General features: G+C 56.0%; 126 protein-coding genes (1 of these 126 running past the window's edge). 89 read left to right on the top strand and 37 right to left on the bottom strand.

From position 1 onward, the window contains the following. Nucleotides 1–655 carry the start of a glycerol-3-phosphate dehydrogenase gene (glpD, locus tag V7Q49_RS14735; RefSeq protein WP_333853065.1) on the bottom strand. The gene continues 863 nt to the left of window position 1, outside the view, so 655 of the gene's 1,518 nt are visible here — the first part of the coding sequence; it begins with the start codon at nucleotides 653–655; its stop codon lies off the left edge, out of view. A gap of 275 nt (nucleotides 656–930) precedes the next feature. Between glpD and glpE the strand changes: the two genes are divergently transcribed. Genes glpE through V7Q49_RS14720 form a run of 3 tightly spaced genes read left to right on the top strand, consistent with a single transcriptional unit; the run spans nucleotide 931 to nucleotide 2,912 of the window. Further along, nucleotides 931–1,260 (top strand): thiosulfate sulfurtransferase GlpE, encoded by a 330-nt coding sequence (gene glpE, locus V7Q49_RS14730; RefSeq protein ID WP_231313520.1) that lies wholly within the window; start codon nucleotides 931–933, stop codon nucleotides 1,258–1,260. Nucleotides 1,261–1,304: 44 nt separating this feature from the next. Next, nucleotides 1,305–2,135 carry a rhomboid family intramembrane serine protease GlpG gene (glpG, locus tag V7Q49_RS14725; protein WP_333853064.1) on the top strand — a complete coding sequence of 277 codons (831 nt, stop codon included), beginning with the start codon at nucleotides 1,305–1,307 and terminating at the stop codon, nucleotides 2,133–2,135. A gap of 18 nt (nucleotides 2,136–2,153) precedes the next feature. Further along, nucleotides 2,154–2,912, top strand: a complete 759-nt coding sequence (locus V7Q49_RS14720; RefSeq protein WP_333853062.1) for a DeoR/GlpR family transcriptional regulator — start codon at nucleotides 2,154–2,156, stop codon at nucleotides 2,910–2,912. Nucleotides 2,913–3,027: 115 nt separating this feature from the next. On the opposite strand, the gene malT is transcribed toward V7Q49_RS14720, so the two are convergent. After that, on the bottom strand, nucleotides 3,028–5,733 hold the full coding sequence (gene malT, locus V7Q49_RS14715) for an HTH-type transcriptional regulator MalT (RefSeq protein ID WP_333853060.1): 2,706 nt from the start codon (nucleotides 5,731–5,733) through the stop codon (nucleotides 3,028–3,030). A gap of 585 nt (nucleotides 5,734–6,318) precedes the next feature. On the opposite strand from malT, the gene malP reads away from it, so the two are divergent. After that, complete coding sequence (gene malP, locus V7Q49_RS14710; RefSeq protein ID WP_333853058.1) at nucleotides 6,319–8,712, top strand: maltodextrin phosphorylase; 2,394 nt, start codon at nucleotides 6,319–6,321, stop codon at nucleotides 8,710–8,712. A gap of 9 nt (nucleotides 8,713–8,721) precedes the next feature. Further along, complete coding sequence (gene malQ, locus V7Q49_RS14705; protein ID WP_333853057.1) at nucleotides 8,722–10,806, top strand: 4-alpha-glucanotransferase; 2,085 nt, start codon at nucleotides 8,722–8,724, stop codon at nucleotides 10,804–10,806. An 80-nt stretch (nucleotides 10,807–10,886) separates the two neighbouring features. Here malQ and gntT read toward each other — a convergent pair whose 3' ends face one another. The 3 genes from gntT to gntX all read right to left on the bottom strand — a co-directional run bounded on the left by gntT (nucleotide 10,887) and on the right by gntX (nucleotide 13,825). Further along, nucleotides 10,887–12,203 carry a gluconate transporter gene (gntT, locus tag V7Q49_RS14700; protein ID WP_333853056.1) on the bottom strand — a complete coding sequence of 439 codons (1,317 nt, stop codon included), beginning with the start codon at nucleotides 12,201–12,203 and terminating at the stop codon, nucleotides 10,887–10,889. 304 nt (nucleotides 12,204–12,507) lie between these two features. Beyond that, nucleotides 12,508–13,083, bottom strand: a complete 576-nt coding sequence (gene nfuA / locus V7Q49_RS14695; RefSeq protein ID WP_142487392.1) for a Fe-S biogenesis protein NfuA — start codon at nucleotides 13,081–13,083, stop codon at nucleotides 12,508–12,510. A 58-nt stretch (nucleotides 13,084–13,141) separates the two neighbouring features. Next, a complete protein-coding gene (gene gntX / locus V7Q49_RS14690) occupies nucleotides 13,142–13,825 on the bottom strand; it encodes a DNA utilization protein GntX (RefSeq protein ID WP_333853054.1) in 684 nt (227 codons plus the stop codon). Nucleotides 13,826–13,861: 36 nt separating this feature from the next. Between gntX and bioH the strand changes: the two genes are divergently transcribed. Both bioH and V7Q49_RS14680 read left to right on the top strand, forming a co-directional pair. Then, nucleotides 13,862–14,635 (top strand): pimeloyl-ACP methyl ester esterase BioH, encoded by a 774-nt coding sequence (gene bioH, locus V7Q49_RS14685; RefSeq protein ID WP_333853053.1) that lies wholly within the window; start codon nucleotides 13,862–13,864, stop codon nucleotides 14,633–14,635. Between the two features lie 111 nt (nucleotides 14,636–14,746). Then, a complete protein-coding gene (locus V7Q49_RS14680; RefSeq protein ID WP_333853248.1) occupies nucleotides 14,747–15,016 on the top strand; it encodes a YdgH/BhsA/McbA-like domain containing protein in 270 nt (89 codons plus the stop codon). A gap of 31 nt (nucleotides 15,017–15,047) precedes the next feature. Here the strand turns inward: V7Q49_RS14680 and feoC are convergent, their stop codons facing one another. From feoC to greB, 5 genes are all read right to left on the bottom strand, one after another. After that, nucleotides 15,048–15,284 carry a [Fe-S]-dependent transcriptional repressor FeoC gene (gene feoC, locus V7Q49_RS14675; RefSeq protein ID WP_333853051.1) on the bottom strand — a complete coding sequence of 79 codons (237 nt, stop codon included), beginning with the start codon at nucleotides 15,282–15,284 and terminating at the stop codon, nucleotides 15,048–15,050. Between the two features lie 8 nt (nucleotides 15,285–15,292). Then, nucleotides 15,293–17,611 carry a Fe(2+) transporter permease subunit FeoB gene (gene feoB, locus V7Q49_RS14670; protein ID WP_333853049.1) on the bottom strand — a complete coding sequence of 773 codons (2,319 nt, stop codon included), beginning with the start codon at nucleotides 17,609–17,611 and terminating at the stop codon, nucleotides 15,293–15,295. 30 nt (nucleotides 17,612–17,641) lie between these two features. Beyond that, the gene (feoA, locus tag V7Q49_RS14665) at nucleotides 17,642–17,869 is read right to left on the bottom strand and encodes a ferrous iron transporter A (protein ID WP_333853047.1); all 228 of its coding nucleotides are present in this window, start codon (nucleotides 17,867–17,869) and stop codon (nucleotides 17,642–17,644) included. Nucleotides 17,870–18,219: 350 nt separating this feature from the next. Beyond that, nucleotides 18,220–20,541 carry a Tex family protein gene (locus V7Q49_RS14660; protein WP_333853045.1) on the bottom strand — a complete coding sequence of 774 codons (2,322 nt, stop codon included), beginning with the start codon at nucleotides 20,539–20,541 and terminating at the stop codon, nucleotides 18,220–18,222. Nucleotides 20,542–20,642: 101 nt separating this feature from the next. Continuing rightward, nucleotides 20,643–21,116, bottom strand: a complete 474-nt coding sequence (gene greB, locus V7Q49_RS14655) for a transcription elongation factor GreB (protein WP_333853043.1) — start codon at nucleotides 21,114–21,116, stop codon at nucleotides 20,643–20,645. 227 nt (nucleotides 21,117–21,343) lie between these two features. On the opposite strand from greB, the gene ompR reads away from it, so the two are divergent. Next, nucleotides 21,344–22,063 carry an osmolarity response regulator transcription factor OmpR gene (ompR, locus tag V7Q49_RS14650; RefSeq protein ID WP_001157751.1) on the top strand — a complete coding sequence of 240 codons (720 nt, stop codon included), beginning with the start codon at nucleotides 21,344–21,346 and terminating at the stop codon, nucleotides 22,061–22,063. Then, nucleotides 22,060–23,406: a two-component system sensor histidine kinase EnvZ gene (envZ, locus tag V7Q49_RS14645; RefSeq protein WP_142487383.1), complete on the top strand. Its 1,347-nt coding sequence runs from the start codon at nucleotides 22,060–22,062 to the stop codon at nucleotides 23,404–23,406. Before ompR ends, envZ begins: the two co-directional genes overlap by 4 nt. 175 nt (nucleotides 23,407–23,581) lie before the next feature. Here envZ and pckA read toward each other — a convergent pair whose 3' ends face one another. The 5 genes from pckA to V7Q49_RS14620 all read right to left on the bottom strand — a co-directional run bounded on the left by pckA (nucleotide 23,582) and on the right by V7Q49_RS14620 (nucleotide 29,761). Beyond that, nucleotides 23,582–25,198, bottom strand: a complete 1,617-nt coding sequence (gene pckA, locus V7Q49_RS14640) for a phosphoenolpyruvate carboxykinase (ATP) (RefSeq protein WP_333853037.1) — start codon at nucleotides 25,196–25,198, stop codon at nucleotides 23,582–23,584. 379 nt (nucleotides 25,199–25,577) lie between these two features. After that, the gene (gene hslO, locus V7Q49_RS14635) at nucleotides 25,578–26,456 is read right to left on the bottom strand and encodes an Hsp33 family molecular chaperone HslO (RefSeq protein WP_333853035.1); all 879 of its coding nucleotides are present in this window, start codon (nucleotides 26,454–26,456) and stop codon (nucleotides 25,578–25,580) included. A 23-nt stretch (nucleotides 26,457–26,479) separates the two neighbouring features. Next, a complete protein-coding gene (hslR, locus tag V7Q49_RS14630; protein WP_142487380.1) occupies nucleotides 26,480–26,881 on the bottom strand; it encodes a ribosome-associated heat shock protein Hsp15 in 402 nt (133 codons plus the stop codon). Beyond that, nucleotides 26,878–27,561: a GMP/IMP nucleotidase gene (gene yrfG, locus V7Q49_RS14625; RefSeq protein WP_106995209.1), complete on the bottom strand. Its 684-nt coding sequence runs from the start codon at nucleotides 27,559–27,561 to the stop codon at nucleotides 26,878–26,880. The genes hslR and yrfG overlap by 4 nt, the downstream gene beginning before the upstream one ends. Before the next feature lie 64 nt (nucleotides 27,562–27,625). Beyond that, nucleotides 27,626–29,761: an intracellular growth attenuator family protein gene (locus tag V7Q49_RS14620; protein WP_333853033.1), complete on the bottom strand. Its 2,136-nt coding sequence runs from the start codon at nucleotides 29,759–29,761 to the stop codon at nucleotides 27,626–27,628. A gap of 325 nt (nucleotides 29,762–30,086) precedes the next feature. Here V7Q49_RS14620 and nudE point away from each other — a divergent pair, with 325 nt between their 5' ends. Beyond that, on the top strand, nucleotides 30,087–30,647 hold the full coding sequence (nudE, locus tag V7Q49_RS14615) for an ADP compounds hydrolase NudE (RefSeq protein ID WP_142487377.1): 561 nt from the start codon (nucleotides 30,087–30,089) through the stop codon (nucleotides 30,645–30,647). A 42-nt stretch (nucleotides 30,648–30,689) separates the two neighbouring features. On the opposite strand, the gene mrcA is transcribed toward nudE, so the two are convergent. Further along, complete coding sequence (gene mrcA / locus V7Q49_RS14610; protein ID WP_333853030.1) at nucleotides 30,690–33,242, bottom strand: peptidoglycan glycosyltransferase/peptidoglycan DD-transpeptidase MrcA; 2,553 nt, start codon at nucleotides 33,240–33,242, stop codon at nucleotides 30,690–30,692. A gap of 120 nt (nucleotides 33,243–33,362) precedes the next feature. On the opposite strand from mrcA, the gene pilM reads away from it, so the two are divergent. The 12 genes from pilM (at nucleotide 33,363) to trpS (ending at nucleotide 43,369) form a co-directional block, all read left to right on the top strand. Then, nucleotides 33,363–34,145, top strand: coding sequence for a pilus assembly protein PilM (pilM, locus tag V7Q49_RS14605; protein ID WP_333853027.1), 783 nt, complete (start codon nucleotides 33,363–33,365; stop codon nucleotides 34,143–34,145). Continuing rightward, nucleotides 34,142–34,681, top strand: a complete 540-nt coding sequence (locus V7Q49_RS14600) for a PilN domain-containing protein (RefSeq protein WP_333853026.1) — start codon at nucleotides 34,142–34,144, stop codon at nucleotides 34,679–34,681. Before pilM ends, V7Q49_RS14600 begins: the two co-directional genes overlap by 4 nt. Then, a complete protein-coding gene (locus V7Q49_RS14595) occupies nucleotides 34,665–35,126 on the top strand; it encodes a HofO family protein (RefSeq protein WP_333853024.1) in 462 nt (153 codons plus the stop codon). The genes V7Q49_RS14600 and V7Q49_RS14595 overlap by 17 nt, the downstream gene beginning before the upstream one ends. Next, entirely contained in the window at nucleotides 35,116–35,511 is a 396-nt protein-coding gene (locus tag V7Q49_RS14590) for a HofP DNA utilization family protein (RefSeq protein WP_333853022.1), read from the top strand. Before V7Q49_RS14595 ends, V7Q49_RS14590 begins: the two co-directional genes overlap by 11 nt. Further along, nucleotides 35,426–36,661, top strand: a complete 1,236-nt coding sequence (gene hofQ / locus V7Q49_RS14585; protein ID WP_333853020.1) for a DNA uptake porin HofQ — start codon at nucleotides 35,426–35,428, stop codon at nucleotides 36,659–36,661. Before V7Q49_RS14590 ends, hofQ begins: the two co-directional genes overlap by 86 nt. Nucleotides 36,662–36,957: 296 nt before the next feature. Continuing rightward, nucleotides 36,958–37,479, top strand: a complete 522-nt coding sequence (gene aroK / locus V7Q49_RS14580; RefSeq protein ID WP_010436374.1) for a shikimate kinase AroK — start codon at nucleotides 36,958–36,960, stop codon at nucleotides 37,477–37,479. Between the two features lie 57 nt (nucleotides 37,480–37,536). Continuing rightward, entirely contained in the window at nucleotides 37,537–38,625 is a 1,089-nt protein-coding gene (gene aroB, locus V7Q49_RS14575) for a 3-dehydroquinate synthase (protein WP_333853017.1), read from the top strand. A 92-nt stretch (nucleotides 38,626–38,717) separates the two neighbouring features. Then, nucleotides 38,718–40,019 (top strand): cell division protein DamX, encoded by a 1,302-nt coding sequence (damX, locus tag V7Q49_RS14570; protein WP_333853015.1) that lies wholly within the window; start codon nucleotides 38,718–38,720, stop codon nucleotides 40,017–40,019. Nucleotides 40,020–40,086: 67 nt separating this feature from the next. Continuing rightward, the gene (gene dam, locus V7Q49_RS14565) at nucleotides 40,087–40,899 is read left to right on the top strand and encodes an adenine-specific DNA-methyltransferase (protein WP_333853013.1); all 813 of its coding nucleotides are present in this window, start codon (nucleotides 40,087–40,089) and stop codon (nucleotides 40,897–40,899) included. Nucleotides 40,900–40,940: 41 nt separating this feature from the next. Then, the gene (gene rpe / locus V7Q49_RS14560; RefSeq protein ID WP_333853011.1) at nucleotides 40,941–41,618 is read left to right on the top strand and encodes a ribulose-phosphate 3-epimerase; all 678 of its coding nucleotides are present in this window, start codon (nucleotides 40,941–40,943) and stop codon (nucleotides 41,616–41,618) included. Continuing rightward, nucleotides 41,611–42,372 (top strand): phosphoglycolate phosphatase, encoded by a 762-nt coding sequence (gph, locus tag V7Q49_RS14555; protein WP_333853009.1) that lies wholly within the window; start codon nucleotides 41,611–41,613, stop codon nucleotides 42,370–42,372. The genes rpe and gph overlap by 8 nt, the downstream gene beginning before the upstream one ends. Beyond that, nucleotides 42,365–43,369 carry a tryptophan--tRNA ligase gene (trpS, locus tag V7Q49_RS14550; RefSeq protein ID WP_262671518.1) on the top strand — a complete coding sequence of 335 codons (1,005 nt, stop codon included), beginning with the start codon at nucleotides 42,365–42,367 and terminating at the stop codon, nucleotides 43,367–43,369. Before gph ends, trpS begins: the two co-directional genes overlap by 8 nt. A 147-nt stretch (nucleotides 43,370–43,516) precedes the next feature. Here the strand turns inward: trpS and V7Q49_RS14545 are convergent, their stop codons facing one another. The 5 genes from V7Q49_RS14545 to nirB form a co-directional block, all read right to left on the bottom strand. Beyond that, a complete protein-coding gene (locus V7Q49_RS14545) occupies nucleotides 43,517–43,687 on the bottom strand; it encodes a YhfL family protein (protein WP_032614785.1) in 171 nt (56 codons plus the stop codon). Nucleotides 43,688–43,821: 134 nt separating this feature from the next. Beyond that, on the bottom strand, nucleotides 43,822–45,195 hold the full coding sequence (gene cysG, locus V7Q49_RS14540) for a siroheme synthase CysG (RefSeq protein WP_333853007.1): 1,374 nt from the start codon (nucleotides 45,193–45,195) through the stop codon (nucleotides 43,822–43,824). A 14-nt stretch (nucleotides 45,196–45,209) separates the two neighbouring features. After that, the gene (nirC, locus tag V7Q49_RS14535; protein ID WP_333853005.1) at nucleotides 45,210–46,019 is read right to left on the bottom strand and encodes a nitrite transporter NirC; all 810 of its coding nucleotides are present in this window, start codon (nucleotides 46,017–46,019) and stop codon (nucleotides 45,210–45,212) included. Between the two features lie 164 nt (nucleotides 46,020–46,183). Beyond that, complete coding sequence (nirD, locus tag V7Q49_RS14530) at nucleotides 46,184–46,510, bottom strand: nitrite reductase small subunit NirD (protein WP_250586402.1); 327 nt, start codon at nucleotides 46,508–46,510, stop codon at nucleotides 46,184–46,186. Next, entirely contained in the window at nucleotides 46,507–49,050 is a 2,544-nt protein-coding gene (gene nirB / locus V7Q49_RS14525) for a nitrite reductase large subunit NirB (protein ID WP_333853001.1), read from the bottom strand. Before nirB ends, nirD begins: the two co-directional genes overlap by 4 nt. Nucleotides 49,051–49,290: 240 nt before the next feature. On the opposite strand from nirB, the gene V7Q49_RS14520 reads away from it, so the two are divergent. Then, a complete protein-coding gene (locus V7Q49_RS14520; protein ID WP_333852999.1) occupies nucleotides 49,291–50,607 on the top strand; it encodes a cytosine deaminase in 1,317 nt (438 codons plus the stop codon). A 4-nt stretch (nucleotides 50,608–50,611) separates the two neighbouring features. Here V7Q49_RS14520 and tsgA read toward each other — a convergent pair whose 3' ends face one another. Continuing rightward, complete coding sequence (tsgA, locus tag V7Q49_RS14515; RefSeq protein ID WP_333852997.1) at nucleotides 50,612–51,796, bottom strand: MFS transporter TsgA; 1,185 nt, start codon at nucleotides 51,794–51,796, stop codon at nucleotides 50,612–50,614. Nucleotides 51,797–52,074: 278 nt separating this feature from the next. Here tsgA and ppiA point away from each other — a divergent pair, with 278 nt between their 5' ends. The 5 genes from ppiA (at nucleotide 52,075) to argD (ending at nucleotide 55,417) form a co-directional block, all read left to right on the top strand. After that, the gene (ppiA, locus tag V7Q49_RS14510) at nucleotides 52,075–52,647 is read left to right on the top strand and encodes a peptidylprolyl isomerase A (RefSeq protein ID WP_032614775.1); all 573 of its coding nucleotides are present in this window, start codon (nucleotides 52,075–52,077) and stop codon (nucleotides 52,645–52,647) included. 108 nt (nucleotides 52,648–52,755) lie between these two features. Next, nucleotides 52,756–52,923: a YhfG family protein gene (locus tag V7Q49_RS14505; protein WP_333852994.1), complete on the top strand. Its 168-nt coding sequence runs from the start codon at nucleotides 52,756–52,758 to the stop codon at nucleotides 52,921–52,923. Next, complete coding sequence (locus V7Q49_RS14500; protein WP_059307058.1) at nucleotides 52,913–53,515, top strand: putative adenosine monophosphate-protein transferase Fic; 603 nt, start codon at nucleotides 52,913–52,915, stop codon at nucleotides 53,513–53,515. The genes V7Q49_RS14505 and V7Q49_RS14500 overlap by 11 nt, the downstream gene beginning before the upstream one ends. Before the next feature lie 30 nt (nucleotides 53,516–53,545). Next, nucleotides 53,546–54,109 (top strand): aminodeoxychorismate synthase component 2, encoded by a 564-nt coding sequence (gene pabA / locus V7Q49_RS14495; protein WP_333852992.1) that lies wholly within the window; start codon nucleotides 53,546–53,548, stop codon nucleotides 54,107–54,109. A gap of 87 nt (nucleotides 54,110–54,196) precedes the next feature. Then, nucleotides 54,197–55,417: a bifunctional acetylornithine/succinyldiaminopimelate transaminase gene (gene argD, locus V7Q49_RS14490; RefSeq protein ID WP_333852990.1), complete on the top strand. Its 1,221-nt coding sequence runs from the start codon at nucleotides 54,197–54,199 to the stop codon at nucleotides 55,415–55,417. Between the two features lie 35 nt (nucleotides 55,418–55,452). On the opposite strand, the gene V7Q49_RS14485 is transcribed toward argD, so the two are convergent. Both V7Q49_RS14485 and crp read right to left on the bottom strand, forming a co-directional pair. Continuing rightward, nucleotides 55,453–57,540, bottom strand: a complete 2,088-nt coding sequence (locus V7Q49_RS14485) for a YccS/YhfK family putative transporter (RefSeq protein WP_333852988.1) — start codon at nucleotides 57,538–57,540, stop codon at nucleotides 55,453–55,455. 56 nt (nucleotides 57,541–57,596) lie between these two features. Continuing rightward, complete coding sequence (gene crp, locus V7Q49_RS14480; RefSeq protein ID WP_000242758.1) at nucleotides 57,597–58,229, bottom strand: cAMP-activated global transcriptional regulator CRP; 633 nt, start codon at nucleotides 58,227–58,229, stop codon at nucleotides 57,597–57,599. Between the two features lie 309 nt (nucleotides 58,230–58,538). Here crp and V7Q49_RS14475 point away from each other — a divergent pair, with 309 nt between their 5' ends. Beyond that, entirely contained in the window at nucleotides 58,539–58,943 is a 405-nt protein-coding gene (locus V7Q49_RS14475) for an OsmC family protein (protein WP_333852984.1), read from the top strand. Nucleotides 58,944–59,006: 63 nt separating this feature from the next. Here V7Q49_RS14475 and V7Q49_RS14470 read toward each other — a convergent pair whose 3' ends face one another. Genes V7Q49_RS14470 through V7Q49_RS14460 form a run of 3 tightly spaced genes read right to left on the bottom strand, consistent with a single transcriptional unit; the run spans nucleotide 59,007 to nucleotide 61,144 of the window. Beyond that, a complete protein-coding gene (locus V7Q49_RS14470; protein WP_333852983.1) occupies nucleotides 59,007–59,876 on the bottom strand; it encodes a phosphoribulokinase in 870 nt (289 codons plus the stop codon). A gap of 30 nt (nucleotides 59,877–59,906) precedes the next feature. After that, a complete protein-coding gene (locus V7Q49_RS14465; protein WP_106995183.1) occupies nucleotides 59,907–60,125 on the bottom strand; it encodes a YheU family protein in 219 nt (72 codons plus the stop codon). Then, nucleotides 60,122–61,144: a hydrolase gene (locus tag V7Q49_RS14460; RefSeq protein ID WP_333852981.1), complete on the bottom strand. Its 1,023-nt coding sequence runs from the start codon at nucleotides 61,142–61,144 to the stop codon at nucleotides 60,122–60,124. The genes V7Q49_RS14465 and V7Q49_RS14460 overlap by 4 nt, the downstream gene beginning before the upstream one ends. 227 nt (nucleotides 61,145–61,371) lie before the next feature. Here V7Q49_RS14460 and mdcA point away from each other — a divergent pair, with 227 nt between their 5' ends. The 8 genes from mdcA (at nucleotide 61,372) to mdcH (ending at nucleotide 68,426) form a co-directional block, all read left to right on the top strand. Then, nucleotides 61,372–63,027, top strand: coding sequence for a malonate decarboxylase subunit alpha (mdcA, locus tag V7Q49_RS14455; RefSeq protein ID WP_333852978.1), 1,656 nt, complete (start codon nucleotides 61,372–61,374; stop codon nucleotides 63,025–63,027). After that, nucleotides 63,027–63,884 carry a triphosphoribosyl-dephospho-CoA synthase gene (locus tag V7Q49_RS14450; RefSeq protein ID WP_333852976.1) on the top strand — a complete coding sequence of 286 codons (858 nt, stop codon included), beginning with the start codon at nucleotides 63,027–63,029 and terminating at the stop codon, nucleotides 63,882–63,884. The genes mdcA and V7Q49_RS14450 overlap by 1 nt, the downstream gene beginning before the upstream one ends. Before the next feature lie 9 nt (nucleotides 63,885–63,893). After that, entirely contained in the window at nucleotides 63,894–64,193 is a 300-nt protein-coding gene (mdcC, locus tag V7Q49_RS14445) for a malonate decarboxylase acyl carrier protein (RefSeq protein WP_333852974.1), read from the top strand. Beyond that, nucleotides 64,186–65,019: a biotin-independent malonate decarboxylase subunit beta gene (locus tag V7Q49_RS14440; protein WP_333852972.1), complete on the top strand. Its 834-nt coding sequence runs from the start codon at nucleotides 64,186–64,188 to the stop codon at nucleotides 65,017–65,019. The genes mdcC and V7Q49_RS14440 overlap by 8 nt, the downstream gene beginning before the upstream one ends. Next, nucleotides 65,019–65,819: a biotin-independent malonate decarboxylase subunit gamma gene (mdcE, locus tag V7Q49_RS14435; RefSeq protein ID WP_333852970.1), complete on the top strand. Its 801-nt coding sequence runs from the start codon at nucleotides 65,019–65,021 to the stop codon at nucleotides 65,817–65,819. Before V7Q49_RS14440 ends, mdcE begins: the two co-directional genes overlap by 1 nt. Before the next feature lie 128 nt (nucleotides 65,820–65,947). Continuing rightward, nucleotides 65,948–66,907: an AEC family transporter gene (locus V7Q49_RS14430; RefSeq protein WP_333852968.1), complete on the top strand. Its 960-nt coding sequence runs from the start codon at nucleotides 65,948–65,950 to the stop codon at nucleotides 66,905–66,907. 2 nt (nucleotides 66,908–66,909) lie between these two features. Then, nucleotides 66,910–67,530 (top strand): malonate decarboxylase holo-ACP synthase, encoded by a 621-nt coding sequence (locus V7Q49_RS14425; protein WP_333852966.1) that lies wholly within the window; start codon nucleotides 66,910–66,912, stop codon nucleotides 67,528–67,530. Next, the gene (gene mdcH, locus V7Q49_RS14420) at nucleotides 67,527–68,426 is read left to right on the top strand and encodes a malonate decarboxylase subunit epsilon (RefSeq protein ID WP_333852964.1); all 900 of its coding nucleotides are present in this window, start codon (nucleotides 67,527–67,529) and stop codon (nucleotides 68,424–68,426) included. Before V7Q49_RS14425 ends, mdcH begins: the two co-directional genes overlap by 4 nt. Here the strand turns inward: mdcH and V7Q49_RS14415 are convergent. Together V7Q49_RS14415 and V7Q49_RS14410 are read right to left on the bottom strand one after the other, a co-directional pair. Then, nucleotides 68,416–69,354 carry a LysR family transcriptional regulator gene (locus tag V7Q49_RS14415; protein ID WP_333852962.1) on the bottom strand — a complete coding sequence of 313 codons (939 nt, stop codon included), beginning with the start codon at nucleotides 69,352–69,354 and terminating at the stop codon, nucleotides 68,416–68,418. The two genes, mdcH and V7Q49_RS14415, sit on opposite strands and share 11 nt — an antisense overlap. Before the next feature lie 15 nt (nucleotides 69,355–69,369). After that, on the bottom strand, nucleotides 69,370–71,274 hold the full coding sequence (locus tag V7Q49_RS14410) for an ABC transporter ATP-binding protein (protein ID WP_333852960.1): 1,905 nt from the start codon (nucleotides 71,272–71,274) through the stop codon (nucleotides 69,370–69,372). 124 nt (nucleotides 71,275–71,398) lie between these two features. On the opposite strand from V7Q49_RS14410, the gene kefG reads away from it, so the two are divergent. From kefG to slyD, 4 genes are all read left to right on the top strand, one after another. Further along, nucleotides 71,399–71,950, top strand: coding sequence for a glutathione-regulated potassium-efflux system ancillary protein KefG (kefG, locus tag V7Q49_RS14405; RefSeq protein ID WP_442913071.1), 552 nt, complete (start codon nucleotides 71,399–71,401; stop codon nucleotides 71,948–71,950). Further along, the gene (kefB, locus tag V7Q49_RS14400; protein ID WP_333852956.1) at nucleotides 71,950–73,755 is read left to right on the top strand and encodes a glutathione-regulated potassium-efflux system protein KefB; all 1,806 of its coding nucleotides are present in this window, start codon (nucleotides 71,950–71,952) and stop codon (nucleotides 73,753–73,755) included. The genes kefG and kefB overlap by 1 nt, the downstream gene beginning before the upstream one ends. An 11-nt stretch (nucleotides 73,756–73,766) precedes the next feature. Next, entirely contained in the window at nucleotides 73,767–73,967 is a 201-nt protein-coding gene (locus V7Q49_RS14395; protein ID WP_039031545.1) for a YheV family putative zinc ribbon protein, read from the top strand. Nucleotides 73,968–74,061: 94 nt separating this feature from the next. Next, a complete protein-coding gene (gene slyD, locus V7Q49_RS14390) occupies nucleotides 74,062–74,646 on the top strand; it encodes a peptidylprolyl isomerase (protein ID WP_032614736.1) in 585 nt (194 codons plus the stop codon). 52 nt (nucleotides 74,647–74,698) lie between these two features. On the opposite strand, the gene V7Q49_RS14385 is transcribed toward slyD, so the two are convergent. Then, the gene (locus tag V7Q49_RS14385; protein ID WP_156264763.1) at nucleotides 74,699–74,917 is read right to left on the bottom strand and encodes a protein SlyX; all 219 of its coding nucleotides are present in this window, start codon (nucleotides 74,915–74,917) and stop codon (nucleotides 74,699–74,701) included. Between the two features lie 236 nt (nucleotides 74,918–75,153). Between V7Q49_RS14385 and fkpA the strand changes: the two genes are divergently transcribed. From fkpA to bfr, 11 genes are all read left to right on the top strand, one after another. Beyond that, nucleotides 75,154–75,969 (top strand): FKBP-type peptidyl-prolyl cis-trans isomerase, encoded by an 816-nt coding sequence (gene fkpA, locus V7Q49_RS14380; protein ID WP_333852953.1) that lies wholly within the window; start codon nucleotides 75,154–75,156, stop codon nucleotides 75,967–75,969. Between the two features lie 164 nt (nucleotides 75,970–76,133). Then, nucleotides 76,134–76,856 carry a helix-turn-helix transcriptional regulator gene (locus tag V7Q49_RS14375; RefSeq protein WP_032614730.1) on the top strand — a complete coding sequence of 241 codons (723 nt, stop codon included), beginning with the start codon at nucleotides 76,134–76,136 and terminating at the stop codon, nucleotides 76,854–76,856. Beyond that, nucleotides 76,856–77,242 carry a sulfurtransferase complex subunit TusD gene (gene tusD / locus V7Q49_RS14370; RefSeq protein ID WP_333852950.1) on the top strand — a complete coding sequence of 129 codons (387 nt, stop codon included), beginning with the start codon at nucleotides 76,856–76,858 and terminating at the stop codon, nucleotides 77,240–77,242. The genes V7Q49_RS14375 and tusD overlap by 1 nt, the downstream gene beginning before the upstream one ends. Continuing rightward, the gene (gene tusC, locus V7Q49_RS14365; protein WP_333852948.1) at nucleotides 77,242–77,601 is read left to right on the top strand and encodes a sulfurtransferase complex subunit TusC; all 360 of its coding nucleotides are present in this window, start codon (nucleotides 77,242–77,244) and stop codon (nucleotides 77,599–77,601) included. The genes tusD and tusC overlap by 1 nt, the downstream gene beginning before the upstream one ends. Nucleotides 77,602–77,608: 7 nt before the next feature. Beyond that, a complete protein-coding gene (gene tusB / locus V7Q49_RS14360; RefSeq protein WP_333852946.1) occupies nucleotides 77,609–77,896 on the top strand; it encodes a sulfurtransferase complex subunit TusB in 288 nt (95 codons plus the stop codon). A 124-nt stretch (nucleotides 77,897–78,020) separates the two neighbouring features. Beyond that, nucleotides 78,021–78,395: a 30S ribosomal protein S12 gene (rpsL, locus tag V7Q49_RS14355; protein ID WP_003023654.1), complete on the top strand. Its 375-nt coding sequence runs from the start codon at nucleotides 78,021–78,023 to the stop codon at nucleotides 78,393–78,395. A 96-nt stretch (nucleotides 78,396–78,491) separates the two neighbouring features. Then, a complete protein-coding gene (gene rpsG / locus V7Q49_RS14350; protein ID WP_004106370.1) occupies nucleotides 78,492–78,962 on the top strand; it encodes a 30S ribosomal protein S7 in 471 nt (156 codons plus the stop codon). Nucleotides 78,963–79,058: 96 nt separating this feature from the next. Next, on the top strand, nucleotides 79,059–81,173 hold the full coding sequence (gene fusA / locus V7Q49_RS14345; protein WP_333852941.1) for an elongation factor G: 2,115 nt from the start codon (nucleotides 79,059–79,061) through the stop codon (nucleotides 81,171–81,173). Nucleotides 81,174–81,242: 69 nt separating this feature from the next. Continuing rightward, complete coding sequence (gene tuf, locus V7Q49_RS14340; protein WP_142487803.1) at nucleotides 81,243–82,427, top strand: elongation factor Tu; 1,185 nt, start codon at nucleotides 81,243–81,245, stop codon at nucleotides 82,425–82,427. A gap of 177 nt (nucleotides 82,428–82,604) precedes the next feature. Beyond that, complete coding sequence (gene bfd, locus V7Q49_RS14335) at nucleotides 82,605–82,799, top strand: bacterioferritin-associated ferredoxin (protein ID WP_039032069.1); 195 nt, start codon at nucleotides 82,605–82,607, stop codon at nucleotides 82,797–82,799. A 70-nt stretch (nucleotides 82,800–82,869) separates the two neighbouring features. Beyond that, nucleotides 82,870–83,346 (top strand): bacterioferritin, encoded by a 477-nt coding sequence (bfr, locus tag V7Q49_RS14330; protein WP_333852939.1) that lies wholly within the window; start codon nucleotides 82,870–82,872, stop codon nucleotides 83,344–83,346. On the opposite strand, the gene V7Q49_RS14325 is transcribed toward bfr, so the two are convergent. Continuing rightward, nucleotides 83,330–83,803 (bottom strand): prepilin peptidase, encoded by a 474-nt coding sequence (locus tag V7Q49_RS14325; RefSeq protein WP_333852937.1) that lies wholly within the window; start codon nucleotides 83,801–83,803, stop codon nucleotides 83,330–83,332. The two genes, bfr and V7Q49_RS14325, sit on opposite strands and share 17 nt — an antisense overlap. A gap of 387 nt (nucleotides 83,804–84,190) precedes the next feature. Between V7Q49_RS14325 and rpsJ the strand changes: the two genes are divergently transcribed. From rpsJ to V7Q49_RS14170, 31 genes are all read left to right on the top strand, one after another. Further along, nucleotides 84,191–84,502 (top strand): 30S ribosomal protein S10, encoded by a 312-nt coding sequence (gene rpsJ / locus V7Q49_RS14320; RefSeq protein ID WP_001181005.1) that lies wholly within the window; start codon nucleotides 84,191–84,193, stop codon nucleotides 84,500–84,502. Nucleotides 84,503–84,534: 32 nt separating this feature from the next. After that, complete coding sequence (gene rplC / locus V7Q49_RS14315) at nucleotides 84,535–85,164, top strand: 50S ribosomal protein L3 (protein ID WP_016538466.1); 630 nt, start codon at nucleotides 84,535–84,537, stop codon at nucleotides 85,162–85,164. A gap of 10 nt (nucleotides 85,165–85,174) precedes the next feature. Further along, nucleotides 85,175–85,780, top strand: a complete 606-nt coding sequence (gene rplD, locus V7Q49_RS14310; protein ID WP_003031119.1) for a 50S ribosomal protein L4 — start codon at nucleotides 85,175–85,177, stop codon at nucleotides 85,778–85,780. Then, complete coding sequence (gene rplW, locus V7Q49_RS14305) at nucleotides 85,777–86,079, top strand: 50S ribosomal protein L23 (RefSeq protein WP_004868363.1); 303 nt, start codon at nucleotides 85,777–85,779, stop codon at nucleotides 86,077–86,079. The genes rplD and rplW overlap by 4 nt, the downstream gene beginning before the upstream one ends. 17 nt (nucleotides 86,080–86,096) lie before the next feature. Beyond that, nucleotides 86,097–86,918 (top strand): 50S ribosomal protein L2, encoded by an 822-nt coding sequence (gene rplB, locus V7Q49_RS14300; RefSeq protein WP_000301859.1) that lies wholly within the window; start codon nucleotides 86,097–86,099, stop codon nucleotides 86,916–86,918. A gap of 16 nt (nucleotides 86,919–86,934) precedes the next feature. After that, a complete protein-coding gene (gene rpsS / locus V7Q49_RS14295) occupies nucleotides 86,935–87,213 on the top strand; it encodes a 30S ribosomal protein S19 (protein ID WP_001138115.1) in 279 nt (92 codons plus the stop codon). Nucleotides 87,214–87,227: 14 nt separating this feature from the next. Continuing rightward, nucleotides 87,228–87,560, top strand: coding sequence for a 50S ribosomal protein L22 (gene rplV, locus V7Q49_RS14290; RefSeq protein WP_002919773.1), 333 nt, complete (start codon nucleotides 87,228–87,230; stop codon nucleotides 87,558–87,560). 17 nt (nucleotides 87,561–87,577) lie between these two features. Then, on the top strand, nucleotides 87,578–88,279 hold the full coding sequence (gene rpsC / locus V7Q49_RS14285; protein ID WP_000529945.1) for a 30S ribosomal protein S3: 702 nt from the start codon (nucleotides 87,578–87,580) through the stop codon (nucleotides 88,277–88,279). 12 nt (nucleotides 88,280–88,291) lie between these two features. Further along, a complete protein-coding gene (gene rplP / locus V7Q49_RS14280) occupies nucleotides 88,292–88,702 on the top strand; it encodes a 50S ribosomal protein L16 (protein ID WP_002919759.1) in 411 nt (136 codons plus the stop codon). After that, complete coding sequence (gene rpmC, locus V7Q49_RS14275) at nucleotides 88,702–88,893, top strand: 50S ribosomal protein L29 (protein WP_032614707.1); 192 nt, start codon at nucleotides 88,702–88,704, stop codon at nucleotides 88,891–88,893. The genes rplP and rpmC overlap by 1 nt, the downstream gene beginning before the upstream one ends. Then, nucleotides 88,893–89,147, top strand: coding sequence for a 30S ribosomal protein S17 (gene rpsQ / locus V7Q49_RS14270; RefSeq protein ID WP_008503489.1), 255 nt, complete (start codon nucleotides 88,893–88,895; stop codon nucleotides 89,145–89,147). Before rpmC ends, rpsQ begins: the two co-directional genes overlap by 1 nt. Nucleotides 89,148–89,312: 165 nt before the next feature. Continuing rightward, complete coding sequence (rplN, locus tag V7Q49_RS14265) at nucleotides 89,313–89,684, top strand: 50S ribosomal protein L14 (RefSeq protein ID WP_004160583.1); 372 nt, start codon at nucleotides 89,313–89,315, stop codon at nucleotides 89,682–89,684. A gap of 10 nt (nucleotides 89,685–89,694) precedes the next feature. Continuing rightward, on the top strand, nucleotides 89,695–90,009 hold the full coding sequence (gene rplX / locus V7Q49_RS14260; protein WP_003863287.1) for a 50S ribosomal protein L24: 315 nt from the start codon (nucleotides 89,695–89,697) through the stop codon (nucleotides 90,007–90,009). A gap of 14 nt (nucleotides 90,010–90,023) precedes the next feature. Further along, nucleotides 90,024–90,563 (top strand): 50S ribosomal protein L5, encoded by a 540-nt coding sequence (rplE, locus tag V7Q49_RS14255; protein ID WP_032614703.1) that lies wholly within the window; start codon nucleotides 90,024–90,026, stop codon nucleotides 90,561–90,563. A gap of 14 nt (nucleotides 90,564–90,577) precedes the next feature. Next, complete coding sequence (gene rpsN, locus V7Q49_RS14250) at nucleotides 90,578–90,883, top strand: 30S ribosomal protein S14 (RefSeq protein ID WP_032614701.1); 306 nt, start codon at nucleotides 90,578–90,580, stop codon at nucleotides 90,881–90,883. A 30-nt stretch (nucleotides 90,884–90,913) separates the two neighbouring features. After that, nucleotides 90,914–91,306 (top strand): 30S ribosomal protein S8, encoded by a 393-nt coding sequence (gene rpsH / locus V7Q49_RS14245; RefSeq protein WP_032614699.1) that lies wholly within the window; start codon nucleotides 90,914–90,916, stop codon nucleotides 91,304–91,306. A 12-nt stretch (nucleotides 91,307–91,318) separates the two neighbouring features. Then, entirely contained in the window at nucleotides 91,319–91,852 is a 534-nt protein-coding gene (rplF, locus tag V7Q49_RS14240) for a 50S ribosomal protein L6 (RefSeq protein ID WP_142487329.1), read from the top strand. 9 nt (nucleotides 91,853–91,861) lie between these two features. After that, nucleotides 91,862–92,215, top strand: a complete 354-nt coding sequence (gene rplR, locus V7Q49_RS14235; protein ID WP_032614694.1) for a 50S ribosomal protein L18 — start codon at nucleotides 91,862–91,864, stop codon at nucleotides 92,213–92,215. Nucleotides 92,216–92,229: 14 nt separating this feature from the next. Further along, nucleotides 92,230–92,730: a 30S ribosomal protein S5 gene (gene rpsE, locus V7Q49_RS14230; protein ID WP_007369821.1), complete on the top strand. Its 501-nt coding sequence runs from the start codon at nucleotides 92,230–92,232 to the stop codon at nucleotides 92,728–92,730. A gap of 6 nt (nucleotides 92,731–92,736) precedes the next feature. Further along, the gene (gene rpmD, locus V7Q49_RS14225; protein WP_003863301.1) at nucleotides 92,737–92,916 is read left to right on the top strand and encodes a 50S ribosomal protein L30; all 180 of its coding nucleotides are present in this window, start codon (nucleotides 92,737–92,739) and stop codon (nucleotides 92,914–92,916) included. A 3-nt stretch (nucleotides 92,917–92,919) separates the two neighbouring features. Beyond that, nucleotides 92,920–93,354: a 50S ribosomal protein L15 gene (rplO, locus tag V7Q49_RS14220; protein WP_032614692.1), complete on the top strand. Its 435-nt coding sequence runs from the start codon at nucleotides 92,920–92,922 to the stop codon at nucleotides 93,352–93,354. A gap of 7 nt (nucleotides 93,355–93,361) precedes the next feature. Then, on the top strand, nucleotides 93,362–94,693 hold the full coding sequence (secY, locus tag V7Q49_RS14215) for a preprotein translocase subunit SecY (RefSeq protein WP_039032064.1): 1,332 nt from the start codon (nucleotides 93,362–93,364) through the stop codon (nucleotides 94,691–94,693). Nucleotides 94,694–94,724: 31 nt separating this feature from the next. Continuing rightward, nucleotides 94,725–94,841 carry a 50S ribosomal protein L36 gene (gene rpmJ / locus V7Q49_RS14210; protein WP_000868187.1) on the top strand — a complete coding sequence of 39 codons (117 nt, stop codon included), beginning with the start codon at nucleotides 94,725–94,727 and terminating at the stop codon, nucleotides 94,839–94,841. A gap of 146 nt (nucleotides 94,842–94,987) precedes the next feature. Then, complete coding sequence (gene rpsM, locus V7Q49_RS14205) at nucleotides 94,988–95,344, top strand: 30S ribosomal protein S13 (RefSeq protein ID WP_003031135.1); 357 nt, start codon at nucleotides 94,988–94,990, stop codon at nucleotides 95,342–95,344. A gap of 16 nt (nucleotides 95,345–95,360) precedes the next feature. Beyond that, entirely contained in the window at nucleotides 95,361–95,750 is a 390-nt protein-coding gene (gene rpsK, locus V7Q49_RS14200; protein ID WP_003863312.1) for a 30S ribosomal protein S11, read from the top strand. 33 nt (nucleotides 95,751–95,783) lie between these two features. Then, entirely contained in the window at nucleotides 95,784–96,404 is a 621-nt protein-coding gene (gene rpsD / locus V7Q49_RS14195) for a 30S ribosomal protein S4 (protein ID WP_032614687.1), read from the top strand. Nucleotides 96,405–96,429: 25 nt separating this feature from the next. Beyond that, nucleotides 96,430–97,419, top strand: coding sequence for a DNA-directed RNA polymerase subunit alpha (locus tag V7Q49_RS14190; protein ID WP_002919219.1), 990 nt, complete (start codon nucleotides 96,430–96,432; stop codon nucleotides 97,417–97,419). Nucleotides 97,420–97,459: 40 nt separating this feature from the next. Then, on the top strand, nucleotides 97,460–97,843 hold the full coding sequence (gene rplQ, locus V7Q49_RS14185) for a 50S ribosomal protein L17 (protein WP_001216368.1): 384 nt from the start codon (nucleotides 97,460–97,462) through the stop codon (nucleotides 97,841–97,843). Between the two features lie 106 nt (nucleotides 97,844–97,949). Continuing rightward, a complete protein-coding gene (locus V7Q49_RS14180; protein WP_333852899.1) occupies nucleotides 97,950–98,318 on the top strand; it encodes a DUF1992 domain-containing protein in 369 nt (122 codons plus the stop codon). A 2-nt stretch (nucleotides 98,319–98,320) separates the two neighbouring features. Then, nucleotides 98,321–98,746 (top strand): Zn(2+)-responsive transcriptional regulator, encoded by a 426-nt coding sequence (zntR, locus tag V7Q49_RS14175; protein ID WP_333852897.1) that lies wholly within the window; start codon nucleotides 98,321–98,323, stop codon nucleotides 98,744–98,746. Between the two features lie 55 nt (nucleotides 98,747–98,801). Further along, on the top strand, nucleotides 98,802–99,047 hold the full coding sequence (locus V7Q49_RS14170; RefSeq protein ID WP_333853246.1) for an alternative ribosome-rescue factor A: 246 nt from the start codon (nucleotides 98,802–98,804) through the stop codon (nucleotides 99,045–99,047). Here V7Q49_RS14170 and mscL read toward each other — a convergent pair. From mscL to def, 5 genes are all read right to left on the bottom strand, one after another. Continuing rightward, nucleotides 99,015–99,431, bottom strand: a complete 417-nt coding sequence (mscL, locus tag V7Q49_RS14165) for a large-conductance mechanosensitive channel protein MscL (protein WP_032614681.1) — start codon at nucleotides 99,429–99,431, stop codon at nucleotides 99,015–99,017. The genes V7Q49_RS14170 and mscL overlap by 33 nt on opposite strands. 147 nt (nucleotides 99,432–99,578) lie before the next feature. Beyond that, nucleotides 99,579–100,955 (bottom strand): Trk system potassium transporter TrkA, encoded by a 1,377-nt coding sequence (gene trkA / locus V7Q49_RS14160; RefSeq protein WP_333852895.1) that lies wholly within the window; start codon nucleotides 100,953–100,955, stop codon nucleotides 99,579–99,581. Between the two features lie 22 nt (nucleotides 100,956–100,977). After that, nucleotides 100,978–102,264 carry a 16S rRNA (cytosine(967)-C(5))-methyltransferase RsmB gene (rsmB, locus tag V7Q49_RS14155; RefSeq protein ID WP_333852893.1) on the bottom strand — a complete coding sequence of 429 codons (1,287 nt, stop codon included), beginning with the start codon at nucleotides 102,262–102,264 and terminating at the stop codon, nucleotides 100,978–100,980. 52 nt (nucleotides 102,265–102,316) lie between these two features. Then, the gene (gene fmt, locus V7Q49_RS14150) at nucleotides 102,317–103,264 is read right to left on the bottom strand and encodes a methionyl-tRNA formyltransferase (protein ID WP_333852891.1); all 948 of its coding nucleotides are present in this window, start codon (nucleotides 103,262–103,264) and stop codon (nucleotides 102,317–102,319) included. Between the two features lie 25 nt (nucleotides 103,265–103,289). Next, nucleotides 103,290–103,799: a peptide deformylase gene (gene def / locus V7Q49_RS14145; RefSeq protein ID WP_262661811.1), complete on the bottom strand. Its 510-nt coding sequence runs from the start codon at nucleotides 103,797–103,799 to the stop codon at nucleotides 103,290–103,292. Nucleotides 103,800–103,926: 127 nt separating this feature from the next. Here def and dprA point away from each other — a divergent pair, with 127 nt between their 5' ends. The 6 genes from dprA to V7Q49_RS14115 are packed head-to-tail and all read left to right on the top strand — an operon-like array spanning nucleotide 103,927 to nucleotide 107,710. Next, nucleotides 103,927–105,051, top strand: coding sequence for a DNA-protecting protein DprA (gene dprA, locus V7Q49_RS14140; protein ID WP_333852889.1), 1,125 nt, complete (start codon nucleotides 103,927–103,929; stop codon nucleotides 105,049–105,051). Beyond that, nucleotides 105,023–105,496, top strand: a complete 474-nt coding sequence (gene smg, locus V7Q49_RS14135) for a DUF494 family protein Smg (protein ID WP_032614670.1) — start codon at nucleotides 105,023–105,025, stop codon at nucleotides 105,494–105,496. The genes dprA and smg overlap by 29 nt, the downstream gene beginning before the upstream one ends. Nucleotides 105,497–105,522: 26 nt before the next feature. Further along, entirely contained in the window at nucleotides 105,523–106,077 is a 555-nt protein-coding gene (locus V7Q49_RS14130) for a DNA topoisomerase family protein (RefSeq protein ID WP_333852887.1), read from the top strand. Continuing rightward, nucleotides 106,070–106,642, top strand: coding sequence for an L-threonylcarbamoyladenylate synthase type 1 TsaC (tsaC, locus tag V7Q49_RS14125; protein ID WP_333852885.1), 573 nt, complete (start codon nucleotides 106,070–106,072; stop codon nucleotides 106,640–106,642). Before V7Q49_RS14130 ends, tsaC begins: the two co-directional genes overlap by 8 nt. Before the next feature lie 4 nt (nucleotides 106,643–106,646). Continuing rightward, complete coding sequence (gene aroE / locus V7Q49_RS14120; RefSeq protein ID WP_333852883.1) at nucleotides 106,647–107,465, top strand: shikimate dehydrogenase; 819 nt, start codon at nucleotides 106,647–106,649, stop codon at nucleotides 107,463–107,465. After that, complete coding sequence (locus V7Q49_RS14115; protein WP_333852881.1) at nucleotides 107,462–107,710, top strand: DUF1488 domain-containing protein; 249 nt, start codon at nucleotides 107,462–107,464, stop codon at nucleotides 107,708–107,710. The genes aroE and V7Q49_RS14115 overlap by 4 nt, the downstream gene beginning before the upstream one ends. Here V7Q49_RS14115 and V7Q49_RS14110 read toward each other — a convergent pair. Next, nucleotides 107,686–108,240 (bottom strand): gamma carbonic anhydrase family protein, encoded by a 555-nt coding sequence (locus tag V7Q49_RS14110; protein WP_333852878.1) that lies wholly within the window; start codon nucleotides 108,238–108,240, stop codon nucleotides 107,686–107,688. The genes V7Q49_RS14115 and V7Q49_RS14110 overlap by 25 nt on opposite strands. Nucleotides 108,241–108,539 lie beyond the last annotated feature (299 nt).

The raw sequence follows: 108,539 nt of genomic DNA, 5'->3' as shown, positions 1-108,539 counted from the left end.
GCATCCCCTCGTCAAAGAACTGTTTCACCCACGGGCCGGTGGCGTTCACCAGACCGCGCGCCTGCCAGCTGAAACGCTCGCCGGTATCAATATCTTCTGCTTCGACGATCCACAGCCCCTTTTCCCGACGGGCGGAAATGGCGCGAGTGCGGGTTTTCACCTCGCCGCCTTTGCGTTCAACCATTTGCGCGTTAGCGAGCACCAGGCGGGCATCATCTACCCAGCAGTCAGAATATTCGAATCCGCGCACGATTTCAGGCTTCAGAACCGAGTCTGCGCCAAAACGCACACCGGCAGAGGCGGGCAGGCTGGTGCGTTTGCCCAGATGATCGTACATAAACAGACCAATGCGGATCATCCACGCCGGACGCAGATGCGGCCGGTGTGGCAGACGAAAACGCATTGGAGTAGCGATATGCGGGGCCATTTTCAGCAGCACTTCACGCTCGGCCAGTGCCTCACTGACCAGGCGGAACTCGTAGTGCTCCAGATAACGCAGGCCACCGTGGATCAGCTTAGAACTGGCGGAGGAGGTGGCACAGGCGAGATCCTGCGCTTCCAGCATCAGGACAGATAACCCGCGCCCGGCAGCGTCCGCCGCAATGCCCGCCCCGTTGATTCCGCCACCGATAACAATCAGATCTTTGGTTTCCATTGTATCCTCACGCACTTTCGTTAAAGCTCAAAAATGTTCGATATCGCTCATACTAGCAAAGGAAATGGATTTTAGTAACATCAAAAAAACAAATTTGAGTGATACAGCTAACATAATGGCGTTTACCCGCCGCCAGGACGTACACTACGCGGTATATTTTTCCCCTCACCCTAACCCTCTCCCCAAAGGGGCGAGGGGATGGTTTGCTCCCTCTCCCTGAGGGAGAGGGCCGGGGTGAGGGGGAGATGAATTCGCACTTGTTGAAAGAGAGCACCATGGAACATTTTGAATGTATTAACGTAGAAGAAGCCCACCAGAAGATGCACCAGGGACTGGCGGTGCTGGTGGACATCCGCGATCCGCAAAGCTTCGCGATGGGCCATACGCCGGGCGCGTTTCACCTGACCAACGCCTCCCTGAGCGAATTTATGCGCGATAACGATTTCGAGACCCCGGTGATGGTGATGTGCTATCACGGCAACAGCAGCAAAGGCGCGGCGCAATACCTGCTGCAGCAGGGTTTTGAAGCGGTCTACAGCGTGGACGGCGGATTCGATGCCTGGCATCGTCATTTCCCGGCAGAAGTCGAGCACGCGGGCATTTAGGGTATATACTGTCCCCTTTTGTGTGGAATAAGCGACTGCCGCCGATGCTGATGATTACCTCTTTTACCAACCCGCGCGTCGCCCAGGCGTTTGTCGATTACATGGCGACGCAGGGTGTTATCCTCACCATTCAACAACATACCCAAACCGACGTCTGGCTGGCAGATGAGAGCCAGGCCTCCCGGGTCAATACCGAGCTGGCGCGTTTTCTGGAGAACCCCGGCGATGCGCGCTATCTGGCGGCAAGCTGGCAGGCGGGTCATACCAGCAGCGGGCTGCACTATCAGCGCTTTCCTTTCCTGGCGACCGTGCGTGAACGCGCGGGGCCTTTCACCCTGGGGTTAATGGCGGCCTGCATTCTGGTCTTTATTCTGATGAATGTGGTGGGCGCTCAGCAGGTGATGCTGATGCTGGCCTGGCCGTATGACGCCTCCGTTGAGTTCGAGTTCTGGCGCTACTTCACCCACGCGCTGATGCACTTCTCGGTGCTGCATATCCTCTTTAACCTGCTGTGGTGGTGGTATCTCGGCGGGGCGGTAGAGAAGCGGCTCGGCAGCGGCAAGCTCATTGTCCTTACCCTGATCAGCGCGCTGCTCAGCGGCTTTATCCAGCATAAGTTTGGTGGGCCGTGGTTTGGCGGCCTCTCCGGCGTGGTCTACGCCCTGATGGGCTATGTCTGGCTGCGCGGCGAGCGGGATCCGCAGAGCGGCATCTACCTGCAGCGCGGTTTAATGACCTTTGCATTAATCTGGATTATTGCCGGATGGTTTGATCTGTTTGGCATGGCGATTGCCAACGGCGCACACGTGGCCGGGCTGGCGGTGGGGCTGGCGATGGCGTTTGCCGATACGCTAAATGCGCGAAAACGAACATAATTCTGGCAGGGAACTCTGATGAAACAAACACAACGTCATGACGCCATTATTGATCTGGTGAAAAAGCAGGGATACGTCAGCACCGAAGAGCTGGTAGAGCAGTTTGCCGTCAGCCCGCAGACCATCCGTCGGGACCTCAACGATCTGGCCGATCAGAACCGCATCCTGCGCCACCACGGCGGCGCGGCGCTGCCGTCCAGCTCGGTGAATACTCCCTGGCACGACCGCAAGGCGACACAGACCTCTGAGAAGGAGCGTATCGCCCGCAAGGTGGCGAGCCAGATCCCTAACGGCGCGACGCTGTTTATCGACATTGGCACCACACCGGAAGCGGTGGCCCACGCCCTGCTGAACCATGAGAACCTGCGGGTCGTCACCAACAACCTCAACGTTGCCACCACCCTGATGCAGAAAGAGGATTTCCGCATCATCCTCGCGGGTGGCGAGCTGCGCAGCCGTGACGGCGGCATTATTGGCGAAGCGACCCTCGACTTTATCTCCCAGTTCCGCCTCGACTTCGGTATCCTCGGCATCAGCGGCATCGATACCGACGGCTCCCTGCTGGAGTTTGATTATCACGAAGTGCGCACCAAGCGGGCGATCATTGAGAACTCGCGCCACGTGATGCTGGTGGTGGATCACTCCAAGTTTGGCCGTAACGCGATGGTCAATATGGGCAGCATCAGCATGGTGAACGCGGTCTATACCGACGTAATGCCGCCTGAAGGGGTATTAAAGGTGATTAAGGATAATAAGGTGCAGTTAGAACTGTGCTGAGTTTGTGCCGGGTGGCGAGGTAAAAGCAAAACGACAACCAGGGTTGTCGTTTTTTGTGTTTGCTCCCTCTCCCTGTGGGAGAGGGTCGGGGTGAGGGCATCAAACCGCAGAGGACCTAAACCCCGTACCCCATCATCTTCAGCAGCTGCTGTGCATGCAGCACCGCGTCCTGACGGTGGGCAACGCCCAGCTTCTGATACAGATTGCGGATGTGCGTTTTGATGGTGGTGGCCGCCACGGCCAGCTCACCGGCGATCTGCTCGTTGCTGTAGCCTGAGTAGATCAGCCCCAGCACCTGCCACTCACGCTGGGTCAGCGGGCTGGTGCGGATCAGCTCCGGCACTTCCGGATGGGTCAGCAGACGCTCCACAAAGGTCTCATCGAAATGGGCGAACTTGTGGCGGTGATGCTGGTTAATCTCCCGCAGGATGCGCTGGGCGCGATGCTGGTCCAGCTCCGGCAGGGTGTTGAGCTGAATCAACTGACGCAGCTGCTGCGCCATGGTCTCGCCTTCAATCACAAAGTGGCTGATAAACCCGGTGCGGTTTGCCAGCTGCAAAGCTTCAAGCAGCACGCGCTGGGCGTCGTTCTTGCGACCGGCCTGCCAGTAGAGCTGATTCTGCAGCAGCAGGTTGCGGTTCAGATCGCTCATCAGACGCAGGCTGCGGGCATTTTCGTTTAGCTCTTCCAGCACCATCTCGGCCGGTTCAAATTCCCCTAACAGGATCTGCGCCCGGGCAATGTTGCGCCACTGGCTCTGCAGGAAGTGGTTATTGGCAAATTCCGGCTTCGGCGTCTGGCGCAGCCAGTTGGCCGCCGATTTCTTGTCGCCAGTCATCTGCCAGTAAATCACCCGCACCTTATCGGCGTTCGATACCCAGTCGCTGTGATACTGACCGTTGCCGAGCAGATTCTCCAGACGGTTAAGGTGGTTACGGGCGTTATCCAGATCGCCGCGCGCCAGCGAGCACTGCACCAGCAGGCCCAGACACTGCAGCTGCTGCTGCGGCTGATAGGTGGAGAGCACGTCGACCCCATGACGGGCGGTGCTTTCCGCTTCGTCCAGTCGGGCCCAGGCCCACAGCAGCTGAGCGCGGATGCGCAGCAGGAACTCGTGCATCGGCAGCTGTTCCAGGTGCTGATCGCGGATCAGGGTGAAGGCTTTTTCCTGGGTCTCCCACGCGGCCTGCAGGAAGCCCTGGGCAAATAAAATTTCGCTCTGCTGGATCAGGCTCCACAGGGCGTAATGCCAGACGTCATGGCGGCGCGCCATCTGCTCGGTCTGCTGCATCAGCGACAGGGAGCGCGAGAGGTCGCCCTTACAGTGCAGCACTTCGCCATGCACCGAGGTCGCCACGATGCGGCTGTAGAAGTTCGCCAGCGGCAGCTCCTCCAGCGCGCCCAGGGCCAGGCGCTGAGCCTCTTCCGGGTTGCCATCGTTGATCGCCACCTGCGCGCGCAGGGCATTGAATTCCCCGTGCAGGGCGGCGTCCATCTCGCCTTTCATCTCCTGCTCGGCGCGGGCCAGCAGGGTGTTCACTTCGCTGTAGCGGTGCTGGCTCTGCATCAGCCAGGCCTGCAGCAGCACCAGACGCGGGTTCTCCAGCAGGCTTTCCCACGGCAGGGCGCGCAGCGACTCCTCCAGCAGGGCCAGCTCGCTGTGGTTAAACAGGCTCCAGGCGTGGTTGAGCAGAATATCGCGCAGCATATGGGCATCGCCCGCCGCCAGGGCGTGGTGAATGGCCTCGCTCGGGAAGCCCTGCGCCATCCAGCTCTCGGCGGCGGCGCGGTGGATTTCCGGCAATTCGGTTGCCAGCTCCCACTGGCAGCGCTGGCGCAGGAAGCTGCCAAACAGCGGGTGGTAGCTGAACCACTCCCCGGAGTCGTCCATGCGCTGCAGGAACAACCCCTGACGTTCGATCTCTTCCAGACGCATCTGGCCGTTGTCTTCGCCGGTGACGCGCACGATCAGCGCATCGTTCATCGAGCGCAGCAGGGAGCTTTTCAGCAGGAACTGACGGGTGGATTGATCGACGCTGTCGAGCACTTCATCCACCAGGTAATCGGAGAGGTGGCTGGCGTTGATCCCCGACAGACGACGGGCGGATTGCTGCGTCGAGCTATTGTTATTTCGGGCTGAGAGGGCAATCAGCTGCAGGGCGGTCGCCCAGCCTGCCACGTCGTCGCACAGGCGGCTGCTCTCGGCCACCTCGATGGGGGATTTCAGGCGGCCGTCAAAGAACTGCTTCGCTTCCTGATGGGTAAAGGAGAGTTGTTGGCTGCCCACTTCCAGCAGCTGATCGCGCACGCGCAGGTTGGCAATGCCCAGCTGCGGCAGGTTACGCGACAGGATCACCAGGGTCAGGTTTTCCGGCTGGTGGCGCAGGAAAAAGCGCATCGACTCATGGATAACCGGATTGGTGATCAGATGGTAGTCGTCAATGACCAGGTAGAGCGGACGATGCCATTCGGCCAGCTCGATAAACAGTTGGGAAAACAGGGAAGAGAGGCTGGCGTACTGACGCTTCTGCACCATCACTTCGCTGGTCACACAGTGTCCGTTGGTCGCCTGCTGAACCGCGGCGATCAGATAGCTGGCAAAACGCTCCTGCTGGTTGTCGCCCTCATCGAGGGAGTACCAGCCGAGATCGGTCTTGCCGGATGCCCACTGTGAAATGAGCGTGGTTTTGCCGTAGCCTGCAGGGCTCGTTACCAGCGCCAGTCGAAAATTGTTCGCGCCGGAAAGTTTCGCCAGCAAGCGTTCGCGGACCACAGTATGGTCAAGACGAACCGGGCGACTTAATTTGGACGGAATCAACATAGTTTTCACTTCACTGTGTGGAAATCGAGATTTTTGATTTTTTTTGCGCTTCGTAATTAATCCTTATAAGGTCGGTCAGAAACCCTTTTATTGCAAGTTATGTCCGGGTTTTATGTCCCTTAATTTGCACTCGGTCACAAAAATATATCGATGGGATAGGGAACTTTTCCGATGGGCCTCGAAAGCGCATGGATACTGGCGTGGCGTGTTTCCGGGAGGTTAAGCATAAAACGGAATATAGAAGCGTAAAGGCAGTGAAAAGTTAATAAAGTTCCGGAATGGTTACGCGGCTGAAATAACATTCTGAGATGCAGTACATTCTGAGCAATATTACGTCGGGTAAGTAATTATTTCCTGGTGCCTATATTTCAGGCGAAACCGCATTTCATTTTTTTGACTCTCTTCCCGGAAATCGCGGCATTAATGCCCCACACTCCCGCTGCAGAAAGTGGCCGCGATCACACTTTAGCGCTCATCCCCGCTACTCCTCCCTGTCTAATCCCCGGCAGGAGGAGGAAGAGGCATGAGGAGCCAGGCACACTAGCACCAACGCCTCATTTTCTCTCTACAGGATGCAGATTCCCTATGTCACAGCCGACTTTCAACAAAGCTCAATTCCAGGCTGCCCTGACGCGTCAGTGGCAGCGTTTTGGTTTACACGCCGCTGAAGACATGACCTCCCGCCAGTGGTGGCAGGCCGTCAGCGGCGCGCTTGCCGAATTGCTGAGCGCTCAACCCGCGGTGAAGCCCGTCAAAGGCCAGCGCCACGTTAACTATATCTCCATGGAGTTCCTGATTGGCCGTCTGACCGGCAACAACCTGCTGAACCTCGGCTGGTATCAGGAGGTTAGCGATGTGCTGAGCACGCACAACATCCATCTGACCGACCTGCTGGAAGAGGAGATCGATCCGGCGCTGGGTAACGGCGGTCTGGGTCGTCTGGCGGCCTGCTTCCTCGACTCAATGGCGACGGTGGGCCAGCCGGCGACCGGCTACGGTCTGAACTATCAGTATGGCCTGTTCCGTCAGTCCTTCGCGGGCGGTCAGCAGATGGAAGCCCCGGATGACTGGCATCGCGGCAGCTACCCGTGGTTCCGCCACAACGAAGCGCTGGACGTGCAGGTCGGCATTGGCGGTAAAGTGACGAAAGCGGGCCAGTGGGAGCCGGGCTTTACCATCACCGGGCAGGCCTGGGATCTGCCGGTGCTGGGCTACCGTAACGGCGTGGCGCAGCCGCTGCGCCTGTGGCAAGCGACGCACGCGCACCCGTTCAACCTCACCAAATTTAACGACGGCGATTTCCTGCGCGCTGAGCAGCAGGGCATCGACGCCGACAAGCTGACTAAAGTCCTCTACCCGAACGACAACCACCTGGCGGGCAAAAAGCTGCGCCTGATGCAGCAGTACTTCCAGTGCGCTTGTTCCGTGGCCGACATTCTGCGTCGTCACCACCTGGCGGGCCGCAAGCTGGTAGAGCTGGCGGATTACGAAGTGATCCAGCTGAACGATACCCACCCGACCATCGCTATCCCGGAACTGCTGCGCGTGCTGATCGACGAGCATCAGCTGAGCTGGGACGACGCCTGGGCGATCACCAGCAAAACCTTCGCTTACACCAACCACACCCTGATGCCAGAGGCGCTGGAGTGCTGGGACGAGAAGCTGATTAAAGCCCTGCTGCCGCGCCATATGCAGCTGATCAACGAGATCAACAACCGCTTTAAGAAACTGGTGGATAAAACCTGGCCGGGCGATAAAGCGGTATGGGCGAAGCTGGCGGTGGTATTCGACAAGCAGGTTCGCATGGCTAACCTGTGCGTGGTCAGCGGCTTTGCGGTGAACGGCGTGGCCGCGCTGCACTCCGATCTGGTAGTGAAAGATCTGTTCCCGGAATATCACCAGCTGTGGCCGAACAAGTTCCATAACGTCACCAACGGCATCACGCCGCGTCGCTGGATCAAACAGTGCAACCCAAAACTGGCCGCGCTGCTGGACTCCTCCCTGGATCACGAGTGGGCTAACGACCTCGACCAGCTGATCAACCTGGAAAAGTATGCCGACGATGCGGCGTTCCGCGAGACTTACCGCACCATCAAGCAGGACAACAAGGTGCGCCTGGCGGCGTTCGTCAAAACCCGTACCGGGATTGAGATCAACCCGAACGCGATTTTTGATATCCAGATTAAACGTCTGCACGAGTACAAACGTCAGCACCTGAACCTGCTGCACATTCTGGCGCTGTACAAAGAGATCCGCGAGAACCCGCAGGCCGACCGCGTGCCGCGCGTGTTCCTGTTCGGTGCGAAAGCGGCACCGGGTTACTACCTGGCGAAAAACATCATCTTCGCTATTAATAAAGTGGCCGACGCGGTGAACAACGATCCGAAGGTGGGCGACAAGCTGAAAGTGGTGTTCCTGCCGGATTACTGCGTCTCGGCGGCGGAGCTGCTGATCCCGGCGGCGGATGTTTCTGAGCAGATCTCTACCGCGGGCAAAGAGGCCTCCGGCACCGGCAACATGAAGCTGGCCCTGAACGGCGCGCTGACCGTCGGTACGCTGGACGGTGCTAACGTTGAGATTGCTGAGCAGGTGGGCGACGAGAACATCTTTATCTTCGGCCATACTGTGGAAGAAGTGAAAGCCATCAAAGCCAAAGGTTACGACCCGGTGAAATGGCGTAAAAAAGACAAACTGCTGGATGCGGTGTTGAAGGAGCTGGAGAGCGGCAAATACAGCGACGGTGATAAGCACGCGTTTGACCAGATGCTGCACAGCATCGGCAAACAGGGCGGCGATCCGTACCTGCTGATGGCGGACTTTGCGGGCTACGTTGAGGCCCAGAAGCAGGTCGATGTCCTGTATCGCGATCAGGAAGCCTGGACCCGGGCGTGCATTCTGAATACCGCGCGCTGCGGCATGTTCAGCTCTGACCGCTCAATCCGCGACTACCAGGCCCGTATCTGGCAGGCAAAACGCTAAGGAAGCGCGATGGAAAGTAAACGTCTCGATAATGCCGCCCTGGCGGCGGGGATCAGCCCCAGCTATATCAATGCTCATGGTAAACCGCAGTCTATTGGTGCTGAGACCAAGAGGCGTTTGCTGGATGCCATGCACAAAGCCAAACCCGTCGCGAAAGCGGCGGTTACCGCCGTCCCGAACGTGATGGTCTATACCGCCGGCAAAAAAATGCCGCTGATGATTGAAGGCAGCGGCGACTTCAGCTGGCTGCTGACCACCGAAGAGGGGCATCAGCACAAAGGCCACGCCACGGGCGGCAAAAATCTCAACCTGCCGGCCAAACTGCCGGAGGGTTACCACACCCTGACGCTGACCCAGGATGCTCATCGCTGGCACTGCCGGGTGATCGTCGCGCCAAAACGCTGCTACGAGCCGCAGGCGCTGAAAGAGGGCAAGAAGCTGTGGGGTGCCTGCGTGCAGCTCTACACGCTGCGCTCCGAGGCGAACTGGGGCATTGGCGACTTCGGCGATTTGCAGAAGATGCTGACCGACGTCGGCAAGCGCGGCGGGGCCTTTATTGGCCTCAACCCGATTCATGCGCTCTATCCGGCGAACCCGGAGAGCGCCAGCCCGTATAGCCCGTCATCCCGCCGCTGGCTGAACGTGATTTACATCGACGTTAACGCCGTGGAGGATTTCCGCAACAGCGACGAGGCGCAGGCCTGGTGGAAGATGGATACCACCCGGCAGGCGCTGCAACGCGCCCGCGACGCCGAGTGGGTCGATTATGCCACCGTCACCGCGCTGAAGATGGCCGCGCTGCGCATGGCGTGGAAAGGCTTTGCCCGGCGTGACGACGAACAAATGACGGCCTTCCGCGAGTTTGTTGCCCGCGAAGGCGAGAGCCTGTACTGGCAGGCAGCGTTTGACGCGCTGCATGCGTATCAGGTGAAAGAGGACGAAATGCGCTGGGGCTGGCCGGTGTGGCCTGAGCAGTATCAGTCCGTTGACTCCCCGGCGGTGAAAGCGTTTTGTGAAGCGCATACTGACGAGGTCGATTTCTACCTCTGGCTGCAGTGGCTGGCGTACAGCCAGTTTGCCGCCTGCTGGCAGGAGAGCCAGGGCTACGACATGCCGATCGGCCTGTACCGTGACCTGGCGGTCGGCGTTGCCGAGGGCGGGGCAGAGACCTGGTGCGATCGCGAGCTTTATTGTCTGAAAGCCTCCGTCGGTGCGCCACCGGATATTCTGGGTCCGCTGGGCCAGAACTGGGGCCTGCCGCCGATGGATCCGCACGTGATCGCGGCCCGCGCCTATGAGCCCTTTATCGAGCTGCTGCGTGCCAACATGCAGAACTGCGGCGCGCTGCGTATCGACCACGTGATGTCGGTTCTGCGTCTGTGGTGGATCCCGTACGGTGAAACCGCCGACCACGGGGCCTACGTGCATTATCCGGTCGACGATCTGCTCTCCATCCTTGCGCTGGAGAGTAAGCGCCATAACTGCATGGTGATCGGGGAAGATCTCGGCACCGTCCCGGTTGAAATCGTCAGCAAGCTGCGTGACAGCGGCGTTTACTCCTACAAAGTGCTCTATTTTGAAAACGACCTTGAGAAGAACTTCCGCGCGCCGGAGGCGTATCCAGAACAATCAATGGCAGTCGCGACGACGCATGACCTTCCTACGCTTCGTGGCTGGTGGGACAGCGGCGACCTTACCCTGGGCAAAACGCTGGGCCTCTACCCTGACGAAGTGATGCTGCGTGGGCTGTATCAGGATCGCGAGCTGTCCAAGCAGGGGCTGCTGGATGCATTGCACGCGCACGGCTGCCTGCCGAAGCGCACCGGGCACAAGGCGTCGTTGATGTCGATGACCCCGACGCTCAACCGCGGTTTACAGCGTTACATTGCCGACAGTAACAGCGCCCTGTTGGGTCTACAGCCGGAAGACTGGATTGATATGGCGGAGCCGGTAAACATTCCGGGCACCAGCTATCAGTACAAGAACTGGCGTCGCAAGCTGTCTACCTCTCTTGAGGCGATGTTCGCCGATGACGGGGTGAACAAGCTGATCAAAGACCTGGATAAGCGGCGAAAAGCCGCAGCGAAGAAGTGATAAAAAAACCCGCCAGATGGCGGGTTTTTTGTTGCTCCTGTAGGCCGGGTAAGGCGTTGCCGCCACCCGGCACTGTCACATCAAACAACCGTACCCAACAACAGACACCCAATCAGCCCGCAGACGGAGATGATGGTTTCCAGCATTGACCAGGATCTGATGGTCTCGCCGATGGTCAGGTTGAAATACTCTTTAAACAGCCAGAAGCCCGGGTCGTTTACGTGAGAGAAGATCACGCTACCGGAACCTACCGCGATAACCATCAGCTCAGGGCTGACGCCGGTAGTGGCGATCAGAGGGGCAACGATACCGCCTGCGGTAATAGCCGCAACGGTCGCCGAACCCAGCGCGATACGCAGCACCGCCGCAATAGACCATGCCATCAGGATCGGGGAGATGTTGGTTTCATGCATCATGGAGGCGATGTACTTGTCCACGCCGCTATCAACCAGAACCTGTTTGAACGCACCGCCGCCACCGATGATCAGCAGCATCATGGCGATGATTTTGATCGAAGAGCTCAGGGTATCGTTAATCTGATCCATGGAACGGCCACGGTTCAGACCGAAGGTGAACAGCGCAATCAGGACCGCAATCAGCGTCGCCATGACCGGATCGCCGAGGAACTCCGCCACGCCGAGAACCGGATGGCCTTTCGGCAGAATCATTTCACAGACGGCGCGCAGGGCCATCAGCACCACCGGGACCAGAGAGGTCCAGACGCTGACGCCAAAGCTCGGCATCTCTTCTTCAGTAAAGGTTTTCGCGCTGTACAGACCTTCCGGGATCGGCTTGTCGATGCCCTTCAGGGTGCGGGCAAATACCGGGCCTGCGAGGATAACCGTTGGGATCGCCAGGATGGTACCAAACAGCAGGGTTTTACCCATGTCAGCATGGAAGATGGTAGCGATCGCGGTCGGGCCCGGGTGCGGCGGCAGGAAGCCGTGGGTCACGGACAGCGCAGCGGCCATTGGCACACCGACATACAGCAGCGGGATGCTGGCAGAGGCGGCGATGGTGAACACCAGCGGCAGCATCAGCACAAAGCCCACTTCGTAGAACAGCGCAAAACCAACGGTGAAGCCGGTTAAGACCACGGCCCACTGAATGTTCTTTTTGCCGAATTTTGCAATCAGCGTGGTTGCGATACGCTGTGCGCCGCCGCAGTCAGCGAGCATTTTACCGAGCATGGCACCGAAGCCCATGATCAGCGCGAGGCTACCGAGCGTACCGCCGACACCGGCTTTAATGGAGCTGATAACTTTTACCAGCGGCATCCCTTGCATCAGGCCTACAGCAAGGGCCACCAGTACAAGGGCAATGAAGCCGTTCATTTTGAAACGGATCATCAGGAGCAGTAACAGGACTACACCGATAGCGACGATGACTAATGGCATGATTATCTGGCCTTTAAAATTGTTATGGGTAACGTCATTGTTTCAACGACATATTAATGTTGCCCCAACTGGGAACAGCGTACTTCCTGGCACAAAGACAGGCTGCCTTCTAAATCATTAAGCTTAGTCGGTCGGCGTAGAGGTGTTTAAGTGCCCACGAGAATGATACGGGTAACATGGGCGGATTGAGAATCACCCTGGCGGGCAAAATGTGAATTCTGAGACGCAGGTCATGTTATGGGGGAGGGGGAAAGGGAGAGAGGCCCGGTAAGCACAGCGCCACCGGGCAACAGGTCACGGCAACTCAGTAGTAAGAGTGTTCGCCGCGCTGGTGTTCGGTGAGATCGCGCACGCCTTTCAGCTCCGGGAACTCGTTCAGCAGCTGCTTCTCGATCCCCTCTTTCAGGGTCACGTCGACCATGGAACAGCCGTTACAGCCGCCGCCAAATTGCAGAATGGCCAGCCCGTCTTCGGTGATCTCCATCAGGGTGACGCGACCACCATGACCGGCCAGCTGCGGGTTAATCTGGGACTGCAGCAGATACTCAACGCGCTCCATCAGCGGGGCGTCATCGGTCACTTTACGCATTTTGGCGTTTGGTGCTTTCAGGGTTAACTGGGAACCCAGCTGGTCGGTCACAAAATCAATTTCCGCATCTTCCAGATACGGGGAGCTCAGCTCATCGACATAGGCGGTGAGTTGCTCAAATTTCAGGGCAGTGTCAGTTGCTTCCACAGCATCCGGTGGGCAATAAGAGACGCCGCATTCTGCATTCGGGGTGCCCGGGTTGATCACGAACACGCGGATCTGGGTCCCTTCTTCCTGATTTGCCAGCAGTTTGGCAAAGTGCGCTTGTGCAGCATCGGAAATACGGATCATAGCATTGGCCTAATAGTTGACTAAAATACCTGGGTATAATACGCCCAACCTGAGGGCGCTACAAGGTTCGACACAGACACCATACCTGAACCGACGCCGCGCCGCTTCGCAAAAGCAGGCGGGAGAGTTCCGCGACGGTAGCGCCTGTTGTCACGACATCATCCACCACAGCGATATGGCGTCCGGCGACCGGTAATTCAAGCGCAAACGCGTGCTGCAGGTTACGTTTACGCAATCTGGCGCTGAGCTGATGCTGGGCCGGAGTGGCGCGGATCCGGCGAATGGCCTCGGGAACATAGCGGCAGTTCAGCCAGCGGGCCAGCGGGCGGCAGAGCAGGTCGCTCTGGTTGAACCCGCGCCGCCAGTGGCGTCGGGACCAGAGCGGCACGCCGACCAGCAGATCAACACGCGGTAACTCCCGGCTGCGCCTGGCGCGCAGCAGCGCCAGCAGCAACAGTCTGGCCAGCGGTTTTGCCAGCTGGCTGCGGCGGGAAAACTTCAGCTGATGCACCAGCGGACTCAATGGCGGCGTATAGCCGCTCACCGCCACCAGCGCCTGCCACGGCGGCGGTTTGCGCAGGCAGCGCCCGCAGGGCAGGTGAGGATGGATGGCCGGTAAGCCGCACTGCGGACAAACACCTCCACGCCCCGCCAGCCCCTTTTCGCACAGGGAACAGACGCCCCAGTGGCTGAGCGCAAGCGGCATCCGGCATAGCCAGCACAAGCCGGGCACTGTTAGCATAGACAACCTCCTTGTGAAAAAAGAGAACAGTAATCGATGAACAAGCTTTGGTGGCAGACCGTCGGGACAGGAAATTGTCATCTTGTGCTGCTGCACGGATGGGGGCTGAATGCCGAAGTATGGCGTTGCATCAGCGAGGAACTGGCCTCGCAGTTTACGCTGCACCTGGTGGACCTGCCTGGGTTTGGCCGCAGCCGTGATGCCGGCGCGATGCCGCTGCCCGATATGGCGGAGCAGGTGCTGGCTCAGGCCCCGGATAAGGCGATCTGGCTGGGCTGGAGCCTCGGCGGGCTGGTGGCAAGCCAGATTGCCCTGACCCATCCTGAGCGGGTGCAGGCCCTGGTGACCGTGGCGTCCTCCCCATGCTTTAGCGCCCAGGCGGAGTGGCCGGGGATCAAACCCGAGGTGCTGGCTGGTTTTCAGCAGCAGCTGAGCAACGATTTTCAGCGCACGGTGGAGCGTTTCCTCGCTCTGCAGACCATGGGCACGGAAACCGCGCGCCAGGACGCCAGGACGCTGAAAGCCACGGTGCTGTCACTGCCGATGCCGGAAGTGGCGGTGCTGAACGGCGGGCTGGAGATCCTCAAAACCACCGATCTGCGCACGCCGCTGGCGTCGCTGACGCTGCCGCATCTGCGTCTGTATGGCGCGCTGGACGGGCTGGTGCCGCGTAAGGTGGTGCCGCTGCTCGACGCGCTGTGGCCGCAAAGCGAATCGCAGACGATCGCCAAAGCCGCCCATGCGCCTTTCATCTCGCATCCGCAGGCGTTTTGCGCCGCCCTGACGGCGCTACGTCAACGAATACTCTGATTGTTTTATGTTCTTCGTGGAAAAAGTCGGCTGTCGCTACGATACTGATTACGTCGTGGTGGCGGTAACGCCAGCGATAAACACAATTACCAATCGATGGAGAGTATGGATATGAAACTTGTCACAGGAATTGTCGCTTCACTGGTTATTGGGTCGCTGTCTTTTGGCGCTTTTGCGGCGAAAGAGCTGCAACGCGATGAAGCTAAAAAGATGAATCTGACGAAAGTCGGGGATGTTTCTACCTCTGACAAAACCGCGCCGATGGACGCCAAAAAAGAGCTGTCTGAGAAAGCAGATAAGCTGGGCGGCACTTACTATGTGATCACCAGCGGCACGAAGAACGAAAAAGATATTCGTGCAACGGCAGAAGTGTTCAAGTAACTCCTCGCTGATCGCCGGGTGGCGCTTCGGGTTACCGAAGCGCCCACCACTCCCTGAGGCAGGCTTTTCCTTCAGGACAGCTTTTACAGCTGCCGGATAAGCAGCCGTCGGCATCCTCCTGGATGCGCTGCGCTTTCCCCATCGCCTCCAGACGTTGCAACATGGCCTCGATCATCGCCTGCGGCGTGCGCAAGATTTGGCTGAGCTGGGTAGCTTCCATTCTCCCCTGCAGCGCCAGTAAATCACGAACCTCAATTAACGATGCCATGCCGCCTCCTAATGACAGTCGCTGACCGGGCTCTCACAGCAGGCCGCTGCGGTTCTGCCTTTTGCCAGCAGGTTGACGTCCACGCGGCTGCGCGCCCGGCGCAACAGGCCTATCACCATTACGTTAAACAGCACCACCGCCAGGATACAGACCAGGCTGTACTGCGGATGCTGGCTGAAATTGACCGTCTGGTAATACACCGTTGCCAGCGAGTAAGCGATATTCAGCCCCCACAGGACCGAGAAGCCCATCCAGCCGCGGCTCGATTCGCGGGCGATGGCCCCCATCACCGAGATGCACGGAATGTAGAGCAGAACGAAGATCAGGTAGCTGTAGGCTGCCGAGGCGCTGCCAAACTTCTCGCTCATCACGCCCATGGCGCCGGTCGCCATCTCCCCGTCGCCTTTACTGGCTTCAATCGGGTTCGCCAGTACGCTCAGGCTGAATGTCTCTTTCAGGCTTTGCCAGGTTTCATCCACGGCGCTGAACAGTTCGTCCCCGAGGTGGAACTCCGCCGGGTTGAATTCCTCTTCCTGGATATTTTCTGCGGTGTAGAGGGTGTTCAGCGTGCCGACCACCACCTCTTTCGCCATCGCGCCGGTGAACAGGCCGACGGTGGCCTGCCAGTTGTCTTCATGCACGCCAATCGGTTTGAACAGCGGGGTGATGACGCGGCTGACGGAGGCCAGCGCCGAGTCGTTGATGTTGTCCACCGCCTTGCCGTTCAGTGAGAAGCTGTTCAGCGCGCTGAGGAAGATGCTGACCACCACAATCACTTTACCTGCCCGCAGGACAAAGCCTTTCAGCCGCTGCCAGGTCTGGATCAGCAGGCTTTTCAGGTGAGGAACGTGATAGACCGGCAGCTCCATTACGAACGGTGTGGCTTCACCACGCATGATGGTGTGTTTGAGCATCAGGCCGGTGAGGATCGCCATTACGATACCCAGCACGTACAGCGAGAAGACCGCCAGGGCCCCCTCCTGACCGAAGAAGGCGGCGGCAAACACCGCAAAGATCGCCAGGCGGGCACCGCAGGACATAAACGGCGCCATCATGATGGTCATCAGCCGTTCGCGGGGCGCATCCAGCGTACGGGCACCCATCACCGACGGCACGTTGCAGCCGAAGCCGACAATCAGCGGTACAAAGGATTTGCCCGGCAGGCCGAGCGCCTGCATCAGGCGATCCATCACGAAGGCCGCGCGGGCCATGTAACCGGAGTCCTCAAGGAACGAGAGGAACAGGTACATCATGCCGATCTGCGGCACCAGCGGCAGCACGGTGTTGATCCCGCCGCCCAGACCCTGAGCGAGGAAAATGGTCAGCCACTCCGGCAGGTGCAGGGTGTAACCCAGCCACTGAATACCGTGAATGAAGATGGCCACCGAGCCGACATCAAACAGCGGCTGTAGCGCGCCGCCGATGTTGATGGCCAGCAGAAACATCACGTACATCACCAGCAGGAACACCGGCAGGCCGAGAAAACGGTTGAGGATCACCCTGTCCATCGCCCGGGTAAAGCGGCTCGGCTCGGCGGTGAGAGTATTGCTGACCACGTCACAAATGGCGGCGATGCTCTGGTAGCGCGCATCGGCAATGTGCAGGGCGGGGTCATCCAGTTCATCATTTAACCGTGCCAGGGAGGCATCCAGATGCTGTGCGGCATCCCCGGCGTAGGCACGGCTGTAGATATCGCCTTCCAGCATCTGCAGGCCAAGCCAGTGGCGCTGTTTGAACGGCATGCTGTGCGCCATCTCCTGGGCGAGGATCCCGGCTTCCCGCAGCAGCGGCTGGGCGTAATGCACCAGATTGACGTCGGTATTGGTGCTGTGGCGGTCAATCGCCAGTTTAAGAGAGTCGATACCGCGGGCGCGGGTGGAGACCAGCGGTACCACCGGGCAGCCGAGGCGGGCGGCGAGGGCATCGACGTCGATACGGATCTGCTGCTTCTCGGCAATATCGAGCATGTTCAGCGCCACCACGCAGGGGATACCCAGCTCCAGCAGCTGTAACGTCAGGTAGAGGTTGCGCTCGAGGTTTGAGGCATCCACCACGTTGATCAGCAGGTCGGCATCGCCGCTCAGAATGTAGTGGCAGGCAATCTGCTCATCCAGAGAGGTCTGGGAGGAGATGGTGGTTAAGGAGTAGGTGCCGGGCAGATCGACAAGGGTGACCTGATTATCGGTAGTCGCAAACTGGCCCTCTTTCCGTTCGACCGTAACACCCGCCCAGTTACCTACTCGCTGACGCGCGCCGGTAAGCTGGTTAAATAACGTGGTCTTGCCGGAGTTCGGATTGCCAATTAAGCCAATAGTTAATTTTTTCATTCTTTTAGACTCGCTACGAGAGCTGGCGTGTTATTGAGACAGAGCTTCAACTTCTATTAAGGCGAGATCTTTCTTACGCAGAACCAGATTCACACGACGGGTTTCGATATGCACCGGATCGCCCAGCGGTGCAATACGCACCACCTGGAAAGAGGAGCCGGGTAGCATCCCTAAAGAGAGCAATTTCTGCCGATAGGCCGGGCTTATTTCGCGGGTAAAGCCGGTAATTTTCCACGTGCTGTCTGGAGTGAATTGCATAGTGCCTGCTTAACGGAAGGTTAAATAATCAACAGGAACAATGGTAATGAGAATGGTTTCTATCATCAATATTAAATATGTGACGGAATGTGGCCAGGGCTATTAATTTGCAGGCTGCTTGACCTTGCTCAATATTTACGGGCGCTGATGGTAGGAGATAAAAAGATTTATTGTTAACGGAGTGATAATTATTGGTTTAAATATGGATATGCAATCGGTTTCATATTTATAAAAATAAATGAGCATATTTTTAGTTTAATTCTTGCGGGCTGTTTGCCGGGCGGCACTGCGTTTGCCCGGCCTGTAAACCGTAGGCCCGGTAAGCGAAGCGCCACCGGGCATTACGTAGGCTAGCGCTTTTTACCCATCGCCGCCGCCAGCGCATCCATCATCGCGCTGTTGCCGGAGGGCTGTGCTTCACGTCCGCGTGGTTTCGCCGCCGGACGCTGCTGACGCGCCTCGCTGTTACCGCCGCCACGACGTGCGTTGGTCTCGCCAGGCTGCTCGTCCAGACGCATGGTCAGGGCGATACGCTTGCGCTGCAGATCCACCTCCAGCACTTTCACCTTCACGATGTCGCCCGCTTTGACCACGGTGTGCGGGTCTTCAACGAACTTGTCGGCAAGGGAGGAGATATGGACCAGGCCATCCTGGTGCACGCCGATATCCACGAAGGCACCAAAGTTGGTGACGTTGGTGACCGCACCTTCCAGCACCATGCCCGGCAGCAGGTCGTTCATGGTTTCAACGCCCTCGGCAAAGGTCGCGGTTTTAAACTCAGGACGCGGATCGCGGCCCGGCTTCTCCAGCTCTTTGATGATGTCGGACACGGTCGGCACGCCGAACTTCTCATCGGTGAAGTCGACCGCTTTCAGGTTACGCAGCTCGCTGCTGTTGCCCATCAACGCCTTCAGCGCCTGCTGGGTCGCGGCCAGAATACGCTCGACAACCGGATAGGCTTCCGGGTGAACGGTGGAGGCATCCAGCGGGTTGTCACCGTGGTTGATACGCAGGAAGCCCGCGCACTGCTCGAACGCTTTCGGCCCCAGACGGCTCACCTTCAGCAGCTGCTGACGGTTCTGGAACTGACCGTTCTCGTCGCGCCAGGCGACAATGTTCTGCGCCATCATGCGGGTTAAACCCGCCACGCGGGTCAGCAGGGCGACGGAGGCGGTATTCAGGTCAACGCCGACGGCGTTCACGCAGTCTTCCACCACCGCATCCAGCTTGCGCGCCAGCTGCGTCTGGCTGACGTCGTGCTGGTACTGGCCCACGCCGATAGATTTCGGATCGATCTTCACCAGCTCGGCCAGCGGATCCTGCAGACGACGGGCGATAGAGACCGCACCGCGCAGGGAGACGTCCAGATCCGGGAACTCCTGCGCCGCCAGTTCGGAGGCCGAATACACGGACGCGCCCGCTTCGCTGACAATCACTTTCTGGGCCGTCACTTTCGGGAACTGCTTTTGCAGATCGAGGAAGAAACGCTCGGTTTCACGTGAGGCGGTACCGTTGCCGATCGCCACCAGCTCCACGTTGTGCTTCTCGCACAGCGCCGCCACGGCCACCGCCGCTTTGGCCGCCTGGCCGGTGTGGGGGTAGATGGTGTCGGTGGCAACCAGCTTGCCGGTGCCATCCACGACCGCCACCTTCACGCCGGTACGCAGGCCCGGATCGAGGCCCATGGTGGCGCGCAGGCCCGCCGGAGCGGCCATCAGCAGATCGTGCAGGTTACGGGCAAAGACGTTGATCGCCTCATCTTCGGCGCGTTCGCGCACGGTGCCCATCAGTTCGGTTTCGAGGTGCATCAGCACCTTGATACGCCAGGTCCAGCTCACCACCCCTTTGCGCCAGCTGTCTGCCGGAGCGTTGTTCAGGCGCAGGCCGAGATGGTCGGTGATGATCTGCTCGCCGTGGCTCTCTTTCGGCGGCTCGTCAAACTGCGGGTCGGCATTCAGGGAGAGCTGCAGCACCCCTTCGTTGCGGCCGCGGAACATCGCCAGCGCGCGGTGAGACGGCGTGGTAGAAATCGGTTCGTGGTGATCGAAGTAGTCGCGGAATTTCGCACCTTCTTCCTCTTTGCCGCTGACCACGGTGGAGACGATATGGGCGTTCTTCCATAGGTAGTCACGCACTTTTGCCAGCAGGGCGGCGTCTTCGGCAAAGCGCTCCATCAGAATGTAGCGTGCGCCATCGAGGGCGGCTTTGGTATCGGCTACGCCTTTATCGGCATCGACAAACTTCGCGGCTTCGGTTTCCGGGTCGTGGGACGGCGTGGTCCACAGCAGATCCGCCAACGGCTCCAGGCCAGCTTCAATGGCGATCTGCCCGCGGGTGCGGCGTTTTTGTTTGTACGGCAGGTAGAGGTCTTCTAGCTCGGTTTTATTCAGGGTGCCGTTGATGGCTTTGGCCAGCTCGTCGGTCAGCTTCCCCTGGTCGCCGATGGATTTCAGGATCGCCTGACGCCTGTCTTCCAGTTCACGCAGATAGCCAAGGCGGGTTTCCAGGTTACGCAGCTGCGTATCATCCAGACCGCCAGTCACTTCCTTACGATAACGTGCGATAAACGGCACGGTGTTCCCTTCATCAAGCAGGCGAACGGCAGCTTCTACCTGTTCAGCCCTGGCCTGAAGTTCACCCGCAATAATGCGGCAGAGCGAATCTTTCATCATGGCTATTTCATCTTGTGGGTCGAAAAATCAGGGGATAGTTATACGGACTGGCACGGCAAAATGCCAGTCGACGCGCCAGGCTCTCGGATTGTTCCTGCGGGTTATTTCACATAGTCGATGGCGTTCACATACCAGGTGGCTTCCCCGGCAGGGGTGAGCACCACGGCCAGATCGCCGACCTCTTTTTTCAGCAGCGCCCGGGCCATTGGCGAGTCGATGGAGATGTAATCCTTACGACCAAAAATTTCATCGTAGCCGACAATCCGAAAGCGTTTGAGATCGCCATCGTCGTTTTCGATCTCCACCCACGCGCCGAAGAAGACTTTGCCCTCCTGCTGGGGTGAATAATCGACGATTTTCAGGTTCTCAAGGCATTTGGTCAAATACCGCACCCGGCGGTCGATTTCGCGCAGCCGTTTCTTGTTGTACTGGTAGTCGGCGTTTTCACTGCGGTCACCCAGACTCGCGGCCCAGGTCACTTTTTTCGTCACCTCCGGGCGCTCTTCCCGCCACAGCGTGTCCATCTCTTTCTTCAGATTTTCATACCCTTCGCGGGTGATCAGGGGCGTTTTCATTCTCTGGCCTTACGACTTAGGTTGCATACCTTGCGCACATTACGTATCACTTAGCGTAACAGACAAGATTAATAATGAGTTATGTGACGAATTGTGCAGATAAGCTCCTGTAAAATATGCTTTGTAACAATTTCGACTAGAATTTATACCAGAATTAGCTGGTCGTAGACGCGCACTTTTTTAGAATACGCTGTTCAAGATTATCCGAACCTTTGGGAGTACTGACAATGCAAGAGAATTATAAGATTCTGGTGGTGGATGACGACATGCGCCTGCGCGCGCTGCTCGAGCGTTATCTGACCGAGCAGGGCTTCCAGGTTCGTAGCGTCGCCAACGCCGAACAGATGGACCGCCTGTTAACCCGCGAATCCTTCCACCTGATGGTGCTGGATCTAATGCTGCCTGGCGAAGATGGTCTCTCCATCTGCCGCCGTCTGCGTAGCCAAAGCAACCCGATGCCGATCATTATGGTGACGGCGAAAGGGGAAGAGGTTGACCGTATCGTGGGCCTCGAAATTGGCGCCGATGACTACATTCCAAAACCGTTTAACCCGCGTGAGCTGCTGGCCCGTATCCGTGCCGTACTGCGTCGTCAGGCGAACGAACTGCCGGGCGCACCGTCGCAGGAAGAGGCCGTTATCGCATTCGGTAAGTTCAAGCTGAACCTCGGCACCCGCGAGATGTTCCGTGAAGACGAGCCTATGCCGCTGACCAGCGGCGAGTTCGCGGTACTGAAAGCCTTAGTCAGCCATCCGCGTGAGCCGCTCTCCCGCGATAAGCTGATGAACCTGGCGCGTGGCCGTGAATATTCCGCGATGGAGCGCTCCATCGACGTACAGATCTCCCGCCTGCGCCGCATGGTGGAAGAGGATCCGGCGCATCCGCGCTATATCCAGACCGTCTGGGGTCTGGGCTACGTGTTTGTCCCGGACGGCTCTAAAGCATGAGGCGAATGCGTTTCTCGCCGCGTAGCTCGTTTGCCCGCACCCTGTTACTGATCGTCACCCTGCTGTTTGTCAGCCTGGTGACGACCTACCTGGTAGTGCTGAACTTTGCGATCCTGCCGAGCCTGCAACAGTTTAATAAGGTCCTGGCCTACGAAGTGCGTATGCTGATGACCGATAAACTGCAGCTGGAAGATGGCACGCAGCTGGTGGTGCCACCGGCGTTTCGCCGGGAAATCTACCGTGAGCTGGGGATATCGCTCTATTCCAACGAAGCGGCGGAAGACGCAGGCCTGCGCTGGGCGCAACATTACGAATTCCTCAGCCAGCAGATGGCGCAGCAGCTGGGCGGCCCGACGGAAGTGCGCGTTGAGGTCAACAAAAGCTCGCCGGTAGTCTGGCTGAAAACCTGGCTCTCCCCCAACATCTGGGTGCGCGTGCCGCTGACCGAAATCCATCAGGGCGACTTCTCGCCGCTGTTCCGTTACACCCTGGCGATCATGCTGCTGGCGATAGGCGGCGCCTGGCTGTTTATCCGTATCCAGAACCGACCGCTGGTCGACCTGGAGCATGCGGCGCTCCAGGTCGGTAAAGGCATTATCCCGCCTCCGCTGCGCGAGTATGGCGCGTCGGAAGTGCGGTCGGTGACCCGCGCCTTCAACCATATGGCGGCAGGCGTTAAGCAGCTGGCCGACGACCGTACCCTGCTGATGGCCGGGGTCAGCCATGATCTGCGAACCCCGCTGACGCGTATTCGCCTCGCCACCGAAATGATGGGCGAGGAGGACGGCTACCTGGCGGAGTCCATCAATAAGGACATCGAAGAGTGCAACGCCATTATCGAGCAGTTCATCGACTACCTGCGCACCGGGCAGGAGATGCCGATGGAGATCGCAGAGCTAAACGCGGTGCTGGGCGAAGTGGTGGCGGCCGAGAGCGGCTACGAGCGTGAGATCGAAACCGACCTGCAGCCGGGTGATATCACCGTGCGCATGCATCCGCTCTCCATCAAGCGTGCCGTGGCGAATATGGTGGTTAACGCCGCCCGCTATGGCAACGGCTGGATCAAGGTCAGCAGCGGCTCTGAACTAAACCGCGCCTGGTTCCAGGTGGAAGATGACGGTCCGGGCATTAAGCCGGAGCAGCGCAAGCACCTGTTCCAGCCGTTTGTGCGTGGCGACAGCGCGCGCAGCACCAGCGGCACCGGCTTAGGTCTGGCGATTGTGCAACGTATCGTGGATAACCATAACGGTCTGCTGGAGATTGGTACCAGCGAGAGGGGTGGGTTATCTATCCGCGCGTGGCTGCCGGTTCCGTTTACCCGTGGACAGGTGAAAGAGAGTTAAATCGATCCCCTCACCCCGACCCTCTCCCACAAGGAGAGGGAGAAAACATTAAAAAAGGCAACTTGCGTTGCCTTTTTGCTTTTACCTTGTGCGGCCTGATGCCCTCACCCCGGCCCTCTCCCACAGGGAGAGGGTGCAAACATTAAAAAAGGCAACTTGCGTTGCCTTTTTGCTTTTACCTTGGTCCCGCACTCACCAGCGCCGCACCTGCCGGCGTATCGGTGTACTTCTCAAAGTTTTCCACGAACAGTTTCGCCAGGGTGGTGGCTTTTTCCTGCCACTGCTCCGGTGAACCGTAAGTATTACGTGGGTCGAGGATACGGCTGTCCACGCCCGGCAGTTCGGTCGGGATCGCCAGATCGAACATCGGCAGGTTGAAGGTTTCCGCTTCATCCAGCGAACCGTTCAGAATGGCGTCGATAATGGCGCGGGTATCTTTGATGGAGATACGTTTGCCGGTGCCGTTCCAGCCGGTGTTGACCAGATACGCCTGCGCGCCTGCGGCCTGCATGCGTTTCACCAGCACTTCGGCGTACTGCGTCGGGTGCAGCGACAGGAAAGCCGCGCCGAAGCAGGCGGAAAAGGTGGGGGTCGGCTCAGTCACGCCGCGCTCGGTACCGGCCAGCTTGGCGGTAAAACCGGAGAGGAAGTGATACTGGGTCTGGCTGGCGGTCAGGCGTGAAACCGGCGGCAGCACGCCGAATGCGTCGGCGGTGAGGAAGATCACCTTGGTCGCGTGGCCTGCTTTCGACACCGGCTTCACGATGTTGTCGATGTGGTAGATCGGGTAGCTGACGCGGGTATTCTCGGTTTTTGACGCATCGTCAAAATCGACCGAGCCGTCGGCACGCACCGTCACGTTCTCCAGCAGCGCATCGCGGCGGATGGCCTGGAAGATATCCGGCTCCGCTTCTGCCGACAGACGAATGGTCTTGGCGTAGCAGCCGCCTTCGAAGTTAAACACCCCGTCATCATCCCAGCCGTGCTCGTCGTCGCCAATCAGGCGGCGTTTCGGGTCGGTGGAGAGGGTGGTTTTACCGGTGCCGGACAGGCCGAAGAATACCGCCACGTCGCCTTTCTCGCCCACGTTCGCCGAGCAGTGCATGGAGGCAATGCCCTGGAGCGGCAGCAGGTAGTTCATCACCGAGAACATCCCTTTCTTCATTTCGCCGCCGTACCAGGTGCCGCCGATCAGCTGGATACGCTCGGTCAGGTTAAAGGCGACAAAGTTCTCCGAGTTCAGACCCTGCTCTTTCCAGTTCGGGTTGGTGCACTTGGCCCCATTCATCACCACAAAATCAGGTTCGAAGCTTTGCAGCTCTTCATCGGTGGGGCGAATGAACATGTTCTTTACGAAATGCGCCTGCCAGGCGACTTCGGTGATAAAGCGGACGGAAAGGCGGGTGTCGGCGTTGGCGCCGCAGTAAGCATCGATGATAAACAGACGCTTGCCGGAGAGTTGTTGGGTAACGAGAGTTTTCAGCTGCTGCCAGGTTTCCGGGGAGATCGCTTTGTTGTCGTTCTTCCCTTTGCCATTATCCGCCCACCACAGGGTGTCGCGGGTGGTATCGTCACGGACAATATACTTATCTTTTGGCGAACGGCCGGTAAAGATACCGGTATCGACAGCAATAGCGCCGGTGGTCGTCAATATACCGCGTTCGTATCCTTCCAGTGCTGGATTAAGCTCTTCCTGATACAGCGTATCGTAATCGGGGTTGTAGACGATATCGTGAGCGTCGTTGATACCATAAGCCTTGAGATCCTGCGGGGTTAAACCATTAACACGCATATCACTGCTCCTTAGCCAATATATACTGCCTGAAATTGTAGGGGTTTTACTCGAATGTTAACCGCGACCGGGCTCATAGATTTGCGTATCTGGACCAAAACCCTTTATGACGGAAAACGCTGTGACTCCTGTCACTTCGCGGAGCAGATTATGGCAGGATTCACTTTTTGGTTGGTGAAAATGTTCTGAAAAGGTTAATTGGCGGTAAATTTAACTATGAGAATGTGAGTGTAAGCGCATACATGAAAGAAAATTACGAAAGACTTACATTACTGATAACGATTCAGCAGGATCGGAAGGAATAGTGAATAAAATGAAAGGGTAGCCGAGCAGAGGGAAAGGTCAACTGCCCCCGAGAGAGGGCAGTTAACGGAACAACTTAGTGCAGCTGAGGATCGGCCGGGGAGGCGTTGTTGCGGATCTCGGCAATGTCCATCGAGTTGAAGACGTAGTGCGAACCGCAGTAGTCGCAGTGCATGTCGATCTCGCCCTCTTCGGCCATGATGCTGTCGATCTCTTCATCCGGCAGGGTTTTCAGCGCGCCCGCGCAGCGTTCACGGGAACAGGTGCATTTGAACTCTACGTCCTGCGGATCGTACAGCGTCACCTCTTCTTCGTGATAAAGACGCCACAGCACTTCGTTCGCCGGCAGGGTGAGTAGCTCTTCGGCTTTGATGGTTTCGGTCAGGGTTGCCAGGTGATCGAAATCGTCGCCCTGGGCGTTCTGAGCGGGCAGCACCTGCAGCAGCATACCGCCTGCTGCCAGCTGGCCGTCAACTTCGCCGGTGCGGATAAACAGACGCGTCGGCAGCTGTTCGGAACGCAGGAAGTAATCTTCCAGGCAGGCCGCCAGGGTGTCACCTTCCAGACCGACCACGCCCTGATAGCGTTCACCCTCTTCCGGAGAGATGGTGATCACCAGGTAGCCGTTACCGACCAGGGTTTTCAGGTCTGCGCCTTCCGGGATCTCGCCCTGTACGCGCGCCACGCCGCGCATCTGCTGCTGGTTGTTGCCGTTGATCACCGCCAGGCTCATCGGGCCATCACCCTGCAGCTGCACGGTGATATCACCGGCAAATTTCAGGGTGGCGGTCAGCAGGCTGGTGGCAACCAGCAGCTCGCCCAGCACGGTTTTCACCGGCAGCGGGTAGTTGTGGTTTTCCAGGATCTGTTTCCAGGTTTCGGATACCGTCACCAGCTCGCCGCGAACGGCAAATTGTTCAAACAGATAGCGGTGTAATTGGTCGTGTTGGGCCATAATCATCTCTCGTTCAGCAAGAATCACTCATTCTCGCCATTTTTAAATTTAATCAGATCGCGACGTTCTTTCTTGTCCGGTCGCCTGTCGGGATGCGGCATGGTCAGGGCATTCAGCTTTCGCGCCTGCGCCATCTTCTCGCGCTTTTCAACGCTTTCTGCCGTCTCTTCATACAGGGTGCTGGCTTCCGTTGCCGGGCGACGCTGTTCGGTAACGTTTTTCACGATCACCGTCCGTTCGTCGTTGCCCTGACGCAGGGTCAGGGTGGCGTTCAGCTCCACGAGCTTGCTCGGTTTGCTGCGCTGCCCGTTGTAATGCACTTTGCCGCCTTCAATCATTTCCCGGGCGAGGGCGCGCGTTTTGTAAAAGCGGGCAGCCCACAGCCATTTGTCCAGTCTTACCCCTTCGGAGGGCTTCTCTTTCATGGCTTCTCCTTCACGGTGAGTGAGGGGATCATCCGGCGATAGTCGTTCAGCCCCGGATGTCGCAGATAGCTTTTTTCAGCCAGGCCAGAATCAGGATTGGTGACGCCAAGGCAATAACGAATGCCAAAGGTTGCCGCCGCATCCAGAATCGGTTCGCTGTCATCAATGAACAACGTCCTTTCTGGTTGCAGGCCGGTCTCTTCTGCCACCGCCTGCCACAATCGCTGATCCTCTTTCGGATAACCAAATGTGTGGGTGGAAAGTAATAAATCAAGGTGTGACGCCAGACCGGTATGTTCCAGCTTCACCGCCAGATTATGCGGATGCGCGTTGGTCAGCAGTATGCGCCGCTTGCCGCTCGCTTTCAGGGCATCAAGAAAGGGAACGGTATCTTCACGCAGCACGGCATGCGGGCCCTGAGCGGTGGTCATCGCGCAAATATCCAGACCGAGGCGTTCGCTCCAGTAGTCCAGGCAGTACCAGTTTAGCGTATGTTGTACGGCAGTATATTGCTGGCGGATGAATTCCTGCGCTTCTGCCGGGGAGATCCCCTGCTGCTCGCCGTAGGTCTCCGGCACCAGTTTTTGCCAGAAGTGGTTATCAAACGCGAGATCGAGCAGCGTGCCGTCCATATCCAGCAGGACGGTATCGACCTCCTGCCAGGCGATATCAAAATGCATGGGGGAATACTCCAGCCAGAAGAAACGTGCGCGACAGGGTAGCATATCCTGTCGCGCGGGAGCGTTATCCGATCAGGCTCTCAGGCGCGGGGATAAGCTTCGGGTTGAGGCAATTTTCGTAGTATTGCTGAATATCCGCCAGGCGGGTGCGCGAGCGCTGGTAGCGACGCAGCGCCATAAAGGCGTTCCAGAGCATGCAGACGACCATCGTCAGCATCAGCAGCGAGGTGGCGATATAGCGCCATAACCCGGCGCTGTCCGGCATGCTGTGCAGCTCAACATGGCGGGTACCGTTGGCATCGGTAAAGAGGCCGGTCACAATCCCTTCGGCGCTGAAAGGCGTGCGCATCAGCATCTGCGCCAGACGCTGAAACTCGCCCCACTGCTCCTGGGCCGGGTAATCATACAGCGCCACCGACGGGTAGGGCTGATCGACCAGCTCGCTGCCTTCATCGCTGACGATCACAAAGCCGCCTGGGGCAGGGCTGTTAAGCGCCTGGGCGGCTCGGGAGGTTTCGCGCATAACGAACGGGGCGGTAGAGGTGGCGACCAGGTTTTCCAGCGACTCCGCGCTGACCGGACGCAGCAGCACGTTGACGCCATCAAGACGGCCGCCGTCGGCACGTTTCACCAGCGCCTCCCAGTCTTTGCTGTTGCCGAGGTTAACCAGCGCATTTTTCAGCCTGACGCACTCATCCTGCTCTGCGCACAGCTCCTGGGTTTTCATCACGATATCGCCGAAATCATCCAGAAGGATCATGCCCGATTTCTGGATAGCCGAGCGTAATGCCGGGCTGACGCGTGAGTTATCTTCCGGTTTTGGATGTAGCTGGCTCGACAGCGCCTGAGTCAGGGCCGTGGCTTTGTTGACGATGTCGGATTCCGGCAGCGGCAGGGGAGCCGCGTCATTCCAGATCACCTGCGAGCAATCAAACGGCGTAAAGGGTGAGCTTTGACGGGCGTTCCAGGTGCCAGGGGCATGGATATTACACATCCCGGTGCCCTTCAGGCGCAGCGTATCGCCAATACGCACGCCCGCGCTTTCGAGCTCCCCGACGCTGGTGGCCTCGATGGTCTGAGCGCCTTTAATCCACGACAGGGTAAATTTGATCGGCATATCCAGCGGGACGAGCAAAACCAGCATCGCCAGCACCAGCCCGGCGCCACCGGCTATTACCGTGCTGCGCAGCCAGTGCTGCAGCGGGAAGTTTTTCACCTCGTCATGCAGGGATAAATAACGTCCCTGGCGCACGACGTGCCGGTCAAGATAGATATCAATATCGGTTTTTTGCCCTAAATCCTGGGCCAGCCACGGCTGCCAGTGGCGCGGATAGATCAGGTCGATAATCCCCAGCGAGATATTGTTGACGTGGTCCTGATCGTTTTCGCCAAACAAACCCCAGCGTTTAGGCGTGCCGCGCAGGCAGTGGATCTCACGCAGCGCATTTTTAGCCGGCGGGGCGAAGAGTCCCCACAGGCCCGCCGCCAGCAACAGCACGCCGCCTCCGGCGAGCCACGGGGCAAAAACGTCGGGGCTCATCAGGCAGAAGAAGAAAAGCAGGAACGCGGCGACGATCAGCAGTGCTTCGCGGATGCCGTCCGGGCGGCTCAGGGCGTACTCTTCGTGGGTCTCCTGACGAATATTCAGCAGTTCAATCTGCTCGGTCTCTTCGCCACGAATCGACGCCTGGGTTGAACTGACGTGCTCCAGCGAAAAGTGGGGCGCTTCCTGGACATACTCCGCGATGGAGTGGCCATTGAGGGCGATCACCAGCGGGATGGAGTCGGTGTGGATCAGCTCAACGCTGTTTTCATCATTGATGTACTGTTCCCAGGACGGCGGCAGATGTACTTCAGCCGAATCGAGGTAGTAACGCCATTTATTGGGATCGTCAGTGGTAATACCGTAGCGGGTAATGGAGCGCGTCACGCAGAGCACGGTGTTGCTCTGAGCATTAAGGCTCAACGAGACCGGCGCGGCGCTGGCACCTGTTGCCGGCGTCTGCTGGATACGGTTAAAGGACTCAAGATATTGCTCAATCGCGCTGCGTTCTTCAGCGGTGAGCTTGCGGGTACTCGCCCCGGCAAAGGCATTGAGATAAGGCAGGCGATATCGACGCTGCGCCCGACGCCGGTACAACCACCCTGCAATGAATGCGCAGGCCAGCATAGCAGCGATGACAATCAAAATGGTGCTCATGCTTTCCCCATCTTACTTTTTCTTACAGGTGTAGTCAGTAGCACCTTTTTAACAGTGAACGCGTGTCTGTGGTTGGCTATCGGCATGTAAGGTGTTGAACTTGAGCAATATGAAGCGCATCCCAGTGATCGCTGATGATAGCAAAGCTAACCCTGACGGGATATCAGCAAATTCCTGGAATAATTTCAAGCTCTTGACATTTTATCTGAAATAAGGAATGAATCTGCACAGGTTACACAAATGTAAATAAAGCGCGATTGACATTGCCGAAACCGTGCGGCGTATCGCACAATGACGCCAGTTCACTCAGCAAAGACCCGTCAAAATGAGCAAACCCTTACAAAAGCCCACCATCCTGAATGTTGAGACCGTCGCGAAATCGCGCCTGTTTAATGTTGAAAGTGTGGACCTGGAGTTCAGTAACGGCGTGCGCCGCGTCTACGAGCGTATGCGTCCCTCCACGCGCGAAGCCGTCATGATTGTGCCCATTGTTGACGAGCATCTGATCCTGATCCGCGAGTACGCCGTGGGAACCGAATCTTACGAACTCGGCTTCTCCAAGGGGTTGATTGATCCCGGCGAATCGGTCTTTGAGGCCGCAAACCGCGAGCTGAAAGAAGAGGTGGGGTTTGGTGCGAAAGAGTTAACTTTCCTGAAAAAGCTCAGCATGGCTCCCTCCTATTTTTCCAGCAAAATGAATATCGTGCTGGCGGAAGATCTCTATCCGGAATCGCTGGAGGGGGATGAACCCGAGCCGCTGCCGCAGGTGCGTTGGCCGCTGGCGCATCTGATGGACCTGCTGGAAGAGCCTGACTTTAACGAAGCCCGGAACGTGAGCGCGCTGTTTCTGGTGCGGGAGTGGCTGAAAGGGCAGGGCAGGTTGTAGCAGAAAAATCCCCCTCTCCCAACGGGAAAGGGGGCAGACGTTTTAGAACAGCTCTTGTGTCTCGCCGTTATCAATCAGAGTCGTACCCACCTCATGCACCGCCTGATGCGTCGGCTGCGTGCCTTCGATGAAATACTCTTCCCGACTGCTGCCGCCATTGGACAGCTGACCGCTGTAGCGATCGATATTGACCGTCACTACGCCAGGCGGCGGCGTTAATGGCTGTTCCGGCACACCGTCCAGCAGCATCTTCATAAAGGCATCCCACGCCGGCTGAGCACTTTTGGCCCCGCCTTCGTAACCGGAAATCTGATCCTTAATCGCCCCGGACGCCGTGGTGCGGCCTAAATCACGACGGTGATCGTCAAAGCCGATCCACACCGAGGTCACGGCACCTGGCCCATAACCGGAGAACCACGCATCTTTCGAGCTGTTGGTGGTCCCGGTTTTGCCGCCGATATCCTTGCGCTGCAGATCGCGACCGGCACGCCAGCCCGTACCCTGCCAGCCCGGCTCGCCAAAAATATTGCTGTTCAGGGCGCTTTTGATCAGGAACGCCAGCGGGGTATTAATCACATGCGGGGCGTACTCCTGAGCCCCGGTCTGTGCCACCAGCGCCTGGTTAGCCTGCTCGAGCTGCGGTTGCGGCACCGCCGCGTTCTGCTGCGCCTGGGAAACGGCGACATCTTCCATGTCCTGATTGTTCAGGGATTCTGATTTTGGCGTATCGCCATAAATCACCGGAATATCACACTCGGCACAGGCAATTTTCGGTTTGGCTTCGAACAGGACGCCGCCCTGATCGTTCTCGATTTTGCTGATGAAGAACGGATCGACCAGGAAGCCGCCGTTCGCCATCACCGCATAACCGCGCGCCACCTGCAGCGGGGTAAAGGAGGCTGAGCCCAGCGCCAGCGACTCGGTATGCACGATGTTCTGTGCCGGGAAGCCGAAGCGTTGCAGGTACTCCGCCGCATAATCGACGCCCATGGCGCGCATGGCGCGAACCATCACCACGTTCTTCGACTGTCCCAGACCCTGACGCAGACGAATCGGCCCGGCGTATTCTGGCGGTGAGTTTTTTGGCCGCCAGTCGGAACCGGCCCCGGCATCCCAGCGGGAGATCGGCACGTCATTGAGGATACTGGCGAGGGTCAGGCCTTTATCCATTGCCGCGGTGTAGAGGAACGGCTTGATATTGGAGCCGACCTGGCGCAGCGCCTGGGTGGCACGGTTAAATTTGCTCTGGTTAAAATCGAAGCCGCCGACCAGCGCCAGCACCGCGCCGTTATGCGGGTCGATGGAGACCAGCGCGGAGTTAACGTCCGGGATCTGCCCCAGCCACCAGGCGTCGTTCACCTGACGAACCCAGATCTGCTGACCCACCTGGACCGCATCGGTCACTTTGCGCGGGGTTGCCCCCTGCTGCGTATCCGAACGATACGGACGCGCCCAGCGGATGCCCTCCATGCGCAGCGACACCGAGGTACCGTCCGCCAGCATCGCCGTCGCTTCCTGTGGATTGGCCTGGGTTACTACCGCCGCGACAAACGGCCCGTAGCCCGGGAGCGGCTTCAGGGTGTCGGTGATCTTTTTACTGTCCCAGGCGGATTCACCCACCTTCCACAGCACGTTTGACGGGCCGCGGTAGCCGTGGCGCATGTCGTAATCAATCACGTTATTACGCACCGCCTGCTGCGCGCCCTGCTGGACGTTGCGGGTGATGGTGGTGTAGACGCGGTAACCATCTTCATAGGCCTGCTCGCCGTAGCGGGAGACCATCTCCTGACGCACCATCTCGCTGAGGTACGGGGCGGAGAAAGCGATTTCCGGCGCATGGTAGTTGGCGTCAATCACGTCGTTGCGCGCCTGATCGTACTGGGTCTGGCTGATATAGCCTTCACTCAGCATGCGCGACAGCACCACGTTGCGGCGTGCGGTGGCGCGATCCAGCGAGTAGAGCGGGTTGAAGGTGGAAGGCGCCTTCGGCAGACCGGCGATGGTCGCCATTTCACTCAGGGTCAACTGGTCAATGGATTTGCCGAAATAGACCTGTGCCGCCGCGCCCACGCCATAGGCACGGTAGCCGAGATAGATCTTGTTGAGATAAAGCTCGAGGATCTCATCCTTGTTCAGCATCTGCTCAATGCGGATCGCCAGGAACACTTCCTTGACCTTACGCATCAGCGTTTTTTCAGGGCTCAGGAAGAAGTTACGCGCTAGCTGCTGGGTAATGGTACTCGCGCCCTGAGAGGCATGACCGGAGAACAGCGCCACGCTTGCGGCACGGAAAATCCCCACCGGGTCGACGCCATGGTGCTCATAAAAGCGGCTGTCTTCGGTGGCAATAAAGGCTTTCACCATGACGGGTGGGATCTGATCCAGGGTCAGCGGAATACGGCGCTTCTCACCGTACTGGGCAATAAGCTCGCCGTCCGTACTGTAGACCTGCATCGGGATCTGGAGTCGTACATCACGAAGCGTAGCGACATCAGGCAGTTGCGGCTCAATATATTTGTACAAACTATAAATCGAGCCTGCTCCAAGCAGAATGCAACAGACTGCAAGGATCAATAAATACTTTACGAACTTCACTGGAGATTTCCCATTTAGTTTGAACTGGGCAGTTTCTAAACAATCGCGCGGTAGTATAAAGGCAAGCCTGAAGCATTGATATAGCCGTCATCCCGCGGGACGATAAGGAGATCGTGAAACATGGCGTTTAAAACATGGCATACAGGCGTTCATATTCAACAGGATAAGGTTCTGGCCGTCGCGCTGGTGCGCGAAAAGTCAGGGTGGGGCTTGCGCCGCTGGTGGCAACTTCCTCTGGCGGCAGGGATCATCCGCGACGGGCAAATTCTTCAGCCCGAACAGCTGGCTGCGGCGCTGCGCGAGTGGCGCCAGATGCTGCCTCATCAACATCAAATCTTTCTCGCCTTTCCGGCCGCTCGCACCTTACAGCGCACGCTGCCGCGCCCGGCGATGACCCTGCGCGACAGCGAAAAGACCGCCTGGATCGCCTCGGCAATAAGCCGCGAGCTGGAGATGCCCCCCGATGCCCTGCGGTTTGACTATACGGAAGAGACGTTCAGCCAGTCTTATCACGTCACAGCGGCACAGAATAAGGAGATCGCAACGCTGCTGGAGCTGGCCCAGGTACTGCGACTGCGGCTGGCCTCGGTCACGCCCGACGCCGGGGCGCTGACGCACCTGCTGCCCTTTGTGCAAGCTCCGGCCCAGTGTGTAGCCTGGCGCGATCGGGACCAGTGGCTCTGGGCGATGCGCCACCAGTGGGGCAGGCGCGGGCTGGCGGAGGCCCCGGACGTCGATCGGCTGGCCGCCCTGTTGGCACTCAGGGTTGATGAGATCGCCTGTTGTGGGGCGGGCAATTTTGACCCCTGGTGTGTGTTATCCCGCACCCAGCCGCCGCTGCCGGAAAATGGGGCGGATTTCAGCGTTGCGCTGGCGCTGGCGACCGGAGATTGCTCGCGATGAGGGCGGCCAATCTTCTGCCGTGGCGTCAGCGGCAACGGCATCGCTGCCTGCGCTTCTGGGGACTGATGTTTGCCGGCTCGCTGCTGGTAACTGTGATGGTCTGCGCCGTCACTCGGGCCAGCGATCCTCTTGTGACACGCGCCAGCGCGCTGCGGCATGCCAGCGATCTGGCGCTGCGTCAGGGGCTGGAGCAGCGGCAAAAGCAGTGGACGGCGTTACAGACCCGGCACCAGCAACAGCAGCGCTGGGCACTGCATAAAGCGAAAACAGCAGCCTGGCAACCGGCACTGATCGCCTTATCACGCCACCTGCCGGAGCAGGCCTGGCTGGCGCAGCTGCGCTTTCAGCAGTCGACTCTATCCCTGACGGGTTACGCCGCCACGCTGCCCGCGCTGGGGGCGATGGAGGCCGCGCTCCGCCAGGTGCCGGGGTTTACTCCCGGTGCGCCGGGGGAGATGCGACAGGATGCCCAGGGCCGCTGGCAGTTCAGCTGGACGCTGATCCGCAAGGAGAGTGCAGATGCAGATCCATCCTGACAGCTGGTATGCCATGACGCCGCGCGGGCGCTGCCTGTGCTGGGGCGTCAGTTCAGCGCTACTCCTGGCCTGCTTCATCGGGTTGCAGTGGCGAATGCAGGATCGGCAGATAGCGGCGCAGCAGGCCCGACACGCACGGAATGCAGAGGCTCATGCTCGGCTGTGGGCCGCGGTGCGCAAGCTGTCACTCCCGGAAGATGCGCCACCTTCCCCGGCGGCAGAGCCTTTTTCGCCGCTGGCGTTTGATACCGATGAGCTGCGGATGGTTCGCTGGCAGCCCGGCGGTAGAGGTGGCGAACTGGTGCTTGAGGCGAGCTGGACGCAGATCCCCTCGCTGTTTGCCTCCCTCGCCCGGCACGACGTTGCGGTGGGGCGCTTTAGCATTCAGCCGGAGCAGAAACGATTACAGATAGTCATGCAGCTGGAGCGCCAGGATGCGGGTTAAATGCGGGGTGCTGCTCTTACTGCCGCTGCTTCTCGGCCTGCGCGATCCCTTTCAGCCCCCGACCTCACGCTGCCCGGATGCCGCGCTGCGGCAGTGGCGCTATCTCGGGGTGGTGCTGGGTAAAGTACCGGTGGCGATCGTCAGGGATGAAAGGTCGCACTGGCTGCGCCTTCATCGCGGCGATACCCTGGCGCAAGGCGGAAAAGTGATGGCGCTGGATGAAAAGGAACTGGTCATCGACATGCCTGGGGCGTGTGAGCCTCCGCAGTGGCGATGGCAACGACAAGGAACGAAACAGGATGAAAACAGGGATCGTGGGATTACTGCTGATAGGCAGTCAGGCGCTGGCCGCGGAACCCGCGCCGGTGAGCCTGGTGGTGGATGAGGTACCGGTCGCCCAGCTTCTGCAGGCGCTGGCGGAGCAGGAGAACCGCAACATCATTATCTCCCCGGAAGTCAGCGGCAAGGTCTCTTTGCGCCTGCAGGCCGTCCCCTGGCTACAGGCGCTCCAGACGGTGGTGACCAGTGCCGGGCTGGTGATGCACCAGCAGGCGGGCATTTTTTATATCCACACCGCCACCTGGCAGCAGCAACAGCAGGCCAAAAAAGAGGCCGAGCGGACAAAACGACAGCTCAGCGCGCCGCTGGAGGCGCGCAGTTTCCCTCTCTCATACGCCGATGCGGGGGATTTACAGGCGGCTGCGGAAAAGCTCCTCAGCCCGAAAGGCAGCATGGCGGTAGACAAACGCACCAATCGCCTGCTGGTGCGCGACACCCGCAATGCGCTGGAAGCACTACAGCACTGGGTGGCGCAGATGGATATTCCCGTGGCGCAGGTGGAGCTGGCCGCGCATATTGTTAGCATGAGTGAAAAAAGCCTGCGTGAGCTGGGGGTGAAATGGAATCTGGCTCAGGCGCAGCAGCCGGGTAAGCCAGGAGAGTTGACGTCGCTCAGCAGCGATCTGTCTGTCGCCAGCGCCACCGCTCAGGTGGGGTTTAACATCGGGCGGATTAATGGCCGGCTGCTGGATCTCGAACTCTCCGCTCTGGAGCAGAAGCAGCAGGTCGATATTATCGCCAGCCCGCGCCTGCTGGCCTCGCACATGCAGCCCGCCAGCATTAAGCAGGGCAGCGAGATCCCCTATCAGGTCTCGAGCGGCGAGAGCGGCGCGACCTCGGTTGAGTTTAAAGAGGCGGTGCTGGGCATGGAAGTCACGCCAGTGGTGCTGGCCAACGGGCGCGTGCGTCTGAAGCTGCGCATCAGCGAGAACACCCCCGGGCAGGTGCTGCAGCAGGCCGATGGCGAAACCATGGCAATTGATAAGCAGGAGATTGAAACCCAGGTCGAGGTCAAAAGTGGTGAAACGCTGGCCTTAGGCGGAATTTTTTCTCAGAGGCATAAAACCGGGAGCGAAAGTGTGCCAGGCTTGAGCCGTATTCCTTTACTGGGGCAACTTTTCCGCCATCAGGGAAAAGACAACGAACGCCGGGAGTTAGTGGTTTTTATCACGCCTCGCCTGGTTGCGACGCCGTAATGGCCCGCGATGCCCCGCGTGATTTTGCATTCTGTTTGTTGCAGATGTTTGACGTGGGGCATGAATTAGCATACAAGGAGTACCGATTTGAGAATCAGCTTACTCAATCACACTCCTTAATAACTTAAGCGGCAAGCAGGGTGATTTAATCTGTTGCCAAACAAGCCGGAGTATTGAGATAATTTTTAGTCTGACTCTCGCTCTATCGCATATGAGGTTTCAGTTCATGTCCTGCTACGCCCGATACCGGTGAAGCGGGTTTACCATTAACGAATAGTCTTAGTAGTACCGAAAAAATGGCAGAGAAACGCAATATCTTTCTGGTTGGGCCTATGGGTGCCGGCAAAAGCACTATTGGGCGCCAGTTAGCTCAACAACTCAATATGGAATTTTACGATTCTGATCAAGAGATTGAGAAACGAACCGGAGCTGATGTGGGCTGGGTCTTCGATGTAGAAGGCGAAGAGGGTTTCCGTGACCGTGAAGAAAAAGTCATTAATGAACTTACGGAAAAACAGGGCATTGTGCTGGCTACTGGCGGCGGCTCTGTAAAATCTCGCGAAACTCGTAACCGTCTCTCCGCCCGCGGTGTCGTTGTCTATCTTGAAACGACCATCGAAAAACAACTGGCGCGTACGCAGCGTGATAAAAAACGCCCGTTGCTGCAGGTTGAGACGCCTCCACGTGAAGTTCTGGAAGCCCTGGCTGGTGAACGCAATCCGCTGTACGAAGAGATTGCCGACGTCACCATTCGCACAGACGACCAGAGCGCTAAAGTGGTCGCAAACCAGATTATTCATATGCTGGAAAGCAACTGATTCTGGCTTTATATACACTCGCCTGCGGGTAAAAGCATTTAAGGTGGATGTCGCGCTATGGAGAGGATTACAGTCACTCTCGGTGAACGGAGTTACCCTATCACTATCGCGGCTGGTTTGTTTAACGACCCAGCTTCCTTCTTACCACTGAAAGCGGGTGATCAGGCAATGCTGGTCACCAACGAGACTCTGGCTCCGCTTTATCTCGACACCGTGCGTCAGCGCCTTGAACAGGCTGGCGTGAAGGTCGACAGTGTGATTCTGCCTGATGGCGAGCAGTATAAAAGCCTGACGGTACTGGATACCGTCTTTACCGCATTACTGCAAAAACCGCATGGTCGCGATACTACACTGCTGGCGTTAGGCGGCGGTGTTGTTGGCGATCTTACGGGATTTGCTGCGGCAAGCTATCAGCGTGGCGTCCGTTTTATTCAGATTCCTACCACGCTGTTGTCGCAGGTTGACTCTTCTGTTGGCGGCAAAACGGCCGTTAACCATCCGCTTGGCAAAAACATGATTGGCGCGTTCTACCAGCCCGCTTCGGTGGTGGTGGATCTCGACTGTCTGAAAACGCTGCCTCAGCGTGAGCTGGCATCGGGCCTGGCGGAAGTGATCAAGTACGGCATTATTCTCGACGGCGCGTTCTTTAGCTGGCTGGAAGAGAATATGGATGCCTTACTGCGCCTGGACGGTCAGGCGATGGCGTACTGTATTCGCCGCTGCTGTGAGCTGAAAGCAGAAGTCGTGGCCGCAGACGAGCGCGAAACAGGCTTACGTGCTTTACTGAATCTGGGGCACACCTACGGTCATGCTATCGAAGCCGAAATGGGCTACGGTAACTGGCTGCATGGCGAGGCCGTTGCGGCGGGGATGGTGATGGCCGCGCGCACCTCGGAGCGTCTCGGTCAGTTCAGCAAGGCGGATACGCAACGCATTATCACGCTGCTTGAGCGTGCCGGGTTACCGGTGACGGGGCCGCGTGAAATGTCGGCGCAGGCTTACTTGCCGCATATGATGCGTGATAAAAAAGTATTAGCAGGCGAGATGCGTCTGGTGCTCCCGCTTGCGATAGGTAAAAGTGAAGTGCGTGGCGGTGTGCCGCACGATGTCGTTCTTGGCGCTATTGCTGATTGCCAGCAGGCGTAACTATTAGAAAGGTCCGGCTGCGGTAAAATGTAGCCATTTTGCTTCAGGTGATGTGCAAAGTCGTAGGCATAAGCCTTTTAGTGGGGTGTTAAATGGATGAATTCAAACCAGAAGACGAGCTGAAACCCGATCCCAGCGATCGTCGTACTGGTCGTACTCGCCAATCTTCAGAACGTGATAACGAGCCGCAAATTAACTTTGATGAGGTCGATCTCGAAAACGATGATCCTCGTCCTTCGCGTGGCCGTGCTGCTCGCGACGAGCGTGAAGAAGAGGCCTATGAGTCTGAAGATGATTCAGCGGACGAAGCCGCGCCCGTAGAGCGTCGCCCGCGTAAGCGTAAAGCCGCTCCGGCGAAGCCCGCTTCCCGCCAGTACATTATGATGGGTCTGGGTGTGCTGGTCCTGCTGCTGCTGATTATCGGCGTTGGCTCTGCACTCAAAGCCCCGTCGAGCAATCCAGCCGATCAGAACGCCTCTGCTGAGAAGAGCGTCGATCTGTCCGGCAATGCGGCCGATCAGGCCAACGGTACCCAGCCTGCGCCGGGCACGACCTCTGCAGAGCAGACTGCCGGGAATACCCAGCAGGAGATCTCTCTGCCGCCGGTCGCATCCACACCAACGCAGGGCCAGACACCGGCAACCCCGGAAGGTCAGCAGCGTGTCGAAGTGCAGGGCGACCTGAACAATGCGCTGACGCAGCCGCAGAACCAGCAGCAGGTTAACAACGTGGTGGTCAACTCCACGCTGCCGACCGAGCCTGCAACCGTGGCGCCAATTCGTGGTGCATCCGGGCAACAGCAGACGGCGGCGACAGAAACTGCGCCACGTCAGACCAAGCCTGCACAGCATCAGGAACGCAAGCAGACGGTGATTGAGCCGAAGCGTGAAGTGAAGCCGCAGCCAGTAGCCAAAGCGGAAGAGCCGAAAGCGACCGCCCAGCCGAAGCGCAGCGAAACCGTGATCAACGCCCCGGCGAAAGCGCCTGCTGCAACCGCGACAGCACCGAAAGCGACCGCAACGCCAGCCCCGACGGCGACCGCCTCTGCGCCAGCGGCAGCGGCAGCGGCAGCCGCACCTGCGGCCACGGCCAGCACTGGTAAAACCTCAGGCAACGTGAGTTCACTGAAGTCTGCTTCATCCAGCAACTACACGCTGCAGTTGAGCAGTTCTTCCAGCTATGACAACCTCAACAGCTGGGCGAAAAAGTCGAACCTGAAAAACTTTGTTGTCTATGAGACTACCCGTAACGGTCAGCCGTGGTATGTGCTGGTGAGCGGCGTGTATGCTTCGAAAGATGAAGCAAAACGCGCGGTCGCAACGCTGCCAGCTGATGTTCAGGCGAAAAACCCGTGGGCGAAGCCGATCCGTCAGGTTCAGTCCGATTTGAAGTAATCTGTGAAGCGCAGGATGCTGTCGGAGCTTTCTCCACAGCCGGAGAAGGTGTAATCAGTTAGTCAGCATGAAAAAAAATCGCGCTTTTCTGAAATGGGCAGGGGGGAAATACCCCCTGCTCGACGATATTCAAAAACACCTGCCTGCCGGCGAGTGTCTTGTCGAACCCTTTGTGGGCGCGGGCTCGGTATTCCTCAATACCGACTACTCCCGTTATATCCTTGCGGATATCAACAGCGACCTTATCGACCTCTATAACATCGTGAAGCTGCGTACCGACGAGTATGTTGATGAGGCGCGTAAGCTGTTTACCCCAGAGAACAACAACCCGGACGTTTACTACGCGCTCCGCGCTGAGTTTAATCAGAGCCAGGACAGGTTCCGTCGTGCGCTGCTGTTCCTCTACCTTAACCGCCACGGCTACAACGGCCTGTGCCGGTATAATCTGCGTGGACAATTCAACGTGCCCTTTGGTCGCTACAAGCGTCCTTATTTCCCTCAGGCTGAGTTGTACCACTTTGCTGAAAAGGCGCAGAATGCGGAGTTCCATTGCCTCTCGTATGAAGAGTGCATGGAGAAAGCGGACATCGACTCGGTGGTCTACTGCGATCCGCCTTATGCCCCTCTGTCGGCAACGGCGAATTTCACCGCTTATCACACCAACAGCTTCAGCCCTGCCGAGCAGGCGCGTCTGGCAGAAATGGCGGAAAAGCTGGTCAGCAAAAGAATTCCGGTGTTAATTTCGAATCACGACACGCCTGATACCCGCGAATGGTACAAGGCCGCAGATCATTATCAGGTCAAAGTCCGGCGCAGCATCAGCAGCAACGGCGGTACACGTAAAAAGGTGGACGAACTGCTGGCTCTCTATCTACCCTGAGCCGTTTCGCCCGCCGTTAAACAAAGTTCAAGGAGATGCGGATGAAACAGTATTTGATTGCACCCTCAATTCTTTCGGCTGATTTTGCCCGGCTGGGCGAAGATACCGCGAAAGCGCTGGCTGCCGGTGCGGATGTCGTTCATTTCGACGTTATGGATAACCACTATGTGCCTAACCTGACCATCGGCCCGATGGTGCTGAAGGCACTGCGCAACTACGGCGTAACCGCCCCCATTGACGTGCATCTGATGGTGAAGCCGGTCGACCGTATCGTGCCGGATTTTGCCGCCGCGGGCGCCAGCATTATCACCTTCCATCCTGAAGCCTCCGAACACGTTGACCGCACCCTGCAGCTGATTAAAGAGCACGGCTGTAAAGCCGGCCTGGTGTTTAACCCGGCCACGCCGCTGAGCTATCTCGACTACGTGATGGACAAGCTGGACGTGATCCTGCTGATGTCCGTCAACCCGGGCTTTGGCGGTCAGTCTTTCATTCCGCAAACCCTGGATAAGCTGCGTGAAGTGCGTCATCGCATCGACGAATCTGGCTTTGATATCCGTCTCGAAGTGGACGGTGGCGTGAAGGTGAGCAATATCGGCGACATCGCCGCCGCGGGCGCAGACATGTTTGTGGCCGGTTCGGCGATCTTCGATCAGCCGGACTACAAAAAAGTCATTGATGAAATGCGCAGTGAACTGGCGAAGGTAAGTCATGAATAATTTGCAGGCAATTCGGGGCGTTGCGTTTGACCTCGACGGCACGCTGGTGGACAGCGCGCCGGGCTTAACCGCGGCGGTTGACCAGGCGCTGTATGCGCTGGAGCTGCCGGTGGCAGGCGAAGATCGCGTCATAACGTGGATCGGTAACGGGGCAGACGTGCTGATGGAGCGCGCGCTGACCTGGGCGCGTCAGGAACGCGCTATTCAGCGGGCGGCGCAGGGTAAACCTGGCGTCGATCACGCGGATATCCCGCAGGAAGAGCAGATTCGCCTCCTGCGTAAGCTGTTCAACCGTTTCTATGAAGAGACAGTGGAAGAGGGCAGCTTCCTGTTCCCGGACGTGGCCGGTACGCTGAGCGCGCTGCATGCGGAAGGCATGCCACTGGCGCTGGTGACCAACAAGCCGACGGCCTTTGTCGCACCCTTGCTGGAAGCGCTGGATATCGCAAAATACTTCTCGGTGATTGTCGGCGGCGATGACGTGCAGAATAAGAAGCCGCATCCTGAACCGCTGCTAATGGTGGCAGGAAAATTATCCTTAACGCCGGACGCGCTGCTCTTTGTCGGGGATTCGCGCAATGATATTCTGGCGGCCAGGGCTGCAGGTTGCCCGTCCGTTGGCCTGACCTATGGCTATAACTACGGTGAATCCATTACGCTGAGTGAGCCGGACTTCGTCTTCGACCACTTCAAAGATTTACTGCCCGTTCTCGGGCTTTCGCACAGTGAAAATCAGGAATTGAAAAATGACTAAGCCCATCGTATTTAGTGGCGCACAGCCCTCAGGTGAACTGACCATTGGCAACTATATGGGTGCGCTGCGTCAGTGGGTGGGCATGCAGGATGACTATCACTGCATCTACTGCATCGTTGACCAGCACGCCATTACCGTGCGCCAGGATCCGCAGCAGTTGCGTAAAGCGACGCTCGACACCCTTGCGCTGTATCTGGCCTGCGGTATCGATCCTGAGAAAAGCACCATCTTCGTTCAGTCCCACGTGCCGGAACACGCGCAGCTGGGCTGGGCCCTGAACTGCTACACCTATTTCGGCGAGCTGAGCCGTATGACTCAGTTTAAGGATAAATCTTCCCGTTACGCTGAAAACATCAACGCCGGTCTGTTTGACTATCCGGTCCTGATGGCGGCTGACATCCTGCTGTATCAGACCAACCAAGTGCCGGTGGGTGAAGATCAGAAGCAGCACCTGGAGCTGAGCCGCGATATTGCCCAGCGCTTTAATGCGATTTACGGCGACGTCTTCAAGGTGCCTGAGCCGTTCATTCCGAAATCCGGTGCTCGCGTGATGTCCCTGCTCGAGCCGACCAAAAAGATGTCCAAGTCGGACGATAACCGCAACAACGTGATCGGCCTGCTGGAAGATCCAAAAGCGGTGGTCAAGAAGCTCAAGCGTGCGGTCACCGACTCTGACGAGCCGCCTGTGGTGCGTTACGACGTGCAGAATAAAGCGGGCGTTTCTAACCTGCTGGATATTCTCTCTGGCGTCACCGGTCAGAGCATTCCGGAGCTGGAGCAGCACTTCGAAGGCAAAATGTACGGCCATCTGAAAGGTGAAGTGGCGGATGCAGTCTCCGGCATGCTGACCGAGCTGCAGGCGCGCTACAACCAGTTCCGCAACGATGAAGCCTTCCTGCAGAAGGTGATGAAAGACGGCGCCGAGAAAGCCAGCGCGCGCGCCTCCGAAACGCTGAAAGCGGTGTACGAAGCGATTGGGTTTGTGGCGAAGCCGTAGGTAAATGTAAAACGGTAACATGGTTACCGTTTTTAGGGTTTGTACCCTCTCCCTGTGGGAGAGGGCCAGGGTGAGGGCATCAGGCAGCGATGCTCGCACTAATAAAAAAACCGGGGAATCCCCGGTTTTTTTATGCCTGAAAAATGCTTACTGATTTGCTGCCGGGCCACAGCCACCGATGATCTTGGAAATAGAGATCGCCGGATGCAGCAGGTAGTCGTAGCTGCAGTTATTTTTGGTGTTTTGCACGTGGCCGGTGCACGCCGTCAGGGTCGTTAAGATGCCTGCGACCAGGGCAATCTTTGCCAGTTTGAACATAACGCTTCCTTGTCTGTAACATGAGGGAATATATAGAAAATGTGCTTTCGCGGGAGGTATGTTATCGACAGAGGTAAGAGAGGAGTAGTCCATAACAGGACTACTCATTTTGCGGGGAATATGTTCAGTCTGATTTAGTGGTTTGAAAACCAGTTGAGCTGGTCACGCAGCGCAACGACGCGGCCTACTACGATCAGCGCCGGGCTTTCAACCTGCTGCGCCAGATCGCCCAGCTGGGTTAAGACGCCACTGACCACGCGCTGTTTAATCGAGGTTCCGTTCTCCACCAGTGCAACCGGCATTTCCGCCTCCATGCCGTGTTCAAGCAGCTTAGCCTGAATGGTCGCCGCCTGGTTCAGCCCCATATAGAACACCAGGGTCTGTTTCTCTGCGGCCAGGTTATGCCAGTCCAGCTCGCAGCCGGTTTTCAGGTGGCCGGTGACCAGGCGCACGCTCTGGGCGTAGTCACGATGCGTCAGCGGAATGCCGGAATAGGCAGAACAGCCGGAGGCGGCGGTAATGCCCGGCACCACCGAGAACGGAATACCCGCCTCGCACAGGGTCTCCAGCTCCTCGCCGCCGCGCCCGAAGATAAAGGGATCGCCGCCTTTCAGACGCACCACGCGTTTACCCTTTTGCGCTTCACGCAGCAGGATCTGGTTAATCTCTTCCTGGGGTACGCAGTGGTACCCGGCACGTTTGCCAACAAACACCCGATCCGCATCGCGACGCACCAGATTCATGATGTCGTCGGAAACCAGACGGTCATAGATCACGATATCCGCCTGCTGGATCTGCTGCAGCCCTTTCAGGGTTAACAGGCCAGCATCGCCCGGACCTGCGCCCACCAGCACCACTTCGCCCCGGTGATCGAGTGGGGCATTGATCAGCTGCTCGGTGGTTTCATCCACGGCTTTCCGATCCTGATTCGCCAGCGACTGCGCCAGCCGGTCGTTCACGAAGAATTTTTCCCAGAAGCGGCGGCGCTCGCCGACGGTGGCGAACTGCTTTTTCACGCGCGAGCGCAGCTGCCCTGCATAGTGAGCCACCTGGCCCAGATGCTGAGGCAGGATCGCTTCCAGCTTTTCGCGCAGCAGACGCGCCAGCACAGGCGACGTCCCGCCGGAGGAGACGGCGACCATCAGCGGGGAGCGGTCGATAATCGACGGCATAATAAAGCTCGCCTCTTTCGGCGCATCCACCACGTTGCAGAAGATGCGTCGCGCTTCGCAGGCGTCGCTGACGCGTTGGTTAACCGCATCGTCGTCGGTGGCGGCAATGGTCAGCCAGCAGGTATCGAGCAGCGTTTCCTGGAACTCACCCTCGACGAGGGTGAGCATTCCTTCCTGTGCCCACACGGTGAATTGCGGGGCGAAGTCGAGGGCATTGACGGTAAGTCGGGCACCTGCCTCTAACAGCAGGCGGGCTTTGCGTTCAGCGACATCACCACCCCCCACGAGCAGGCAGTCGCGATGGCGTAATTGACAGAATATTGGCAGGTGATCCACGACATTACCTCTTCTTACGGGTTAGCTTTCGCCTGAACGGTTGCGATGGTAGCCGGAGTCGGACGCTCCGCTTTAGGGGTAGCATACCAGTAACCCCAACCCATAAATACAACCCCAGAAAGGGTATTGCCAAGGGTTACCCACAACAGGTTATGGCCGATACCTGACAGCGTATAGGCTTCGCTGTGATGGCCGAACCAGGAGAGCGCGAACAGCGTCATGTTGGCAACGGAGTGTTCGTAGCCGGAGGCGATAAAGGCCAGCAGGCACCACCAGATGGCGATAAATTTCGCAGCACCTTCGGTACGGATTGCCATCCAGATCGCCAGGCAGACCAGCCAGTTACAGAGCGCGCCCTTGAAGAACAGCACCATTGCCGGTGCGGTGGTTTTGGCCAGCGCGACGGTGTGCACGAGGCTGGTATCCACCGGCAGCAGGCTACCGCCGCCCCAGCTGTAGAGCAGGGCAACAAACACCGAGCCTACCAGATTGCCGAGCCAGGTTTGCGGCAGGATCGCCCACATCTGGCCCTGAGTAATGGTGCCCGCCTTGACGCCCAGCGTCAGGAACATGGTGTGACCGGTGAACAGCTCAGAACCGGCGATAATCACCAGCGTCAGGGCGATGCCAAAGGTGGCACCCATCACCAGCGGACGAACGGAGGGATCGAGCAGATTGCCGAGGGTGAAAATTAAAATAATCCCCAACCCGACATAGGCCCCCGCCATGGCGGAGCTGATCCAGAACCCGAGAGGACTGTCTTTACTGAGGCGCGCAATACGCGCAGCGTTAGCCGCACACTTATTGATAGTGTCTGTAAACATGGTTTGATTATCCTGAGTAATGAAAAAGAAAAGCTAAAAAGTAAAGCGTAGGCCGGATAAGAAGCTTGCTTCGCCATCCGGCAATCGCCCGGCGGCGCTGTGCTTGCCGGGCCTACAAAATCAAAATAAAAAAACATAGCGGGGGCGTTGCGCCCCCGTATTAATCAGCCCCGCAGCTGCACCTTGCCGTCTTTGACGCGAACGTCATAGTGCTTCACGGAGTGGCTCTCATCTTCCATGCAGTGGCCGTCGCTCAGGCGGAAACGCTGCTTTTTCAGCGGGCTGGCAACCCACAGCTCGCCCTGATGTTCAGCGATGATCCCGCGGGAGAGTACGCTGGCTTCGAAGAACGGGTCGATATTGCTGATGGCAAAAACCTGTTCGTCGTGGCGCGGACGGAAAATGGCAACCTGCTCATGACCTAACAGCGCGCACACGCCGGTGGCAGGCAGGATCTCGTCGATGTTGCAGATGTTGACCCACTGGCTCATACGTTTTCCTCCACCAGCATGACCGGAATGCGTTCATAAGGTGTCGCCGGGCGATGCTGCTCGCGCTCTGGCACCACCTGCACGCTCGGGTCGCGCTGGGTGCTGTTGATAAAGTGTTTGAAGCGAACCTGTGCCGCCGGGGTGTTGACGGTTTCAGTCCATTCACAAATCACGGCGTCACGCAGGCGCGCCATCTCTTCTTCCAGCGTCGCGTTCAGGCCAAGTTTGTCGTTGATGATGACGGACTTGAGGTAGTCGATGCCGCCTTCCAGGTTATCCAGCCACGGCGCGGTACGGGTCAGTTTGTCCGCAGTACGGATGTAGAACATCATGAAGCGGTCGAGGTACTTGATCAGCGTTTCACGGTCGATATCCGCTGCCAGCAGATCCGCATGACGCGGCTTCATCCCGCCGTTACCACACACGTACAGGTTCCAGCCTTTCTCGGTCGCGATGATACCCACATCTTTACCCTGGGCTTCAGCACATTCACGGGTACAGCCGGAGACGCCGAACTTCATTTTGTGCGGGGTACGGATGCCTTTGTAGCGGTTTTCCAGCTCGACGCCGAAGCCGACGCTGTCGCCCACGCCGTAACGGCACCAGGTGCTGCCCACGCAGGTTTTCGCCATACGTAGCGCTTTGGCATAGGCATGACCGGTTTCGAAGCCGGCTTCAATCAGCTGACGCCAGATTTCCGGCAGGTCGTCTTTCTGCGCGCCGAACAGGCCGATACGCTGGGAACCGGTAATTTTGGTGTACAGGTTAAATTCACGGGCGATACGGCCCACCGCCACCAGACCTTCCGGCGTGATTTCACCCCCGGCAGAGCGTGGGATGACCGAGTAAGTCCCGTCTTTCTGGATGTTGGCCAGGAAGTTGTCGTTGGTGTCCTGCAGCGGGGTATGCTGCGGCTTGAGCACGTACTCATTCCAGCAGGAGGCCAGCAGAGAACCGACGGTTGGTTTGCAGACTTCACACCCGTAACCCTGGCCATGTTTCTGCAGCAGCTCGTCGAAGGATTTGATGCCTTCCACGCGGATCAGGTGGTACAACTCCTGGCGAGAGTAAGCGAAATGCTCGCACAGGTTGTTGTTCACTTCGATACCCTGTTTCGCCAGCTCGGCGTTGAGTACCTGGGTGACCAGCGGGATACAACCGCCGCAGCCGGTACCGGCTTTGGTTTCGGCCTTCAGCGCCGCCACGGTGTGGCAACCTTTGTTGATGGCGGAGATCAGCATGCCTTTGGTGACATCGAAGCAGGAGCAAATCTGCGCGCTGTCGGGCAGTTTATCGACACCAATCGAAGGCTTACCGCTGCCAGCGTGGGCAGGCAGGATCAGCGCGTCCGGGTTTTCCGGCAGTTCAATGGCGTTCAGCACCAGCTGCAGCAGGTTGCCGAAATCGCTGGTATCACCCACCAGCACAGCACCGAGCAGGGTCTTGTTATCCGGGCTGACGATAAGACGTTTATAAACTTCTTTGCTTTCATCGAGATAGACATAGCTGCGGGAGTTTGGCGTGCGACCGTGCGCATCGCCGATACCGCCCACGTCAACGCCCAGCAGCTTCAGCTTGGCGCTCATGTCTGCGCCTTCGAAGGCGTTTTCATTGCCGAGGATATGGTCAACGGCGACCTGCGCCATTTTGTAGCCTGGCGCAACCAGACCGTAGACGTGATTTTCCCAGCTGGCGCACTCGCCGATCGCGTAGATATCCGGATCGGAGGTCTGGCAGGTGGAGTTGATCATGATGCCGCCGCGCTGGGCAACCGCCAGGCCGCACTGGGTGGCCAGCTTGTCGCGCGGGCGAATACCGGTGGAGAAGACGATGAAGTCGACTTCCAGCTCGCTGCCGTCGGCAAAGCGCATGGTTTTACGCGCCTCGGTACCTTCCTGCACGATCTCTTTGGTGTTTTTACTGGTGTGAACTTTCACACCCATGCTCTCAATTTTGCGTTTGAGCTGATCGCCACCCATGTGGTCGAGCTGCTCTGCCATCAGCATCGGGGCAAATTCGATGACGTGGGTTTCAACGCCTAAGTTTTTCAGCGCGCCAGCGGCTTCGAGGCCGAGCAGACCGCCGCCAACCACCGCGCCGCGTTTGCTGCGACGGGCGCAGGATTCGATGGCGTTGAGATCTTCAATGGTGCGATAGACGAAGCAGTCCTGAGTTTCTGACCCTTTGATCGGTGGGATCCACGGGTAAGAGCCAGTCGCCATGATCAGTTTGTCGTAAAAAACCGTGCGTCCCGCACTGGAATGAATCACTTTTTCCTGACGGTTGATAGTGATAGCGCGTTCGCCCACCAGCACCTTCACGCCATGTTTCTCGTAAAAACCTTCGCGCACCAGAGAGAGCTCTTCGGCGGTGTGGTGAGAGAAATAGGAGGAGAGGTGCACGCGGTCGTACGCCTTACGGGGTTCTTCACAGAACACGGTAATCTCGAACTGGGCGGCATCGGCTTTATCAAGAAGATCCTCAATAAAGCGGTGACCGACCATGCCGTTACCGATAATCGCGAGTCTGACTTTGCTCATTTTTGCCTCGATTTCTTTTCTATTACCACCTACCTTAACGATTCAGCAAAGCCGCTTATTGATGCAAATCAAATACGCCTTCACCTACTCCTTAGTGAGTATATTGCTGATTTGTCAGGTTTTTTCTAAGTGGCGGAAATAGCAGGCTTTTCGTGATAGCCGATTTTGTGTACAAATTAGGGCGCTAATCTTTAAAATCCGCTACTCCTTAATTTCAGCCCTCTTTGTCGGGAGAATATGATGTCTACAGCACCGCTTTGGCTTATCCAGAACGTCCGGTTACCGGGTCGGGACGGACTATGGCAGCTGGCTATTGAGAACGGTCGTTTTGGCGAGATCGCCCCGACGGGTGACGGGCACAGCGAGAGCTATGAAGTATTAAACGCGCGCGGGGGGCTGGCCCTTCCGCCGTTTATCGAGCCGCATATTCATCTCGATACCACCCAGACCGCGGGTGAGCCGAACTGGAACCAGTCCGGTACGCTGTTTGAGGGCATCGAACGCTGGGCGGAGCGCAAGGCGCTGCTCAGCCATGAGGATGTCAAAGCCCGGGCGTGGCAGACCCTGAAGTGGCAGATCGCCAACGGCATTCAGTTTGTGCGTACCCATGTGGATGTCTCCGACCCTACCCTTACCGCCCTGAAGGCGATGCTGGAGGTGAAGCAGGAGGTAGCCCCGTGGGTCGAGCTGCAAATCGTTGCCTTCCCGCAGGAGGGGATCCTCTCTTATCCCAACGGTGCCGCTCTGCTGGAGGAGGCGTTACGGCTGGGGGCCGACGTGGTGGGCGCCATCCCGCACTTCGAATTCACCCGCGAGTACGGCGTGCAGTCGCTGCACATCGCCTTTGACCTGGCGAAGAAGTACGACCGGCCGCTGGATATTCACTGCGATGAAATCGACGACGAGCAGTCGCGGTTTGTCGAAACGGTGGCGACGCTGGCGTATGAGGCCGGTATCGGCCCGCGGGTCACCGCCAGCCATACCACCGCGATGCACTCCTACAACGGGGCTTATACCTCGCGGCTGTTCCGTCTGCTGAAGCTCTCCGGGATTAACTTTGTGGCCAATCCGCTGGTGAATATTCATCTGCAGGGGCGCTTTGACGACTATCCAAAGCGGCGGGGCATCACCCGCGTGAAGGAGCTGCTGGAGGCGGGGATTAACGTCTGCTTCGGCCATGACGACGTGTTTGACCCCTGGTATCCGCTGGGCACCGGCAATATGCTTCAGGTCCTGCATATGGGGCTGCACGTCTGCCAGATGATGGGCTATCAGCAGATCGACAGCGGTCTTGACCTGATCACTCACAACAGCGCGCGTACTTTTGGCCTGAGCGATTACGGTATCGAAACGGGCAACCCGGCTAACCTGGTGATCCTGCCTGCGGAGACGGGCTTTGATGCGGTGCGGTGTCAGGTGCCGGTACGCTGGTCGATTCGTCAGGGGAGGGTGATTGCCACCACGCAGCTGGCGCAGACGTGGATCCAGATGGATAACGGGGGAGAAGAGGTGAGCTTTACCCGAAACAGCCCCTCTGCACGAAGCGAAGGGGCGTGAGGGATTAGTGAGACGCTGCCGCGGTGTTGTGCTGGCGGTGGCGGGTCACGAAGCCCAGCACCAGACACATCACGAACACTACAGCATAGAGGCCGTTAGCGGTGTGTAACGCCGCCAGCGGGCCGCTGTGGGCCACAATCGGGCCAGTGACCACGAAGGTCAGCATGGTGCCGATGGTGCCGCAGGTCAGCACGAAGTTAACCAGTTTTGGCGAGGCGACTTTGGTCTGCAGGGAGCCCAGGGTAATGATCGAGGTGTAAATGGCGCTGGAGAAGAAGCCCAGCGTCAGGATAAACCACGGCATATGTTCCGGCGAACCGTTGATGAACAGGTACATCAGCACGGTGGCGGCGCCGGCCAGCACGGTGAGGATCCGCTGCAAGTCGAAGAAACGCAGGATAAAGCTGAACGCCCACATGCCGAACATATACGACATCCAGAAATCACTCACCAGCTGACCAGCATCGTTCAGGCTCATTCCCAGACCTTTGGCATACTCCGGCACCCAGGAGATAAAGCCCAGCTGGCCGAGGATGTAGCACAGGGCGGCAACGGAGAGGAACAGCACGCCGATACCCCACTTCTCTTTCACCACCGTCTCGTGGGTGGTCTGGGCTTTTTTGCCGAGCACCGGGAAGTCACAGCCGAAGGTCAGGACAAAAATCGCCACATAGACCAGGCCGATGCAGGCGTAAACCCAGTACCACTCAATGCTGCGGGCCAGCAGCGCCGCGGCCACCATCGGGAAAATCATCCCTGCCATGCTGAAGAAGGAGTCGGTGAACAGCAGACGCGCGCCGCGCTGACGACCTTCATACATGTGGGTAATAAGGAACGTACCGATGGACATGGTGATCCCGCTGACCAGCCCGAGTACAAACATGGCGGCAGAGAACAGGGCGATGCTGTGGCTGAGCATCAGGCCCGCCACCGCGGCAACCATCAGCACAAAGCCGAAACGCAGCTGCGTTTTCAGGGGAACGATTTCCATCAGCCAGGCGTTCAGGAAGATGGAGATCAGGATCCCGGCATTCAGGAAGGTGAAGGTGTTACTCATGCTGGAAACGGGCAGGTTGAAATAATCTGCGATATTTCCCATCACCATCCCGGTGACGATCACCAACGCACCGGTAAGGGCGTAGGAGAAGAAGCTGATCCATGTGAGCTTGATACGATTGCTGTTAGTCATGACTGGCCTGTGAATAGAAAGGTAAAGCGCGCTAAGGGCGCTGCAAGCGGCCAGATTTTAAGTGTGAATGTGATCTAATTAAATCTTTTATGATTAATTAAACGAAAATTGCAGTTTTTAGTGTGATTTAGATCACGTTAAAGTCCGTGGTGTCAGTTTGCCCGACGGTTACATCTGTTTCAAATGCGTAAAATTAGGTAAATGGCTGGCCTGGATTCATACTGCTCTTTAGAATCAAGCCATTCGCTTTCTTTACTGCGCTTTGTTAAGGAATTCTCATGCTCAAATCAACCCTGGCGGCTGTTGCGGCTGTACTCGCGCTCTCAGCCCTCTCTCCTGCTGCGCTGGCAGCCAAAGGAGACCCGCACGTTCTGTTGACCACCTCTGCCGGTAACATTGAGCTGGAACTGAACAGTCAGAAAGCCCCCGTTTCGGTGAAAAACTTCCTCGATTATGTGAACAGCGGTTTTTACAACGGCACCACCTTCCACCGCGTGATCCCGGGCTTTATGCTGCAGGGCGGTGGCTTCAACGAGCAGATGCAGCAGAAACAGCCGAACCCGCCAATCAAGAACGAAGCGGATAACGGCCTGCGCAACAGCCGCGGCACTATCTCCATGGCGCGTACTGCCGATAAAGACAGCGCCACCAGCCAGTTCTTCCTCAACGTGGCGGATAACGCCTTCCTCGACCACGGCCAGCGTGATTTTGGCTATGCGGTATTTGGTAAAGTTGTGAAAGGCATGGATGTGGCCGATAAAATCTCTCAGGTACAGACTCACGACGTCGGTCCTTACCAGAATGTGCCGACAAAACCGGTAGTTATCCTCTCTGCGAAAGTCCTGCCTTAATCCCTGATAGCGCGGGCAGCCATTGTCCGCGTTGCCTTTACCTTCCTGCGAAACCGCAGTTTGCTGCTTATACTTGTGGCAACACGAGCACAACCAGGGAGGTAACAGGTGAAAAAACTCACTGAAAAACAAAAATCCCGTCTTTGGGAACAGCAGCGAAACACGAATTTCCAGGCCAGCCGCCGCCTTGAAGGGGTCGACAGTCCGTTAGTCACGCTCAGCGCAGAAGAGGCGCAGCTTCGTCTTGAGGAATTAGGGAGGCAGCATGAGCGATAAATACGGCAACGATCGCGACCCTTATCTCTACCCGGAACTGAACGTGATGCGTAACCGGCTGGGCATTCGTCAGGCCGAACGCCTTGCGCAGGCGGCCTATGAATTTACCGCGCTGCGTGCCGCCACCCTGAGCCTCGGGCCGCTGTTACGCGGTCTGCCGCACCTGTGCGCCATCCATCAGCATCTCTACCAGGATATTTTCGACTGGGCGGGAGATATTCGTGAAATGGATATTTATCAGGGGGATACCCGGTTCTGCCACTTCGCCTATATCGAAAAAGAGGGCAATGCCCTGATGCAGGATCTGGAGGAAGAGGGATATCTCGTCGGGCTGGAGAAAGCGGATTTTATTAACCGCCTCAGCCACTACTATTGCGAAATCAACGTCCTGCATCCGTTCCGCATCGGTAACGGCATTGTTCAGCGCATCTTCTTTGAACAGCTGGCGATCCATGCCGGGTATCAGCTCGACTGGCGCGGTATCGACCCGGAGGCGTGGGCGCAGGCCAACCAGAGCGGTGCGATGGGCGATCTGAGCGCGCTGAACACAATCTTCAGCAAAGTGGTAAGCGAAGCCCGGGAAACTGAGTAGAATAGGGCGGCCATTTTTTCGGGAGCCGCCATGATTCTGCTGATTGATAACTACGATTCCTTCACCTGGAACCTGTACCAGTATTTTTGCGAGCTGGGGGCGGAGGTGGTGGTCCGGCGCAACGATGTGCTCTCTCTGGAGGATGTCGCGGCGCTGAACCCGCAAAAAATCGTCATCTCTCCCGGACCCTGCACGCCGGATGAATCCGGGATCTCGCTGGCGGTGATCCAGCACTATGCCGGGAGGTTGCCGATCCTCGGCGTCTGTCTCGGACATCAGGCCATCGCCCAGGTCTTTGGCGCGACCATTGTCCGTGCCGCCAAAGTGATGCACGGTAAAACCTCTCCCGTCACGCACACCGGTACGGGGGTCTTCTCGGGCTTGAATAATCCCCTGACCGTGACCCGCTATCACTCCCTTGTTATTGATCCGCCTACCTTACCCGACTGCTTTGAAGTCACCGCCTGGAGCGAGACCCGGGAGATCATGGGTATCCGCCACCGGGAATGGGATCTGGAAGGAGTGCAGTTCCACCCGGAAAGCATTCTCAGCGAGCAGGGCCACCAGCTGCTGGCTAATTTCCTCCATCGTTGATTTTTAGTTGCCATAAAGTGATTTTTTAAGCATATTTCGTGATTATATTTTCACTTCTGCTTCTTGCTTAAAAAAGGGTGGGGTTACATGGCAACTGAACAATCTGCAATTACGCGCGCAACATTCGATGAAGTTATCCTGCCAATTTATGCACCGGCCGAGTTTATCCCGGTGAAGGGGAAAGGCAGCCGCGTCTGGGATCAGCAGGGTAAAGAGTACATTGATTTTGCGGGCGGCATTGCGGTGACGGCGTTAGGCCACTGCCACCCGGCGCTGGTCGAGGCGCTCAAAACTCAGGGCGAAACCCTGTGGCACACCAGCAACGTCTTTACCAACGAACCCGCGCTGCGTCTGGGGCGTAAAATTATCGACGCCACCTTTGCCGAGCGTGTGCTGTTTATGAACTCCGGCACCGAAGCCAACGAAACGGCCTTTAAGCTGGCACGCTACTACGCTTCCACCCGCCACAGCCCGTTTAAAACCAAAATCATCGCCTTCCACAACGCCTTCCATGGCCGTTCGCTGTTTACCGTGACCGTGGGCGGTCAGCCAAAATATTCCGATGGCTTTGGCCCAAAACCGGCCGACATTATTCACGTCCCGTTTAACGATCTGCATGCGGTGAAAGCGGTGATGGACGATCACACCTGCGCGGTGGTGGTGGAGCCAATTCAGGGTGAAGGCGGCGTAATGGCGGCGACCCCGGAATTCCTGCAGGGGCTGCGCGAGCTGTGCGATCAGCACCAGGCCCTGCTGGTGTTTGATGAAGTACAGAGCGGCATGGGCCGTACCGGGGATCTGTTTGCCTACATGCACTATGGCGTCACGCCGGACATCCTCACCAGCGCCAAAGCGCTCGGCGGCGGTTTCCCGGTCAGCGCGGTGCTCACCACCCAGGATATCGCCTCGGCGTTCCACGTGGGCTCTCACGGCTCCACCTACGGCGGTAATCCGCTGGCCTGTGCGGTAGCCGGCGCGGCCTTCGACATCATCAATACGCCGGAGGTGCTGAGCGGCGTCAACACGAAGCGCGAGCAGTTTGTGAAGCACCTCCAGCAGATCGATGCCGAATATGATGTCTTCAGCGATATTCGCGGCATGGGGCTGTTGATTGGTGCCGAGCTGAAGCCGCAATACAAAGGCCGGGCGCGTGATTTCCTCTACGCCGCCGCCAGTGAAGGGGCGATGGTGCTTAACGCCGGACCGGACGTGATGCGCTTTGCACCGTCGCTGCTGGTGGAGAGCGAGGATATCGACGAAGGGATGAACCGCTTTGCGCAGGCGGTTAAGCGCGTGGTTCAGGCGTAGGCCCGTGCAAGCGTAGCGCCGCCGGGCAAAAAAGCTTAATAGGATGTCCGTTTCAAACGTCGGATCAACCAGATCCCATGATGCGGACGCTGACGCCATGCCACTGACGAGATGGTGTGCATGGTGTTCAGATGCCCCAGGACGCGCTGCAGATGCTGCTCCAGCGTGCTCATGGGGCCCTGCGTCAGGGTCTCTGGCGCTTCCAGAATATTGCTGTCCCCGCTCTCGCCCGGCGCGTCATACTCCAGACGCTGCTGACAGCGTTGCAGCGCAATTTCACACGACTGCAGATAGCGCTGCGCCAGGTCTGGCGTCAGCATCGTATGTTCCCGGGCCAGGGTCGTCATCGCGTTGATATGCTCGACGATAAACTGGCTGTGCGTCACCCACAGCTTCATATCCGCGAGATAGGCCGAATTAAAGCCCGGCTCCTGCATCGCCTGGTTGAGGGAGTTGAACAGGGCGTTGTGCGCCTGGTTGACCTTCATGCGCTGCCAGGCCAGCGGCGTCGGCTGCGGATCGTCGCTGAGGATCAGGCGAATGGCCTCCTGGTCGGCCTCCAGCGCGTCGTGGGCATTCTGGCGCAACAGCCCGCTCTGCCACTGCGGCCACAGCCAGACCATCCCCCCGAAGGCAATCAGGCAGCCAATCAGGGTATCGGCCAGGCGGGCGATAATAAACTGCTCACCGTTCAGGGTCAGCAGCTGCAGGGTATATACCGCCGTGACCGTAAAGCCCACCGTCGCCCAGCCGTAGCTTTTGCGAATGATCAGGTAGCTCCCCAGGGTCACCACCAGCATTCCGGCCAGGGTGTAACCTTCCGGAACGTGGAAGTGCAGGGTGACGCCGGCGATAACCAGCCCCGCCAGGGTGCCGGCCGCCCGGTGGAGAATACGCACCCGCGTCGCGCTGTAGCCGTTTTGCGTCACCAGCAGCACGGTCATTAAGATCCAGTAGGGTTTCGGCAGGTGCAGCGCCACCCCCATCAGGCTGGCGATACTCAGCATCACGCTGATGCGCGCCGCGTTACGCAGGGCGGCAGACTTCAGCGACAGGTAGCTTCGCAGGGCGGGGATCAGCGGCAGGCGTTTCTGCTTATCTGCCATCAGGTCGCGCGGGTAGAGCGGACGCTGCGTGCGCAGCACCCGGGCAATACGGCTGAAGTGCCAGGCGCAGAACTGACCCACCGGGTTTTCCGGGTGCTGGCGGGCGATTTTCTCCAGCGCGCCGAGCTGCTTGTCCATGGTGAAACGGGTGGGGTAGCGATGATAGAGAATGTCGTCAGCCAACACCCGCAGACGGGCCGCCACGGTCTGCGCGTTCCAGCGGATCACCGCTTCGGCGTGGCTGCGCTCCACCAGCTTTTGCACCTCCTTCGGGTGATGCAGGCTGACGGAGATGTGCTCCTGCAAATCCAGCCCCACCTGGAAGGTACGCAGCAGGCGTTTGTATTCATGATTTCTGTTGGCCGCCAGCATATGCAGCTGCTGATAACAGAGGCCGATCAGATCCACTACCTTCTGCTGACGGGCCAGCAGCGGCGGCAGCGATTTTTCAGGATCGGTGTGCTGCGTCAGCAGGGTGTATTTCGCTTCGCAATAATCTGCCAGCTGTTGATAGAGCACGCTCAGCGATTCGCGCAGCGGCTGTTCGCGCCACATCCAGAACCAGAACCAGTTAAACAGCCCGTACCAGAGGGTGCCCAGCGTATAGAGGAGCAGCGGCTCCCAGACCGGCATGTTCCCCGCCAGACTCAGGGTAAAGATGGCTGCAATCAGCGAGGCGGGCAGCAGTCGGGCATGCAGGGCGCTGATCTCAGCCGTGACCCCCAGCGTCATCGCCAGCGCGGTCAGAATGAGCGGCAGCGGAATATCCCGGGCCAGCAGCAGCTGTACGGCCAGGCTACAGCCGGCGAACAGGCACCCGCCAATCGTCAGGCGTTTAAAAAAGCGTTTATGCGGTGTATCCAGACCGGCAATATTGCAGCAGGCAGGAACGAGGGAGAAGAGGAGGCCTTGTTGCAGATGTCCGAGGATCAAACCCACAGCCACGGGGAGACACAACACCAGGGTTTGCCGCAGTGCGTAGTTAACTTCCGGGTGATAGATGAGCCTGCGCCACATGGGGATAGAGACAAAAACGGCGTGTCATCGTGTGATGCCACGCCGTTTTAGCGGAATTAACGTGTTCCGTAAACCACGATGGTTTTACCATGGGCAGAAATCAGGTTTTGATCTTCCAGCATTTTCAGGATACGACCCACTGTCTCACGAGAACATCCGACGATCTGACCAATTTCCTGACGGGTAATTTTAATTTGCATACCGTCCGGGTGGGTCATGGCGTCTGGCTGTTTCGCCAGGTTCAGTAAGGTTTGGGCGATGCGGCCGGTTACGTCGAGGAAGGCGAGGTTACCTACCTTCTCGGACGTGACCTGCAGACGGCGAGCCATCTGCGAAGAGAGGCGCATCAGGATATCCGGGTTCACCTGAATCAGCTGGCGGAATTTCTTATAAGAGATCTCAGCCACTTCACAGGCCGTTTTTGCACGCACCCAGGCGCTACGCTCCTGACCTTCTTCAAACAGGCCCAGTTCGCCGATAAAGTCTCCCTGATTCAGGTAAGAGAGGATCATCTCTTTGCCTTCTTCATCTTTGATCAGCACTGCCACTGAGCCTTTGACGATGTAATACAACGTTTCCGCTTTTTCACCCTGGTGAATCAGCGTGCTCTTCGATGGGTACTTATGAATATGGCAATGAGACAAGAACCATTCGAGAGTCGGGTCTGTTTGCGGTTTGCCAAGCACCATGCGCTGTTATCCTCTGTTATAAGCTGTCTCCAGAGTCTGGCTGTGTACCTGTACTCTGGGGTTGCAATCGAATTCTTTCCCCTGCCTGGGGACGGGCTGTCACAATAATTAGCAGCCTGTAATGTGTGATGTCCTCTGCATACATGTGCAACGTCAATGTATTACTGTAGCATCTCGACTGTTTTAGCATAGCTTTTGCCGCCTGTCTCCTGGTGTCTCGCTTCAGCTTGATGCAGGTCGACTTCCGTTGTCAGAATTGTTGCTGGCGCGTAATCTGTCAGGAAAAATGCAATCCTGGAGTTAATAAAAATGCAAGCACGTGTGAAATGGGTTGAAGGGTTAACGTTCCTCGGTGAGTCGGCTTCCGGGCACCAGATTTTGATGGATGGCAACTCCGGTGACAAAGCGCCAAGCCCGATGGAAGTTGTCCTGATGGCGGCTGGCGGATGCAGCGCAATCGACGTGGTGTCTATCCTGCAAAAAGGGCGTCACGATGTGACCGACTGCGAAGTCAAACTGACCTCAGAGCGTCGTGAAGAGGCGCCGCGCCTGTTCACCCATATCAACCTTCACTTCGTGGTGACCGGCAAAGAGCTGAAAGACGCGGCGGTCTCCCGCGCGGTGGACCTCTCAGCAGAGAAGTACTGCTCCGTGGCGCTGATGCTGGAGAAAGCAGTCAAGATTACCCATTCGTATGAAGTGATCGAGGCGTAATGTTGTGGGGCATCATGCGGTCTGATGCCCTCACCCCGGCCCTCTCCCACAGGCAACTAAACCTCAATCGATCTTCTTGCCTTCCATCAACCGCTGCACCAGCGGCGTCATGATTAACTCCATCGCCAGCCCCATCTTCCCGCCCGGGACCACCAGTGTATTGATGTGCGAAATAAACGAACCCTGCAGCATCGCCAGCAGCCAGGGGTAATCGATATTGTCCAGATTGCGGAAATGGATCACCACAAAGCTCTCGTCGAGCGACGGAATGCCTTTAGCGGCAAAGGGATTTGAGGTATCCACGGTCGGGACGCGCTGGAAGTTGATATGGGTGCGGGAAAACTGCGGCGTCAGGAAGTTAATGTAATCCTCCATCGAGCGCACCACGGAGTCCATCACCGCCTCGCGGGAGTGGCCGCGTTCGCTGGTATCCCGCGTCAGCTTCTGGATCCACTCCAGGTTCACAATCGGTACCACGCCCACCAGCAGATCGACATGGCGCGCCACGTCGTGTTGCGGCGTGACTACGCCACCATGCAGGCCTTCATAAAACAGCACGTCGGTAGGCTCCGGCAGCGGCTGCCAGGGAGTGAAGGTGCCCGGCACCTGGTTCCAGGGTACCGCTTCGTCATAGGTGTGCAGGTATTTGCGCGCCTGGCCGGTGCCGCTTCGCCCGTATTCGGCGAAGGTTTGCTCCAGCAGGCCAAAGTCGTTGGCATCCGGGCCAAAGTAGCTGATGTGTTTGCCCATATCCCGGGCCTTGCGGATGGCCATGTCCATCTCAGGGCGGGTGTAGCGGTGAAAGCTGTCGCCTTCCACTTCCGCGGCACGCAGATGCAGCTGCGAGAAGATCTTACGAAAGGCGAGGCTGGTGGTGGTGGTACCCGCACCACTCGACCCTGTAACGGCAATAACCGGATGTCTGGCGGACATAGCAACTCCCTGAATGGAAAGCGGTCGCGGTTAACCGCGAAATTGATTGCGCGGCATGATGTTGACGGTTTCGTGCAGCTCGGACCACACGACCAGCACCTCACCGCTTTGCAGCTGGCGCCTGACATCAGCGACCTTCTGCTCAAGCGAAAGCTCCTGTTCACCATAATCGGTGCCTTCGCGTAACACAAAGCTTTCAATCAGATTATCCAGCGTTTCGGGAGCCAGATCTTGCCAGGGAATAATCATCTTATGGGTTCCAGGTATGTGGTCAGCCAGTCCGGGATACGCGTTTCCAGCCACATGGTGGGGCGTCGCAGCGTGCCGCCGACAAAGCCCACATGTCCGCCGTGTTCGGTTAGCTGATACTGCACGTTAGCGGGCAAAAATTCCTGTGCCGGTATTGAGTGATGATCCATAAAGGGATCGTCTTTAGCGTGAATAATCAGCACCGGTTTGGTGATCTTGCTGAGCACCGGCATGGCGCTGCACTGGCGATAGTAGTCAATAGCATCGGCAAAACCGTGAATTTTGGCGGTGATCAGATCGTCAAATTCGCGGATGCGGCGCACTTTCTTCAACTGCTGCAGACTGACCGGTAGCGTATCCGGGTAAGCTTTCAGTTTGCGTGCCGCATTGGCTTTGAGCAAGTTAAGCAGATAGCGCTGATAAACGCGCGAAAAGCCCTTCTCCATATGATAGCTGCAGTGTTCCAGCATAAAGGGGGCAGAGACGATGGCGGCGGCGTCCAGAGGAATATTGTCGCCCTCTTTTGCCAGCAGGCAGGCGAGCATGTTTCCGCCCAGCGAATAGCCCACCGCCGCCGTAGGGGCCGGGCCGTGGGTCTCTGCCAGCCAGCGCAAGAACCAGGTACCATCTTCCGTTTCGCCGGAGTGGTAGATGCGTTTCTGGCGATTGGGTTCGCCGCTGCATCCGCGAAAGTGCATCACGACGCCCAGCCAGCCGCGCGCTTTTGCCGCCTCAATCAGACCGTGCGCATAGGGGCTGTGCAGGCTGCCCTCCAGACCATGAAAGACCACCAGCCGGGGTTTGTGCCGGGCCTGAAGCGGATCTTCACTCCAGGCTAAATCAACGAAGTCATCATCCGGCAGGTCAAGGCGCTGCCAGACGGGAGTAAAGAGCACTTTACGACGGATGAGGCGCGGCAGCATGGTCTGCAGGTGTCGATTCGACACGCCGCGCAGGGGCACAAATTCTGCGCTCTCGTCGGGTGCAATGTTGAAGTCTGATGGAATGATTTGGGTCATAACGGTGATGCTAATTATTGTCTGTTATTTACGATACCTTCCGAATTGTACCCCGTTTAGCCTGGTTTTCCGAAACATGAACTGATCCCGATCACAAATATTTACCTTGATTATTACTCTCAGGCTAATGATTCCCCTCTACGCTTAATTGATGCCTTTATCGCCAGGGGGCACACTTAACTCAGCGTTAAGCAAATCTAAAGATGTGCTGAATCAGGAGGTTAACAATGTTATCAGGGCAAACGCCAGCCCGGAACTGGAATACGCGTCGCACTGAAAAAGCGCGCCGCCTGGCTTCCGTCCCGGTGCAGGGCAAGGTACTGCCAACAGGCGACCTTGTCGCCATGCTGGAAAAACTGATCGCCCCGGGCGACAAAGTCGTACTGGAAGGTAATAACCAAAAACAGGCAGATTTTCTTTCACGTTCGCTCGCCGAAGTGAACCCGCAGGTTGTTCACGATCTGCATATGATTATGCCAAGCGTCGGTCGCAGCGAGCACCTGGATATTTTTGAGAAGGGCATCGCCCGCAAACTCGATTTCTCGTTCTCAGGCACCCAAAGCCTGCGCATTTCACAGCTGCTGGAAGATGGGCAACTGGAGATCGGGGCCATCCACACCTACATCGAACTCTACTCCCGCCTGTATGTCGATCTGTCGCCGAACGTGGCGCTGATTGCCGGTTTTAAAGCGGACCGTAAAGGTAACCTCTATACAGGTGCCAGCACCGAGGATACCCCGGCGCTGGTCGAAGCCGCCGCCTTCCATGACGGCATCGTCATCGCTCAGGTGAACGAGCTGGTGGACGACGAGTGCGATCTGCCGCGCGTGGATATCCCCGGCTCCTGGATTGATTTCGTGGTGGTGGCCGATAAGCCGTTCTTCATCGAACCGCTGTTCACCCGTGACCCACGCCTGATCAAACAGGAACATATCCTGATGGCGATGATGGCCATCAAAGGCATCTACGCGGAACATCAGGTGCAATCCCTCAACCACGGGATTGGCTTCAACACTGCGGCTATTGAGCTCCTGCTGCCGACCTACGGCGAGCAGCTCGGCCTGAAAGGCAAAATCTGTAAACACTGGACGCTGAACCCGCATCCAACGCTGATCCCGGCGATTGAAAGCGGCTGGGTGGAGAGCGTGCACTGCTTCGGCGGTGAGCTGGGGATGGAAGAGTATATCCGTGCCCGCCCGGACGTGTTCTTTACCGGTGCCGACGGCTCCATGCGCTCTAACCGCGCCTTCTGCCAGCTGGCAGGCCAGTACGCGGTGGATATGTTTATCGGCTCCACGCTGCAGGTGGATGGTTATGCCAACTCCTCAACCGTGACCCGAGGCCGTCTTTCCGGCTTCGGCGGAGCGCCCAATATGGGCCATGACCCGCACGGGCGTCGTCATGCCACCCCGGCCTGGCTGAACATGATCACTGAACCGGATCCGATGCAGCGCGGTAAAAAGCTGGTGGTACAGATGGTCGAAACTTTCCAGGCGGGCGTTAAACCGACCTTCGTGGAAAAACTCGATGCCGTCGAGGTGGCGAAAGCCTCCGGTATGCCGCTGGCGCCGGTGATGATCTACGGCGATGACGTGACCCACGTGCTGACGGAAGAGGGGATAGCTTACCTCTATCGCGCCAAAGATCTTGAAGAACGTCGTGCAATGGTCGCGGCCGTCGCGGGGATCACCGATATCGGTCTGGGTGTGGACGCCAAACGCGTCGCCGAGCTGCGCCAGAGTGGCAAAGTGCTCTACCCGGAAGATATGGGCATTCGCCGCACCGACGCCACCCGCTCTCTGCTGGCAGCTGGCAGCGTGTCTGACCTCGTTGAATGGTCGGGCGGTCTGTACAACCCACCTGCGAAATTCCGGAGCTGGTAATGAAACTTCTCCCCCGGATCCAGGTTGAAGGCGGTGCCGAATGGCTGGCGCGAACCGCCACGCAGTGTCTGATTGACGAAGCGCGACTTAGCCCGAAACCCGGTCTGGTGGACAGTCGGGGGAACGGCGCGCATCACGATCTGTCGCTCGCGCTGATGGAGCGTTCGGCGCACAGCCTGACCCCCACGTTTCAGGCGCTGGCGCTGCAAAGCTGGCAGCGTCCGGCCGATATCGCGCTACGGCAGACCGTAGGTCGGCTGGGGCGCGAAGGCGAACAGCAGATGATGGCCGCCACCGGCGGGGTAAATACCCACCGCGGCGCTATCTGGGCGCTGGGATTGCTGGTTAGCGCCGTGGCGATGCTCGGGGGCAGTGCCAGAGCCCGGACGGTAGCCGATACCGCCGCACAGCTGGCGAAACTGCCGGATGACGCCGCGCCGAAAGTGTTCAGTAAAGGGCTGCGCGCCACCCACCGTTATCAGGTGCCGGGCGCGCGCGAAGAGGCGCAGCAGGCGTTTCCGCACATTATGCAGCGGGCGCTGCCGCAGCTTCGCCTGAGCCGTCTTAACGGCAGTGGCGAAGCCCATGCCCGGCTCGATGCGCTGATGGCGATCATGACCTCGTTAACCGATACCTGCGTGCTCTCGCGCGCCGGGATGGAGGGGTTAGACGCCATGCAGGACGGGGCCCGGGCGGTATTAGCCGCAGGTGGCACCGCACAGCCAGAGGGGCAACGCGCGCTCGCGTTATTAGACAAACAGATGCTCTTGCTCAATGCCTCTCCGGGCGGCGCGGCCGACCTGCTGGCCGCCACGCTGTTCCTTGACCGCATAGAGACGCCTTATTTAGCGAATTAAGAGGATGTTATGGAAAAAATTACCTTAACTCTGCCCGCCAGCCGTGCCCTGAACGGCAAAGCGCTGGCAGGCGTTGTGGGCTCCGGGGATATGGAGGTGTTATTTACCGCCGACCAGAGCCAGACATTAACTATCGAGATCACCACCTCCGTCGATAACAGCCGTGGCCGCTGGGATGCGCTGTTCAACAGATTGCAAACCGTCAGCAGCCTGCCGGCTGGCAAGCTAACCATTCACGATTTTGGCGCAACGCCGGGCGTGGCGCGCATTCGTATCGAACAGGTCTTTGAGGGGGTGAGCCATGCGTGATGACAGCAGCTTTATCGAACTAAAAGCGCGCCAGCGTGCGCAGGCTCTGCTCGACGAGGGCAGCTACCGCGAACTGCTGGATCCGTTTGAAGGGATCATGTCTCCGTGGCTTGGGCCGCAGGGGATCGTGCCGCAGGCCGATGACGGCATGGTGGTGGCGAAAGGCACCATCAACGGCAAACCCGCCGTGGTGGTAGCGATTGAAGGCGCGTTCCAGGGCGGCAGCATGGGCGAAGTGTCCGGTGCCAAAATGGCGGCGGCGCTGGAACTGGCGGCGGAAGATAACCGTAACGGCATTCCAACCCAGGCGGTACTAAGCCTTGAAACCGGCGGCGTACGTTTGCAGGAGGCGAATCTTGGCCTGGCGGCGATTGCCGATATCCACGCAGCGATTGTCGATCTGCGCCGCTATACCCCGGTCATCGGCATTGTCGCCGGCACCGTGGGCTGCTTCGGCGGGATGTCCATCGCAGCCGCGCTGTGCAGCTATCTCATCGTGACTCGCGAAGCGCGTCTCGGCCTCAACGGCCCACAGGTTATCGAGCAGGAAGCGGGTATTGAAGAGTACGACTCCCGCGACCGTCCGTTTATCTGGAGCATGACCGGGGGCGAAATTCGCTACGAAAGCGGTCTGGTGGATGCGCTGGTGGGCGACGGCGTGAACGCGGTGAAAGCGGCGATGAACGACGCGATTGCGCAAGGCGTACCGGCAAAACATCGCACTGACAATTACGACTGGTATCTCGAACGCCTGACTAACTTCGACACCCGTAAACAGGCGGATACCGAACAGATTCACGCGCTCTTTGCCCGGGAGGTGAAATGATGAGTACTTCAATTAGCCGTGGTGAGCTCTGGCTGGAAACCCTTGCGCCGAACGCCAAACGTCTGGAAGGGCTCTGCCCGTCGGTTCAGGCGGCGGACGGCGAGTTGAATGGCGAAGCGGTCCGCTTTGTCGCGGTGGTGCCGGATGCCAACAACCACTACCCGCGTGCCGCACGTGGTGAAGTCGGTCTGCTGGAGGGCTGGACCCTGGCCAAAGTGGTAAGTGAAACCGTCGCAGCCGATGCTGACAGCGCGGTGAAACGCCCGATTGTGGCGGTGATCGATGTCCCGAGCCAGGCCTATGGCCGTCGCGAAGAGGGCTTTGGGATTCACCAGGCGCTGGCCGGTGCCGCTGCGGCCTATGCAAACGCGCGTCTGGCGGGCCATCCGGTGATTGGTCTTATCGTCGGGAAAGCGATGTCCGGGGCGTTTCTGGCCCACGGCTATCAGGCCAACCGGCTGATCGCCTTTAACGACCAGGGCGTATTAATCCACGCGATGGGCAAAGAGTCTGCCGCGCGCATCACGCTGCGTACCGTGGAGGCCCTGGAAAAACTGGCGGCAACCATTCCGCCAATGGCGTATGACATCAGTAACTACGCCACGCTGGGGCTGCTGGAAAACCTGCTCGATATCAGCAATCCGGACGCACCTTCATCTCTCGATCTGGCGCTGGTTAAAACTACCTTACAACAGGCCATTGATGACGCTCGCCGGGATCCGACGCTGAAAAGCCGTCTGGGTGCCGACAATCGCCACAGCTCAGCTCTCGTACGCGAACGTATGCGAGCCAGCTGGTAACACCAAAAAGAAAAGACCTGCCAGATGCATGCCCCGTGGGCGCGCCCGTTGCGCCCACGAGGGAACCTGCATCCTGAAAATAATAACCATCGCGTCAGTGCTTAAACTTCTTTTTTTACAGGTGATTTATGACTTATGTGATTGTTCATGCCCTTGCACCCATTTTTGTCATCATGCTGCTCGGCTTCTGGGCCGGTAAAGCCAAAATGGTGGATAACAAAAATGTGTCTCTGCTTAATATCTTCGTGATGGATTTTGCGCTGCCCGCCGCGCTGTTTAGCGCCACAGTGCAGACCCCCTGGGCTGGTATCATTGCCCAGTCACCGCTGATCCTGGTCCTGACCCTGGCGATGTGGATAACCTATGCGGCCATCTACTTCCTCGCCACCAAAGTCTTTAAAAAGTCCCCGCAGGATGCCGCCGTGCTGACCCTGACCGTGGCACTGCCGAACTATGCCGCGCTGGGTCTGCCGATTCTGGGCAGCGTGCTGGGTGAAGGCTCTGCGACCTCACTCTCCGTGGCGGTTTCTATTGCCTGTGGTTCCGTGCTGATGACGCCGTTCTGTCTGCTGATTCTGGAACGCGAAAAAGCGCGTGCGGAAGGTACAAACAGTGGTTCTACCCTGGCGATGCTGCCGGTTCTGATGTGGCGCTCAATCAAAAAACCCATCGTGATGGGCCCACTGCTGGGTGTGATTTTGTCTGCGATTGGCATCAAAATGCCGGATCTGGTGCTGGCCGCGATTAAACCGCTCGGCCTGGCCGCAACGGCCGCCGCCCTGTTCCTGACCGGCGTGATCCTGTCGGCCCGTAAGCTGCAGATCAACACCATGGTGATTAGCGCGACCATCACCAAGCTGCTGATCCAGCCGGCGATTGCCTGGGGCATCGTGCTGATTTTTGGTCTGCACGGCTCGGTGGCGATTACCGCAATCCTGATGATTGCTCTGTCCGCTGGCTTCTTCGGCGTGGTGTTTGGTAACCGCTTTGGCGTACAGTCTCCGGATGCGGAAGCGGTGCTGCTGTTAAGCTCCGTCCTGTGTATCCTGTCGCTGCCGCTGTTTATCTCGCTGACTTCAGGAATGTAATCATGACCACAACATTACGCCCGCACGACTTGATCTGGCTTGCCACACGGGATGCGCTCGAGGATATCCACGAGCCCTGGGTGGATACGGCCTGGCACACCGGGTTGCCGGTGGTGGTGCGGCGTGATGTTGATGGTAACGGGCGTATCCCGGTGGGGGTACGCGGCCTCAGACGCGAGCAACGCGCGGCAGGCTGGGTTAACCCCGACCAGATTGCCCGCGTCGTCTCCCCCGAACAGCTGAGCGCAGAAGCGAGTCTGCTGCGCTCGCCCTTTATTACTCAGCCACCGGTTCAGGTGGCGGTACAGCTTTCCCGCATGTCCTGGCCCTGGGTCTGGGGCATAACCGGCAGCACCGGCTATGCGCTGGCGACCGGCATTGCGGTGATCCACGCCGACAGCGATCTCGATCTGCTGATCCGCGCCCCGCAGCCGCTTTCCCGCGAGGTGTTACTCAGCTGGCAGACCCAGCTTGAAGGCGCGCTCTGCCGGGCGGATACCCAGGTTGAGACGCCGCTGGGCGGATTTGCGCTCAACGAATGGCTACGTGATGGAAAAACGTTGCTGAAAACCGACCGGGGGCCGCGCCTGACGGCGAACCCCTGGGCATGGGAGGAACAATGAAGATCCTGTTTACCTTTCCGGGGCAGGGGACGCAGCATCCCGGTATGTTGCAAAACCTGCCGGGAACCGAGTTGGCTCAGGCGCGTGAAGTGCTGGCTGCCAGTGAGGTGGATGCGCTCGACTCCCCGGCGGCGCTACAGCACACCCGCGCGGTGCAGCTGGCGCTGCTGATCGCGGGCGTCGCCTGGGCGCGTGAGCTGGAGCGTCGCGGCGTGTCGCCGGATATCGTCAGCGGACTCTCTATCGGTGCCTATCCTGCGGCAGTGCTCTCCGGGGCGCTCGAATTTTCTGATGCCCTTAAGCTGGTGGCTCTGCGTGGCGATCTGATGGAGCAGGCTTATCCGCACGGCTACGGCCTGACGGCCATTATGGGGTTAACGCTCGCGCAGGTAGAAACCCTGATGGCAGGCACCGGCACCTATATTGCCAACCTGAATGCCGAGACGCAGATTGTGATCGCCGGTGCCGATGACGGCATGGCGGAAGTCGCGGCGCGCGCGCTGGCGAAAGGGGCCAATAAAGCCCGCCGTCTGACGGTCAGCGTCCCGTCGCACTGCGAACTGCTGACGGAACCGGCGAAAAAACTGATCGAGGCCTTCAGCCGGGTTACGCTCTCGCGCCCCCGCTGCGCATACCTGAGCGGCAGCACCGGGCGCGTGCTCTGGCAGCCAGAGAAAATTGCTGACGATCTGGCCATGAATATGGCCCGGACGGTGCGCTGGCAGGAGGCGGTAATTGCCGCTAACGAGCGTGAAGCGCGGCTGGCGATAGAGATGCCCCCCGGCGGGGTGCTGACCTGCCTGACGCGTCAGGCGGCCTGGGAAGGGGAGTCTGTCTCTCTGGAACGCAGCGGTATCGATGTCGCAGTGCATCTCGCCCGGCGTGTTAAGGCGTAGCGTTCTGCTCAAGGCGGCGGGCGTACATGCGGCCTTCCGCCGCCAGCGCCCGCAGGCTGGGATCCTGCTCGCGGTTGCGGGCAAAGACGATGGCGATCAGCTGCTGCATCTGATACGGCTGGGCCAGCTTTAACAGCTGCACCGAGTTTTCGTAGACCTTCTTCATCCTGCCCGGCATCAGCGTAAAGCCGACACCCGCCTGCACCAGACTCAGCATCGAGAAAATATCGTTGACCCGGGTGACGATCTCCGGCTCGAAACCGGCGATATGAAACGCTTCCTGGAACCCGGCATAGGTGGCAAAGCCTTCCGCCAGGGCGACAAACTTCTGATCTTTGTAGTCACGTAAATCCGCCAGCGCGTCGGTATTGAGCTGTGCCGAGGCCGGGGCGGCAAGACAAATATCATCGTGGAACAGGGGGAGCACTTCGAGGTTGTTGCGGTCAATTTCGCTTTCGGAGATAGATATAAGGATCGCGTCCAGCGAGCCTTCATCCAGCATGTGCAGCAGGGTCTCGTTGGAGCCCATGGTGAGATCCATCTCCAGATCCGGGCGGCGCAGTTTCATGCCCATAATTAACTGCGGCACCGTCTCGAGCGTCAGAGAGTAGAGCGTTCCCACCCGCAGTCGGCCCTGGCCGACGCCGGCCGTTTTACGCGCCTCTTCCAGCCCGCGCTCCATCACCTGCATGACTTCCTGGCAGTACTCAAGCAGCGTCCAGGCGGCGGGGAGGGCGATCAGATTCCGGCCTTTATGGGTGAACAGCGGGCAGCGGACGTTCTCTTCCAGGGTGTGCAGGGCGCGATGGACGCTGACCCCGCTGAGGTTCAGCACCTCAGCGGCCCGGGCGATATTGCCCGTCTCCATAAATGTCATGAAGATGCTGAGCTTGCGGAAGGTAATTTCGCTGGTCAGGTCCGGTATCATCGCCCCTCTCCCCGGTTAGTCGCTCTGGAGCATCTCTTCGAGCTGTTCCTGCGCCTCCAGCCAGGCCATTTCGCACTCCTCAAGGCTGGATTTGGTTTTGGCCTGCACCTGCAGGCACTCGGTGAGCTCGGTTTTGCGCGTCTGGTCATACAGACCGCTGTCGCCCAGCTTCTCTTCAACGGTGGCCAGCTGCGCGTTGAGCTTCTCCATCTCTTTCTCCAGACGGGTGATCTCTTTACGCAGCGGCTGGGTTTGGGTGCGCAGCTCCGCGTCGCGACGCTTTTGATCTTTACGCGCCTGGGCGCTGTTGGCGTTATCTTTGGCCCCTTCCGCAGGCTGGCTCTCCTGCTTCTGCACGTCGCTCAGCCACTGCTGATAATCTTCCAGATCGCCGTCGAAAGGCTCCACTTTGCTGTCGTGCACCAGGTAGAGATCGTCGGTGGTGGAGCGCAGCAGGTGACGGTCGTGCGAGACCACCACCAGCGCGCCTTCAAACTCAATTAAGGCTTCGGTCAGGGCCTGGCGCATATCCAGATCCAGGTGGTTGGTCGGTTCATCGAGCAGCAGCAGGTTCGGGCGCTGCCAGACGATAAGCGCTAACACCAGACGCGCTTTTTCGCCGCCGGAGAAGCGCTCGGTCTTCTCGGTGACTTTATCGCCCTGGAAGCCGAAGCCGCCCAGGTAATCCCGCAGCTTCTGCTCCATCTCCTGCGGTGCCAGACGCGCCAGGTGCTGCAGCGGTGATTCATCAGCGCGTAAAAATTCCAGCTGATGCTGGGCGAAATAACCCAGCTTGATGCCCTTCGCCAGGCCGATATCGCCACGGAGCGGGGCCAGCTCGCCCGCCAGTAGCTTAATCAGGGTTGATTTACCGGCACCGTTGCGCCCGAGCAGCCCGATACGGGAACCCGGGACCAGGTTGAGCTTAATGGAGTCGAGAATGATGCGGTCGCCATAGCCGGCACTGACCTTTTCCATTTTCAGCAGGGGATTGGGCAGGCTTTCCGGTGCCCGGAAGCTGAAGTGGAACGGGTTGTCGACGTGTGCCGGGGCAATCATCTCCATACGTTCCAGCATCTTGATGCGGCTTTGGGCCTGTTTGGCTTTGGAGGCCTTGGCCTTGAAGCGATCGACAAAGCTTTGCAGATGCGCCACCCGCTGCTGCTGGCTTTCGTACATCGCCTGCTGCTGGGAGAGACGCACCGCGCGCTGGCGCTCAAACGAGCTGTAGTTGCCGGTATATTCGAACATCGATTCCTGTTCGATATGAATAATTTTGTCCACCACCGGGTCGAGGAAGTCACGGTCGTGGGAAATCAGAATCAGAGTGCCCTGATAGCTCTTGAGCCACTTCTCCAGCCAAATAACCGCATCGAGATCGAGGTGGTTAGTCGGTTCATCGAGCAGCAGCAGGTCAGAGCGGCAGATCAGCGCCTGGGCCAGGTTGAGACGCATACGCCAGCCACCGGAGAAGTCGCTGACCGGACGTTCCAGCTGTTCATTGCTGAAACCCAGACCGTGCAAAAGGGTGGAAGCACGGGAGCGGATGGTCCAGGCGTCGATGGCGTCGAGCTTGCCGTGGACGGTGGCAATCGCGTGGCCGTCGTTGCGTTCGTTGGCGGCGTGCAGCTCGGCTTCCAGCTTGCGGTACTCCCGGTCGCCGTCAATAACATAGTCCATTGCCGGTACGTTCAGGGCAGGCGTCTCCTGGTTTACCCAGGCCAGCTGCCAGTTGCCGGGGTAGGTAAAGTTACCGCCGTCGGCAGCGATCTCGTTTTTCAGCAATGACAGCAACGTGGATTTACCGCAGCCGTTTTTGCCCACCAGGCCCACTTTCTGGCCCGGGTTAATGGTGGCTGTAGCGTTGTCCAGCAGGACGCGAACGCCGCGACGAATTTGTAATGAGGAGAAAACAATCATAGAGCGCCGTATGTTCCGACTATGTTAAGTTGTAATTATAATCAGGTTAAATGTGCCGCCACGCGCCGCGTGGGTGTGCCATGGTAGCCCAAAACAACAGTGATGACGACCCGGGAGAGGAATGATGTCCCAGACAGCAAAAGTGCTGCTGCTGTATGCCCATCCGGAGTCGCAGGACTCGGTCGCCAACCGGGTTTTGCTCCAGCCGGCATTACAGCTGAGTAATGTGACGGTGCACGATCTCTACGCGCACTACCCCGATTTTTTTATCGACATCCCCCATGAGCAGGAATTGCTGCGCCAGCACGACGTCATCGTGTTCCAGCATCCGCTTTACACCTACAGCTGCCCGGCGCTGCTGAAAGAGTGGCTGGACCGCGTGCTGAGCCGCGGTTTTGCCAGTGGGGTGGGGGGAAACCAGCTGGCGGGAAAGTACTGGCGGAACGTCATTACCACCGGCGAGCCGGAGAGTGCCTATCGCCACGATGGGCTTAACCGCTATTCGATGAACGATATCCTGCGCCCGTTCGAGCTGACGGCGGCCATGTGCCGCATGCACTGGCTCAGTCCGATCGTTATCTACTGGGCGCGTCGGCAGCATCAGAGTGAGCTGGCCAGCCATGCTAAAGCCTATGGCGACTGGCTGGCGGCGCCCAATCTGACGGGAGGCCGCTGATGGAAGGTTCCGATCTGTTGCTGGCGGGGGTGCTGTTTCTGCTCGCCGCCGTGGTGGCGGTGCCGCTGGCTGCGCGACTGGGGATTGGCGCAGTGCTCGGCTATCTGCTGGCGGGTATCGCCATTGGCCCCTGGGGGCTGGGGTTTATCAGCGATGTGGACGAAATCCTGCACTTCTCGGAGCTGGGCGTCGTCTTCCTGATGTTTATTATCGGCCTCGAGCTGAACCCGGCGAAGCTCTGGCAGCTTCGGCGCTCCATCTTCGGCGTGGGTGCCGCGCAGGTGATCGGTAGCGCGGTGATCCTCGGTGGGCTGCTGATGCTGGACCATTTCTCATGGCAGGCGGCGGTCATCGGCGGGATCGGGCTGGCGATGTCCTCCACCGCGATGGCCCTGCAGCTGATGCGCGATAAGGGCATGAACCGCAACGAAGCGGGACAGCTGGGCTTCTCCGTGCTGCTGTTTCAGGATCTGGCGGTGATCCCGGCGCTGGCCCTGGTGCCGCTGCTGGCGGGATCGGGCGACGAACATTTCGACTGGATGAAAGTCGGCATGAAGGTGCTGGCCTTTGGCGGCATGCTGGTGGGTGGGCGCTATCTGCTGCGTCCGGTGTTCCGCTTTATTGCGGCCTCCGGGGTGCGGGAGGTGTTTACCGCCGCCACGCTGCTGCTGGTGTTGGGCTCGGCTCTGTTTATGGATGCGCTGGGGCTGTCGATGGCGCTGGGGACCTTTATTGCCGGCGTGCTGCTGGCGGAAAGCGAGTACCGGCACGAACTGGAAATTGCCATCGATCCCTTTAAAGGGCTGCTGTTAGGGCTGTTCTTTATCTCGGTCGGTATGGCGTTGAATCTTGGCGTGCTTTATACCCATATCCTGGCCGTGGTGCTGGGCGTTGCGGTGCTGATTGCCGTCAAAATGCTGGTGCTGTACGGACTGGCGCGGGTATACGGTCTGCGTCACCCGGAGCGCGCGCAGCTTGCCGGGGTGCTGAGCCAGGGGGGAGAGTTCGCTTTTGTGCTCTTCTCCACAGCATCGTCTCAGAGATTGTTTCAGCATGATCAGATGGCGCTGCTGCTGGTGACCGTCACGCTGTCGATGATGACCACGCCGCTGCTGATGAAGCTGATTGATAAACGCCTGTCGCGACGCATTAATGCCGCTGACGATGAGCATGAGGCACCCTGGGTGGACGATGATAAGCCGCAGGTGATCGTGGTGGGCTTCGGGCGTTTTGGTCAGGTGATTGGCCGCCTGCTGATGGCGAACAAAAAGCGTGTGACGGTGCTGGAGCGCGATATCAGCGCGGTTAACCTGATGCGAAAGTACGGTTACAAGGTCTATTACGGCGATGCCACCCAGGTCGAACTGCTGCGCTCTGCTGGGGCAGAAGCGGCAGAGTCGATCGTCATCACCTGTAATGAGCCGGAAGACACCATGAAGCTGGTGCAGATCTGCCAGCAGCATTTTCCGCATCTGCATATCCTGGCGCGAGCGCGCGGGCGTGTAGAGGCTCATGAACTGCTCCAGGCCGGAGTGAAGCAATTTACCCGCGAGACCTTCTCCAGTGCGCTGGAGCTGGGGCGTAAGACGTTAGTGACGCTGGGTATGCATCCGCATCAGGCCCAGCGCGCACAGTTACACTTTCGCCGTCTGGATATGATGATGCTGCGCGAGTTGATGCCGGTGCATACCGATACGGTACAAATTTCCCGTGTGCGGGAAGCGCGCCGCGAGCTGGAAGAGATCTTCCAGCGTGAGATGCAGCAGGAGCGTCGGCAGCTGGACGGCTGGGATGAATTTGAATAACGAGGTTGAGAATGGCGGTACGTAAACGCTTTATCGCCGGTGCGAAATGCCCGGCCTGTCAGGCGCAGGACTCCCTGGCCATGTGGCGAGAGAACAATATCGATATTGTTGAATGTGTTAAGTGCGGACACCAGATGCGTGAAGCGGATAAAGAGGCTCGCGAGCATGTTCGCAAAGAAGAGCAAGTGATCGGGATTTTTCATCCGGACTAGCGATATGCCCTGAGTTTTTTTAAGCTAAAGGGTACACGGGTGCAGATTTCCGATACAATCTGCGCCAGCAATTTTCCCACGCTCAGGAGATATCATGAAAGTAGCAAAAGACCTGGTGGTCAGCCTGGCCTATCAGGTACGTACAGAAGACGGTGTGTTGGTTGATGAGTCTCCGGTGAGTGCGCCGCTGGACTACCTGCACGGTCACGGTTCCCTGATTTCCGGTCTGGAAAACGCGCTGGACGGTCACGAAGTTGGCGACAAATTTGACGTTGCTGTAGGCGCAAACGACGCTTACGGTCAGTACGATGACAACCTGGTGCAGCGCGTTCCTAAAGACGTGTTCATGGGCGTTGACGAACTGCAGGTTGGTATGCGTTTCCTGGCTGAAACTGACCAGGGTCCGGTTCCAGTAGAAATCACTGAAGTTGAAGACGACCACGTTGTGGTTGATGGCAACCACATGCTGGCTGGCCAGAACCTCAAGTTCAACGTTGAAGTGGTTGCCATCCGCGAAGCCACTGAAGAAGAGCTGGCTCACGGCCACGTTCACGGTGCGCACGGTCATGACCACGATCATGGTCACGACGGTTGCTGCGGCGGCCACGGCCACGATCACGACCATGGTCACGACCACGGTAAAGGCGGTTGCGGTAATGGCGGCTGCGGTTGCCACTAAGCTTCACGGCTTCAGGCACAAAAAAGCGGGACTATCCCGCTTTTTTTACGTCTTAATAATGGGGCGGCGGCGTCTCTTCCGACTGCGACGCAATGTGCGATGACTGCGACGCTTTCACTTTTTCGGTTAACAGACGCAGCAGATCCCTCAGTTTTGCCATTTCCAGCTCGTGGGCCGTCACGGTCTGGTTCAGCTCATCGATGGTGATCTCCTGAAAAGCCAGGCGGCTTTCAAGCTCAGCCAGTCGTGCTTCCATATCTGTATTCTGCATGATTCACCTCGTTGGTCTCGTTTACCCTGTTCGGGGCTGGCGGCGGCGGATTTTACCCGAGATTATTCTCGCGCGCAGTAAACATCCCATTGCTGCGAAACTAATTTAAACAAAAATAGTCTGAAATGTGGTGCTAATCAGGGATGTCTACCTGTAGATTTGTTCCTCAACGTTTTATAGTACGCTTCTCATTTACGCTTAATACGGGGTGAGAGTCCCCGGCCCTGGAGAAATGGATGAAATCACTGTTTAAAGTAACGCTGCTGGCGACCACGATGGCTGTCGCTCTGCATGCGCCGCTGACTTTCGCTGCCGATGCAGCAAAGCCTGCTGCGACTGCTGACAGCAATGCGGCGTTCAAAAATGACGACCAGAAGTCAGCCTACGCGCTGGGCGCATCTCTGGGCCGTTACATGGAAAACTCTCTGAAAGAGCAAGAAAAACTGGGCATCAAACTGGATCAGACTCAGCTGATCGCCGGTGTTCAGGATGCGTTTGCTGATAAGAGCAAACTGTCAGACCAGGAAATTGAGCAAACTCTGCAGGCTTTCGAAGCGCGCGTGAAAGGCGCAGCGCAGGAGAAGATGGAGAAAGACGCGGCTGAAAACGAAACGAAAGGCAAAACCTACCGTGAAGCTTTCGCTAAAGAGAAGGGCGCGAAAACCTCTCCTACTGGCCTGGTCTATAAAGTAGAGAAAGAAGGTACCGGCGACGCACCGAAAGACAGCGATACCGTAGTGGTTAACTACAAAGGTACCCTGACCGACGGTAAAGAGTTCGATAACTCTTACACCCGTGGTGAGCCGCTCTCCTTCCGTCTGGACGGTGTTATCCCTGGCTGGACTGAAGGCCTGAAGAACATCAAGAAAGGCGGTAAAATCAAGCTGGTCATCCCACCGGATCTGGCCTATGGCAAAACTGGCGTCCCGGGTATCCCGGCTAACTCCACGCTGGTATTCGATGTAGAGCTGCTGGACATTAAGCCAGCGCCGAAAGCGGATGCTAAGCCGGACGCGAAGCCAGAAGCGCCAGCTGAAGCCACCAAGAAGTAAATCGGTAACAACCGCCGCCCCTGAAGCGGCGGTTTTTTTATTATGGTGCAGATATAATTAACACTGGAAGCGCTACCTACGCTGTATTAATTTAGTTGCCCGTGTAAATAATGAGCCTGCCCTGAAAACCTACCGACAGGCTCCTGAAAAGGAGTGTTTTTTTCATGACCAGGTCGCTTTTAACCAACGAAACCAGCGAACTTGACCTGCTGGATCAACGTCCTTTCGATCAGACCGATTTCGATATTTTGAAATCCTACGAAGCGGTAGTGGACGGGTTAGCGATGCTCATTGGGTCCCACTGCGAAATCGTATTGCACTCCCTGCAAGATCTGAAATGTTCTGCCATCCGCATTGCCAATGGTGAGCATACTGGCCGTAAAATTGGCTCGCCAATCACCGACCTTGCACTGCGTATGCTGCACGACATGACCGGCGCGGACAGCAGCGTCTCAAAATGTTATTTTACCCGCGCCAAGAGCGGCGTCCTGATGAAGTCCGTGACGATTGCCATCCGCAATCGCGATCATCGGGTGATTGGTCTGCTGTGCATCAACATGAACCTCGATGTGCCGTTCTCCCAGATCATGAACACCTTCATTCCACCCGAAACGCCGGATGTCGGATCCTCCGTTAACTTTGCCTCCTCGGTTGAAGACCTTGTCACCCAGACGCTGGAATTCACCATCGAAGAAGTCAATGCCGATCGCAATGTGTCCAACAATGCCAAGAATCGCCAGATCGTGCTTAACCTCTACGAGAAAGGCATTTTCGATATCAAAGATGCGATTAACCAGGTGGCCGATCGTCTCAATATCTCCAAGCACACGGTGTATCTCTATATCCGTCAGTTCAAAAGCGGCGATTTCCTGGGGCACGAGAAGTAATGCGTTTTGCATTAATGGTCACAGGCCCGGCTTACGGTACGCAGCAGGCCAGCAGTGCGTTGCAGTTTGCCCGCGCACTGTTGGCTGCCGGACACGAGCTGGTTAGCGTCTTTTTTTATCGGGAAGGCGTGTATAACGCCAACCAGCTGACGTCCCCCGCTTCCGATGAGTTTGACCTGGTGCGCGCGTGGCAATCGCTAAATGAGCAACACGGCGTTGAGCTGCACATCTGCGTGGCGGCGGCGCTACGTCGTGGGGTGAGCGATACGAACGAGGCGCAGCGTCTGGGGCTTCCAGCCGCCAATCTTAATGACGGTTTTTCACTTAGCGGCCTCGGGGCGCTGGCACAAGCCGCATTAACCTGTGACCGAATGGTGCAATTCTGATGAACCGCGTGGCTTTTGTCTTTACCTCTGCTCCGCATGGCAGTGCCGCCGGAAGGGAAGGGCTGGATGCGCTACTGGCAACCTCCGCGCTAACGGAAGAGATCGGGGTTTTCTTTATTGGCGACGGTGTATTTCAACTGCTTGCTGGTCAGCAGCCGCAGGCGGTGCTGGCGCGCGACTACATCGCGACCTTTAAAGTGCTGCCGCTGTATGACATCGAGACGTTCTACGTCTGCGCCGCCTCTCTGCAGGCGCGCGGTCTGAGTGAAAACACGCCCTTTGTTCTCGACGCCACCGTGGTTGCGCCGCAGACATTGCGTGAACATCTCTCCCATTTCGACACCATCCTGACCTTCTGAGGCCGTCATGCTCCATACTCTGAGCCACTCGCCGTGGCAATGTGACATCGAAAGCCTGTTAAGCATGGTGCGCGAAGGTGATGCCCTGCTGCTCATCCAGGATGGCGTTCTGGCGGCGGTAGAGGGCAGCCGCTATGTTGATATTCTCACTAATGCCCCCATCTCTGTCTCTGCGCTTAAAGATGACATCGATGCCCGCGGTCTTGCTGGTCAAATTTCAACCAAAATTGACGTGGTTAGCTATACTGATTTCGTCAATCTGGTCGTCCAGCACACCGGTCACATGAACTGGTGATGCGAGATCGCTGTATATTTCTTGACACCTTTTCGACGTAGCCCTAAAATTTCGCGTCCTCATATTGTATGAGGGCGTTTTCTTACGTGTTTACGAAGCAAAAGCTAAAACCAGGAGCTATTTAATGGCAACAGTTAACCAGCTGGTACGCAAACCACGCGCTCGCAAAGTTGCAAAAAGCAACGTGCCTGCGCTGGAAGCCTGCCCGCAGAAACGTGGCGTATGTACTCGTGTATATACCACCACTCCTAAGAAACCAAACTCCGCACTGCGTAAAGTATGCCGTGTGCGTTTGACTAACGGTTTTGAAGTGACTTCCTACATCGGTGGTGAAGGTCACAACCTGCAGGAACACTCCGTGATCCTGATCCGTGGCGGTCGTGTAAAAGACCTTCCGGGTGTTCGTTACCACACCGTTCGTGGTGCGCTTGACTGCTCCGGCGTTAAAGACCGTAAGCAATCTCGCTCCAAGTATGGCGTGAAACGTCCTAAGGCTTAATGGTTCTCCGTTAAGTAAGGCCAAACTGATTTACCTTAATGTCATACTAAACTCTTAGAGTTTTGGACAATCCTGAATTAACAACGGAGTATTCCCATGCCACGTCGTCGCGTCATTGGTCAGCGTAAAATTCTTCCAGATCCGAAATTCGGATCAGAACTGCTGGCAAAATTTGTAAATATCCTGATGGTAGATGGTAAAAAATCTACTGCAGAAGCAATCGTATACAGCGCGCTTGAGACCCTGGCTCAGCGTTCTGGTAAAAATGAACTGGAAGCTTTCGAAGTCGCTCTCGACAACGTTCGCCCAACCGTAGAAGTTAAGTCCCGCCGCGTTGGTGGTTCTACTTATCAGGTTCCAGTTGAAGTTCGTCCGGTTCGTCGTAATGCTCTGGCAATGCGTTGGATCGTTGAAGCTGCTCGTAAACGCGGTGATAAATCCATGGCTCTGCGTCTGGCGAACGAACTTTCTGATGCTGCAGACAACAAAGGTACTGCAGTTAAGAAACGTGAAGACGTTCACCGTATGGCAGAAGCCAACAAGGCGTTCGCACACTACCGTTGGTAATCCCTTCGGAGTATTAGTCACCAGGCGGGCGCTTCAGCGAAGCAGCCCGCTTTGGGTTACTTAACTGAACGCCTAAAAAGATAAACGAGGAATCAAATGGCTCGTACAACACCCATCGCACGCTACCGTAACATTGGTATCAGTGCGCACATCGACGCCGGTAAAACCACTACCACCGAACGTATTCTGTTCTACACCGGTGTAAACCATAAAATCGGTGAAGTTCATGACGGCGCCGCTACCATGGACTGGATGGAGCAGGAGCAGGAGCGTGGTATTACCATCACCTCCGCAGCGACTACTGCATTCTGGTCTGGTATGGCTAAGCAGTATGAACCGCATCGCGTAAACATCATCGACACCCCGGGGCACGTTGACTTCACAATCGAAGTAGAACGTTCCATGCGTGTTCTTGATGGTGCGGTAATGGTTTACTGCGCAGTTGGTGGTGTTCAGCCGCAGTCTGAAACCGTATGGCGTCAGGCAAACAAATACAAAGTTCCACGCATCGCGTTCGTTAACAAAATGGACCGTATGGGTGCTAACTTCCTGAAAGTTGTTGGTCAGATCAAATCCCGTCTGGGCGCGAACCCTGTTCCGCTGCAGCTGGCAATTGGTGCTGAAGAAGGCTTCACCGGCGTTATCGACCTGGTGAAAATGAAAGCCATCAACTGGAACGATGCAGATCAGGGCGTTACCTTCGAATACGAAGATATCCCAGCTGACATGCAGGATCTGGCTGACGAATGGCACCAGAACCTGATCGAATCTGCAGCAGAAGCTTCAGAAGACCTGATGGAGAAATACCTGGGTGGTGAAGAACTGACTGAAGAAGAGATCAAAAAAGCTCTGCGTCAGCGCGTTCTGAACAACGAAATCATCCTGGTAACCTGTGGTTCTGCGTTCAAGAACAAAGGTGTTCAGGCGATGCTGGATGCGGTAGTTGACTACCTGCCATCCCCGGTAGACGTTCCTGCGATCAACGGTATCCTGGACGACGGTAAAGACACGCCGGCTGAACGTCACGCAAGTGATGAAGAGCCGTTTGCTGCTCTGGCGTTCAAAATCGCTACCGACCCGTTCGTGGGTAACCTGACGTTCTTCCGCGTGTACTCTGGTGTGGTTAACTCCGGTGACACCATCCTGAACTCCGTGAAATCCGCACGTGAGCGTTTCGGTCGTATCGTACAGATGCACGCGAACAAACGTGAAGAGATCAAAGAAGTTCGTGCGGGCGACATCGCTGCTGCTATCGGTCTGAAAGACGTGACTACTGGTGACACCCTGTGTAACCCAGATCACCCAATCATTCTGGAGCGTATGGAGTTCCCTGAGCCGGTAATCTCTATCGCCGTTGAACCAAAAACCAAAGCTGACCAGGAAAAAATGGGTCTGGCTCTGGGCCGTCTGGCTAAAGAAGACCCATCATTCCGCGTATGGACTGATGAAGAATCTAATCAGACCATCATCGCTGGTATGGGTGAACTGCACCTTGACATCATCGTTGACCGTATGCGTCGTGAATTCAACGTTGAAGCTAACGTAGGTAAACCTCAGGTTGCTTACCGTGAAGCGATTCGTCAGAAAGTTAGCGATGTTGAAGGTAAACACGCTAAGCAGTCTGGTGGTCGTGGTCAGTATGGTCACGTTGTGATCGACATGTACCCACTGGAGCCGGGCTCTAACCCTAAAGGTTACGAGTTCATCAACGACATTAAAGGTGGTGTGATTCCTGGCGAATACATCCCTGCCGTTGATAAAGGCATCCAGGAGCAGCTGAAGTCTGGTCCGCTGGCTGGTTACCCGGTAGTAGACATGGGTGTTCGTCTGCACTTCGGTTCTTACCATGACGTTGACTCCTCTGAACTGGCGTTTAAACTGGCTGCTTCTATCGCCTTTAAAGAAGGCTTTAAGAAAGCGAAACCAGTTCTGCTTGAGCCGATCATGAAGGTTGAAGTAGAAACTCCTGAAGAGAACACCGGTGACGTTATCGGTGACTTGAGCCGTCGTCGCGGTATGCTGCGTGGTCAGGAATCTGAAGTAACTGGCGTTAAGATCCACGCTGAAGTTCCGCTGTCTGAAATGTTCGGATATGCAACTCAGCTGCGTTCTCTGACCAAAGGTCGTGCATCATACACCATGGAATTCCTGAAGTATGATGATGCGCCGAACAACGTTGCTCAGGCCGTAATTGAAGCCCGTGGTAAATAATCCACAGGATTAAAACCTAAGTCCCGTGCTCTCTCCAAAGGGGAGAGCACTATAGTAAGGAATATAGCCGTGTCTAAAGAAAAATTTGAACGTACAAAACCGCACGTCAACGTTGGTACTATCGGCCACGTTGACCACGGTAAAACTACCCTGACCGCTGCAATCACTACCGTTCTGGCTAAAACCTACGGTGGTTCTGCTCGTGCATTCGACCAGATCGATAACGCACCAGAAGAAAAAGCTCGTGGTATCACCATCAACACTTCCCACGTTGAATATGACACCCCGACTCGCCACTACGCACACGTAGACTGCCCGGGCCACGCCGACTATGTTAAAAACATGATCACCGGTGCTGCGCAGATGGACGGCGCGATCCTGGTTGTTGCTGCGACTGACGGCCCTATGCCTCAGACCCGTGAGCACATCCTGCTGGGTCGTCAGGTAGGCGTTCCTTTCATCATCGTGTTCCTGAACAAATGCGACATGGTTGATGACGAAGAGCTGCTGGAACTGGTTGAGATGGAAGTGCGTGAGCTGCTGTCTCAGTACGACTTCCCGGGCGACGACACCCCAATCGTTCGCGGTTCCGCGCTGAAAGCGCTGGAAGGCGAAGCAGAGTGGGAAGAGAAAATCATCGAACTGGCTGGCTACCTGGATTCTTACATCCCAGAGCCAGAGCGTGCGATTGACAAGCCGTTCCTGCTGCCTATCGAAGACGTATTCTCCATCTCCGGCCGTGGTACCGTTGTTACCGGTCGTGTAGAGCGCGGTATCGTTAAAGTTGGCGAAGAAGTTGAAATCGTTGGTATCAAAGAGACTGCCAAGTCTACCTGTACCGGCGTTGAAATGTTCCGCAAACTGCTGGACGAAGGCCGTGCCGGTGAGAACGTTGGTGTTCTGCTGCGTGGTATCAAACGTGAAGAAATCGAACGTGGTCAGGTTCTGGCTAAGCCAGGCTCCATCAAGCCGCACACCAAGTTCGAATCTGAAGTGTACATCCTGTCCAAAGACGAAGGCGGCCGTCATACTCCGTTCTTCAAAGGCTACCGTCCACAGTTCTACTTCCGTACTACTGACGTGACCGGTACCATCGAACTGCCAGAAGGCGTTGAGATGGTAATGCCAGGCGACAACATCAAGATGGTTGTTACCCTGATCCACCCAATCGCAATGGACGATGGTCTGCGCTTCGCAATCCGCGAAGGCGGCCGTACCGTTGGCGCGGGTGTTGTTGCTAAAGTTCTGGGCTAATTAATTATCCCTGAATTAAAAAGGACGCTTCGGCGTCCTTTTTTGTTGTCCTGCGTTTCTTCCTGTCACAAATTTTCGCATTTTTTGTTGGCTCCCGCCCCGTATCTCCGTGCTTGTGCTATTGTAATCATAATTATTCTCACTTACACTTTGCGCATATTTTGAACGGGAGTGGTTATGTACGTTTGTTTATGTAATGGTGTAAGTGATAAAAAAATCCGTCAGGCCGTTCGCCAGTTTCAACCACAATCTTTTCAGCAACTGCGTAAGTTTATTCCAGTAGGAAATCAATGCGGTAAGTGCGTTCGCGCTGCTCGTGAGATCATGCAGGACGAATTGATGCAGATCCCGGAATACAAAGAGATTGCCTGAGGCTCATTCTTTTTTTTGACATCCCTGTAGCCCCATCTACGCTTCAATGAGTGGAAGCGGAGGGACTATAATGAAAGGTGATATTAAAATCATAAGTTATCTCAATAAATTATTGGGAAATGAGCTTGTCGCAATCAATCAATACTTTCTCCATGCGAGAATGTTCAAGAACTGGGGCCTGACTCGCCTCAACGACGTCGAATACCATGAATCCATCGATGAGATGAAGCACGCCGATAAGTATATCGAGCGTATTTTATTTCTAGAGGGTATCCCCAACCTGCAGGATCTCGGCAAGCTGGGTATCGGTGAAGATGTTGAAGAGATGCTACGCTCCGATCTCGCGCTAGAACTCGACGGCGCAAAAGATCTTCGTGAAGCCATCGCTTACGCAGACAGCGTTCACGATTACGTCAGTCGCGATATGATGATCCAGATCCTGGCCGATGAAGAAGGGCATATTGACTGGCTCGAAACTGAACTGGATCTCATCAGTAAAATCGGCCTGCAGAATTACCTCCAGTCGCAGATCAAAGTGGAAAGCTGACCAGGCTTTGCCCACCCATCATTAAACCTGCTGCCGCCATGAAAGGTCCAAAAGGCAGCGGGTTTTTTAATATCTGTTCTCCGGGCTTACACATAGAGCGTATCAAAAGATAGAGCATCGCCAGCAGAGCTGCCGATAATGCCAGCGCAGGAAGTACACACCAACCATGCCATGCCCCTAGCGCGCCCAGATACTTCACGTCACCGTAACCCAGCCCCTCACGTTTGCGTATCAGTTTATAAGCCCAATAAATTATCGCGAAGCCGGCGTATCCTGCGATCGCACCTAAGACTGCGCTTGCCAGAAAATCGGGGTGAAGACAGAGGTGAAAGAGCAGACCCGCCCAGAGCAGTGGACAGAGGTATTTGTCCGGAAGCAGATGCGAACGGATATCCTCACGGACTAATAAGCATGTCAAAACCAGATAAATAAAGAGGAAGGGGAGGGTGGTGAGCATCGTTCAGGGCCTCTATAAAATGTGTGCGGCCATACTCCACTCAATCTGTAGGGTTAAACAATCAGCAAAGCTAAGACCTGCGTAATGCCTTCCCGACTACCGGCATTTCGCCGCAACGTTGCAAAATATTTACGAGCCGCCACGCAAAACTGACCCGGGCCGTCTATTTCCTAAACGGGGCTTGCGTCCTGCCGAGATTTACGTATAATGCGCGGGCTTGTCGTAATTGACAGCAGGTTCAATCTGAACCCAGGCAACACTGTTTTTCGTTGCCTAACAATGCTCCCAATTGGGGGGCTACGTAAGAACGGTTACACTCTCCCATCAATCGTAATGGGTTTGAGTAGTAATCATTTTCGTTTATAAAATAATTGGAGCTCTGGTCTCATGCAGAACCAAAGAATCCGTATCCGTCTTAAAGCGTTTGATCATCGTCTGATCGATCAATCAACCGCGGAAATCGTCGAGACTGCTAAGCGCACTGGTGCGCAAGTCCGTGGTCCGATCCCGCTGCCGACCCGCAAAGAGCGCTTTACCGTTCTGATCTCCCCGCACGTTAACAAAGACGCGCGTGATCAGTACGAAATCCGCACTCACAAGCGTCTGGTTGACATCGTTGAGCCAACCGAGAAAACCGTTGATGCTCTGATGCGTCTGGATCTGGCTGCCGGTGTAGACGTGCAGATCAGCCTGGGTTAATCAGGTCATCGAGCGATTGAGAGGTTGATACAATGATTGGTTTAGTCGGTAAAAAAGTGGGCATGACCCGCATCTTCACTGAAGATGGCGTATCTATCCCAGTAACCGTAATCGAAGTTGAAGCAAACCGCGTTACTCAGGTTAAAGATCTGGCTAACGATGGCTACCGTGCCGTTCAGGTTACCACTGGTGCTAAAAAAGCTAACCGTGTAACCAAACCGGAAGCGGGTCACTTCGCTAAAGCTGGCGTTGAAGCTGGCCGTGGTCTGTGGGAATTCCGTCTTGCTGAAGGCGAAGAGTTCACCGTAGGTCAGGACATTAGCGTTGAGCTGTTTGCAGAAGTTAAAAAAGTTGACGTAACCGGTACCTCTAAAGGTAAAGGTTTTGCTGGTACCGTTAAGCGCTGGAACTTCCGTACTCAGGATGCCACGCACGGTAACTCCTTGTCCCACCGCGTTCCGGGTTCTATCGGTCAGAACCAGACTCCGGGCAAAGTGTTCAAAGGCAAGAAAATGGCAGGTCAGCTGGGTAACGAACGTGTGACCGTTCAGAGCCTGGACGTAGTACGTGTTGACGCTGAGCGCAACCTGCTGCTGGTTAAAGGTGCTGTTCCGGGTGCAACCGGTAGCGACCTGATCGTTAAACCAGCTGTGAAGGCGTAAGGGGATAGCAATGGAATTAGTATTGAAAGACGCGCAGAGCGCGCTGACTGTTTCCGAAACTACCTTCGGTCGTGATTTCAACGAAGCGCTGGTTCACCAAGTTGTTGTTGCTTATGCAGCTGGTGCTCGTCAGGGTACTCGTGCTCAGAAGACTCGTGCTGAAGTAACTGGTTCCGGCAAAAAGCCGTGGCGCCAGAAAGGTACCGGCCGTGCGCGTTCAGGTTCTATCAAGAGCCCGATCTGGCGTTCCGGTGGCGTGACCTTCGCTGCTCGCCCGCAGGACCACAGTCAAAAAGTTAACAAAAAGATGTACCGCGGCGCGCTGAAAAGCATCCTGTCCGAACTGGTACGTCAGGATCGTCTGATCGTTGTCGAATCTTTCTCTGTAGAAGCGCCTAAAACTAAGCTGCTGGCACAGAAACTGAAAGACATGGCTCTGGAAGATGTGCTGATCATCACCGGTGAGCTGGACGAGAACCTGTTCCTGGCCGCACGTAACCTGCACAAGGTTGACGTACGCGATGCGACTGGTATCGACCCGGTTAGCCTGATCGCCTTCGACAAAGTCGTAATGACTGCTGATGCTGTTAAGCAAGTTGAGGAGATGCTGGCATGATTCGTGAAGAACGTCTGCTGAAGGTGCTTCGTGCACCGCACGTTTCTGAAAAAGCGTCTGCTGCGATGGAAAAAACTAACACCATCGTTCTCAAAGTTGCTAAAGACGCGACCAAAGCAGAAATCAAAGCTGCTGTGCAGAAACTGTTTGAAGTCGAAGTCGAAGTCGTTAACACCCTGGTAGTTAAAGGGAAAGTTAAACGTCACGGACAGCGTATCGGTCGTCGTAGCGACTGGAAAAAAGCTTACGTCACCCTGAAAGAAGGCCAGAATCTGGACTTCGTTGGCGGCGCTGAGTAAGTCGGAGGAGTAATACAATGGCAGTTGTTAAATGTAAACCGACATCTCCGGGTCGTCGCCACGTCGTTAAAGTGGTCAACCCTGAGCTGCACAAGGGCAAGCCTTTTGCTCCGTTGCTGGAAAAGAACAGCAAATCCGGTGGTCGTAACAACAATGGCCGTATCACCACTCGTCACATCGGTGGTGGCCACAAGCAGGCTTATCGTATTGTTGACTTTAAACGCAACAAAGACGGTATCCCAGCAGTTGTTGAGCGTCTTGAGTACGATCCGAACCGTTCCGCGAACATCGCGCTGGTTCTGTACAAAGATGGCGAACGCCGTTACATCCTGGCCCCTAAAGGCCTGAAAGCTGGCGACCAGATTCAGTCTGGCGTTGATGCTGCAATCAAAGCAGGTAACACCCTGCCGATGCGCAATATCCCGGTTGGTTCTACCGTTCATAACGTAGAAATGAAACCAGGTAAAGGCGGTCAGCTGGCACGTTCCGCTGGTACTTACGTTCAGATCGTTGCGCGCGATGGTGCTTATGTCACCCTGCGTCTGCGTTCTGGTGAAATGCGTAAAGTCGAAGCAGACTGCCGCGCTACTCTGGGCGAAGTTGGCAATGCTGAGCATATGCTGCGCGTTCTGGGTAAAGCAGGTGCTGCACGCTGGCGTGGTGTTCGTCCTACCGTTCGCGGTACTGCGATGAACCCAGTCGACCACCCACATGGTGGTGGTGAAGGTCGTAACTTTGGTAAGCACCCGGTAACTCCGTGGGGCGTTCAGACCAAAGGTAAGAAGACCCGCAGCAACAAGCGTACTGATAAATTTATCGTACGTCGCCGTAGCAAATAATATTAGAGGATAAGCCATGCCACGTTCTCTCAAGAAAGGTCCTTTTATTGACCTGCACTTGCTGAAGAAGGTAGAGAAAGCGGTGGAAAGCGGAGACAAGAAGCCCCTGCGCACTTGGTCCCGTCGTTCAACGATCTTTCCTAACATGATCGGTTTGACCATCGCTGTCCATAATGGTCGTCAGCACGTTCCAGTCTTTGTTTCCGACGAAATGGTCGGTCACAAACTGGGTGAATTCGCACCGACTCGTACTTATCGCGGCCATGCTGCTGATAAAAAAGCGAAGAAGAAATAAGGTAGGAGGAAGAGATGGAAACTTTAGCTCAACATCGCCATGCTCGTTCTTCTGCTCAGAAGGTTCGCCTTGTTGCTGACCTGATTCGCGGTAAGAAAGTGTCGCAGGCCCTGGACATCCTGACCTATACCAACAAGAAAGCTGCGGTATTGGTTAAGAAGGTACTGGAATCTGCCATTGCTAACGCTGAACACAACGATGGCGCTGACATTGACGATCTGAAAGTCGCGAAAATCTTCGTAGACGAAGGCCCAAGCATGAAGCGCATTATGCCGCGTGCGAAAGGTCGTGCAGATCGCATCCTGAAGCGCACCAGCCACATTACTGTGGTTGTGTCCGATCGCTGAGACTCTGGAGACTAGCAATGGGTCAGAAAGTACATCCTAATGGTATTCGCCTGGGTATTGTAAAACCATGGAACTCAACCTGGTTTGCGAACACCAAAGAATTCGCTGACAACCTGGACAGCGATTTTAAAGTACGTCAGTACCTGACTAAGGAACTGGCTAAAGCGTCTGTATCTCGTATCGTTATCGAGCGTCCAGCTAAGAGCATCCGTGTGACCATTCACACTGCTCGTCCTGGCATCGTAATCGGTAAGAAAGGCGAAGACGTAGAAAAACTGCGCAAGGTCGTAGCGGATATCGCTGGCGTTCCTGCACAGATCAATATCGCTGAAGTTCGTAAGCCTGAACTGGACGCTAAATTGGTTGCTGACAGCATCACTTCACAGCTGGAACGTCGCGTTATGTTCCGTCGTGCTATGAAGCGTGCTGTACAGAACGCAATGCGTCTGGGCGCTAAAGGTATCAAAGTTGAAGTTAGCGGCCGTCTGGGCGGCGCGGAAATCGCACGTACCGAATGGTACCGCGAAGGTCGCGTACCGCTGCACACTCTGCGTGCTGACATCGACTACAACACCTCTGAAGCGCACACCACTTACGGTGTAATCGGCGTTAAGGTATGGATCTTCAAAGGTGAGATCCTGGGTGGTATGGCTGCTGTTGAACAACCGGAAAAACCGGCTGCGCAACCTAAAAAGCAGCAGCGTAAAGGCCGTAAATAAGGAGCGTCGCTGATGTTACAACCAAAGCGTACAAAATTCCGTAAAGTGCACAAAGGCCGCAACCGTGGTCTGGCGCAGGGTACGGATGTTAGCTTCGGCACTTTCGGTCTGAAAGCTGTTGGCCGTGGTCGTCTGACTGCACGTCAGATCGAAGCAGCACGTCGTGCTATGACCCGTGCAGTTAAGCGTCAAGGTAAAATTTGGATCCGTGTATTCCCGGACAAACCAATTACCGAGAAGCCGCTGGAAGTTCGTATGGGTAAAGGTAAAGGTAACGTGGAGTACTGGGTTGCCTTGATCCAACCGGGCAAAGTCCTGTATGAAATGGACGGTGTTCCGGAAGAGCTGGCCCGTGAAGCCTTCGGCCTGGCAGCAGCGAAACTGCCTATCAAAACCACCTTTGTAACTAAGACGGTGATGTAATGAAAGCAAATGAGCTGCGTGAAAAAAGCGTAGAAGAGCTGAACGCTGAGCTGCTGAACCTGCTGCGTGAGCAGTTCAACCTGCGTATGCAGGCTGCAAGTGGCCAGCTGCAACAGACTCACCTGCTGAAGCAGGTACGTCGTGATGTTGCACGCGTTAAGACTTTACTGACTCAGAAGGCGGGTGCGTAATGACCGATAAAATCCGTACTCTGCAAGGTCGTGTTGTTAGCGACAAAATGGAGAAATCCATTGTTGTAGCTATCGAACGTATTGTGAAACACCCGATCTACGGTAAATTCATCAAGCGTACGACCAAACTGCACGTACATGACGAGAACAACGAATGTGGTATCGGCGACAAGGTTGAAATCCGTGAATGCCGTCCACTGTCCAAGACTAAGTCCTGGACGCTGGTTCGCGTTGTAGAGAAAGCGGTTCTGTAATAGAGTAGCCTTCTCGATACGAATAAACGGCTCAGCAATGAGCCGTTTATTTTTTCTACCCATATTGCAGAAGCGGTGTTATAATGCCGCGCCCTCGATATGGGGCTTTTTAACGGCTCTGATTTTAGAGTCTCAGGTAGTAGTTGACATTAGCGGAGCACTGAAATGATCCAAGAACAGACTATGCTGAACGTCGCCGACAACTCCGGTGCACGTCGCGTAATGTGTATCAAGGTTCTGGGTGGCTCGCACCGTCGCTACGCAGGCGTAGGCGACATCATCAAGATCACCATCAAGGAAGCAATTCCACGTGGTAAGGTCAAAAAAGGTGATGTGCTGAAAGCGGTAGTGGTGCGCACCAGGAAGGGTGTTCGTCGCCCTGACGGTTCTGTCATTCGCTTCGATGGTAATGCATGCGTTATTTTAAACAATAACAGCGAGCAGCCTATCGGCACGCGTATCTTTGGGCCGGTAACTCGTGAACTTCGTACTGAAAAGTTCATGAAAATTATCTCTCTGGCACCAGAAGTACTCTAAGGAGCGAATCATGGCAGCGAAAATCCGTCGTGATGACGAAGTTATCGTGTTAACCGGTAAAGATAAAGGTAAACGCGGTAAAGTAAAAAATGTTCTGTCTTCCGGCAAACTCGTCGTTGAAGGTATCAACCTGGTTAAGAAACATCAGAAGCCGGTTCCGGCCCTGAACCAGCCAGGTGGCATCGTTGAAAAAGAAGCTGCAATTCAGGTTTCTAACGTTGCAATCTTCAATGCGGCAACCGGCAAGGCTGACCGTGTAGGCTTTAGATTCGAAGACGGCAAAAAAGTCCGTTTCTTCAAGTCTAACAGCGAAACTATCAAGTAATTTGGAGTAGTACGATGGCGAAACTGCATGATTACTACAAAGACGAAGTAGTTAACAAACTCATGACTGAGTTTAACTACAATTCTGTCATGCAAGTCCCTCGGGTCGAGAAGATCACCCTGAACATGGGTGTTGGTGAAGCGATCGCTGACAAGAAACTGCTGGATAACGCAGCAGCTGATCTGACAGCAATCTCCGGTCAAAAACCGCTGATCACCAAAGCACGCAAATCTGTTGCAGGCTTCAAAATCCGTCAGGGCTATCCGATCGGCTGTAAAGTAACTCTGCGTGGCGAACGCATGTGGGAGTTCCTTGAGCGCCTGATCTCTATTGCTGTTCCACGTATCCGTGACTTCCGTGGCTTGTCCGCTAAGTCTTTCGACGGTCGTGGCAACTACAGCATGGGTGTCCGTGAGCAGATCATCTTCCCAGAGATCGACTACGATAAAGTCGACCGCGTGCGTGGTTTGGATATTACCATTACCACTACTGCGAACTCTGACGAAGAAGGCCGCGCTCTGCTGGCTGCGTTTGACTTCCCGTTCCGCAAGTAAGGTAGGGTTACTGAATGGCTAAGCAATCAATGAAAGCACGCGAAGTAAAGCGCGTAGCTTTAGCTGATAAATTCTTCGCTAAACGCGCTGAACTGAAAGCGATCATTTCTGATGTGAACGCTTCCGACGAAGATCGTTGGAATGCTGTTCTCAAGCTGCAGTCTCTGCCGCGTGATTCCAGCCCGTCTCGTCAGCGTAACCGCTGTCGTCAAACAGGTCGTCCACATGGTTTCGTGGGCAAGTTCGGGTTGAGCCGTATCAAACTGCGTGAAGCCGCCATGCGCGGTGAAGTACCAGGCTTGAAAAAGGCTAGCTGGTAATTACCAATTGAATCACGGGAGTAAAGACAGATGAGCATGCAAGATCCGATCGCGGATATGCTGACCCGTATCCGTAACGGTCAGGCCGCGAACAAAGTTGCGGTCACCATGCCTTCCGCCAAGCTGAAAGTGGCAATTGCCAACGTGCTGAAGGAAGAAGGTTTTATCGAAGATTTTAAAGTTGAAGGCGACACCAAGCCGGAACTGGAACTTACTCTCAAGTATTTCCAGGGTAAAGCTGTTGTAGAAAGCATTCAGCGTGTCAGCCGCCCAGGCCTGCGCATCTATAAGAAAAAAGATGAGCTGCCAAAAGTTATGGCCGGCATGGGTATCGCAGTTGTTTCTACCTCTAAAGGTGTTATGACTGATCGTGCAGCGCGCCAAGCTGGTCTTGGTGGCGAAATTATCTGCTACGTAGCCTAATCGGAGGAAAAAATGTCTCGTGTTGCTAAAGCACCGGTCGTTATTCCTGCCGGCGTTGATGTAAAAATCGACGGTCAGGTTATTACGATCAAAGGTAAAAATGGCGAGCTGACTCGTACCCTCAACGATGCTGTTGAAGTTAATCATGCAGACAACGCTCTGACCTTCGGCCCACGTACTGGTTACGTTGATGGCTGGGCTCAGGCTGGTACCGCGCGTGCCCTGCTGAACTCAATGGTTGTTGGTGTTACCGAAGGCTTCACTAAAAAGCTTCAACTGGTTGGTGTAGGTTACCGTGCAGCGATCAAAGGGAATGCAGTAGGCCTGTCTCTGGGCTTCTCACACCCTGTTGAGCATCCGCTGCCTGCCGGTATCACTGCAGAATGCCCGACTCAGACTGAAATCGTGCTGAAAGGCGCTGATAAACAGCTGATCGGTCAGGTTGCAGCAGATCTGCGCGCCTACCGTCGTCCTGAGCCTTATAAAGGCAAGGGTGTTCGTTACGCCGACGAAGTCGTGCGTACCAAAGAGGCTAAGAAGAAGTAAGGTAACACTATGGATAAGAAATCTGCTCGTATCCGTCGTGCGACCCGCGCACGCCGCAAGCTCAAAGAGCTGGGTGCAACTCGCCTGGTGGTACATCGTACCCCGCGTCATATTTACGCACAGGTAATTGCACCAAACGGTTCTGAAGTTCTGGTAGCTGCTTCTACTGTAGAAAAAGCTATTACTGAACAATTGAAGTACACCGGTAACAAAGACGCCGCTGCAGCTGTAGGTAAAGCTGTTGCTGAACGCGCTCTGGAAAAAGGCATCACAGTTGTGTCCTTTGACCGTTCCGGGTTCCAATATCATGGTCGTGTCCAGGCACTGGCAGATGCTGCCCGTGAAGCTGGCCTTCAGTTCTAAGGTAGAGGTGTAAGATGGCTCACATCGAAAAACAGGCTGGCGAACTGCAGGAAAAGCTGATCGCGGTTAACCGCGTATCTAAAACCGTTAAAGGTGGTCGTATTTTCTCCTTCACAGCTCTGACTGTTGTTGGTGATGGTAATGGTCGCGTTGGTTTTGGTTACGGTAAAGCGCGTGAAGTTCCAGCAGCGATCCAGAAAGCGATGGAAAAAGCCCGTCGCAATATGATTAACGTCGCGCTGAACCACGGCACCCTGCAGCACCCTGTTAAGGGTACTCACACGGGTTCTCGTGTCTTCATGCAGCCAGCTTCCGAAGGTACCGGTATCATCGCCGGTGGTGCAATGCGCGCCGTTCTGGAAGTTGCTGGAGTTCATAACGTTCTGGCTAAAGCATATGGTTCCACCAACCCGATTAACGTGGTTCGTGCAACTATTGATGGCCTGGAAAATATGAAATCTCCAGAAATGGTCGCTGCCAAGCGTGGTAAATCCGTTGAAGAAATTCTGGGGTAATTGACCATGGCAAAGACTATTAAAATTACACAAACCCGCAGTGCAATCGGACGTCTGCCGAAACACAAGGCAACGCTGCTTGGCCTGGGTCTGCGTCGTATTGGTCATACCGTTGAGCGCGAGGATACTCCTGCTGTTCGTGGTATGGTCAACGCGGTTTACTTCATGGTTAAAGTTGAGGAGTAAGAGATGCGTTTAAATACTCTGTCTCCGGCCGAAGGCTCTAAAAAGGCGGGTAAACGCCTGGGTCGTGGTATCGGTTCTGGCCTCGGCAAAACCGGTGGTCGTGGTCACAAAGGTCAGAACTCTCGTTCTGGCGGTGGCGTACGTCGCGGTTTCGAGGGTGGCCAGATGCCACTGTACCGTCGTCTGCCGAAGTTCGGCTTCACCTCTCGCAAATCAGCGATCACAGCCGAAGTTCGTCTGTCTGACCTGGCGAAAGTTGAAGGCGGCGTTGTAGACCTGAACACGCTGAAAGCAGCAAACATTATCGGTATCCAGATCGAGTTCGCGAAAGTGATCCTGGCTGGTGAAGTTTCTACTCCGGTAACTGTTCGTGGCCTGCGTGTTACTAAAGGTGCTCGTGCTGCTATCGAAGCTGCTGGCGGTAAAATCGAGGAATAAGTAGCAGATGGCTAAACAACCGGGATTAGATTTTCAAAGTGCCAAAGGTGGCTTAGGCGAGCTGAAACGCAGACTGTTGTTTGTAATCGGTGCGCTTATTGTGTTCCGTATTGGCTCTTTCATTCCGATCCCTGGTATTGATGCCGCTGTACTTGCCAAACTGCTTGAGCAACAGCGAGGCACCATCATTGAAATGTTTAACATGTTCTCTGGTGGTGCTCTCAGCCGTGCTTCAATCTTTGCTCTGGGTATCATGCCGTACATTTCGGCATCGATCATTATCCAGCTGCTGACGGTCGTTCATCCGACCCTGGCAGAACTGAAGAAAGAAGGGGAGTCTGGTCGTCGTAAGATCAGCCAGTACACCCGTTACGGCACTCTGGTGCTGGCAATATTCCAGTCGATCGGTATTGCTACCGGTCTACCGAATATGCCTGGTATGCAGGGCCTGGTTATTAACCCAGGCTTTGCATTCTATTTCACCGCTGTTGTAAGTCTGGTTTCAGGAACCATGTTCCTGATGTGGCTCGGCGAACAAATTACTGAACGTGGTATCGGTAACGGTATTTCGATCATTATTTTCGCTGGTATTGTTGCGGGACTCCCGCCAGCCATTGCCCATACTATCGAGCAAGCGCGTCAAGGCGACCTGCACTTCCTCCTGTTGCTGTTGGTTGCAGTATTAGTATTTGCAGTGACGTTCTTTGTTATCTTCGTTGAACGTGGTCAACGCCGCATTGTGGTAAACTACGCGAAACGTCAGCAAGGTCGTCGTGTCTATGCTGCACAGAGCACACATTTACCGCTGAAAGTGAACATGGCAGGGGTAATCCCGGCGATCTTCGCTTCCAGTATTATTCTGTTCCCGGCGACCATCGCGTCATGGTTCGGGGGCGGGACTGGTTGGAACTGGCTGACAACAATTTCGCTGTATTTGCAGCCTGGGCAACCACTTTATGTGTTACTCTATGCGTCTGCGATCATCTTCTTCTGTTTCTTCTACACGGCGTTGGTCTTCAACCCGCGTGAAACAGCAGATAACCTGAAGAAGTCCGGTGCATTTGTACCAGGAATTCGTCCGGGAGAGCAAACGGCGAAGTATATCGATAAAGTAATGACTCGCCTGACTTTGGTTGGTGCGCTTTATATTACTTTTATCTGCCTGATCCCGGAGTTCATGCGTGATGCAATGAAAGTACCGTTCTACTTCGGTGGGACTTCACTGCTTATCGTTGTTGTCGTCATTATGGACTTTATGGCTCAAGTGCAAACTCTGATGATGTCTAGTCAGTACGAGTCTGCATTGAAGAAGGCGAACCTGAAAGGCTACGGCCGCTAACAGGGCGCCCGAGAAGTTACGGAGAGTAAAAATGAAAGTTCGTGCTTCCGTCAAGAAATTATGCCGTAACTGCAAAATCGTTAAGCGTGATGGTGTCATCCGTGTGATTTGCAGTGCCGAGCCGAAGCATAAACAGCGCCAAGGCTGATTATTTCGCATATTTTTCTTGCAAAGTTGGGTTGAGCTGGCTAGATTAGCCAGCCAATCTTTTGTATGTCTGTACGTTTCCATTTGAGTATCCTGAAAACGGGCTTTTCAGCATGGTGCGTACATATTAAATAGTAGGAGTGCATAGTGGCCCGTATAGCAGGCATTAACATTCCTGATCAGAAACATGCTGTGATCGCATTAACTTCGATCTATGGCGTCGGCAAGACCCGTTCTAAAGCCATTCTGGCTGCAGCGGGTATCGCTGAAGATGTTAAGATCAGTGAGCTGTCTGAAGAACAAATCGACACGCTGCGTGACGAAGTTGCCAAATTTGTCGTTGAAGGTGATCTGCGCCGTGAAGTTAGCATGAGCATCAAGCGCCTTATGGACCTTGGTTGCTATCGCGGTTTGCGTCATCGTCGTGGTCTCCCGGTTCGCGGCCAGCGCACCAAGACCAACGCACGTACCCGTAAGGGTCCGCGCAAACCGATCAAGAAATAATCGGGGTGATTGAATAATGGCAAAGGCACCAGTTCGTGCACGTAAGCGTGTAAGAAAACAAGTCTCTGACGGCGTGGCTCATATCCATGCTTCTTTCAACAACACCATCGTTACTATTACTGATCGTCAGGGTAACGCGCTGGGTTGGGCAACAGCCGGTGGTTCCGGTTTCCGTGGTTCACGCAAATCCACTCCGTTCGCAGCTCAGGTTGCAGCAGAGCGTTGCGCTGAAGCCGTAAAAGAATACGGCATCAAGAATCTGGAAGTTATGGTAAAAGGTCCGGGTCCGGGTCGCGAATCTACTGTTCGTGCTCTGAACGCCGCTGGTTTCCGCATCACTAATATTACTGATGTGACTCCGATCCCTCATAACGGTTGTCGTCCGCCGAAAAAACGTCGCGTATAACGCGTTCGTTTCTAGGATTGTTGGAGATAGAAAATGGCAAGATATTTGGGTCCTAAGCTCAAGCTTAGCCGTCGCGAGGGTACCGACTTATTCCTTAAGTCTGGCGTTCGCGCGATCGATACCAAGTGTAAAATTGAACAAGCTCCTGGCCAGCACGGTGCGCGTAAACCGCGTCTGTCTGACTATGGTGTGCAGTTGCGTGAAAAGCAGAAAGTTCGCCGTATGTACGGTGTGCTGGAGCGTCAGTTCCGTAACTACTATAAAGAAGCAGCACGTCTGAAAGGCAACACCGGTGAAAACCTGTTGGCTCTGCTGGAAGGTCGTCTGGACAACGTTGTATACCGTATGGGCTTTGGCGCCACTCGTGCTGAAGCACGTCAGATGGTTAGCCATAAAGCAATCATGGTAAACGGTCGTGTTGTTAACATCGCTTCTTATCAGGTTAAAGCGAATGACGTTGTTAGCATTCGTGAGAAAGCGAAAAAGCAATCTCGCGTGAAAGCCGCTCTGGAGCTGGCTGAGCAGCGTGAAAAGCCAACCTGGCTGGAAGTTGATGCTGGCAAGATGGAAGGTACGTTCAAGCGTCAGCCGGAACGTTCTGATCTGTCTGCGGACATTAACGAACACCTGATCGTCGAGCTTTACTCCAAGTAAAGCTTAGTACCAAAGAGAGGACACAATGCAGGGTTCTGTGACAGAGTTTCTAAAACCGCGCCTGGTAGATATCGAGCAAGTGAGTTCGACGCACGCCAAGGTGACCCTTGAGCCTTTAGAGCGTGGCTTTGGCCATACTCTGGGTAACGCACTGCGCCGTATTCTGCTCTCATCGATGCCGGGTTGCGCGGTGACCGAGGTTGAGATTGATGGTGTACTTCATGAGTACAGCACCAAAGAAGGCGTTCAGGAAGATATCCTTGAAATCCTGCTCAACCTGAAAGGGCTGGCGGTGAGAGTTCAGGGTAAAGATGAAGTTATTCTTACTCTGAATAAATCTGGCATTGGCCCTGTGACTGCAGCCGATATCACCCACGACGGTGATGTCGAAATCGTCAAGCCGCAGCACGTGATCTGCCACCTGACCGATGAGAACGCAGCTATTAGCATGCGTATCAAAGTTCAGCGCGGTCGTGGTTATGTGCCGGCTTCTGCCCGAATTCATTCGGAAGAAGATGAGCGCCCAATCGGCCGTCTGCTGGTCGACGCATGCTACAGCCCTGTAGAGCGTATTGCCTACAATGTTGAAGCAGCGCGTGTAGAACAGCGTACCGACCTGGACAAGCTGGTCATCGAAATGGAAACCAACGGCACAATCGATCCTGAAGAGGCGATTCGTCGTGCGGCAACCATCCTGGCAGAACAACTGGAAGCTTTCGTTGACTTACGTGATGTACGTCAGCCGGAAGTAAAAGAAGAGAAACCAGAATTCGATCCGATCCTGCTGCGCCCTGTTGACGATCTGGAATTGACTGTCCGCTCTGCTAACTGCCTCAAGGCAGAAGCTATCCACTATATCGGTGATCTGGTACAGCGTACCGAGGTTGAGTTGCTGAAAACGCCGAACCTGGGTAAAAAATCTCTTACTGAGATTAAAGACGTGCTGGCTTCACGTGGTCTGTCTCTGGGCATGCGCCTGGAAAACTGGCCACCGGCAAGCATTGCTGACGAGTAACCGGATCACAGGTTAAGGTTTTACTGAGAAGGATAAGGTCATGCGCCATCGTAAGAGTGGTCGTCAACTGAACCGCAACAGCAGCCATCGCCAGGCTATGTTCCGCAACATGGCAGGTTCACTGGTTCGTCATGAAATCATCAAGACGACCCTGCCTAAAGCGAAAGAGCTGCGTCGCGTAGTTGAGCCGCTGATTACTCTTGCCAAGACTGACAGCGTTGCTAATCGTCGTCTGGCATTCGCCCGTACTCGTGATAACGAGATCGTGGCAAAACTGTTTAACGAACTGGGCCCGCGTTTCGCGAGCCGTGCCGGTGGTTACACTCGTATTCTGAAGTGTGGCTTCCGTGCAGGCGACAACGCGCCGATGGCTTACATCGAGCTGGTTGATCGTTCAGAGAAAGCAGAAGCTGCTGCAGAGTAATCTGTAGTAACGTAAAAAAACCCGCTCCGGCGGGTTTTTTTATATCTGCTAAATCCCCACTTTCCTACAATAGTCATATTCATTTTATTCCCTGCGGAGCTTTGCTATGTGGTTGCTCGATCAGTGGGCAGAACGACACATTCTTGATGCCCAACGCCAGGGTGAATTTGATAACCTGCCCGGGAGTGGTCATCCGCTGATACTGGACGATGATTCGCACGTTCCTGCTGAATTACGAGCAGGCTACCGGATGTTGAAAAATGCAGGTTGCCTGCCGCCAGAACTTGAGCAGCGCAAAGAAGCGGTTGAGCTTGCCCAATTACTCGCTACGGTCAGGCAGGGTTCTGCCGAGCACACGGATTACAAGCGTCGCCTTGCACTTCTCGAACTTAAGCTGCGACAGGCGGGCGTAAGCACAGAATTCCTGCGCGGCGACTACGCTGACAGGCTGGCGCAAAAAATGAATGAGGACTAGCGATGTATCGTATTGGTGAGATTGCGAAGCTGGCTGACGTTACGCCTGACACCATTCGTTATTACGAAAAGCAGCAAATGATGGAGCATGAGGTTCGTACGGAAGGTGGCTTTCGGCTGTATACCGATAAGGATCTTCAACGTCTGAAATTCATTCGCCATGCACGACAGCTGGGGTTTACTCTTGAATCGATCCGCGAACTGTTATCGATCCGCATCGATCCTGAGCACCATACCTGCCAGGAATCAAAAAGCATCGTGCAGGCGAGGCTGAGTGAAGTCGAAGCGCGTATTGAAGAGTTACAAACGATGCGTCTGTCTTTACAGCGACTAAACGATGCCTGCTGTGGCACTGCTCACAGCAGCGTTTATTGCTCCATCCTTGAAACTCTCGAACAAGGGGCAAATGGAGGAACTCGCGGCTGTTGATTTTATTACCTACGGCTTCTACACTTGCGTAGATTTATTATATACCGGAGAAACTATGAGCCATTATCAGCACAAGAAAGGTCAAATCAACGATAACGCTATTGAAGCATTATTACATGATCCCTTATTCAGGCAGCGGATTGAGAAAAATAAGAAAGGGAAAGGGAGTTATCTGCGTAAAACGAAACATGCAAAACGGGGTAACTGGGAGGCCAGTGGCAAGCAAGCAAATCGCTTTCTTACCACTGGCCTTCTTGCTTTCAGAGTCTTACAAAGTGCGGTTGTTTTGCGCTTTCAGTAAGTCACGAATTTCTGTCAGCAGCACTTCTTCTTTCGATGGGGCTGCCGGGGCAGCCGGTTCTTCTTTTTTCTTACGGTTCAGACGGTTGATCAGCTTAATCGCCATGAAAATGGCAAAAGCAACGATCACAAAATCAAATACGTTTTGAATAAACACGCCGTAGTGCATGACTACCGCAGGAATATCACCTTGTGCTTCACGCAAGGTTATAGCGAATTGTTTGAAATCGATCCCGCCAATTAACAGTCCCAGCGGGGGCATAATGATATCGGCAACCAGTGATGAAACGATCTTACCGAACGCTGCACCAATAATCACACCCACAGCCAAATCCACTACATTTCCGCGCATCGCAAATTCGCGAAATTCTTTAATAAAACTCATTATGTTCTCCTTGTGCCAGCTGACAGATACAAGTTTAACAAATCATTAGCGGATTGCCATTGAAGAGAGATATGGATCACAGAAATATAACCCTTACATATTATTGGGTTAAAAAGAAAAGGTGCTGATAACAGCACCTTTCAGGGATTACAGGAAGAAAGGACTTGGCTGGAACAGACGTTCGACGTCGGTAATAAACTTTTTATCTGTCAGGAACATGATGACGTGATCGCCCTGTTCAATGCGCAGGTTGTCATTGGCAATCATCACATCGTTACCCCTCACTACCGCGCCAATAATAGTACCCGGCGGAAGCTTAATTTCGTCAATGGTACGTCCAACTACGCGGGACGTGCTCTCATCGCCATGAGCTACGGCTTCGATCGCTTCTGCTACCCCACGACGAAGGGAAGATACACCGACAATATCCGCTTTACGTACATGGCTCAACAGGGCTGAAATGGTGGCCTGTTGTGGCGAAATCGCAATATCGATAACGCTTCCCTGCACCAGATCGACGTAGGCCTTGCGCTGGATAAGCACCATGACCTTCTTCGCCCCCATCCGTTTTGCCAGCATCGCTGACATGATGTTGGCTTCGTCATCGTTGGTAACCGCAATAAACAGATCGACTTGATCGATATGCTCTTCGGCAAGCAGCTCCTGATCCGACGCATCGCCATAGAAAACGATCGTATTCTGCAGTTTTTCAGCCAGCTCAGCTGCACGCTGTTGATCGCGTTCGATCAATTTAACGCTGTAATCTTTTTCCAGCTGGCGAGCCAGACCGGCGCCGATATTACCGCCTCCGACCAACATGATGCGTTTATAAGGTTTTTCCAGCCGCTGAAGCTCGCTCATCACCGCACGAATATGCTGTGATGCGGCGATAAAGAACACTTCATCCCCGGCTTCGACAATGGTGGAACCTTGGGGTCGGATAGGGCGATCATGCCGAAAAATGGCGGCGACGCGGGTGTCGATATGCGGCATATGTTCGCGCATGGTGGAGAGTGCGTTGCCAATTAACGGGCCACCATAATAGGCTTTTACCACTGCAAGGCTGACTTTGCCTTCCGCGAAATTTACCACCTGCAGCGCGCCCGGGTATTCGATCAGCCGGTAGATACTGTCGATTACCAGCTGTTCAGGCGCGATTAAATGGTCGATAGGAACGGCATCGGAATTAAACAACTTATCAGCATCACGAACATAATCCGGGGAACGGATGCGCGCGATGCGATTCGGCGTGTTGAATAACGAATAGGCGACCTGACAGGCAACCATATTGGTTTCATCAGAACTGGTAACAGCAACCAGCATATCGGCATCATCAGCACCGGCTTCACGTAATACCCGCGGATGAGAACCATGTCCCTGAACCACACGCAGGTCGAATTTATCCTGCAGGCTGCGCAGACGATCGCCATTGGTATCAACGATAGTGATGTCGTTATTCTCACCGACCAGGTTTTCTGCCAGCGTACCGCCCACCTGTCCCGCGCCCAGAATAATTATCTTCATATCTTGTGACCCGTTATCAACATCACTCTTTGATCAGCTTAGCGTAAAAGAAGCCGTCGCCTTCTTCTGCCCCAGGCAGGTTTTGTTTGCCGGGCAGTTCCGGAGTACCGGTCAGATGCAGACGTGCATCTGGTGTACGCTTGAGGAATGCGGCGATCTGCTGACTGTTCTCTTCAGGCAGTACGGAACAGGTAGCATAAACCAGCGTCCCACCTGTTTTCAGATGTGGCCAGATAGCGTCCAGGATCTCTGACTGCAGCTGAGCCAACTCAATAATATCCCGGTCACGGCGTAACCATTTAATATCCGGATGACGGCGGATCACTCCGGTAGCGGAGCAGGGGGCGTCCAGTAAAATACGGTCGAACTGCTCATCACCGCACCACGTAGCGGGTGTGCGCCCATCGCCCTGCTTAACCTCAGCCTTCATGCCCAGACGTTTAAGATTATCGTAGACGCGAGAAAGTCGCTGCTCGTCAACGTCGACGGCCATAACGCTTGCCTGCGGTGCGACTTCCAGAATGTGCGTGGTCTTACCGCCAGGCGCGGCGCACAGATCAAGAATACGTTCGCCATTTTGCGGTTCAAGCCAGGTCATACACCCCTGGGCGGAAGCATCCTGAACGGTAACCCAGCCTTGTTCAAATCCAGGAAGGGCATGCACCGGAGCAGGAGCTGCCAGACGAACCGCATCACTATATTCCGGGTGTGGGAATCCGCTCATCCCAGCTTCTTCCAGTAGCGCCAGCCAGGCGTCGCGGGAGTGGTGATTGCGGTTAACACGTAACCACATTGGTGGCCGCTGGTTGTTGGCCTCAACCAGCGTTTCCCACTGCTGAGGATAGGCTTTTTGCAGGCGTTTTAATAACCAATCAGGATGCAGGAAACGTTTTTCCGAACGGGAAAATTCAGCCAGTAACTCATCCTGTTGGCGCTGGAACTGGCGTAACACGCCGTTAATCAGCCCCTTCAGCTGTGGGCGTTTTACCGCAACCGCGCCTTCGACGGTCTCAGCCAGTGCAGCATGTGGCGGAATACGGGTATGCAGTAACTGATAGAAGCCGACCATGATCAGATAGTGGAGCACGCGCTGTTTGCCCGCCATCGGGCGCGCCATCAGTTTGCCGATCAGCCACTCCAGCTGGGGCAGCGTGCGCAGGACGCCAAAGCACAACTCCTGAAGCAGTGCCTTGTCTTTATCAGAAACTTTTTGCTGTAACGGTGGCAGGACATTGCTCAGTGATTGGCCCTGTTCGACCACTTGCTCAATCGCCTGTGCTGCCAGGCTGCGTAAATTTTGTTTTTTCATAACCGCAAAAATAAAAATGCCCGGAAACACCGGGCCTTAAATGGAGATGATCTCAGGCGAGACTCTTGCCTGGCGTAAACCATTCGCGGCGCGAGTTCAGAAGGTCCTGCGCGCTCATGGCTTTTTTACCTGCAGGTTGTAAGGATTCCAGATTCAGGATCCCTTCAACCGTTGCGACCTGAATACCCTGCTTACTGGCTTCGATAATCGTTCCGGGCGCGGCGTTTGCCTGTGCGGCAATAACGGAGGCTTGCCAGACTTTCACTGGCTGCCCGTCTATCTCCAGCCAGCTCATTGGCCAGGGATTAAATGCCCGGATGCAACGTTCAAGCTGGGCTGCGGAAAGGGTCCAGTCGAGGCGGGCCTCTTCTTTGCTGAGCTTCTCGGCATAGGTCGCCAGAGCTTCGTCCTGAACTTCAGGCTGAGCACGATTTTCTGCCAGCTGTTGCAGCGTATCGATAAGACCTTTTGGGCCAAGCTCCGCCAGTTTGTCATACAGCGTGGCGCTGGTGTCGTCGGCAGTAATGGGGCAAGAGAGCTTATAAAGCATGTCGCCGGTATCCAGACCCACGTCCATCTGCATGATTGTCACGCCAGTATCGGTATCTCCGGCCCACAACGAACGTTGTATCGGTGCCGCCCCACGCCAGCGCGGAAGCAGTGAACCGTGGACATTAATGCAACCGAGGCGCGGCATATTAAGCACCGCTTTTGGCAGAATAAGGCCATAGGCCACAACCACCATGACATCCGCATTTAAATCGGCAACTAACTGCTGGTTTTCCTGCGGCCGTAACGAAGCAGGCTGAAACACCGGTAAACCGTGTTCTTCTGCCAGCACTTTAACCGGGCTCGGCATCAATTTTTTACCACGGCCTGCCGGGCGATCGGGCTGGGTAAAAACGCCAACAACCTGATGGCCAGACGACAACAGCGCGACCAGATGACGCGCTGCGAAGTCAGGTGTTCCTGCGAAGATGATACGTAGTGATGTAGACACGTTATTCCTTGTATCCGGGGTCACGTTATGCGCGAGTGCGCATGCGATCCAGTTTCTCTACTTTCTGACGAATACGCTGCTGTTTCAGTGGCGAGAGATAATCGATAAACAGCTTACCGACCAGGTGATCCATCTCGTGCTGAATGCAGATTGCCAGCAGGTCGTCTGCTTCCAGTTCGAACGGCTTACCGTCGCGATCGAGCGCGCGAATTTTGACTTTCTCTGCACGAGGAACCAGCGCTCGCTGCTCAGGAATAGAGAGACAGCCTTCTTCGATTCCGGTTTCGCCGCTTTTTTCCAGTAACTCCGGGTTAATTAATACCAGGCGTCCTTCACGGTTTTCGGAAACGTCGATCACGATGATACGCTGGTGAATATCAACCTGCGTCGCCGCAAGACCGATGCCTTCTTCGGCGTACATCGTATCGAACATATCATCAACGATACGTTGAATTTCTGCATTCACTTCTTTAACCGGCTCGGCGACTTTGCGAAGGCGCTCGTCCGGGATATGTAACACTTGCAAAACTGCCATATATTTCCAGAGTCGTGTTCAGGAGTTGATAAGAATATACCCTCTATTCTAGACAAAACCCCCTCTGATTGACAGCATCAGTGACCAATCGCAAAGATTGCTATAGCGGCTTGTGGCAGGGGAAAGGATGACATCCACAGAGATATGGTTACGCCTGATAAACACTGGAGAATTGTACGGCGATAAGATGGTGGCAATAGCGCAGCAGCTGCAGCGCGAACCCCATATTAATGCCGTGGTGCTGGCAGAAACGGGCCTGACCCAAAGGCAAACGACGCGGTTCTTTTCATTTTCGCCGCGTGAAGTTGAGCGCAGCATGGATTGGCTGGCTGAGCCGGATCATCACCTGATCAGTGCAGACAGTGCCCTGTATCCGGTTCAGCTACGCGCCATTACGGACTACCCGGGCGCCCTGTTTGTCAGAGGGGATGTGCAGATACTGTCGAGCTTGCAGCTGGCTGTTGTTGGCAGCCGTTCCCACTCCTGGTATGGGGAGCGGTGGGGAACACGCCTTTGCGAGCAGTTAGCCCAGGCGGGCCTGACGATTACCAGCGGCCTGGCGTGTGGGATTGATGGGGTCGCGCATCGCGCCGCACTCAACGTTAAAGGGAAAAGCGTGGCGGTTTTGGGGAATGGCTTAGCTGAGATCTATCCTCGCCGCCATACCTCGCTGGCCAGGCGTCTTGTTGAGAGCGGCGGTGCCGTCGTTTCGGAGTTTCCTCTCGCTACCCCTCCCTGGCCCGGTAATTTCCCCCGGCGCAATCGCATCATTAGCGGCCTTAGTCAGGGGGTATTTGTTATAGAAGCGCTGGTAAGAAGCGGCTCACTCGTTACCGCAAAATGTGCACTTGAACAGGGACGAGAAGTCTTTGCGCTGCCAGGGGCGATAGGAAACCCTGGATGTGAGGGGCCTCACTGGTTGATCAAGCAAGGTGCCACGCCAGTGACGGCGGTAGAAGATATTCTGGAAAGTTTGCGATATGGCCTTAACTGGTTGCCAGAGGATCCCAAAAATTGGCTTTATTCATCAGATCAGGAGCAGGTAGCATTGCCATTTCCTGAGCTCCTGGCTAACGTAGGAGATGAGGTAACACCTGTTGACGTTGTCGCTGAACGTGCCGGCCAACCTGTGCCAGTAACGGTAGCACAGCTACTCGAACTGGAGTTAGCAGGATGGATCGCAGCTGTACCCGGCGGCTATGTCCGATTAAGGAGGGCAAGCCATGTTCGACGTACTCATGTATTTGTTTGAGACTTACATCCATAACGAAGCTGAAGCACGCGTGGATCAGGACAAACTTACACGCGATCTCACCGATGCAGGTTTCGAACGGGAAGATATTTACAACGCGTTAATATGGCTCGAAAAACTGGCTGATTATCAGGAAGGCCTCGCCGAACCGATGCAGTTAGCTTCCGATCCGCTGTCTGTACGCATTTATACGGCTGAAGAATGTGAAAGGCTGGATGCCAGTTGCCGGGGATTTGTTTTATTCCTGGAGCAGATTCAGGTGCTGAACCTCGAAACGCGAGAAATGGTGATAGAGCGCGTCATGGCGCTGGATACGGCAGAATTTGAGCTGGAAGATCTGAAATGGGTCATCCTGATGGTTCTGTTCAACATTCCAGGCTGTGAAAACGCCTATCAGCAAATGGAAGAATTACTCTTTGAAGTGAATGAAGGTATGCTGCATTAATTCATAATGCAGCACCAAGAGTTGTTATGGCCAAATCAGCACTATTTACGGTGCATAAAAATGAGCCCTGCCCGCAGTGCGGGGCAGAGCTTGTTATCCGGTCCGGTAAACACGGGCCTTTTCTCGGTTGTTCACACTATCCAGACTGTGATTATGTCCGTCCCCTGAAAAGTCAGGCGGACGGGCATATTGTTAAAGTTCTGGAGGGACAGGCATGCCCGCAGTGCGGCGGCGATCTGGCGCTGCGTCAGGGGCGTTTTGGCATGTTTATCGGCTGTAGCCGCTATCCTGAATGTGATCACACTGAACAGATTGATAAACCCGATGAAACAGCCCTGGCCTGTCCGCAATGCGACAGCGGCCATCTTGTTCAACGGCGTTCAAGATATGGTAAGACATTCCACTCCTGCGATCGTTATCCTGAATGTCAGTTCGTTACCAATTTCAAACCGGTGGCGGGAAGCTGTCCTGAGTGCCACTACCCGCTACTTATCGAGAAGAAAACGGCGCAAGGCCTGAAGCGTTTTTGCGCCAGTAAACAATGTGGAAAGCCGGTTTCGGCGGATCAAAAAAGTGAATAATAACCTGCAATCAGACTCCATTTCGCATGCCCTGGACGTACTGAATAAAGAAGATGTCATCGCTTATCCAACAGAAGCTGTTTTTGGGGTGGGATGCGATCCCGACAGCGAAGTGGCCGTAACGCGCCTGTTAACACTCAAGCAGAGACCGGTTGAAAAAGGGCTGATTCTCATCGCGGCCAGTTTCGAACAGCTTAAACCTTATATAGATGATTCCATGTTGACGTCAGCGCAGCGTGAAACCATTTTTGCGGCCTGGCCGGGTCCCGTGACCTTTGTATTCCCGGCTTTGCCAACAACGCCGCGGTGGCTGACGGGACGGTTTGATTCACTCGCCGTTCGCGTGACAGACCATCCACTGGTTATCGAACTCTGTAATCGTTTTGGCAAACCGCTGGTCTCTACCAGCGCCAATCTGACGGGGTTGCCTCCTTGCCGCACCTCTGAAGAGGTGTTAGCGCAGTTTGGTGACGATTTCCCGGTTGTTATCGGTGAAACCGGTGGCCGCCTGAATCCGTCAGAAATTCGTGATGCTTTGACCGGCGAACGTTTTCGCCAGGGGTAATCAGATGGAAGCGTACGCCGTTTTTGGTAATCCAATCGCTCACAGTAAGTCGCCGTTTATTCATCAGCAGTTTGCGCAGCAGTTGAACATTGAACACCCTTACGGGCGCATGCTTGCGCCCTTGGATGCCTTTGTCACGACGCTGGACAGCTTCTTTGCTGGTGGCGGAAAAGGAGCGAATGTCACTGTGCCTTTTAAAGAAGAGGCCTTCGAGCGCGCCGATGAGTTAACGGAACGTGCCTCCCTTGCGGGAGCGGTGAATACCCTTAAGCGGCTTGAAGATGGTCGGATTCTGGGAGACAACACCGACGGTATCGGATTGCTGAGCGATCTGGAACGGCTGTCATTTATCAAACCTGGCGCGCGTATCCTGCTGATCGGGGCGGGTGGTGCGTCGCGTGGGGTCATTTTACCGCTGCTTTCTCTGGACTGCGCAGTAACCATAACGAATCGTACTTATTCCCGAGCGGTAGAACTGGCCACCCTTTTTGCCCATACCGGGAGCATTCATGCGGTAGCCATGGACGCCCTCAGCGGACATGAATTCGATCTGATCATTAATGCGACCTCAAGCGGTATTGCCGGCGACGTTCCCGCAATTCCCTCTTCATTAATTAACGCGCAGGTTCATTGCTATGACATGTTCTATCAAAAAGGCAAGACGCCTTTTCTGAACTGGTGTGAACAGCAAGGCGCAAAATATCTCGCTGATGGGCTGGGAATGCTGGTGGGGCAAGCTGCGCATGCCTTTATGCTCTGGCACGGTGTATTACCCGCAGTAGAGCCGGTTATTGAAAAACTTAAACGGGAGCTGGCCGCATGAATCAGGCGATCCAGTTTCCGGATCGGGAAACGTGGGATGACGCAAAGTTGGCCGTCTGTTTTCCCGCGCTGGTGAATGGCATGCAAATGATGTGTGCGATTGGAGGGGCTACGCTGGTACGCCGTTTTGGCGAGGGTATTCCACTGGATCTTTTTCGCGAACATCGCTGGGATCTGGAAGAAGACGCCAGCGATGCAATCCGCGCGGGTGATGAAGACGATCAGGGATGGTTCTGGCTCTCCTGATCCAGATAGTCATTCTTCCATTTAACGTAGTTATTAGCTGAGTACTTCAGGCCTTCCTTTTCCGCTTCCGTCAGGGAGCGGATCTGTTTTACCGGACTGCCTAAATAGAGAAAGCCACTTTCCAGCCGCTTGTTTTGCGGCACCAGACTCCCGGCACCAATCATCACCTCATCTTCTATTACTACACCATCCAGTAAAATCGATCCCATACCCACCAGAACGCGATTGCCGATAGTGCAGCCGTGCAGCATCACTTTGTGGCCGACAGTGACTTCTTCGCCAACGATCAGGGGATTACCTTCGGGGTTATAAGAGGATTTATGAGTGACATGCAGCACGCTACCATCCTGAATATTGGTGCGTGCGCCGATAGAGACATAGTTAACATCTCCGCGAATGGCGACCAGGGGCCAGATACTGACATCGTCACCCATTCGAACGTCGCCAATGACTACGCTACTGCTGTCGATCATGACGCGATCGCCTTGTGTGGGGAAAAGATCTTTATAGGGACGGAGTACTGCAGACATATCAACCTCGACTGGTGTGCTTTTTACAGAAGACTTTGATCCTATTGTTCAGCTTGATCAAGGGGGAATTTCGTCATTATTTAAGCAGATTGGGTGGGATTTCGGCGAAAAGAACGAAAAAAGAACAGTCAGTAGAAAAGATCGAAAAAATGCTTGTGCTAAAAACTGGGATCCCTATAATGCGCCTCCATCGACACGGCGGATGTGAATCACTTCACACAAACAGCCGGGTTGATTGAAGAAGAAAGCGTGAAATAATCGCTTGACTCTGAAAGAGGAAAGCGTAATATACGCCACCT

The sequence above is a fragment of the Leclercia sp. genome, from assembly GCF_036780805.1.
GTDB lineage: Bacteria > Pseudomonadota > Gammaproteobacteria > Enterobacterales > Enterobacteriaceae > Enterobacter.
The sequence above is the reverse complement of the archived record's forward strand: the minus strand, read 5'-3'. Positions and strand labels throughout refer to the sequence as shown.

Excerpts from the sequence above, each read along its gene's own strand:
- rplF (WP_142487329.1), top strand. The coding sequence starts at position 91,319 with ATGTCTCGTGTTGCTAAAGCACCGGTCGTTATTCCTGCCGGCGTTGAT.
- malT (WP_333853060.1), bottom strand. The coding sequence starts at position 5,733 with ATGTTGATTCCGTCCAAATTAAGTCGCCCGGTTCGTCTTGACCATACT.
- mscL (WP_032614681.1), bottom strand. The coding sequence starts at position 99,431 with ATGAGTTTTATTAAAGAATTTCGCGAATTTGCGATGCGCGGAAATGTA.
- rpsN (WP_032614701.1), top strand. The coding sequence starts at position 90,578 with ATGGCTAAGCAATCAATGAAAGCACGCGAAGTAAAGCGCGTAGCTTTA.
- tusC (WP_333852948.1), top strand. The coding sequence starts at position 77,242 with ATGAACCGCGTGGCTTTTGTCTTTACCTCTGCTCCGCATGGCAGTGCC.
- V7Q49_RS14375 (WP_032614730.1), top strand. The coding sequence starts at position 76,134 with ATGACCAGGTCGCTTTTAACCAACGAAACCAGCGAACTTGACCTGCTG.
- rplN (WP_004160583.1), top strand. The coding sequence starts at position 89,313 with ATGATCCAAGAACAGACTATGCTGAACGTCGCCGACAACTCCGGTGCA.
- V7Q49_RS14720 (WP_333853062.1), top strand. The coding sequence starts at position 2,154 with ATGAAACAAACACAACGTCATGACGCCATTATTGATCTGGTGAAAAAG.
- rpsK (WP_003863312.1), top strand. The coding sequence starts at position 95,361 with ATGGCAAAGGCACCAGTTCGTGCACGTAAGCGTGTAAGAAAACAAGTC.
- bioH (WP_333853053.1), top strand. The coding sequence starts at position 13,862 with ATGAACAAGCTTTGGTGGCAGACCGTCGGGACAGGAAATTGTCATCTT.
- V7Q49_RS14680 (WP_333853248.1), top strand. The coding sequence starts at position 14,747 with ATGAAACTTGTCACAGGAATTGTCGCTTCACTGGTTATTGGGTCGCTG.
- V7Q49_RS14460 (WP_333852981.1), bottom strand. The coding sequence starts at position 61,144 with ATGACCCAAATCATTCCATCAGACTTCAACATTGCACCCGACGAGAGC.
- V7Q49_RS14475 (WP_333852984.1), top strand. The coding sequence starts at position 58,539 with ATGCAAGCACGTGTGAAATGGGTTGAAGGGTTAACGTTCCTCGGTGAG.
- secY (WP_039032064.1), top strand. The coding sequence starts at position 93,362 with ATGGCTAAACAACCGGGATTAGATTTTCAAAGTGCCAAAGGTGGCTTA.
- V7Q49_RS14595 (WP_333853024.1), top strand. The coding sequence starts at position 34,665 with ATGCAGATCCATCCTGACAGCTGGTATGCCATGACGCCGCGCGGGCGC.
- nirB (WP_333853001.1), bottom strand. The coding sequence starts at position 49,050 with ATGAGCAAAGTCAGACTCGCGATTATCGGTAACGGCATGGTCGGTCAC.
- V7Q49_RS14425 (WP_333852966.1), top strand. The coding sequence starts at position 66,910 with ATGACCACAACATTACGCCCGCACGACTTGATCTGGCTTGCCACACGG.
- pilM (WP_333853027.1), top strand. The coding sequence starts at position 33,363 with ATGGCGTTTAAAACATGGCATACAGGCGTTCATATTCAACAGGATAAG.
- V7Q49_RS14545 (WP_032614785.1), bottom strand. The coding sequence starts at position 43,687 with ATGTTCAAACTGGCAAAGATTGCCCTGGTCGCAGGCATCTTAACGACC.
- rpmD (WP_003863301.1), top strand. The coding sequence starts at position 92,737 with ATGGCAAAGACTATTAAAATTACACAAACCCGCAGTGCAATCGGACGT.
- V7Q49_RS14430 (WP_333852968.1), top strand. The coding sequence starts at position 65,948 with ATGACTTATGTGATTGTTCATGCCCTTGCACCCATTTTTGTCATCATG.
- gntX (WP_333853054.1), bottom strand. The coding sequence starts at position 13,825 with ATGCTAACAGTGCCCGGCTTGTGCTGGCTATGCCGGATGCCGCTTGCG.
- rsmB (WP_333852893.1), bottom strand. The coding sequence starts at position 102,264 with ATGAAAAAACAAAATTTACGCAGCCTGGCAGCACAGGCGATTGAGCAA.
- rpsH (WP_032614699.1), top strand. The coding sequence starts at position 90,914 with ATGAGCATGCAAGATCCGATCGCGGATATGCTGACCCGTATCCGTAAC.
- tsgA (WP_333852997.1), bottom strand. The coding sequence starts at position 51,796 with ATGACTAACAGCAATCGTATCAAGCTCACATGGATCAGCTTCTTCTCC.
- feoA (WP_333853047.1), bottom strand. The coding sequence starts at position 17,869 with ATGCAATTCACTCCAGACAGCACGTGGAAAATTACCGGCTTTACCCGC.
- mdcC (WP_333852974.1), top strand. The coding sequence starts at position 63,894 with ATGGAAAAAATTACCTTAACTCTGCCCGCCAGCCGTGCCCTGAACGGC.
- glpE (WP_231313520.1), top strand. The coding sequence starts at position 931 with ATGGAACATTTTGAATGTATTAACGTAGAAGAAGCCCACCAGAAGATG.
- rplX (WP_003863287.1), top strand. The coding sequence starts at position 89,695 with ATGGCAGCGAAAATCCGTCGTGATGACGAAGTTATCGTGTTAACCGGT.
- envZ (WP_142487383.1), top strand. The coding sequence starts at position 22,060 with ATGAGGCGAATGCGTTTCTCGCCGCGTAGCTCGTTTGCCCGCACCCTG.
- mdcA (WP_333852978.1), top strand. The coding sequence starts at position 61,372 with ATGTTATCAGGGCAAACGCCAGCCCGGAACTGGAATACGCGTCGCACT.
- V7Q49_RS14415 (WP_333852962.1), bottom strand. The coding sequence starts at position 69,354 with ATGATACCGGACCTGACCAGCGAAATTACCTTCCGCAAGCTCAGCATC.
- rpsD (WP_032614687.1), top strand. The coding sequence starts at position 95,784 with ATGGCAAGATATTTGGGTCCTAAGCTCAAGCTTAGCCGTCGCGAGGGT.
- V7Q49_RS14590 (WP_333853022.1), top strand. The coding sequence starts at position 35,116 with ATGCGGGTTAAATGCGGGGTGCTGCTCTTACTGCCGCTGCTTCTCGGC.
- damX (WP_333853015.1), top strand. The coding sequence starts at position 38,718 with ATGGATGAATTCAAACCAGAAGACGAGCTGAAACCCGATCCCAGCGAT.
- tusD (WP_333852950.1), top strand. The coding sequence starts at position 76,856 with ATGCGTTTTGCATTAATGGTCACAGGCCCGGCTTACGGTACGCAGCAG.
- V7Q49_RS14440 (WP_333852972.1), top strand. The coding sequence starts at position 64,186 with ATGCGTGATGACAGCAGCTTTATCGAACTAAAAGCGCGCCAGCGTGCG.
- bfd (WP_039032069.1), top strand. The coding sequence starts at position 82,605 with ATGTACGTTTGTTTATGTAATGGTGTAAGTGATAAAAAAATCCGTCAG.
- rpsQ (WP_008503489.1), top strand. The coding sequence starts at position 88,893 with ATGACCGATAAAATCCGTACTCTGCAAGGTCGTGTTGTTAGCGACAAA.
- ppiA (WP_032614775.1), top strand. The coding sequence starts at position 52,075 with ATGCTCAAATCAACCCTGGCGGCTGTTGCGGCTGTACTCGCGCTCTCA.
- V7Q49_RS14660 (WP_333853045.1), bottom strand. The coding sequence starts at position 20,541 with ATGATGAAAGATTCGCTCTGCCGCATTATTGCGGGTGAACTTCAGGCC.
- pckA (WP_333853037.1), bottom strand. The coding sequence starts at position 25,198 with ATGCGTGTTAATGGTTTAACCCCGCAGGATCTCAAGGCTTATGGTATC.
- trpS (WP_262671518.1), top strand. The coding sequence starts at position 42,365 with ATGACTAAGCCCATCGTATTTAGTGGCGCACAGCCCTCAGGTGAACTG.
- rpsG (WP_004106370.1), top strand. The coding sequence starts at position 78,492 with ATGCCACGTCGTCGCGTCATTGGTCAGCGTAAAATTCTTCCAGATCCG.
- rplW (WP_004868363.1), top strand. The coding sequence starts at position 85,777 with ATGATTCGTGAAGAACGTCTGCTGAAGGTGCTTCGTGCACCGCACGTT.
- rpmJ (WP_000868187.1), top strand. The coding sequence starts at position 94,725 with ATGAAAGTTCGTGCTTCCGTCAAGAAATTATGCCGTAACTGCAAAATC.
- rpsE (WP_007369821.1), top strand. The coding sequence starts at position 92,230 with ATGGCTCACATCGAAAAACAGGCTGGCGAACTGCAGGAAAAGCTGATC.
- smg (WP_032614670.1), top strand. The coding sequence starts at position 105,023 with ATGTTCGACGTACTCATGTATTTGTTTGAGACTTACATCCATAACGAA.
- aroB (WP_333853017.1), top strand. The coding sequence starts at position 37,537 with ATGGAGAGGATTACAGTCACTCTCGGTGAACGGAGTTACCCTATCACT.
- V7Q49_RS14450 (WP_333852976.1), top strand. The coding sequence starts at position 63,027 with ATGAAACTTCTCCCCCGGATCCAGGTTGAAGGCGGTGCCGAATGGCTG.
- yrfG (WP_106995209.1), bottom strand. The coding sequence starts at position 27,561 with ATGCATTTTGATATCGCCTGGCAGGAGGTCGATACCGTCCTGCTGGAT.
- aroK (WP_010436374.1), top strand. The coding sequence starts at position 36,958 with ATGGCAGAGAAACGCAATATCTTTCTGGTTGGGCCTATGGGTGCCGGC.
- rpmC (WP_032614707.1), top strand. The coding sequence starts at position 88,702 with ATGAAAGCAAATGAGCTGCGTGAAAAAAGCGTAGAAGAGCTGAACGCT.
- dam (WP_333853013.1), top strand. The coding sequence starts at position 40,087 with ATGAAAAAAAATCGCGCTTTTCTGAAATGGGCAGGGGGGAAATACCCC.
- pabA (WP_333852992.1), top strand. The coding sequence starts at position 53,546 with ATGATTCTGCTGATTGATAACTACGATTCCTTCACCTGGAACCTGTAC.
- V7Q49_RS14485 (WP_333852988.1), bottom strand. The coding sequence starts at position 57,540 with ATGTGGCGCAGGCTCATCTATCACCCGGAAGTTAACTACGCACTGCGG.
- V7Q49_RS14620 (WP_333853033.1), bottom strand. The coding sequence starts at position 29,761 with ATGAGCACCATTTTGATTGTCATCGCTGCTATGCTGGCCTGCGCATTC.
- rplR (WP_032614694.1), top strand. The coding sequence starts at position 91,862 with ATGGATAAGAAATCTGCTCGTATCCGTCGTGCGACCCGCGCACGCCGC.
- V7Q49_RS14395 (WP_039031545.1), top strand. The coding sequence starts at position 73,767 with ATGGCGGTACGTAAACGCTTTATCGCCGGTGCGAAATGCCCGGCCTGT.
- greB (WP_333853043.1), bottom strand. The coding sequence starts at position 21,116 with ATGAAAACGCCCCTGATCACCCGCGAAGGGTATGAAAATCTGAAGAAA.
- rplV (WP_002919773.1), top strand. The coding sequence starts at position 87,228 with ATGGAAACTTTAGCTCAACATCGCCATGCTCGTTCTTCTGCTCAGAAG.
- V7Q49_RS14115 (WP_333852881.1), top strand. The coding sequence starts at position 107,462 with ATGAATCAGGCGATCCAGTTTCCGGATCGGGAAACGTGGGATGACGCA.
- V7Q49_RS14410 (WP_333852960.1), bottom strand. The coding sequence starts at position 71,274 with ATGATTGTTTTCTCCTCATTACAAATTCGTCGCGGCGTTCGCGTCCTG.
- V7Q49_RS14180 (WP_333852899.1), top strand. The coding sequence starts at position 97,950 with ATGTGGTTGCTCGATCAGTGGGCAGAACGACACATTCTTGATGCCCAA.
- V7Q49_RS14110 (WP_333852878.1), bottom strand. The coding sequence starts at position 108,240 with ATGTCTGCAGTACTCCGTCCCTATAAAGATCTTTTCCCCACACAAGGC.
- aroE (WP_333852883.1), top strand. The coding sequence starts at position 106,647 with ATGGAAGCGTACGCCGTTTTTGGTAATCCAATCGCTCACAGTAAGTCG.
- mdcH (WP_333852964.1), top strand. The coding sequence starts at position 67,527 with ATGAAGATCCTGTTTACCTTTCCGGGGCAGGGGACGCAGCATCCCGGT.
- def (WP_262661811.1), bottom strand. The coding sequence starts at position 103,799 with ATGGCAGTTTTGCAAGTGTTACATATCCCGGACGAGCGCCTTCGCAAA.
- zntR (WP_333852897.1), top strand. The coding sequence starts at position 98,321 with ATGTATCGTATTGGTGAGATTGCGAAGCTGGCTGACGTTACGCCTGAC.
- tusB (WP_333852946.1), top strand. The coding sequence starts at position 77,609 with ATGCTCCATACTCTGAGCCACTCGCCGTGGCAATGTGACATCGAAAGC.
- V7Q49_RS14500 (WP_059307058.1), top strand. The coding sequence starts at position 52,913 with ATGAGCGATAAATACGGCAACGATCGCGACCCTTATCTCTACCCGGAA.
- rplO (WP_032614692.1), top strand. The coding sequence starts at position 92,920 with ATGCGTTTAAATACTCTGTCTCCGGCCGAAGGCTCTAAAAAGGCGGGT.
- V7Q49_RS14465 (WP_106995183.1), bottom strand. The coding sequence starts at position 60,125 with ATGATTATTCCCTGGCAAGATCTGGCTCCCGAAACGCTGGATAATCTG.
- V7Q49_RS14470 (WP_333852983.1), bottom strand. The coding sequence starts at position 59,876 with ATGTCCGCCAGACATCCGGTTATTGCCGTTACAGGGTCGAGTGGTGCG.
- dprA (WP_333852889.1), top strand. The coding sequence starts at position 103,927 with ATGACATCCACAGAGATATGGTTACGCCTGATAAACACTGGAGAATTG.
- fkpA (WP_333852953.1), top strand. The coding sequence starts at position 75,154 with ATGAAATCACTGTTTAAAGTAACGCTGCTGGCGACCACGATGGCTGTC.
- feoB (WP_333853049.1), bottom strand. The coding sequence starts at position 17,611 with ATGAAAAAATTAACTATTGGCTTAATTGGCAATCCGAACTCCGGCAAG.
- rpe (WP_333853011.1), top strand. The coding sequence starts at position 40,941 with ATGAAACAGTATTTGATTGCACCCTCAATTCTTTCGGCTGATTTTGCC.
- ompR (WP_001157751.1), top strand. The coding sequence starts at position 21,344 with ATGCAAGAGAATTATAAGATTCTGGTGGTGGATGACGACATGCGCCTG.
- rplD (WP_003031119.1), top strand. The coding sequence starts at position 85,175 with ATGGAATTAGTATTGAAAGACGCGCAGAGCGCGCTGACTGTTTCCGAA.
- rplQ (WP_001216368.1), top strand. The coding sequence starts at position 97,460 with ATGCGCCATCGTAAGAGTGGTCGTCAACTGAACCGCAACAGCAGCCAT.
- glpG (WP_333853064.1), top strand. The coding sequence starts at position 1,305 with ATGCTGATGATTACCTCTTTTACCAACCCGCGCGTCGCCCAGGCGTTT.
- nirC (WP_333853005.1), bottom strand. The coding sequence starts at position 46,019 with ATGTTTACAGACACTATCAATAAGTGTGCGGCTAACGCTGCGCGTATT.
- malP (WP_333853058.1), top strand. The coding sequence starts at position 6,319 with ATGTCACAGCCGACTTTCAACAAAGCTCAATTCCAGGCTGCCCTGACG.
- rplB (WP_000301859.1), top strand. The coding sequence starts at position 86,097 with ATGGCAGTTGTTAAATGTAAACCGACATCTCCGGGTCGTCGCCACGTC.
- kefG (WP_442913071.1), top strand. The coding sequence starts at position 71,399 with ATGTCCCAGACAGCAAAAGTGCTGCTGCTGTATGCCCATCCGGAGTCG.
- argD (WP_333852990.1), top strand. The coding sequence starts at position 54,197 with ATGGCAACTGAACAATCTGCAATTACGCGCGCAACATTCGATGAAGTT.
- mdcE (WP_333852970.1), top strand. The coding sequence starts at position 65,019 with ATGAGTACTTCAATTAGCCGTGGTGAGCTCTGGCTGGAAACCCTTGCG.
- crp (WP_000242758.1), bottom strand. The coding sequence starts at position 58,229 with ATGGTGCTTGGCAAACCGCAAACAGACCCGACTCTCGAATGGTTCTTG.
- rplC (WP_016538466.1), top strand. The coding sequence starts at position 84,535 with ATGATTGGTTTAGTCGGTAAAAAAGTGGGCATGACCCGCATCTTCACT.
- hofQ (WP_333853020.1), top strand. The coding sequence starts at position 35,426 with ATGAAAACAGGGATCGTGGGATTACTGCTGATAGGCAGTCAGGCGCTG.
- rpsJ (WP_001181005.1), top strand. The coding sequence starts at position 84,191 with ATGCAGAACCAAAGAATCCGTATCCGTCTTAAAGCGTTTGATCATCGT.
- rplP (WP_002919759.1), top strand. The coding sequence starts at position 88,292 with ATGTTACAACCAAAGCGTACAAAATTCCGTAAAGTGCACAAAGGCCGC.
- feoC (WP_333853051.1), bottom strand. The coding sequence starts at position 15,284 with ATGGCATCGTTAATTGAGGTTCGTGATTTACTGGCGCTGCAGGGGAGA.
- V7Q49_RS14600 (WP_333853026.1), top strand. The coding sequence starts at position 34,142 with ATGAGGGCGGCCAATCTTCTGCCGTGGCGTCAGCGGCAACGGCATCGC.
- gntT (WP_333853056.1), bottom strand. The coding sequence starts at position 12,203 with ATGCCATTAGTCATCGTCGCTATCGGTGTAGTCCTGTTACTGCTCCTG.
- rpsS (WP_001138115.1), top strand. The coding sequence starts at position 86,935 with ATGCCACGTTCTCTCAAGAAAGGTCCTTTTATTGACCTGCACTTGCTG.
- malQ (WP_333853057.1), top strand. The coding sequence starts at position 8,722 with ATGGAAAGTAAACGTCTCGATAATGCCGCCCTGGCGGCGGGGATCAGC.
- rpsL (WP_003023654.1), top strand. The coding sequence starts at position 78,021 with ATGGCAACAGTTAACCAGCTGGTACGCAAACCACGCGCTCGCAAAGTT.
- kefB (WP_333852956.1), top strand. The coding sequence starts at position 71,950 with ATGGAAGGTTCCGATCTGTTGCTGGCGGGGGTGCTGTTTCTGCTCGCC.
- gph (WP_333853009.1), top strand. The coding sequence starts at position 41,611 with ATGAATAATTTGCAGGCAATTCGGGGCGTTGCGTTTGACCTCGACGGC.
- rpsC (WP_000529945.1), top strand. The coding sequence starts at position 87,578 with ATGGGTCAGAAAGTACATCCTAATGGTATTCGCCTGGGTATTGTAAAA.
- slyD (WP_032614736.1), top strand. The coding sequence starts at position 74,062 with ATGAAAGTAGCAAAAGACCTGGTGGTCAGCCTGGCCTATCAGGTACGT.
- hslR (WP_142487380.1), bottom strand. The coding sequence starts at position 26,881 with ATGAAAGAGAAGCCCTCCGAAGGGGTAAGACTGGACAAATGGCTGTGG.
- V7Q49_RS14385 (WP_156264763.1), bottom strand. The coding sequence starts at position 74,917 with ATGCAGAATACAGATATGGAAGCACGACTGGCTGAGCTTGAAAGCCGC.
- hslO (WP_333853035.1), bottom strand. The coding sequence starts at position 26,456 with ATGGCCCAACACGACCAATTACACCGCTATCTGTTTGAACAATTTGCC.
- V7Q49_RS14190 (WP_002919219.1), top strand. The coding sequence starts at position 96,430 with ATGCAGGGTTCTGTGACAGAGTTTCTAAAACCGCGCCTGGTAGATATC.
- nirD (WP_250586402.1), bottom strand. The coding sequence starts at position 46,510 with ATGAGCCAGTGGGTCAACATCTGCAACATCGACGAGATCCTGCCTGCC.
- fusA (WP_333852941.1), top strand. The coding sequence starts at position 79,059 with ATGGCTCGTACAACACCCATCGCACGCTACCGTAACATTGGTATCAGT.
- bfr (WP_333852939.1), top strand. The coding sequence starts at position 82,870 with ATGAAAGGTGATATTAAAATCATAAGTTATCTCAATAAATTATTGGGA.
- V7Q49_RS14325 (WP_333852937.1), bottom strand. The coding sequence starts at position 83,803 with ATGCTCACCACCCTCCCCTTCCTCTTTATTTATCTGGTTTTGACATGC.
- V7Q49_RS14170 (WP_333853246.1), top strand. The coding sequence starts at position 98,802 with ATGAGCCATTATCAGCACAAGAAAGGTCAAATCAACGATAACGCTATT.
- V7Q49_RS14520 (WP_333852999.1), top strand. The coding sequence starts at position 49,291 with ATGTCTACAGCACCGCTTTGGCTTATCCAGAACGTCCGGTTACCGGGT.
- trkA (WP_333852895.1), bottom strand. The coding sequence starts at position 100,955 with ATGAAGATAATTATTCTGGGCGCGGGACAGGTGGGCGGTACGCTGGCA.
- nudE (WP_142487377.1), top strand. The coding sequence starts at position 30,087 with ATGAGCAAACCCTTACAAAAGCCCACCATCCTGAATGTTGAGACCGTC.
- rplE (WP_032614703.1), top strand. The coding sequence starts at position 90,024 with ATGGCGAAACTGCATGATTACTACAAAGACGAAGTAGTTAACAAACTC.
- nfuA (WP_142487392.1), bottom strand. The coding sequence starts at position 13,083 with ATGATCCGTATTTCCGATGCTGCACAAGCGCACTTTGCCAAACTGCTG.
- V7Q49_RS14130 (WP_333852887.1), top strand. The coding sequence starts at position 105,523 with ATGGCCAAATCAGCACTATTTACGGTGCATAAAAATGAGCCCTGCCCG.